General features: G+C 50.7%; 103 protein-coding genes and 1 tRNA gene. 51 read left to right on the top strand and 53 right to left on the bottom strand.

The window, feature by feature from the left end:
- The first annotated feature begins 1,111 nt into the window (after positions 1-1,111).
- Positions 1,112-2,782 carry a serine hydrolase domain-containing protein gene (locus B0I18_RS10255; RefSeq protein WP_106522620.1) on the top strand — a complete coding sequence of 557 codons (1,671 nt, stop codon included), beginning with the start codon at positions 1,112-1,114 and terminating at the stop codon, positions 2,780-2,782.
- A 224-nt stretch (positions 2,783-3,006) separates the two neighbouring features.
- Positions 3,007-5,160 (top strand): S9 family peptidase, encoded by a 2,154-nt coding sequence (locus tag B0I18_RS10260; RefSeq protein WP_106522621.1) that lies wholly within the window; start codon positions 3,007-3,009, stop codon positions 5,158-5,160.
- Positions 5,161-5,227: 67 nt separating this feature from the next.
- Here B0I18_RS10260 and B0I18_RS10265 read toward each other — a convergent pair whose 3' ends face one another.
- Complete coding sequence (locus B0I18_RS10265) at positions 5,228-5,848, bottom strand: trimeric intracellular cation channel family protein (protein WP_106522622.1); 621 nt, start codon at positions 5,846-5,848, stop codon at positions 5,228-5,230.
- Positions 5,849-6,035: 187 nt separating this feature from the next.
- Here B0I18_RS10265 and B0I18_RS10270 point away from each other — a divergent pair, with 187 nt between their 5' ends.
- From B0I18_RS10270 to B0I18_RS10280, 3 genes are all read left to right on the top strand, one after another.
- Positions 6,036-6,932 (top strand): hypothetical protein, encoded by an 897-nt coding sequence (locus B0I18_RS10270; protein WP_146146712.1) that lies wholly within the window; start codon positions 6,036-6,038, stop codon positions 6,930-6,932.
- Positions 6,933-6,981: 49 nt separating this feature from the next.
- Positions 6,982-7,671 (top strand): DUF3239 domain-containing protein, encoded by a 690-nt coding sequence (locus B0I18_RS10275; protein WP_106522624.1) that lies wholly within the window; start codon positions 6,982-6,984, stop codon positions 7,669-7,671.
- Between the two features lie 124 nt (positions 7,672-7,795).
- A complete protein-coding gene (locus B0I18_RS10280; protein ID WP_106522625.1) occupies positions 7,796-8,077 on the top strand; it encodes a hypothetical protein in 282 nt (93 codons plus the stop codon).
- Between the two features lie 89 nt (positions 8,078-8,166).
- On the opposite strand, the gene fabF is transcribed toward B0I18_RS10280, so the two are convergent.
- The 7 genes from fabF to B0I18_RS10315 all read right to left on the bottom strand — a co-directional run bounded on the left by fabF (position 8,167) and on the right by B0I18_RS10315 (position 17,976).
- Entirely contained in the window at positions 8,167-9,417 is a 1,251-nt protein-coding gene (gene fabF / locus B0I18_RS10285; RefSeq protein ID WP_106522973.1) for a beta-ketoacyl-ACP synthase II, read from the bottom strand.
- Positions 9,418-9,543: 126 nt separating this feature from the next.
- Positions 9,544-10,284 (bottom strand): SDR family oxidoreductase, encoded by a 741-nt coding sequence (locus B0I18_RS10290; protein ID WP_106522626.1) that lies wholly within the window; start codon positions 10,282-10,284, stop codon positions 9,544-9,546.
- Between the two features lie 45 nt (positions 10,285-10,329).
- On the bottom strand, positions 10,330-10,812 hold the full coding sequence (locus B0I18_RS10295; RefSeq protein ID WP_106522627.1) for a PaaI family thioesterase: 483 nt from the start codon (positions 10,810-10,812) through the stop codon (positions 10,330-10,332).
- A gap of 27 nt (positions 10,813-10,839) precedes the next feature.
- Positions 10,840-12,015 carry an acetyl-CoA C-acyltransferase gene (locus tag B0I18_RS10300; RefSeq protein WP_106522628.1) on the bottom strand — a complete coding sequence of 392 codons (1,176 nt, stop codon included), beginning with the start codon at positions 12,013-12,015 and terminating at the stop codon, positions 10,840-10,842.
- Between the two features lie 7 nt (positions 12,016-12,022).
- Positions 12,023-13,222, bottom strand: a complete 1,200-nt coding sequence (locus B0I18_RS10305) for a thiolase family protein (protein ID WP_106522629.1) — start codon at positions 13,220-13,222, stop codon at positions 12,023-12,025.
- Between the two features lie 38 nt (positions 13,223-13,260).
- Complete coding sequence (locus B0I18_RS10310) at positions 13,261-13,848, bottom strand: TetR/AcrR family transcriptional regulator (protein ID WP_106522630.1); 588 nt, start codon at positions 13,846-13,848, stop codon at positions 13,261-13,263.
- A gap of 150 nt (positions 13,849-13,998) precedes the next feature.
- A complete protein-coding gene (locus B0I18_RS10315; RefSeq protein WP_106522631.1) occupies positions 13,999-17,976 on the bottom strand; it encodes a Pls/PosA family non-ribosomal peptide synthetase in 3,978 nt (1,325 codons plus the stop codon).
- 240 nt (positions 17,977-18,216) lie between these two features.
- On the opposite strand from B0I18_RS10315, the gene B0I18_RS10320 reads away from it, so the two are divergent.
- Positions 18,217-19,098, top strand: coding sequence for a DUF1266 domain-containing protein (locus B0I18_RS10320; RefSeq protein WP_106522632.1), 882 nt, complete (start codon positions 18,217-18,219; stop codon positions 19,096-19,098).
- 80 nt (positions 19,099-19,178) lie between these two features.
- On the opposite strand, the gene B0I18_RS10325 is transcribed toward B0I18_RS10320, so the two are convergent.
- The gene (locus B0I18_RS10325) at positions 19,179-20,324 is read right to left on the bottom strand and encodes a hypothetical protein (RefSeq protein WP_146146713.1); all 1,146 of its coding nucleotides are present in this window, start codon (positions 20,322-20,324) and stop codon (positions 19,179-19,181) included.
- A 110-nt stretch (positions 20,325-20,434) separates the two neighbouring features.
- Complete coding sequence (locus B0I18_RS10330; protein WP_106522634.1) at positions 20,435-20,953, bottom strand: T9SS type B sorting domain-containing protein; 519 nt, start codon at positions 20,951-20,953, stop codon at positions 20,435-20,437.
- A gap of 229 nt (positions 20,954-21,182) precedes the next feature.
- Here B0I18_RS10330 and B0I18_RS10335 point away from each other — a divergent pair, with 229 nt between their 5' ends.
- Positions 21,183-21,782 carry a GNAT family N-acetyltransferase gene (locus B0I18_RS10335; RefSeq protein WP_106522974.1) on the top strand — a complete coding sequence of 200 codons (600 nt, stop codon included), beginning with the start codon at positions 21,183-21,185 and terminating at the stop codon, positions 21,780-21,782.
- A gap of 37 nt (positions 21,783-21,819) precedes the next feature.
- Positions 21,820-22,122: a hypothetical protein gene (locus B0I18_RS10340; protein ID WP_106522635.1), complete on the top strand. Its 303-nt coding sequence runs from the start codon at positions 21,820-21,822 to the stop codon at positions 22,120-22,122.
- Positions 22,123-22,193: 71 nt separating this feature from the next.
- On the opposite strand, the gene B0I18_RS10345 is transcribed toward B0I18_RS10340, so the two are convergent.
- Complete coding sequence (locus B0I18_RS10345; protein ID WP_106522636.1) at positions 22,194-22,403, bottom strand: hypothetical protein; 210 nt, start codon at positions 22,401-22,403, stop codon at positions 22,194-22,196.
- Between the two features lie 234 nt (positions 22,404-22,637).
- Here B0I18_RS10345 and B0I18_RS10350 point away from each other — a divergent pair.
- Together B0I18_RS10350 and B0I18_RS10355 are read left to right on the top strand one after the other, a co-directional pair.
- Positions 22,638-22,710, top strand: a tRNA-Thr gene (locus B0I18_RS10350).
- An 800-nt stretch (positions 22,711-23,510) separates the two neighbouring features.
- Complete coding sequence (locus tag B0I18_RS10355) at positions 23,511-24,872, top strand: T9SS type A sorting domain-containing protein (protein ID WP_106522637.1); 1,362 nt, start codon at positions 23,511-23,513, stop codon at positions 24,870-24,872.
- A gap of 47 nt (positions 24,873-24,919) precedes the next feature.
- Here the strand turns inward: B0I18_RS10355 and B0I18_RS10360 are convergent, their stop codons facing one another.
- Genes B0I18_RS10360 through B0I18_RS10370 form a run of 3 tightly spaced genes read right to left on the bottom strand, consistent with a single transcriptional unit; the run spans position 24,920 to position 27,628 of the window.
- A complete protein-coding gene (locus B0I18_RS10360) occupies positions 24,920-25,723 on the bottom strand; it encodes a polysaccharide deacetylase family protein (protein WP_106522638.1) in 804 nt (267 codons plus the stop codon).
- Positions 25,686-26,438, bottom strand: a complete 753-nt coding sequence (locus B0I18_RS10365; protein WP_106522639.1) for a glycosyltransferase family 2 protein — start codon at positions 26,436-26,438, stop codon at positions 25,686-25,688. The genes B0I18_RS10360 and B0I18_RS10365 overlap by 38 nt, the downstream gene beginning before the upstream one ends.
- Positions 26,435-27,628, bottom strand: a complete 1,194-nt coding sequence (locus B0I18_RS10370; protein WP_181358419.1) for a glycosyltransferase family 87 protein — start codon at positions 27,626-27,628, stop codon at positions 26,435-26,437. Before B0I18_RS10370 ends, B0I18_RS10365 begins: the two co-directional genes overlap by 4 nt.
- A 476-nt stretch (positions 27,629-28,104) precedes the next feature.
- On the opposite strand from B0I18_RS10370, the gene B0I18_RS10375 reads away from it, so the two are divergent.
- A complete protein-coding gene (locus B0I18_RS10375; RefSeq protein WP_106522641.1) occupies positions 28,105-28,467 on the top strand; it encodes a VOC family protein in 363 nt (120 codons plus the stop codon).
- Positions 28,468-28,521: 54 nt separating this feature from the next.
- Here B0I18_RS10375 and B0I18_RS10380 read toward each other — a convergent pair whose 3' ends face one another.
- Positions 28,522-29,427: a diacylglycerol/lipid kinase family protein gene (locus B0I18_RS10380; protein ID WP_106522642.1), complete on the bottom strand. Its 906-nt coding sequence runs from the start codon at positions 29,425-29,427 to the stop codon at positions 28,522-28,524.
- 31 nt (positions 29,428-29,458) lie between these two features.
- On the opposite strand from B0I18_RS10380, the gene B0I18_RS10385 reads away from it, so the two are divergent.
- From B0I18_RS10385 to B0I18_RS10395, 3 genes are all read left to right on the top strand, one after another.
- On the top strand, positions 29,459-30,457 hold the full coding sequence (locus tag B0I18_RS10385) for an App1 family protein phosphatidate phosphatase (RefSeq protein ID WP_106522643.1): 999 nt from the start codon (positions 29,459-29,461) through the stop codon (positions 30,455-30,457).
- A gap of 73 nt (positions 30,458-30,530) precedes the next feature.
- Complete coding sequence (locus B0I18_RS10390; protein WP_106522644.1) at positions 30,531-31,724, top strand: threonine aldolase family protein; 1,194 nt, start codon at positions 30,531-30,533, stop codon at positions 31,722-31,724.
- A 299-nt stretch (positions 31,725-32,023) separates the two neighbouring features.
- Positions 32,024-32,374 (top strand): immunity 51 family protein, encoded by a 351-nt coding sequence (locus B0I18_RS10395; protein WP_106522645.1) that lies wholly within the window; start codon positions 32,024-32,026, stop codon positions 32,372-32,374.
- A 252-nt stretch (positions 32,375-32,626) separates the two neighbouring features.
- On the opposite strand, the gene B0I18_RS10400 is transcribed toward B0I18_RS10395, so the two are convergent.
- From B0I18_RS10400 to B0I18_RS10410, 3 genes are all read right to left on the bottom strand, one after another.
- Entirely contained in the window at positions 32,627-33,556 is a 930-nt protein-coding gene (locus tag B0I18_RS10400) for a T9SS type A sorting domain-containing protein (protein ID WP_106522646.1), read from the bottom strand.
- Positions 33,557-33,665: 109 nt separating this feature from the next.
- Entirely contained in the window at positions 33,666-34,430 is a 765-nt protein-coding gene (locus B0I18_RS10405) for a LytR/AlgR family response regulator transcription factor (RefSeq protein ID WP_106522647.1), read from the bottom strand.
- Positions 34,390-37,290 carry a sensor histidine kinase gene (locus tag B0I18_RS10410; protein WP_106522648.1) on the bottom strand — a complete coding sequence of 967 codons (2,901 nt, stop codon included), beginning with the start codon at positions 37,288-37,290 and terminating at the stop codon, positions 34,390-34,392. Before B0I18_RS10410 ends, B0I18_RS10405 begins: the two co-directional genes overlap by 41 nt.
- Before the next feature lie 221 nt (positions 37,291-37,511).
- Between B0I18_RS10410 and B0I18_RS10415 the strand changes: the two genes are divergently transcribed.
- Entirely contained in the window at positions 37,512-37,724 is a 213-nt protein-coding gene (locus B0I18_RS10415; protein ID WP_106522649.1) for a class I lanthipeptide, read from the top strand.
- Between the two features lie 54 nt (positions 37,725-37,778).
- Here the strand turns inward: B0I18_RS10415 and B0I18_RS10420 are convergent, their stop codons facing one another.
- The 4 genes from B0I18_RS10420 to B0I18_RS10435 all read right to left on the bottom strand — a co-directional run bounded on the left by B0I18_RS10420 (position 37,779) and on the right by B0I18_RS10435 (position 41,767).
- The gene (locus B0I18_RS10420; RefSeq protein ID WP_281257993.1) at positions 37,779-38,015 is read right to left on the bottom strand and encodes a hypothetical protein; all 237 of its coding nucleotides are present in this window, start codon (positions 38,013-38,015) and stop codon (positions 37,779-37,781) included.
- A 481-nt stretch (positions 38,016-38,496) separates the two neighbouring features.
- On the bottom strand, positions 38,497-39,126 hold the full coding sequence (locus B0I18_RS10425) for a JAB domain-containing protein (protein WP_106522975.1): 630 nt from the start codon (positions 39,124-39,126) through the stop codon (positions 38,497-38,499).
- Positions 39,127-39,223: 97 nt separating this feature from the next.
- A complete protein-coding gene (locus B0I18_RS10430) occupies positions 39,224-39,418 on the bottom strand; it encodes a hypothetical protein (RefSeq protein WP_106522651.1) in 195 nt (64 codons plus the stop codon).
- An 84-nt stretch (positions 39,419-39,502) separates the two neighbouring features.
- Positions 39,503-41,767 carry a penicillin-binding protein 1A gene (locus B0I18_RS10435; protein ID WP_106522652.1) on the bottom strand — a complete coding sequence of 755 codons (2,265 nt, stop codon included), beginning with the start codon at positions 41,765-41,767 and terminating at the stop codon, positions 39,503-39,505.
- A gap of 169 nt (positions 41,768-41,936) precedes the next feature.
- Here B0I18_RS10435 and rimM point away from each other — a divergent pair, with 169 nt between their 5' ends.
- Positions 41,937-42,455, top strand: a complete 519-nt coding sequence (gene rimM, locus B0I18_RS10440; RefSeq protein ID WP_106522653.1) for a ribosome maturation factor RimM — start codon at positions 41,937-41,939, stop codon at positions 42,453-42,455.
- 10 nt (positions 42,456-42,465) lie between these two features.
- On the opposite strand, the gene B0I18_RS10445 is transcribed toward rimM, so the two are convergent.
- From B0I18_RS10445 to B0I18_RS10460, 4 genes are all read right to left on the bottom strand, one after another.
- The gene (locus B0I18_RS10445) at positions 42,466-43,107 is read right to left on the bottom strand and encodes a response regulator (RefSeq protein WP_106522654.1); all 642 of its coding nucleotides are present in this window, start codon (positions 43,105-43,107) and stop codon (positions 42,466-42,468) included.
- A gap of 51 nt (positions 43,108-43,158) precedes the next feature.
- The gene (locus B0I18_RS10450; RefSeq protein ID WP_106522655.1) at positions 43,159-46,173 is read right to left on the bottom strand and encodes a ligand-binding sensor domain-containing protein; all 3,015 of its coding nucleotides are present in this window, start codon (positions 46,171-46,173) and stop codon (positions 43,159-43,161) included.
- A 154-nt stretch (positions 46,174-46,327) separates the two neighbouring features.
- The gene (locus B0I18_RS10455; protein WP_106522656.1) at positions 46,328-47,143 is read right to left on the bottom strand and encodes a purine-nucleoside phosphorylase; all 816 of its coding nucleotides are present in this window, start codon (positions 47,141-47,143) and stop codon (positions 46,328-46,330) included.
- A gap of 53 nt (positions 47,144-47,196) precedes the next feature.
- Complete coding sequence (locus tag B0I18_RS10460) at positions 47,197-47,751, bottom strand: hypothetical protein (protein ID WP_106522657.1); 555 nt, start codon at positions 47,749-47,751, stop codon at positions 47,197-47,199.
- Between the two features lie 254 nt (positions 47,752-48,005).
- Between B0I18_RS10460 and B0I18_RS10465 the strand changes: the two genes are divergently transcribed.
- The 15 genes from B0I18_RS10465 to B0I18_RS10535 all read left to right on the top strand — a co-directional run bounded on the left by B0I18_RS10465 (position 48,006) and on the right by B0I18_RS10535 (position 62,960).
- On the top strand, positions 48,006-48,566 hold the full coding sequence (locus B0I18_RS10465; RefSeq protein WP_106522658.1) for a TetR/AcrR family transcriptional regulator: 561 nt from the start codon (positions 48,006-48,008) through the stop codon (positions 48,564-48,566).
- Between the two features lie 146 nt (positions 48,567-48,712).
- Positions 48,713-51,091 carry a 3-hydroxyacyl-CoA dehydrogenase/enoyl-CoA hydratase family protein gene (locus B0I18_RS10470; protein WP_181358421.1) on the top strand — a complete coding sequence of 793 codons (2,379 nt, stop codon included), beginning with the start codon at positions 48,713-48,715 and terminating at the stop codon, positions 51,089-51,091.
- Positions 51,092-51,219: 128 nt separating this feature from the next.
- Complete coding sequence (locus B0I18_RS10475) at positions 51,220-51,582, top strand: four helix bundle protein (protein WP_106522659.1); 363 nt, start codon at positions 51,220-51,222, stop codon at positions 51,580-51,582.
- A gap of 199 nt (positions 51,583-51,781) precedes the next feature.
- Positions 51,782-52,960, top strand: coding sequence for an acetyl-CoA C-acyltransferase (locus B0I18_RS10480; protein ID WP_106522660.1), 1,179 nt, complete (start codon positions 51,782-51,784; stop codon positions 52,958-52,960).
- A 183-nt stretch (positions 52,961-53,143) separates the two neighbouring features.
- Positions 53,144-54,940 (top strand): acyl-CoA dehydrogenase family protein, encoded by a 1,797-nt coding sequence (locus tag B0I18_RS10485; RefSeq protein WP_106522661.1) that lies wholly within the window; start codon positions 53,144-53,146, stop codon positions 54,938-54,940.
- Between the two features lie 136 nt (positions 54,941-55,076).
- The gene (locus B0I18_RS10490; protein ID WP_106522662.1) at positions 55,077-56,315 is read left to right on the top strand and encodes an OmpP1/FadL family transporter; all 1,239 of its coding nucleotides are present in this window, start codon (positions 55,077-55,079) and stop codon (positions 56,313-56,315) included.
- A gap of 20 nt (positions 56,316-56,335) precedes the next feature.
- Positions 56,336-57,676, top strand: coding sequence for an SGNH/GDSL hydrolase family protein (locus B0I18_RS10495; protein WP_106522663.1), 1,341 nt, complete (start codon positions 56,336-56,338; stop codon positions 57,674-57,676).
- 65 nt (positions 57,677-57,741) lie between these two features.
- Positions 57,742-58,230 carry an acyl-CoA thioesterase gene (locus tag B0I18_RS10500; protein WP_106522664.1) on the top strand — a complete coding sequence of 163 codons (489 nt, stop codon included), beginning with the start codon at positions 57,742-57,744 and terminating at the stop codon, positions 58,228-58,230.
- Positions 58,205-58,714 carry a DUF4442 domain-containing protein gene (locus tag B0I18_RS10505; RefSeq protein ID WP_181358422.1) on the top strand — a complete coding sequence of 170 codons (510 nt, stop codon included), beginning with the start codon at positions 58,205-58,207 and terminating at the stop codon, positions 58,712-58,714. Before B0I18_RS10500 ends, B0I18_RS10505 begins: the two co-directional genes overlap by 26 nt.
- A gap of 45 nt (positions 58,715-58,759) precedes the next feature.
- Positions 58,760-59,209, top strand: a complete 450-nt coding sequence (locus tag B0I18_RS10510; protein WP_106522666.1) for a DUF2147 domain-containing protein — start codon at positions 58,760-58,762, stop codon at positions 59,207-59,209.
- Between the two features lie 44 nt (positions 59,210-59,253).
- Entirely contained in the window at positions 59,254-59,511 is a 258-nt protein-coding gene (locus tag B0I18_RS10515; RefSeq protein WP_106522667.1) for an acyl-CoA-binding protein, read from the top strand.
- Positions 59,512-59,616: 105 nt separating this feature from the next.
- Positions 59,617-60,681, top strand: a complete 1,065-nt coding sequence (locus B0I18_RS10520; RefSeq protein WP_106522668.1) for a 3-oxoacyl-ACP synthase III family protein — start codon at positions 59,617-59,619, stop codon at positions 60,679-60,681.
- A gap of 29 nt (positions 60,682-60,710) precedes the next feature.
- Positions 60,711-61,532 carry an SDR family oxidoreductase gene (locus tag B0I18_RS10525; protein ID WP_106522669.1) on the top strand — a complete coding sequence of 274 codons (822 nt, stop codon included), beginning with the start codon at positions 60,711-60,713 and terminating at the stop codon, positions 61,530-61,532.
- Between the two features lie 68 nt (positions 61,533-61,600).
- Positions 61,601-62,416 (top strand): 3-methyl-2-oxobutanoate hydroxymethyltransferase, encoded by an 816-nt coding sequence (panB, locus tag B0I18_RS10530; RefSeq protein WP_106522670.1) that lies wholly within the window; start codon positions 61,601-61,603, stop codon positions 62,414-62,416.
- Positions 62,417-62,606: 190 nt separating this feature from the next.
- Positions 62,607-62,960 (top strand): nuclear transport factor 2 family protein, encoded by a 354-nt coding sequence (locus B0I18_RS10535; protein ID WP_106522671.1) that lies wholly within the window; start codon positions 62,607-62,609, stop codon positions 62,958-62,960.
- 453 nt (positions 62,961-63,413) lie between these two features.
- On the opposite strand, the gene gloA2 is transcribed toward B0I18_RS10535, so the two are convergent.
- Together gloA2 and B0I18_RS10545 are read right to left on the bottom strand one after the other, a co-directional pair.
- Positions 63,414-63,803 carry an SMU1112c/YaeR family gloxylase I-like metalloprotein gene (gloA2, locus tag B0I18_RS10540; RefSeq protein WP_106522672.1) on the bottom strand — a complete coding sequence of 130 codons (390 nt, stop codon included), beginning with the start codon at positions 63,801-63,803 and terminating at the stop codon, positions 63,414-63,416.
- Between the two features lie 5 nt (positions 63,804-63,808).
- Positions 63,809-64,366, bottom strand: a complete 558-nt coding sequence (locus B0I18_RS10545; RefSeq protein ID WP_106522673.1) for a hypothetical protein — start codon at positions 64,364-64,366, stop codon at positions 63,809-63,811.
- Positions 64,367-64,481: 115 nt separating this feature from the next.
- Here B0I18_RS10545 and B0I18_RS10550 point away from each other — a divergent pair, with 115 nt between their 5' ends.
- The gene (locus B0I18_RS10550; RefSeq protein ID WP_106522674.1) at positions 64,482-66,449 is read left to right on the top strand and encodes a M1 family metallopeptidase; all 1,968 of its coding nucleotides are present in this window, start codon (positions 64,482-64,484) and stop codon (positions 66,447-66,449) included.
- Positions 66,450-67,053: 604 nt separating this feature from the next.
- Here the strand turns inward: B0I18_RS10550 and B0I18_RS10555 are convergent.
- From B0I18_RS10555 to B0I18_RS10565, 3 genes are all read right to left on the bottom strand, one after another.
- Positions 67,054-67,734 carry a DinB family protein gene (locus B0I18_RS10555; RefSeq protein ID WP_219905962.1) on the bottom strand — a complete coding sequence of 227 codons (681 nt, stop codon included), beginning with the start codon at positions 67,732-67,734 and terminating at the stop codon, positions 67,054-67,056.
- A 267-nt stretch (positions 67,735-68,001) separates the two neighbouring features.
- Positions 68,002-69,639, bottom strand: a complete 1,638-nt coding sequence (gene groL / locus B0I18_RS10560; RefSeq protein WP_106522675.1) for a chaperonin GroEL — start codon at positions 69,637-69,639, stop codon at positions 68,002-68,004.
- 80 nt (positions 69,640-69,719) lie between these two features.
- Positions 69,720-70,001, bottom strand: a complete 282-nt coding sequence (locus B0I18_RS10565; protein ID WP_106522676.1) for a co-chaperone GroES — start codon at positions 69,999-70,001, stop codon at positions 69,720-69,722.
- Between the two features lie 286 nt (positions 70,002-70,287).
- Between B0I18_RS10565 and B0I18_RS10570 the strand changes: the two genes are divergently transcribed.
- Positions 70,288-74,136 (top strand): DUF7619 domain-containing protein, encoded by a 3,849-nt coding sequence (locus B0I18_RS10570; RefSeq protein WP_106522677.1) that lies wholly within the window; start codon positions 70,288-70,290, stop codon positions 74,134-74,136.
- 210 nt (positions 74,137-74,346) lie between these two features.
- Positions 74,347-76,401: an alpha-ketoacid dehydrogenase subunit alpha/beta gene (locus B0I18_RS10575; RefSeq protein ID WP_106522678.1), complete on the top strand. Its 2,055-nt coding sequence runs from the start codon at positions 74,347-74,349 to the stop codon at positions 76,399-76,401.
- A 95-nt stretch (positions 76,402-76,496) separates the two neighbouring features.
- Here B0I18_RS10575 and B0I18_RS10580 read toward each other — a convergent pair whose 3' ends face one another.
- From B0I18_RS10580 to B0I18_RS10595, 4 genes are all read right to left on the bottom strand, one after another.
- Entirely contained in the window at positions 76,497-79,985 is a 3,489-nt protein-coding gene (locus tag B0I18_RS10580; protein WP_106522679.1) for a LamG-like jellyroll fold domain-containing protein, read from the bottom strand.
- 57 nt (positions 79,986-80,042) lie between these two features.
- Positions 80,043-80,597 carry a hypothetical protein gene (locus tag B0I18_RS10585; RefSeq protein ID WP_106522680.1) on the bottom strand — a complete coding sequence of 185 codons (555 nt, stop codon included), beginning with the start codon at positions 80,595-80,597 and terminating at the stop codon, positions 80,043-80,045.
- 97 nt (positions 80,598-80,694) lie between these two features.
- On the bottom strand, positions 80,695-81,669 hold the full coding sequence (locus B0I18_RS10590; protein ID WP_106522681.1) for a deoxyhypusine synthase family protein: 975 nt from the start codon (positions 81,667-81,669) through the stop codon (positions 80,695-80,697).
- A 31-nt stretch (positions 81,670-81,700) separates the two neighbouring features.
- The gene (locus B0I18_RS10595) at positions 81,701-81,907 is read right to left on the bottom strand and encodes a hypothetical protein (RefSeq protein ID WP_106522682.1); all 207 of its coding nucleotides are present in this window, start codon (positions 81,905-81,907) and stop codon (positions 81,701-81,703) included.
- 40 nt (positions 81,908-81,947) lie between these two features.
- On the opposite strand from B0I18_RS10595, the gene B0I18_RS10600 reads away from it, so the two are divergent.
- The 3 genes from B0I18_RS10600 to B0I18_RS10610 all read left to right on the top strand — a co-directional run bounded on the left by B0I18_RS10600 (position 81,948) and on the right by B0I18_RS10610 (position 88,163).
- Positions 81,948-83,837, top strand: coding sequence for a DNA topoisomerase IV subunit B (locus B0I18_RS10600; RefSeq protein ID WP_106522683.1), 1,890 nt, complete (start codon positions 81,948-81,950; stop codon positions 83,835-83,837).
- A gap of 235 nt (positions 83,838-84,072) precedes the next feature.
- Positions 84,073-86,745, top strand: a complete 2,673-nt coding sequence (locus B0I18_RS10605; protein ID WP_106522684.1) for a T9SS type A sorting domain-containing protein — start codon at positions 84,073-84,075, stop codon at positions 86,743-86,745.
- 146 nt (positions 86,746-86,891) lie between these two features.
- Positions 86,892-88,163, top strand: coding sequence for an MFS transporter (locus B0I18_RS10610; RefSeq protein WP_245882083.1), 1,272 nt, complete (start codon positions 86,892-86,894; stop codon positions 88,161-88,163).
- Positions 88,164-88,227: 64 nt separating this feature from the next.
- Here the strand turns inward: B0I18_RS10610 and B0I18_RS10615 are convergent, their stop codons facing one another.
- Together B0I18_RS10615 and B0I18_RS10620 are read right to left on the bottom strand one after the other, a co-directional pair.
- A complete protein-coding gene (locus B0I18_RS10615; RefSeq protein ID WP_106522685.1) occupies positions 88,228-89,106 on the bottom strand; it encodes a bestrophin family protein in 879 nt (292 codons plus the stop codon).
- Positions 89,107-89,220: 114 nt separating this feature from the next.
- Positions 89,221-89,877 (bottom strand): tetratricopeptide repeat protein, encoded by a 657-nt coding sequence (locus tag B0I18_RS10620; protein WP_181358423.1) that lies wholly within the window; start codon positions 89,875-89,877, stop codon positions 89,221-89,223.
- A gap of 342 nt (positions 89,878-90,219) precedes the next feature.
- Here B0I18_RS10620 and B0I18_RS10625 point away from each other — a divergent pair, with 342 nt between their 5' ends.
- Positions 90,220-90,858 (top strand): hypothetical protein, encoded by a 639-nt coding sequence (locus B0I18_RS10625; protein WP_106522687.1) that lies wholly within the window; start codon positions 90,220-90,222, stop codon positions 90,856-90,858.
- 118 nt (positions 90,859-90,976) lie between these two features.
- Here B0I18_RS10625 and pdhA read toward each other — a convergent pair whose 3' ends face one another.
- Entirely contained in the window at positions 90,977-91,969 is a 993-nt protein-coding gene (gene pdhA / locus B0I18_RS10630) for a pyruvate dehydrogenase (acetyl-transferring) E1 component subunit alpha (RefSeq protein ID WP_219905963.1), read from the bottom strand.
- Positions 91,970-92,131: 162 nt separating this feature from the next.
- Here pdhA and recF point away from each other — a divergent pair, with 162 nt between their 5' ends.
- From recF to B0I18_RS10645, 3 genes are all read left to right on the top strand, one after another.
- Positions 92,132-93,208: a DNA replication/repair protein RecF gene (recF, locus tag B0I18_RS10635; RefSeq protein ID WP_181358424.1), complete on the top strand. Its 1,077-nt coding sequence runs from the start codon at positions 92,132-92,134 to the stop codon at positions 93,206-93,208.
- A gap of 117 nt (positions 93,209-93,325) precedes the next feature.
- Positions 93,326-94,282, top strand: a complete 957-nt coding sequence (locus B0I18_RS10640; protein ID WP_219905964.1) for a sterol desaturase family protein — start codon at positions 93,326-93,328, stop codon at positions 94,280-94,282.
- A gap of 143 nt (positions 94,283-94,425) precedes the next feature.
- Positions 94,426-95,898, top strand: a complete 1,473-nt coding sequence (locus B0I18_RS10645; protein WP_106522690.1) for a right-handed parallel beta-helix repeat-containing protein — start codon at positions 94,426-94,428, stop codon at positions 95,896-95,898.
- A gap of 22 nt (positions 95,899-95,920) precedes the next feature.
- Here B0I18_RS10645 and B0I18_RS10650 read toward each other — a convergent pair whose 3' ends face one another.
- On the bottom strand, positions 95,921-96,103 hold the full coding sequence (locus tag B0I18_RS10650; RefSeq protein ID WP_106522691.1) for a hypothetical protein: 183 nt from the start codon (positions 96,101-96,103) through the stop codon (positions 95,921-95,923).
- Positions 96,104-96,150: 47 nt separating this feature from the next.
- Complete coding sequence (locus B0I18_RS10655; RefSeq protein ID WP_106522692.1) at positions 96,151-96,570, bottom strand: hypothetical protein; 420 nt, start codon at positions 96,568-96,570, stop codon at positions 96,151-96,153.
- 200 nt (positions 96,571-96,770) lie between these two features.
- On the opposite strand from B0I18_RS10655, the gene B0I18_RS10660 reads away from it, so the two are divergent.
- The 4 genes from B0I18_RS10660 to B0I18_RS10675 all read left to right on the top strand — a co-directional run bounded on the left by B0I18_RS10660 (position 96,771) and on the right by B0I18_RS10675 (position 99,428).
- Positions 96,771-97,346: a TlpA family protein disulfide reductase gene (locus B0I18_RS10660; protein WP_106522693.1), complete on the top strand. Its 576-nt coding sequence runs from the start codon at positions 96,771-96,773 to the stop codon at positions 97,344-97,346.
- Positions 97,347-97,382: 36 nt separating this feature from the next.
- On the top strand, positions 97,383-97,946 hold the full coding sequence (gmk, locus tag B0I18_RS10665; protein WP_106522694.1) for a guanylate kinase: 564 nt from the start codon (positions 97,383-97,385) through the stop codon (positions 97,944-97,946).
- A 52-nt stretch (positions 97,947-97,998) separates the two neighbouring features.
- Positions 97,999-98,409 carry a hypothetical protein gene (locus tag B0I18_RS10670; RefSeq protein WP_106522695.1) on the top strand — a complete coding sequence of 137 codons (411 nt, stop codon included), beginning with the start codon at positions 97,999-98,001 and terminating at the stop codon, positions 98,407-98,409.
- A gap of 113 nt (positions 98,410-98,522) precedes the next feature.
- Entirely contained in the window at positions 98,523-99,428 is a 906-nt protein-coding gene (locus B0I18_RS10675; RefSeq protein ID WP_106522696.1) for a DNA-3-methyladenine glycosylase family protein, read from the top strand.
- Here B0I18_RS10675 and B0I18_RS10680 read toward each other — a convergent pair.
- The 5 genes from B0I18_RS10680 to B0I18_RS10700 all read right to left on the bottom strand — a co-directional run bounded on the left by B0I18_RS10680 (position 99,425) and on the right by B0I18_RS10700 (position 102,378).
- Positions 99,425-100,024, bottom strand: coding sequence for an alpha-ketoglutarate-dependent dioxygenase AlkB family protein (locus tag B0I18_RS10680; RefSeq protein ID WP_106522697.1), 600 nt, complete (start codon positions 100,022-100,024; stop codon positions 99,425-99,427). The genes B0I18_RS10675 and B0I18_RS10680 overlap by 4 nt on opposite strands.
- Positions 100,021-100,284: an Ada metal-binding domain-containing protein gene (locus B0I18_RS10685; RefSeq protein WP_106522698.1), complete on the bottom strand. Its 264-nt coding sequence runs from the start codon at positions 100,282-100,284 to the stop codon at positions 100,021-100,023. Before B0I18_RS10685 ends, B0I18_RS10680 begins: the two co-directional genes overlap by 4 nt.
- A gap of 6 nt (positions 100,285-100,290) precedes the next feature.
- Entirely contained in the window at positions 100,291-101,007 is a 717-nt protein-coding gene (locus tag B0I18_RS10690) for a 2OG-Fe(II) oxygenase (RefSeq protein WP_106522699.1), read from the bottom strand.
- Positions 101,004-101,843, bottom strand: a complete 840-nt coding sequence (locus tag B0I18_RS10695; protein ID WP_106522700.1) for a methylated-DNA--[protein]-cysteine S-methyltransferase — start codon at positions 101,841-101,843, stop codon at positions 101,004-101,006. Before B0I18_RS10695 ends, B0I18_RS10690 begins: the two co-directional genes overlap by 4 nt.
- 136 nt (positions 101,844-101,979) lie before the next feature.
- Positions 101,980-102,378: a nuclear transport factor 2 family protein gene (locus B0I18_RS10700; RefSeq protein WP_106522701.1), complete on the bottom strand. Its 399-nt coding sequence runs from the start codon at positions 102,376-102,378 to the stop codon at positions 101,980-101,982.
- A gap of 164 nt (positions 102,379-102,542) precedes the next feature.
- Here B0I18_RS10700 and B0I18_RS10705 point away from each other — a divergent pair, with 164 nt between their 5' ends.
- Positions 102,543-103,544 (top strand): AraC family transcriptional regulator, encoded by a 1,002-nt coding sequence (locus tag B0I18_RS10705; protein ID WP_106522702.1) that lies wholly within the window; start codon positions 102,543-102,545, stop codon positions 103,542-103,544.
- Positions 103,545-103,546: 2 nt separating this feature from the next.
- Here B0I18_RS10705 and B0I18_RS10710 read toward each other — a convergent pair whose 3' ends face one another.
- Positions 103,547-103,942, bottom strand: coding sequence for a hypothetical protein (locus tag B0I18_RS10710; protein ID WP_106522703.1), 396 nt, complete (start codon positions 103,940-103,942; stop codon positions 103,547-103,549).
- Between the two features lie 20 nt (positions 103,943-103,962).
- Positions 103,963-104,715 (bottom strand): glycine-rich domain-containing protein, encoded by a 753-nt coding sequence (locus B0I18_RS25075; RefSeq protein WP_106522704.1) that lies wholly within the window; start codon positions 104,713-104,715, stop codon positions 103,963-103,965.
- 102 nt (positions 104,716-104,817) lie between these two features.
- Here B0I18_RS25075 and B0I18_RS10720 point away from each other — a divergent pair, with 102 nt between their 5' ends.
- Positions 104,818-105,714, top strand: a complete 897-nt coding sequence (locus tag B0I18_RS10720; RefSeq protein ID WP_106522705.1) for a hypothetical protein — start codon at positions 104,818-104,820, stop codon at positions 105,712-105,714.
- Between the two features lie 3 nt (positions 105,715-105,717).
- Here the strand turns inward: B0I18_RS10720 and B0I18_RS10725 are convergent, their stop codons facing one another.
- Positions 105,718-106,479, bottom strand: a complete 762-nt coding sequence (locus B0I18_RS10725; protein WP_106522706.1) for a biotin--[acetyl-CoA-carboxylase] ligase — start codon at positions 106,477-106,479, stop codon at positions 105,718-105,720.
- 55 nt (positions 106,480-106,534) lie between these two features.
- Between B0I18_RS10725 and rsfS the strand changes: the two genes are divergently transcribed.
- A complete protein-coding gene (rsfS, locus tag B0I18_RS10730) occupies positions 106,535-106,936 on the top strand; it encodes a ribosome silencing factor (RefSeq protein WP_181358425.1) in 402 nt (133 codons plus the stop codon).
- A gap of 182 nt (positions 106,937-107,118) precedes the next feature.
- Positions 107,119-109,200, top strand: coding sequence for an ATP-dependent zinc metalloprotease FtsH (gene ftsH / locus B0I18_RS10735; protein ID WP_106522707.1), 2,082 nt, complete (start codon positions 107,119-107,121; stop codon positions 109,198-109,200).
- Positions 109,201-109,584: 384 nt separating this feature from the next.
- Here the strand turns inward: ftsH and B0I18_RS10740 are convergent, their stop codons facing one another.
- The 3 genes from B0I18_RS10740 to B0I18_RS10750 form a co-directional block, all read right to left on the bottom strand.
- Positions 109,585-110,865 (bottom strand): serine hydroxymethyltransferase, encoded by a 1,281-nt coding sequence (locus B0I18_RS10740; protein WP_106522708.1) that lies wholly within the window; start codon positions 110,863-110,865, stop codon positions 109,585-109,587.
- Positions 110,866-110,898: 33 nt separating this feature from the next.
- Positions 110,899-111,312 carry an acyl-CoA thioesterase gene (locus tag B0I18_RS10745; RefSeq protein ID WP_106522709.1) on the bottom strand — a complete coding sequence of 138 codons (414 nt, stop codon included), beginning with the start codon at positions 111,310-111,312 and terminating at the stop codon, positions 110,899-110,901.
- A 66-nt stretch (positions 111,313-111,378) separates the two neighbouring features.
- A complete protein-coding gene (locus B0I18_RS10750; RefSeq protein WP_106522710.1) occupies positions 111,379-112,089 on the bottom strand; it encodes a YebC/PmpR family DNA-binding transcriptional regulator in 711 nt (236 codons plus the stop codon).
- 138 nt (positions 112,090-112,227) lie between these two features.
- Between B0I18_RS10750 and B0I18_RS10755 the strand changes: the two genes are divergently transcribed.
- Both B0I18_RS10755 and B0I18_RS10760 read left to right on the top strand, forming a co-directional pair.
- A complete protein-coding gene (locus B0I18_RS10755; RefSeq protein ID WP_106522711.1) occupies positions 112,228-112,728 on the top strand; it encodes an acyl-CoA carboxylase biotin carboxyl carrier protein subunit in 501 nt (166 codons plus the stop codon).
- Between the two features lie 90 nt (positions 112,729-112,818).
- Positions 112,819-113,904: a proline and serine-rich protein 1 family protein gene (locus B0I18_RS10760; protein WP_106522712.1), complete on the top strand. Its 1,086-nt coding sequence runs from the start codon at positions 112,819-112,821 to the stop codon at positions 113,902-113,904.
- Positions 113,905-113,972: 68 nt separating this feature from the next.
- Here B0I18_RS10760 and B0I18_RS10765 read toward each other — a convergent pair whose 3' ends face one another.
- Positions 113,973-114,458, bottom strand: coding sequence for a hypothetical protein (locus tag B0I18_RS10765; protein WP_106522713.1), 486 nt, complete (start codon positions 114,456-114,458; stop codon positions 113,973-113,975).
- Between the two features lie 61 nt (positions 114,459-114,519).
- A complete protein-coding gene (locus B0I18_RS10770) occupies positions 114,520-115,323 on the bottom strand; it encodes a DNA alkylation repair protein (protein ID WP_106522714.1) in 804 nt (267 codons plus the stop codon).
- Between the last annotated feature and the right edge of the window lie 20 nt (positions 115,324-115,343).

The raw sequence follows: 115,343 nt of genomic DNA on the forward strand, positions 1-115,343 counted from the left end.
TATGGCCGATGGTACTGGTTAACTCCGGGAGAGTAGGTAGCCGCCATATTTATTGAAGCCCTTCGACGAAAGTCGAGGGGCTTTTTTTTGTGCCTTATACCCCAAACTGCAGCTTGCAAGTAGCAAGCATTTACCGGTCATTCGGGGTAGCAGGTATCAAGTATCAGGTATCAAGACCAGGGGAAGAAAAGTACCAAGAAGGAGTCGGTCATCCTGAGCGCTGCGAAGGATCTCATCAGTAGGCTGGCTTTGTCAAAGGATGCATGTTGCGCGTGTTATACTTATCGCTTACCAGCAGCTCCCCTCCCTCTGGTAAGATCCTTCGCGAGGCTCAGGATGACAAGCGGAGTAGCAGGTATCAAGTATCAGGTAGCAAGACCAGGAGTGTTTGAAGAAAAGTAGCAAGCGTTACCTGTTATCCTGAGCGCAGCGAAGGATCTCATCAGTAAGCCGGCTTTGTCAAAGGGCGCATGTTGCGCGAGTTGTACTTATCGCTTATTTGCCGTTCCTCTCCCTCCGTTAAGATCCTTCGCTGCGCTCAGGATGACAATCGGAGTAGCAGGTATCAAGTATCAGGTAGCAAGACCAGGAGTGTTTGAAGAAAAGTAGCGGGAAGGAGCCTGTCATGCTGAGCGCAGCGAAGGATCTCATCCGTAAGCCGGCTTTGTCTAAGGGCGCATGTTGCGCGAGTTGTACTTATCGCTTACTTGTAGTTCTCCTCCCTCCGGTAAGATCCTTCGCGAGGCTCAGGATGACAAGCGTCTTCCCTGATAGACTACTGCTCATTTTGCATTTTCCCCTCCCTCCATTAAGATCCTTCGCGAGGCTCAGGATGACGATCGTCTAACTCCTAATATCTAACATCTAACATCTAATATCTCAAATCTAATATCTAACATCCAATATCTAATATCTCAAACCTAATATCTCACATCTCAATACTCACATCTCAATACTCCCTCCTTCCTTCCACCAAACGGGCTTTTCAATAGACAAATTACGCGCTTAAACCACAGGAGGGTTTATATCTACTAATCAGCGGCATTGGTCATAAAGACCTATAACTCCGCATCATGACGTTGTTTCTTTGTAACACAAACAAAATAATGTTATGAAAAAACCAGCTTTAGTACTCGCCCTCCTTCTTTTTGCCTTCGCCGGCCACGCACAAAAAACAATCAGCGCCCAGAAAATAAAACTTATCGACAGCCTGCTTACCTACCTCTACCAGAACGATCGCTTTATGGGCTCGGTGGTGATAAGGCAGGATAATAAAACCATACTTAAAAAAGCCTATGGTATCATCGGTGACCGGAAAGGTAAGCCCATAGCGGCTAACGGCGATACCCGGTACCGTATCGGTTCGATCTCCAAAACCTATACGGCTGTAATGATTATGCAACTGGTAGAAGAAGGAAAGCTATCGCTGGACGATCGCCTTCAAAAGTTTTTTCCTGAAATACCCAATGCAGATAAAATAACCATAAGGCAATTACTGACGCACCAAAGCGGGCTCTACAATTATACCAATGACCTGCAATGGCGCAGCCAACGGCAATACGTATCGCAAAAAGAGCTGATCGCTGTCTTTGCGAAACAAAAGCCCGTATTCGAACCCGGCGCCAAAACAGAATATTGTAATACCAATTATATGCTCCTGGGCTACATCGTTGAGACAATTACCGGAAAGAACTTTAATGATAACCTGCAGTCCCGCATCGTCCGTAAACTGGGACTTCGTCATACCCTGCTACCAACAACTAATGTAAACCCCGCTAAGAACGAAGCGCTTTCTTTTAATTTCGATGAAAACAGTAAATGGCAATCCGAACCCGAAACACATGTAAGTTCCTGTGCCGGCGCCGGAGGGATATTGGCCACGCCTGAAGATGTAAGCATATTCCTGGAAGCACTGGTGCAAAACAAACTCCTGAAAGCGGCTACCGTACAGGAAATGTTGCCCCAACAGGGTAAAAATGATATAAACGGCGTCAACAGCTATGGTTATGGTATCCTGTCGCTTCCCTTTGGCACGGATCATACGGCATATGGCCATAGCGGGCATGTCGATGCTTTTCATACCATGAGCGGCTATTTCCCAGAAGATAAACTTTCGATGTCCCTGTTTGCAAACACAGAAGTGATGAATCTCAACCAGGTCGCCATTTACCTGTTAAGCATCCTGTTTGATAAAGCGTATACCTTCCCCGATTTTACCGAGGTGGCCGTGAGCGCTGCCGACCTGCAAGGTCTTACAGGCGTTTACACTACACCGCAACTCCCGATGGAAATCCGCGTAATGGAGCATAGTGGCCGGCTCTGGACACAGGCTACCAACCAGGATTCCGCTCGGCTGACCGCATTAAGCAAGGACAAGTTTGAATTTAAAGAGGCTGATCTTACCCTCAAATTTACCCGCGATGAAAAGGGGATGGCACAACAGGCAATACTGGCACAAGGTGGCGAAGAACTGAAGCTGAAGAGAAAGGACCCCAATGCGGCCAAACCCGCTGCTGTCGAGGTAAGCGAGGTGTTGTTGAATAGCTACGAAGGCGTATATAGTGCAGCCGCTTTCCCCATGAAGATAACGATCCTTAAACAGGGGACAAGCATTACGGCACAGGCAACAGGGCAGCCGGCTATCTTGCTGACGGCGATCAGCGATGCAGAATTTGAATTTGATACTATAGGCCTGAATATCCGGTTCAAGACAAACAGCGATGGCAAGACTACCGGCATGACGTTCACCCAGGGAGACAGTATCGAACTGGCAAAAGAATAACGAAACGGAAAACACGATAAAGCAAAGAAGATCCCCCGGACTATAGGCTCCGCGGGGATCTTCGCATATGAATGGGAAGATGAGCACCCGTAGCTATATCGCAACGGCAGCATCTATTTTGCCGGCTACCCGGACTTTATTATTTTAGAGGTCGCTATACAGGTGGCAACGTGCAACACGTTATCAATGCATCGCACTTCATCCTGCTTTAAACCCTGGAAACGATGAATAAAACTAAAACGTATGCAGTACTGGCAGCCTTGTTTGCCTCGGCCTGCAACAACCAACACACTATGCAACATGAACCTTACCAATGGCCGGATGTCAAAGCACCGGTAGCCACCGTCAAGCCTAAAGATGTTGGCATGTTCGGCGATAAGCGGATCGATAACTATTACTGGATGGCTGATTATTTTTTTAAAGGCCCCGACAGCAATGCCGTAGTCGATTACCTTAAAGCCGAAAACGCGTATACCGATACCATGATGGCCGGCACGAAAACCTTACGGGATAAGCTTTTCAAAGAAATGAAAAAGCGGATCAAGGAAGAAGATGAGAGTGTGCCTTATTTTCATAACGGCTACTTTTATTATACCCGTACCATCGCAGGGAAAGAGTATTATTTACTTTGCCGTAAAAAACAGAGCCTCGAAGCTCCCGAGGAAATCCTGCTCGATGTCAATAAAATGGCGGAAGGACATGCCTATTTTGATATCTCCAATGCAAGTATAAGCCCCGATAATAAACTGTTGCTGTATGGCGTGGATACCGTGAGCAGGCGGCAATATACCTTACACATCAAAGACCTGGTAACCGGCGAACTGAAGACCGACCAGGTAAAGGATACCGACGGATCGGGCGAATGGGCCAACGACAGTAAAACGATTTATTATGTTGCCAATAACCCGGTAACCCTGTTTTCGGAAAAGATTATGAAACACCGGCTGGGCAGCACTACACCGGATGAACTGGTCTACGAGGAAAAAGATAAATCGAACTATATCGGCATTTCCAAAACCAAGTCGGAGCGTTTCCTGTTTATCTATTCTTCGGCCACGATGTCTTCCGAGATCCGTTATGCCGATGCCAATGCGGCCGACCCTGTTTTCCAGGTGTTCCAGCCGCGGATGAAGGATGTATTGTATGATATCGAAGACCAGGGCAACCGCTTCCTGGTGCGTACCAATAAAGATGCGCGCAACTTCCGCTTGATGGAAACACCGCTGGACCAGACAGGCGTTGCACACTGGAAAGATATAGTGCCGGCACGCGAAGATGTACTGCTGGAAGATGTGCAGGGCTTCAAAGATTTCATTGCTTTGTCGGAAAGAAAGAACGGCCTGATCCAGATCCATATTATCAATACGACAAAACATACCGAACATTACCTGGACTTCGGGGAGCCTGTATATACCGCCTATCCATCGGTCAACCCCGATTATAACAGCGGCAAACTGCGTTATGGTTATACCTCGTTGACCACACCTTCGTCGACTTTCGACTACGATATGGAGACCAAACAGAAAACATTGCTGAAAGAACAGGTAATTGTGGGCGGTTATAATAAGCAGGATTATGTTACCGAACGCCTGTGGGCTACAGCCCAGGATGGTACCAGGGTTCCGGTATCGCTGGTATATAAAAAAGGATTTAAGAAAGACGGGAAACAACCCTTACTGTTGTACGCCTATGGTAGTTACGGATCCAGTACCAATGCCAGCTTTAGTTCGGCCAGGTTAAGCCTGCTCGATCGCGGTTTTTGTTTTGCCATAGCGCATGTACGCGGGGGCGAAGACATGGGCCGGCATTGGTACGAGGATGGCCGGCAGATGAAGAAGAAGAATACCTTTACCGACTTTATCGATTGCGCCGAATTCCTTATTGCGCAGCAGTACACCAGTAAAGAGCATCTCTATATCAACGGGGGCAGTGCCGGAGGTTTATTAATGGGTGTGGTTGTCAATATGCGGCCCGATCTCTGGCATGGCGTAGTAGCCGACGTGCCTTTTGTCGATGTGGTTACGACCATGCTCGACGAACGGATTCCACTTACCACCAACGAATTTGACGAGTGGGGCAATCCCAAGAACAAGGATGCTTATGATTACATGAAGTCCTATTCGCCGGTCGATAACGTGACCCCGAAGGCTTATCCCAACCTGCTCGTCACTACAGGCCTGCACGACAGCCAGGTACAGTATTTCGAACCGGCTAAGTGGGTGGCCAAATTAAGGGTAAACAATACCGGTAAAAATGTGATCCTGCTCAAAACCAATATGGACTTCGGTCATGGCGGTGCGTCCGGCCGTTTCGATTACCTGAAGGAGATTGCACTTACCGATGCGTTTTTCCTCGCTTTGGAAGGGATCAAAGAATAAGGGGAAACCAGTAGTTTAATAAGTACAAGGGTATGGCCGCATTACCGGTCATACCCTTTTTTATAGATTAATCCGTACCCTCTTTCCGGAATTTAGGCAGGCTTACATTGAACTTAACGGCGATGATGCGGATCAGCAGGATGGCCAGGCCCGAGAGCAGGAAACTCACGGTGCGGTCGCAATCGAAATAATGGAGCAGCAGGTAACAGAAGGCCCCGGCAAGACAAGCCGTCGCATAGATCTCTTTGTGGAACAACACGGGCGTCTCGTTGGTCAGTACATCGCGGATCACGCCGCCCATAATCGCAGAGAACATACCCATTATCGCCGCGATCAGCGGGTTAACGCCGAGCAGCAAAGCCTTTTCCGTACCGATAATCGTAAAGAGCGCGATCCCGAACGTGTCGAAAATAAATAAGGTCTTACGCAGCTTTTGCAGCTGGTTGTAAAATAAACTGGCCAGCAGTACGCCGGCAAATATGGCGTAGAGAAAACGTACATCGCCGATCCATACCAGGGGATAACTGCCCAGCAACATATCGCGGATACTACCACCACCGATGGCCGTGATAAACCCGATAAAGGTAACGCCAAACCAATCCGGCTGCGATTTCTGGTTGGCCGCCAGGGCACCGGATATGGCAAAAAAAGCGGTGCCGGCAAGCTCAAAAATATACTGGATCTGCATAAAGTAAAGTGCTGCTGAATTACAGGAGGTATTCCCGGCACAAACTTAATCACAAAAACGAATAAAGTAAAAGATATACTGATGACATATTCCGTATATCTTTATATCTTTAACGAATATTTCCCCCTTGTTTACGTTTATATATATGGCCGCCGATCCTTTGGGTTCAACGGCTATTTTTAACCCTATGGCTACAAAAAAATATTTATGGCGCCTGGCGGTATGCTGCCTGGTCCTGTGTGCTGCCTGTAATTTTAGTGCAGGTATCAAGCACGATATGAAGAGCGGACTCACGGTAACGAATACGGGCCTTAGTTTCGATAATTATAAATTGCTGTGTAATGGTGCTGCCGTTGCAGATGACGAATGGCGCCAGGGCGAAACCATGAAGGTGCAGCTTTCGGGTATCAAAGGCTTTACCAGCGACAGGGGCCGCGTTTTCCCGACCATAAGCATCCGGATCCTGGATGGAGCCGGCGCCGTAAAAGTAAAGCTCGACAACCTGGAAGACGAAACGTTTTCAGAAGGCATTAGCCCCGAAAAAGCCGAAGCCCTGTATGGTCAATATACCCTTGGCCAGGAGCTGGAGATCGGTAAAGAGTATAAGCTTGAAGTACATATCGGGGACAAAAAGGGCAAAGGTGAAATTACGGCCTCCAGGAAATTTAAAATCGCTCCCTTACAACAGAACGACCTGGCGATACATGCTTCGGGACTCAGTTATAAATCCGTTTATTTTGTGGGCAGGAATGGCCGTAATGCCAACGAAGCCTTGCTGGGCGGCCGTATAGGCGTTATGGTCAACGGGCTCAGTGGTCTGAAGGAGGTTGATGGCAAAGTGTTCCCGGGCGCCGAGATCATCGTCTACGACAAGAGCGGCGAAGAAAAATTTCATTCAGAAGACGTATTTAAAGATCCCAAAGGCAGTAACCCGGCCGAGGCAGCAGAGCGCATCAGTGTTTACATTACGCTTACGAAAGCGGAACTTAACGGTAACGAGAGTAAATGGGTATTCCGTGTATGGGACAAAAAGAGCGATGCCTACCTCGAAGCCGATATCCTGCTCAAACTTGTTCAAAAATAAAAGGCATCAAAGCATCAAATTATAACCCCTATCCTCTAACCCAATTGTTATGGAACCGAAAACCGGTAAGACAGAAGTTGCGTCCGGGCGGCAGCATCAGAGCAGGTTGTGCCAGTTCAAACCCGACCCGGGCAGGGTACGGAAGTTTGACATCTATTGCCGTGCCTATCGCGTTACTTACCAGATCCTGGCCCTTATATCCTTGTTCTGTATCGTCGCTGCCGTATCTGCTTTTACTGCCAGGCATTGGATCGCCGCGGGTATCATTACGGTAGTTACCGCCTTACCCTTATCGCTGCTGTTCCTGTACTGGCGGCTCATGCGGCGTAAGACTTACGAAAAAGGTTTGCTCATTCCCGGTATGATCGCTTCGCTGCAACCGCTTACCCTGATCGCGCTTGCCGACATGCGGTCGGAAGAGACCCTGTATAATACACCACAATGGGGCTGTAAGAAAATAGAACCCGGCAACCTGCCGCTGCATACGCTGCAGGTCGGCGAAAAGGTGCCTTGCATCGCTGTTTTCGATGTTACAGACAGCGACCTGCGCAGTAATTTTGAGCCCCGTCCTGTAAGCTGGGCCACTGCCGATCATCACAATATCGATCAGGCGGTACGGCTTATCGATCCCGAAGAATGGATCCTGCTGTACGAAGTGATCGACCGCGAAATGGCGGTCAGCCAAACTGAAGTAACCCTGCTCTGCGACGAAAGCAGCGACATGCGCGCATTTGGGTAAGAGAACCTTGTTATTCCCGGTTTAACGATCCTGAAATAAATTCCTAAAAGAAGAACCGGGATGCTGCTTTTTCGGAATTTCTGATTAAGTTCGTTATAAATTATAACGTCTGAAACCTGGTATTATGATCATCAAATTAACCTTGTCGCTGCCGGAACACAATACGCTCATCGAAGGCTATCATGAGCTTTTTTCCGAAACCGTACTCTACGAACTAAGCTGGGATTGCCCGGCTTTGCCTGGCGTAGGCGATTTTATCCATGGCGAGTTGATCAACCCTTTGCTGGCCGGCAAGGTCAACAACCGGGATTACCTGCCGCCTAAATGGCATGTAACCGATAAACTGTGGCGCTCGGCCGAAGGTAAGGTAGTACCGGTACTGGCAGCCGTTGGCCGTTTCGATTGATAAACCGGCGCCCGGGGGGCATTAAAATAACAGAGCGGAGATCCATACAGGTCTCCGCTCTTCTGTTTTTTTATTGCCGGTATTTATCCTCAGGGTGTGTATTTCTTGAAGATAGAGCTGGCCGTATGCCCGCCGAAACCGAAGGTGTTATTCAGTACATAAGTGAGCGGCTGTTGTACCGAAGCGCCGCGTATGATGTTGAGGCCTTCCGGTATATGTTCATCCAGTTCGGTAACATTGATGGTAGCCGGTATGGTATCGTGTTGCAGCGCCAGGATGCAGATCAGGCTTTCTACAGCGCCGGCTGCACCCAGGAGGTGGCCCGTCATGGATTTTGTAGCTGAAATAGCCACCGGGTGATCGCCGAATACTTTTTTAACGCCCAGCAGTTCGCTTACATCGCCCAGTTCGGTAGAGGTAGCATGTGCGTTTACATAGTCGACCTGGTCGGCGGTAATACCCGCGTCCTTCAGGGCTTTGGTCATACCCAGGTAAGCGCCGAGGCCATCGGGGTGCGTACCGGTTAAGTGATAGGCGTCGGCAGCCATGCCACCGCCCACCAGTTCGGCGTAGATCTTCGCGCCGCGTTGCAGGGCATGTTCCAGCTCTTCGAGGATCAGTGCGCCTGCGCCTTCGCCGGCTACAAAGCCATCCCTCGTTTTATCGAAAGGCCTGGATGCACCTTCTGGGTCGTCGTTGCGTTTAGACAGGGCCTGGGCGGCATTGAAGCCACCGATAGAAGAAGGTGTAATCGCCGCTTCGCTACCCCCGGCTACCATAATAGAGGCTTTGCCGGTACGGATGGTGTCGAATGCATTGATGATGGCCGTGTTGGAAGAGGCGCATGCCGATACCGTAGCGTAGTTGGGGCCATAGAGCTTGTTGCGGATCGAGATCACGCCTGCAGCGATGTCCACGATCATTTTCGGGATCAGGTACGGGCTGAAGCGCGGTGTGCCGTCGCCGAGGTGGTACTCCTTCAATTGTTCTTCGAAGGTGCCGATACCACCGTTGCCCGAAGCCCAGATCACGCCTACTTCATAGCGTTCTTCTTCAGGCATGGCCGCGAAATCCAGTCCCGCATCTTTAATCGCCTGGTCGCTCGCTGCGATGGCGTATTGGGTATAAAGATCATACTTCTTGATCTCTTTCTTTTCGATATAATCTGTTGCTTCAAATCCTTTAACCTCGCAACCGAATTTAGTCTTGAATTTCGAGGTGTCGAATTTCGTCAGGGGGGCAGCGCCGCTTTTCCCGGCCACGATATTGTTCCAAAATTCTTCGACAGAATTCCCTAATGGAGTAATGGCTCCAAGTCCTGTAATAACTACTCGTTTCATAAAAAGCATTAATGAGCCGCTAAAATTACTTGATTTTTACATACCACTGTATGATCAGGCAGCAATATTAGTGGTTTTTGCTTCATAATGTACCAACCGGTATATTATGAAGCAAAGAGTAAAAACTTAAGCGCGGGTGTTCATCGCATCGAAAGCCGCGTCCGGCGCGGTACGCAGCAATTCATAGATATGAGCCGTTGCCCCGGTATGTATTTCAAATCGGTCTTCCTGCAGGGCCTGCAACAGGTCGTCGGCTACCACCGAAGGCTGTATGCCATTGGCGCCGCCGATTTCCTGCGAAAAGTCGGTATTGACCAGGGGCGGCATCAGCTCAAATACTTTAACGGGCGTACCGGCAAGGCTGAAACGCAGCGATTGGCTATAGGAATGCAGGGCGGCTTTACTGGCCGAATAGGTAGAGACCCGGTTACCGGGCACGAATGCAGTAATAGAGGATACATTGACGATAGCGGCTTGCTCCTGTTGCAGCAGTAAAGGGAGCAGCAATTCGTTGAGCCGGATCACGGCGATATAATTGGTCAGCATCTCGGCTTCGGCTTTGCCTGCAGCATCCTGGCCGCCGGCCAGGTCGTAAGCATAGGCATGACCGGCATTGTTGATCACCATATTGAGCTGCGGAAATTCCTGCTGCAACCGGGTGGCCAGGGCTTGCGCCGCCTGCGGATCGGCACTGTTGCTTTGTATCGCCGTTACATGTTGCAGCCGGGCTGCAGCCTGTTCCAGCCTTTCTTTATTCCTGCCGGTAATAATTACCTGGTTGCCTTGGGCAATAAGCGCCTGTGCCAGGGCAAAACCGATGCCTGCAGAGCCTCCGGTTATGAGCACGGTATTCTTGGAACTGTTCATTGTTTTATTGTTTATAAAATGAAATACAAAAAAGAGGGGAGCGGTTTAACGGAGTATCATACAGGTACTGGTACCGTGTGCATATACCGTACCTGTCTCATCCGCCAATGTGGCTTCGGTAAGCGCGGTTCTTTTACCGGCATGTATGATCCTGCCTGTAGCCTTCAGTATACCTGTTTTAATCGTAATGGCCTTCAGAAAATTGACCTTGATCTCGAGTGTGGTATAGCCGGCGCCGGCTTCCAGCGTGCTGTGCAGCGCGCAGCCCATGGCCGAGTCGAGCATGGCGGTTATCACGCCGCCATGTACCGTACCGATAGGGTTATAATGAAACTCCTGTGGTTGAAAGCTAAATACCGCCTGCCCCTCGCGCACGCCTTCCACTTTAAAGTCGAGGGTATGTAATAAGGGCGGAAAGTCGATCGTACCGGCGCTCATAGCGTCCAGGTAGGCTTGCCCTGGCATATTGCGGGCCTGTGTAGCGCCTTCCATGGGGTCGCTCCAGGTAAAGGTTCTGCTTCTTTGCATGTTGGTTTATTTTACGGCTGACCGGTTTCAGGAAAGATTTTCGATGATCATGGAAGATGCGCCACCGCCGCCGTTGCATATGGCTGCGAGACCATAACGGCCGCCTTCCTGGCGCAGTGCGGATACAAGCGTGGTGAGGATACGGGCACCGGAAGCGCCTATGGGATGGCCTATGGCCACAGCGCCGCCGTATACATTCACTTTATCCGGGTCGAGGCCGAGAATCTGTTGGTTGGCCAGAATCACCGCCGCATAAGCTTCGTTCAGTTCTACCAGGTCTATATCCCCGAGGTTAAGCCCTGCACGTTGCAATACTTTGGGAATGGCCAGCGCAGGCGTTGTGGTAAACCATTCGGGCGCCTGTGCCGCATCGGCATAAGCCACGATACGGGCCAGGGGCTTCAATCCCAGTTCCTGTACCTTTTCGCCGGATACCAGTAACAGGGCCGCCGCGCCATCGTTCAGGTTGCTGGCATTGGCAGCAGTAATGGTGCCGCCGGCTTCGAAGGCGGGAGCCAGTTTGCCGATCTTTTCGGGTACGAGTTTATAAATGTCTTCATCTTCAGTAACCAGCTTGTCGCCTTGTTTGCCGGGCAGTGCTACGGCTGTGATCTCTGCGGCAAATTTGCCGGCAGCGGTGGCATCCTGGGCTTTGCGATAGGTCGATAAGGCATAGGCATCCTGCGCTTCCCGGCTCAGCTGGTACTTGCGGGCGGCAAGCTCTGCTGCATTACCCATATGGAAGTCTTTGTACACATCCCATAAGCCGTCTTTGATCATGCCGTCTACCATTTGGGTAGGGCCGTATTTATGCCCTTTGCGCATATACAGGTAGTGCGGACTGTTGCTCATACTTTCCATGCCGCCGGCCATTACGATGCCCGACAGGCCCAGCTGGATCTGCTGTGCGCCGATAGCAGCGGCTTTAAGTCCCGAAGAGCATACTTTGTTGATGGTGGTGGCATCGGTAGCATCGGGGATGCCGGCAAAGATTGCCGCTTGCCGGGCAGGCGCCTGGCCCAGGTTGGCGGAGAGTACATTGCCCATATACACTTCGTCGATCAGGGCAGGGTCGATGCCTGCAGCGGTATAAGCTGCTTCGATGGCGATAGCGCCCAATTGGGTGGCCGAAAGGTGGGCGAGGCTGCCCATAAGACCGCCTACCGGTGTACGTTTGGCGGAAACGATGAATACTTCTTTCATAAGATAATCAATAATGAAGGTTCTCAATAAGTATAGCGGTACCCTGGCCTGCACCCACGCACATGGCTGCAATGCCGTACCTGGCTTTACGGCGTTGCAGTTCGAGCGCCAGGTGTCCCGTGATGCGGCTGCCCGAATTGCCCAGGGGATGCCCGATAGCGATCGCACCGCCGTTTACATTTACGCGCTGCGGATCGATACCTAAGGTAGTGATGCTATAGAGCACCTGTACGGCAAAGGCTTCGTTGATCTCGAATAGATCGATATCGTTGATGGAAAGCCCGGTTTGGGCTAAAAGTTTTTCGATAGCCGGTACAGGCCCCGTACCCATAAAGTCGGGATGTACCCCCACGCTCGTGGCGCCGGCAATACGGGCCAGTGGCCGGAGGCCATAGTCCTGCAGGGCTTGTGCAGTGCCGATCAGCAGGGCAGAGGCGCCATCGTTCAAACCGGCGGCATTACCGGCGGTTACCGTGCCGGGCGTACGGAAGGAAGGTTTCAAAGCAGCCAGTTTTTCAAGGGAGGTATCGGGTCTTACGTTCTCGTCTTTAGGTGCGCCGGCATCCTTGTACCTTAAGCCCGGCAGGTCGATCAGCTCGGCGGTAAACTTGCCGGCACGGTGCGCCTCCATATAGCGGTTATGCGATAGTAATGCGAAGGCGTCCTGGTCTTCCCGGTTAATGTGCCAGCGTTCTGCTATGTTTTCCGCCGTTTCGCCCATAGCAATGGGAGCGTATTGTCCGGCCAGTGCAGGATTATAAAAACGTGCGCCCAGGCTGGTATCCGAAAATTCCAGACCGCGGTCAAAAGGCTTTGTGGCTTTGCTGATCACGTAAGGCGCCCGGCTCATGCTTTCTACACCACCGGCCAGCACTATCGCTGTGAGGCCACTACTGAGCAGGGTATACGCATTGATCACGGCCTGCATTCCGGAAGCGCATAAGCGGTTTACTGTGTATGCCGGTACCGTTACCGGCATACCGGCCAGCAGGCTGGCAAACCTGGCTATATTGCGATTGTCTTCGCCGGCCTGGTTGGCACAGCCCAGGATTACCTCGTCGATCTTACCGGCCGGCAGGCCAGGGTTGCGGTCCAGTAAGGCTTTTAGCGTTGCGGCTGCGAGGTCGTCGGGACGGATGTTACTCAGCAAGCCCCCGTATTTGCCTACCGGCGTTCTCTGGAAATCTGCAATTAACGCGTCTTTCATATTTTATACCGATTGGTATATTTTTGTTTAAAAAAATATCAGAACAGGTCCGTAATCATTTTTTCAATGGAGCCGATGATCAGCTTGCGGTAATGGGATTGGCCCATCAGGTTAGAGATCATGGTCATACCTTCGAGCATGGCCATAATGGCCAGCGCATGCTGCTCGGGATCTACCGTTACCTTTACTTCCCCGTTGCTGATTCCCTTCTCGATCAGGCGTACAATGGTCCGTTTCCAGTATACAATGGCATCCTGGGCTCTCTTCTTCAGGGCGGGGTGGGTATCGTCAGCTTCCACCGCGGTGTTCAGGATCGGGCAACCGCCGTCAGGAAAGGGATACAGGTGTATATTACCGTATACCCTGGGGTAAACCAGCAGCTTTTCCCGGATGCTGTTGCTCTTCAGCATTTCCCGGCGCAGGATATCCTTTACCCGCCCCAGGTTATAGTCGAAAACGGCAAGCGCCACATCGTCCTTCCCGTCGAAATTGCCATATATACTACCTTTCGTCAGGCTGGTAGCCGCAGTAATATCCTGTAACGAGGTACCCGCATACCCCTTCTTATTAAAGATGGAGGCGGTTTGCTCGATGATAAACTGTTTGGTACGTTCGGCCTTGTTCATGCGCTGCTGTTTCTTGATGTAAAATTATACCAATTGGTATAATTAAAAAAATATACTTTTTATCCCCGTATCGATTTTGCATATATCCCAAAAAAAGCAGCCGGGAATTCGGTTCCCGGCTGCTTTATCGTAAATGGGCTGTGTATGGGTTTATAACGACCGTATAGGACTGCCGGTCCATACCGTGCCTTCGCTCAGTTTTTCGCCTTTCATAACCAGGGAGAGTGGCTCCAGTTTTACATCGTCGCCGATTTCGCTATCGTAGAGGATAATGCTGCGTGCACCGATGCTGCAGCGTGCGCCTATCTTTACGCCACCCACTTTCATCACGCGGTCTTCGAAAAGGTGGGTCTGTGGCCCGCAATCTTCGTTCAGCGCCGCATCGTCACCGATCTCTACCATATCCTGTTCGGTAATATCGGTAGTATTGAGCCATACCCGTTTGCCGGTTTTGACGCCGAACAGGCGCAGGCAGAGAGGTAACAGGGGCGTGCCGCGCATGTATTCCAGCAGGAAAGGTACGGCCAGGGCCTCATAGGTAGTGGTAATGGCCTCGCTGCGCCATACCTTATGCGTCCACATGGGTTTTTGCTCTTTACGATAGCGGCCTATGGTCAGCCATTTCAGTAGCACGGTTACGAACAGTGCAGGTAGTCCCATATAGAGCAGGTAGTAAAAAGGTAGTTTGGGTAACTGGCCCAGTATATGGCCCAGGTTTTTATCCTTGACCAGGTCGTGGCAATAGGCAACGAACAGTACGCTGCAACAGATGATCACGGTTTCGGGCAGGATAACGCGGATGCCTTCTATAATGGCCCTTGCAAACCTGCGTCCTACCGATGGCGTGGTGGTCAGCGATGCGGGATAGCTGCCACTGTCCTGCCGCCGCGGCAGGGCGATAGCGGGAGAACCGAACCAGTCGCGGGCATCGCTCTGGCTCAGCTGGTCGGCATCGGGTGGTATGGACAATACGCCGATAAGCATACCATCGCCCAGCCGGTAACCCTGGGGTACCAGGGCGCTGTTGCCCACAAAGCTGCTGTTGCCGATCTTCGTTTCTTCCAGGATCAGGCGCTGGCCGCGTATATCTTCTTCGCCGAGCGATACGGCATCGGCGATAAAGGATTCGTTGCCGATCTCCAGCATTGTATGCGTTACATTACTGGCGGTAGAGATCTCGGTATTCTTGCCGATGCGTGCACCCAGCAGGCGGAAGAAGGAGGAGATATAAACCGTGGCATAGATGGGGTGCAGTACGATCAGCGAAACCGAGATCAGCTGGTCGGAAAGCCATTTGCGTACATAAACGCTGCTGTACACGGGATAGGTGCCGGGCTTTATATTGCGCAGCAGTAACCGGGACAGCACGACGGTCTCCAGTGCATAGATCGCGATATAGATAATTGTGAGGAAAGGAACGTGGATAAAATAATTAAAGTTATAGTCCGGCGATTGCAGGTCCAGGTAGTTCAGGATCTTGATAACGGGCACCAGTGGTACCAGCACGACGATGGGGAATACCAGGAGCAGGATGCTGAACAGCAGGCCATAATTTCTTCTTGTAGCTGCCGACACGCGTAAAGGCTGTACGAGCTCTTCAACGGTGCGCGTGTTTATTTTTTCGGCAGGGCAGCCTTTCCAGATCTCCCGTTCTCCGATAACCTGCCCGGCCTGTAAGTGGCTCAGGTCCTGTATTTCACCCCAGTCTTCGACTACCGTACCACCGGATAATACAACGCTGCTGCCGATATAGGCATTGTCGCCCACGCGAATGCGGCGCAGCTTCAGCAGGCCGTTCTCTACGAAGGCGTTGTTGAATACGACCTGCGAACTGATGCTTACATTACGGCCTACCTCGAGCAGGTCTTCAGCGCCTACGGTAGCGGAACTGAGCTGTGCATCGCTGGCGATCCGGGTACCCATCATGCGGAGATACAAAGGGTAGAGAGGCGTGCCGTTCATAAACTGTGCCGGCACGAGTCTTTGTATGGTATTGACCAGCCAGAAGCGGAAGTAGAACCAACCCCATAGCGGGTGGTCGCCTTCTTTAACGCGGCCCAGGATCAGCCATTTACAGGCAATGCTCATGAGCGAAAACAACGGCGGGATCACGCAGAAGAGGCCCAGGGCAACCAATAGCGCCCAGCCTTCGTGACCGGTGCCCGATTCGGTACCGGCTACTACGTAATAGTAACCCAGGTAGGGCACAAAGATCTGGATGGCAAAAAGGCCATAAATAACCAGCAGGGAAAATGCCTGGGCCAGGCCGCAAAGCCAGTACCGCAGCGAGGGTACTTTATGGAATATTTCTTGCTGTTCCCCGGCCTGTTTCCTGGCCGCTTTTTCTTCGGCCCGTTCCCAGGCCTGGATCAGGCTGCCTACAGGGCGGTAGGTATAGATATCTTTAAGCGAGGCCTGGGGCATACCGGCCTCCTTGCGCAACCAGGATGCGAAGGTGGCTGCCAGCAGCGAATGCCCGCCCAGGTCATTAAAAAAGTCGGATGCGGTAGTGACCTCCCGGCCGGGAAATAGTTGTTGCAGACCGGCCATAACCTTTACCGATACAGGATCAGAGGGGCTTATGGCAACGGCTTCCGTGGCAATGCTGTGCTGCAGGGCATCCGGCACGGGCAGCGACTTACGGTCGATTTTGCCACTCGGCAGGCGGGGCATTTTATCGAGGGTAACGATGACCAGGGGCACCATATACGGCGGCAATACTTTAGCCAGTGCGGTGCGGGCTACCTGGTCGTCGAAAGCCGTACCGGCTTTCAGGCTTACATATCCCACCAATTGGTCCTGTTGCTGCGCATCTTTTTTAAGGGCTACCGCCGCAGCCGATACGGCTTCCAGTTCGTTCAGCCGCGATTCGATCTCACCCAGTTCGATACGGTATCCGCGCAGCTTTACCTGGTCGTCGAGGCGGCCGTGAAAGTCTACGCTGCCATCGGCCTGCATCACCACGGCATCGCCGGTAAGGTAGATGCGGTCGCCGGGCAGGGCGGCCAGTGTGGCCGGTTTATCCAGGAATTTTTCGCGTGTAAGATCCGGCCGGTTTACATAACCATTGCATACTCCCGGGCCTGAGATGATCAGTTCGCCCTGCTGACCTACCGGCAGGATATTGAACTGTTCGTCTATAACGGCCAGGTTATAGTTGGGCAGCGGGTTGCCGATGGTAATGCGTTCGGCGGGTTCCAGGGCGATCATTGTTGCGGTTACCGTGGTTTCGGTAGGACCGTAACTGTTGAAGAACCGGTTTTGGCCCGGTTTGCTCCAGCGGTTCAATACCGGCGTGGTACAGGCCTCGCCCCCGGCATTGACCAGGCGCAGGCTGGGTATATTGTCATCCATAACGGCCAGCAGGCTGGGCACGGCGTGGAGTATCGTTATCTGTTCGCGGCGCAGCACGTCGCTCAGCTCGTCTATCGATTTTGCCGTAGTGGCATCTGCAACCCAAAGCGTAGCGCCGGCTGCAAGGCTGATCCATACTTCTTCGCACCACATGTCGAAGGATACCGAAAAACCCTGGTATACTTTATCGGTGGATTGAATGTCCAGTACGCTTTGTTCCGAGCGCACCAAGTGGCAGATCTGCCTGTGGGTAATCGGAATGCCCTTGGGCTTGCCCGTACTGCCCGAGGTGTATAACACATAGGCATCGCCATCGGGCGTGGCCAGCGGTACAAAGGGCGCTTCACCTGCTGCCGGGCGGAAGGCCGGTACCGGGAATACCGGGCAGGGCACTTCGGGTAAGCCATCGCTGAAGCAGGCTGCAGCACCGACTTCCGCCAATACGATCTGAACCCTTTCGGCGGGCATCTCGCGGTCGAGGGGCACATAAGCCGCACCGGATTTAACGATGCCGAGTATCAGGGCATGCAATTGGGGCCCACGGCTCAGCCATACGCCTATAGCCTGCCCGGGGCCTATACCCTGGGTATGGATAAAGGCGGCCACCTGGTCGCTCCAGGTATCCAGCTGGCTGTAGCTGATCTGTTCCGCCCCGAAAATGAGGGCGGTCTTATCTGGATATAATTGTGCGGAGGCGCGGTAAATCGTGGCAATGGTTTCTTCCCGGCTGTATTCCGGATGAACGGACCCCTGTAACAGGCTCTGGGTTATCATACTTGTTTCTTATATAGCTGGCGTAAATGTATCATTATTTTTTTTACTCTTTAAAGCCCTTGCTATAATTTATTGGTTAAGTTGCTTGTTAAAGATGATGCCGGCATTGCTCCGCGGTCTTTTGTTATAAATTAGCTAAAAGCCGGGCTGCAGCATGCTCCTGGCGGGTATTTGCGCCTTACCTGCTTATTTTTACAGCCGCTTAATCATTTGCTCATTTTTTATTAAACCCTTGTATATATGAATTTTAAGACTACCTGCGCCGTATTGGGTATTACCGCTGCTGCTGCCTTCAGTTCCTGTGGCTCCTCTTCAACCGGTGATGCGGCTAAAACAGCCGATACACCAGGCACAGCGGCCAACGCTACTGCTGCCAAATCCGAAACCGTACAGGACGAGAAGATTTATCCCTTTATGCTGGGCGGTATCTATTTCTTTAATGGTTATGGCGGTCCTGATCGGGTATTCAACCAGATGATCAAACCCGAAGTACATAAGCAACCGGGCGAAGCCGGTTTTGTACCTGAGCTGGAAACGGCCTACGTCAAATACTTTGTATTTCCTTTTAAGAAAGAAGACGATCCTGGTGGCGCCGAAGCCCGCGCTACGCTTAAGGAATGGTGGGATATTAAAAATAAAGAGGAGTTGGAAAAATCGCTGAACTGGTTGCTGAACGAAGGGCACCAGGAGGTGTATACCGCTTACCACAAGGCATTGGAAGAAAACGGCGGCAATACTGCCGATATCGGTAAGATCGACCTGAAAAAATACGCCCTGGATAAGGGTAAAGAAACAACCGCGAGGCTCCAGGTGGTTAAGGATAACTATGCCGCTTTCAGTAAGGCCGGTATCAAAGCCTGGGACCTGGCACGGTATGTCAATAATATCTGTATTGCTTTTCAGGCTGATTACCTGAGCAGCGACGAAGCTATTGTATGGCTGAGCAAAGCCACGCCGGTAGCCCGCCAGCACTATGATAACTGGGATACCTATTTCAAGGATTTCAACCTGGGACGCCTGTTCTGGACCGGTGGTAAAAAAGACGGCAACGATTTCAACAGTGTCGCCAGCGCCATGCAACAGGGTGATTACAGCCTGTATAAATACCTTGCATTTAAATAGACGTACAAAATCCTTAATAACACAGCCCGCATGTTTTTCATGCGGGCTGTGTTATGATTACCGGGATGCCGGTGTGGTGCCTACTGCTTTTTTACGGTAGGGAAATTATAGGGAAACTTAGGATTTTTATAGGCCTTCAATTGCTCAAATGTAAGCAGGAAGGCCTCTTCGCAGGCCCGCATGGCGCGGCCAAAGATGGGAGTAAAGGAGATGCCTTCTTCCCCGAACTCCCAGGAGGGGTAATCCCATATTTCCGTGTCGGTATAATCACATTGATCTTCCTCCTCTTCTTTGGGTTTTTCAAAACCCTGCGCCTGCGTCATCAGCTCCAGCATTTTGGGCGCAAAAAAATTATTCCTGTAGTCACTGAAGCGGTCAAACCCGCCCCGGGCTTCGGAAACCGCCGAGGTATCGAAGGCGAGTATATCATCCAGGTCGAATTGCTTGCCGGTATTAAGCTCCAGCAGGTAGCCCTGGCCGCCGAAGTCGGGATGCGCGCCGCCGCAAAACCAGGACGAAAAAATACGGAAACCCAGCAGGTGTTCGTCGAGGTAGCTGATATTGACTGTAAAGTCGATACTGCCTCCCGAAAAACCGCTACAGCTCATCTGGTTCATCGCTTCGGTCAGTTGTATCTCGTCCAGCAAAGGATTGATCTTTTTCAACTGCTCCGGGCTAAAACCGTTACCCAGCCTGAACAGGCTCATGTCCGATGCTTTCTCCCGGAACCATACGAACTCTTTGTTCTTGTACCGGATTACCGAATCCCTTACCAGCAACAGGTTTGAGGCCCGCAGGTATTCATAAGGATCGGAGAGGCCTTCGTTGTCGCTGTTCTTTACAAAAGCAGGTACGGTGCGCACATCTGTTTTACGAAGCGGCTGTAGCTTAACGGGCAGCTTCTTATTGCCTGCCGACCAGGTGCCGGTAAAGGAGTGGTCGGCCTGTTCGTTGAGGTCGAAGGTCTCCCGGGGCTCTGTACCATACTCGGAGGTACGCAGTATATAATGTTTTCCATCCCTGCTGCCCTCCAGTACGATGTCTTTAAGCATCTTTTTATAATAGTAACGGGTATCGCCGCAGTCGGTATCGTTATAACAGGAGATGCGCATGGCGACCGGGTAGGCGCCAATGGTGCCGTGCAGGTAGGCATACTCCTGGGCCCGCCCGGGCAGGGCCAGCAGCAGGAGGCAACAGATCATGCCGGTTTTCGTAAAGAGGGACATAGGTTTATGTTTATCGTATAACAAAGATAGCGCCTGTACGGGTCTATGCTTTATCAGGGGCATAAAAAAAGCGGTACTGCAGGGCAGTACCGCGTATATTATTTGCTTGCTTACTGGCAATCGGGGAGTTGTTCCCGCGTGGTATTTTTCAGGTAACCTTCGGGCATAGCAGGATCGAATTGATCGCTGAAGATCAGGTTGTTTCTCAAAACCCCTTTGGGTACGCATTGCAGCCGGTAAGCGGAGCCACAGCGGGCTATGCGGTTGCCGGCAGCCGATACCGCTTCCACCGCATAATGGATAATAGTATATTGCGTTCCTGATTTGGAAAGCCCGTCCCATCCTTTACCGCGTTCCGATGTTTGGAACAGCACATTGCCCTGGTTGTCGTAGACCGTGAAGTTGATATGGGTAACGGAACTGTACAAGGGCACGAAGATGTCGTTCAGCCCGTCGCCGTTGGGCGTAAAGGCATTGGGCACAAAGAGCCTGGCGTTATCTCCTGCAGGCAGCTCCTGCTCCTGCAGGTTGCATTTCCAGGAAGGGAGAAAGTCGTCGTCTTTATTGCAACGGGAAAAGAGGAATAGTGTGATTACAAGCAGCGTTGTGAGTTGTATTGCCGGGCGCATAAAAGCATAATTTATTGCTGGCGCAATATTAGTAAAAATATACGTTGAAAAATCCCGTTGAAAAATAATTGACTTAAATATGATATGGGAAATATTTTTACAAAGAAACAGGGCGCAGTATTTTTTTGAAAGCGGTAATAAACAAGGTGCTTACCTGTTTTTGTTTACCTTTGAAACCGGATGCCCCTGCAGCAGGAAAAGGCAATTACCCCCTATATTACCACGCTTTATGATCAATTTTGAATTTGAAGCAGACTATGTGCTCGAGAACGAAAGGGCACTGCTTTGCCCGTTGAATAGCCAGGATTATGACCGCTTGCTGCCCTTCTCCCTGCAGGAGCCGGAGTTGTGGCAATTTTCGCTGGTGCAGGCTTCGGGCGCAGCGCAATTGCGCAACTATATCGACCTGGCGCTTGCGGCCCGGAAAGCGCAAAAAGAGTATCCCTTTATTATTTATGATAAACGGGAAAAAGCTTATGCCGGCACCAGCCGTTTTTACGACATACAACTAACGCAAAAATGCCTGCAATTGGGTTATACCTGGTATGGGCGTGCCTTCCAGGGCACCGGGCTCAATAAGCATTGTAAATTCCTGCTGTTGCAATTTGCTTTCGAACAAATGGGAATAGAACGTGTTGAATTCCGTGCCGACAGTCGCAATGAAAAAAGCATAGCGGCGATGAAAAGCATAGGTTGTACACTGGAAGGCGTTTTGCGCAGTAATGGCTTTACCGCGGAAGGTACGCGCCGGGATAGTACGGTGCTGAGTATATTGAAAGCAGAATGGCATAGCGTTGTAAAAGAACGCTTGCAACATAAAATGAACTAACCTGCCCGGCGACCCGGGGAACTAAAATATAATGAACATGGAAAAAAAAGTGCACTATGCTACTGTATCGCAGGCTATAGAGCAACTGCGCCAGCAAGGCTTTGATCACGATTTTAATATCGAGGGGGATTGCATTATCTGTGCCACCGATAAGATTCATGCCGACGATTTCGAGATCGTGGATATTTACCGTTACGAGGGCAATACCGATCCGGGAGATGAAGCAACCGTATATGCGATCGCATCCAAGGCAGGGTTGAAAGGTATCCTGGTAGCAGGTTACGGCATGTCTGCCGATATGTTCTCTACCGCTATACTGGAAAAGCTGCGGATGCGCTGATCCGGATAGAACAAGGATAAAACTAAAGCTTTCGCGGGTCTGCAATGTTCCCGCCCGCGAAAGCGATATGGTTATTCGATAGCGCACTGGTAGGTAACACCCAGCGACGATTGCTTTTTGTTACATTCATCTTCCGCAGCATTTTTTGTTTTTTCGCGGACAGAATAACGATTCGTTTCTGTACCGTTTACCCGGCATACACAATCATAATCTTTATTACAGGAGGCGCCTAACAATCCCGTGGCAGCAAGTATGGCGGTAACAATTACGGTCCTTTTCATAATCTGTATGTTTTGTTGTCTGGTAGGTCAACAGATCATGCATATTTTTTGTTGATGCCGCAATTGGTAAAAAAAAATTAATAACCAGGCAGGAGTCATGTATACCAGTTGGTTAGCACGACCAGGAACAGAAAAAAATTACCGGATTATGCCTGATTTTTTTGGAAATTTAAAAATGATGTTTACTTTTGCACTCCTCAAATGACGGTACATACCGCCAGGATGAAGGGAAAGGCCACTTTAGCTCAGTTGGTAGAGCAACTGATTTGTAATCAGTAGGTCGCTGGTTCGAATCCGGCAAGTGGCTCAGAAAAAAGCAAAGCAATCGCTTTGCTTTTTTTGTTTTAGGGCCTTTTGCTTGTTTGGGGATCAAGCGGGAGCCGTTGGGGAATTTCGGATCAAGCGGAAAAGTTGGGGGACTCTGCGATACTTACCCTGATTTTTTTATTCTTCTTTGTCTTAATACAAAGAAGCAAAAATCAAGACTGTAGAAAAAGTGCTAAAAATGCCTTGTACACCTAAAAGAAATAAGTCCGGGCAGTAGTAAAAAATGGACGAAGGAATGACAAGCGAACTAAAGTACAGGGCCAGACTGTGGGAACTGTATTTCTTTCTATACGGTGTCCTGTAGCATTTATTCGCTGTATTTTTATTTTCTCATTGGTGCTCATGAGCGCTACGCGGTTTATTGACGCCCTTTTTCTAAAGGTCGGTATGTTTGGTTGTTTCCTGTCTTGATGTCCCGGCAGGTTATGTAATGGGTGTTGAGCAAAGCATCCCTACGCGGTTGATGGCCATATGTTACGACCAATATACGCAGGTTCGCTGTGTCGCAGCGCCGCTATTGATGCAGCCTATAATTCCCAATACGAACTGCGTAGTGGGCCTTACGGACATTGCGGGGATATCAGGATTTTTCTTTTTTGCTCGCTGCGAGATCCGCGCCGCCGCGAGACCTTAATTAAATATAGACGCGCAAGCCATACAATCGACCGACCTTAGAAAAAGAATCCCCCAGAAATTACGCTTGATCCGGAATTTCCTTTTTTTTCGTCTTAAAGCTTTTGAATAACAATATTTACAACTGATCATCACCTATTTAATCCTATGAAATCAAATCTGCTTTTTGTTTGTTTTTTTGCTTTGTTGTCTTATCATTCCGAGGCCCAGAATTGGGTAAACCTGCCCGATCATAATAATCTGCTTCAGCAGGATACCAGGGGACTTATCGGCTATTCTCCAAACAGTGTATACGCCATTGGGTATGGAATTCAGAATGATAATCCTTCTGTTCTTTACTGGGACGGTAACAATTGGACTACCTTACCCCAATACTCATTAGTCGCATCTATGGGCAGCTTTTGCGGGTCGCCATCGGGAAAGCTGTATATTTCCGGAGCTATGCCAATAGCGCCGACCGGTAACTGGATTACACAGGAGATAGAACGTTGGAATGGTGCAAACTGGGAGAAACTTATCAATGACACGTTTTTTACTCCTAATCCGAATCTCCTGGTTTTTACAGACCGTAACGAGAATATCTACGCTGCCGGAGCTCGTGGCTTGGAGCGGAAAAATATACTTGTGCAATGGAATGGCACTTCCTGGAGTCAGCTCGGTCATTTGTTTTCCGAGAACAGTCAATTTGGGCATCCTTATGGAGGTGTTGTAGACCATAACGGCAGAATATACCTGTATGGCTATTTTCGCGACAGTAGCAATAATAATTTCTTTATACAATACTGGGACGGTACAGCCTGGCAAAAACTAATGGATCCGGTGATGAATGGCGATATACGATCTGCGATTGTCGATAATAACAATAACCTGATTATTTGCTGTACCCGTTCCGTAGGTAATCAATGGGTGCCGTACATTCTTAAATGGGATAATGTGAGTTGGTCGCAGGTGGGCGATGCGAACCCGCTTAATTATTTGGGAACTTTATATGTGGACCGGAATGATAATCTATATTGCCTGGGAATACCTCTTGAAAATGGCAATTATGTTACTCATTTAACGAAGCTTGTCAATAACCAGTGGCAGGAGTTTGGAGGCAATTCTTCTTCGGTATTAAACGCCAACAGGCGCATAACGGCAGTAACGCTGGATACGCTGAATAACCTGTATGCCGGAGGGTATTATCTCGATAACCCGGCATCTAAATATATTGTAAGATATGATCCCAATGGCAATCCCACACAGGTATACGATTTGAATGTGAAATCGAAAGAAGACTTTACCGTTTACCCTAACCCCAGTGCCGGGGAATTCAATATCATTTTTGATGAAAAAGCTACCTATTCAGAGATGGTGATCTGCAATATGAACGGTATAGAAGTTTATCGGAAACCTGTTAATACCCGGAAAATTGAAGCGGTCAATTTGAAAAAATCTGCAAAGGGACTTTATCTGATGAAACTGTACAAAGGAACAGAAATAGTTGTGAAAAAAATAACGGTTATATAAGAAGAGACGCGCTCACCTGGTCGTAGCATCGTGCTACGACCTTTGTTTTATAAGGGCAGGCTCAGCGCCTGTTGCGTGGCCACGAGCCCGGCATGGGTTTCGAATACGGCTCCCTGTTTTTGCAGGTAGCCGAACAGGTGCCCGAGGCGATCGGTAAGCGCGGCGCCATCGATACGACGGGTAATAAGCGGTAGCTTAAACCGGCTGAGGTCGGTAAACTCCCAGGGGTGTACATACAACACGATATAACCGTCCTTCTCCAGGATCTGCCGGCAAAGACTTTTGTAAAGCGCCAGGGGCAGGTTTTTGAGGGCCAGCCAGAATACCGGGATACGCAGCACCGGCGTTACGCTGGCTGGCAGTATCCATAAGCCTTCTTTATTGTAAAAGAGTTTGCGCGGACTGTTCAGGTTGTTGTACCGCCCGGGTATCCAGGTGGGGTGCAGGGAGGAGTCGTAAATATAACCGGCTTCTTTTACCGCTTTAAGATCTACAGTCTGCATCAGCGGCATGCGCAGCCCCTGTATCTCCTGTCCCGAAATGTCAGACAGCAGTGTCCTGGACCGTTCCAGGTCTCCGGGCTCGAAGCGGTCGTGGTAAAAAGTATGGGATGCAATCTCATGCTGTTGCGCCAGTTCGCGTACATAGTCCGTATGATGCGAGGCCCAGAAGGCCGTAGTAAACAAGGTCGCGGTAGCCTGGTGCTGTTGCATCAGGTTATCCAGGTTGCGCATTCCTTCGAGGCTTACAGCCAGTTTGGTATCAAGCGGCAGCCGGGTCCCATGTTCTTCAGGGATATCGAACTCTTCGAGATCAACGCTGAATAAGATCTTCCTTCGACTGCTTTGCATGTTTTTTTCTTAAAATGATTTTAACCAGGTTGGTGCATTCCTGTTGCAATATTCTACGGCTGAAATCGCTGAGCCGGGTCTCTTCGGTTATATTCACATCCAGCTCCCGGATAACCAGGTCGCGGATCCTGCCGGCGATCATAATAAACTCCATATCGAACAGGAAACGTTCGGTACGGGTTTTGAGAAACAAGGCCCTTCCGTATTTATTAAAACCCTTAATGCCGGCCTGGGTATCGGTTACAGGCAGGCGCAACACGTGTTTGTTGACGAGCTCCAGGCCTTTCGATACCAGTTTGCGTTTCAGGGGCAGGGCTTCGTAGTAGTTGCCCCGGGTTCTGCGACCGGTAACGATATCGGCGCCGTTTTGCAGTTCCTGCAGCATAGCGGGGATTACTTCCAGGCCAAAAGGAAAGTCGTTGTCGGAATAGATACAGTAGTCAGTAATGGCATGCGCTACTCCTGTCCTCAGGGCATGGCCCTTGCCTTTATTTTCTTCGTAGCATAAGGCTTTAAGGTGGGGAATATGTTTTTTCAGGTAATCGACCTCCAGCGCCGTAAAGCGGTTTTTAGAACCGTCGTTTACAATGATGACATGGATCGCCTCCCGGTTGCCGCCGAAATAGCGTTCAACAAGGGCGAGGTATTGCCGGACAAATTTTTGCTCCCATCCCGGCTGGGGATTGTAAAAAGGTACAACAAGATCGAGCATCATAATTCAACAGTTTTTCTTGCTACAATGCTGTTTCTTAAAGCACCTATGGTATAAACGAACATATCGGCCATAACCAGGAGGCAAAGGATACACTTCAGGTAGTTATCGTACCGGAAGTGGTCAAAGGCATCAGAGATATCTGTTGGTATTATAGACGAGATAAGTATCGTAACCCAGAATAAAACAGAAGAAATTTTATTGGCGGGCCGGCTCAGGTACCAGATGATACAGCCGGCTATGGCAAAAATATAGGTGGCTGATTCCGCGGCCCGGTTAAATACGATTACCCAGATCAGCAGGAAGGCCACGATATGGCTCTTTTGCCTTGCGGGTATAAAGTATTGCATCGACAGGAATGCGCCGAGTATAGCGAGTGCGCTGCCCAGGATATAACCTTCGGGCAGGTTCTCGTGCATGTTTTTTAATAATCCATATACCGAATAACTTTCTTTGATACCATTGCCCGATATTACCGCCAGCCAGTCGGTGTAGTATTGCACGATCATAGATGGGCTAATAAACAGCAGCAGCAGCGCATTGAGCGCCAGGAACCAGAACAGGCCATAAAAGATCATTTTCCACCAGTTCCGGTAGTATAGACAAAGCAAAGCGATAATACCCCCATACCCTTTAATCAGAAAACAAAGGGTGATAAATAAGGCGGCGGTAAAGAATTTTTCCTTCTCCATCAGGACCCAGGCCAGCAGCATAAAGGCAAGGATAAAGGGGTTGGTCTGCGTATGGTTCAGGTTGTTGAGCACATCGAAGATCATCAGGAAGAGGAAGATGGACACCTTTTCCTTCGGCAGCGGTATTTTCCGGAACAGGAAATAACAGGTAGCCGCCGTACAAAACAGCCACAGCACCAGGCTGGGGTAGAGCGGCAGCAGTGAAAAGGGTAAAAACAGCACCGGGAAAACCGGGTGGTAATAGAAGAAGTCGAAATACTCTTTAGGGTATTCGATATACAAAGGCAGTCCGCGGAGCAGGTGCTGCGAAGAGGCCCGGAATATATAGAAATTATTATTCTGGTCCGCAACGAGCAGCTGGATGCTGGAGAGCAGGGCAATCGCGAAGTACAAAAAGGCAAGTGTTTTGTGTTGCAGGAAAAATGCCTTTGCCTTTAACAATATTGAGTTCATGGTGGAAAGCTGCAGGTACAGGTTGTTGCCCAAGCAGTTAATATGCATGAAACACAGACGCATTATGCTTCACACACTGCTTAAGGGAGACTTTTATGCCCATTGAAACGCAGTAAATTCTAGTTTATTGTTGTTCTTATTGGTTTATGGTGCAAATATATCATAAAAGATATTCGGAAATTATAGGTCCCTTAAAAGCAGGCGGCCAAACCCTCAGAACTGCGTTAATGCATGGTTAAAGGGCTCCCGGAAAAGATGCACATGACAACGATTCCGGCTGCTCAGCAGCATTATTTAATGTAGTGGTAATAATTGTAGGTACATTTTTTATTGCCGGGCGGGCATTACTTAATACAGCCGGCCGCTTGAAAAATTATGTAGTGTTGGCTGGGTGGGATTTGCCTTATTCCTTGCAGTTTAATTTGACTTATCAGCGATCTAAAGCCCGAAAATAATGTATTATTGTCAGGCCTACCGGGCGGGCGGTTCCCGTCCCCGGTCGTTCACCCTTTAAAAATAATCCTATGATCCCAGATTGTGCTGCTGTTGTTTTTCATGTCAGCGACCTCGAGGCTGCTATAGCTTATTATACCGAAGTATTGGGTTTTAGTCCCGACTTCCGTTATGGCGGTTATGCCGGCTTACAGTTTGGCAAGGTCTTGCTTCATCTTTCCGATGCCGGCGAACAAGGGCTTAAACGCCCTGTAGGCGGCGGACATGTCTGCGTGTTTTGCGACGAGGTCGACGACTATCATCGTGATATCATGAGCAAAGGCGCTCATGTGCTGGTCGCTCCCGCCGACCGGCCTTATGGGATGCGCGATTTTGCCCTGGAAGATAAAGACGGTAATGTACTCGTATTCGGGCATGGCATTGCCATTTCCTGAAATATACAGGCAGGCGGCGCCTTTCGAGGATAATATCTTCCTTGCGAGGCGGGCTCAGGCATGGGGCTCAGTGCCGGGATAAATTACCCGGATAGATGCCGGCAGGATCTCGGCAGACAGGTGGTTGGTCTTGCCCAGGTATTCGCCGTCTACCTGGAAATGCACTTTTTTACGCGACCGGATCTCGACCGACCGGGCCTGGTATACTTCCGTTTTTTTTGCGTTCAGCGGCAGGCGGGTCAGGTTCATCTTCAGGATCTCGAGCACGGAGATCTTCCGGATAATCACTATTTCAAAAAACTCATCGTCCAGCCGTCCCAGCGGGTTAATGGTTACGCCGGTACCGTATTTGGTGGCATTGGCAATAACGATCATTACGGCGGCGCGTTGTATCTGTTTGCCCTCGATGTGGAACTCGGCCTGCATGCGGCTATGCTGCCACAATACCTTCCAGGCGGCTTTTACATAACCCCATATACCGCGCTGGCCCAGGGTTTCAAATTTCTTTACGATAAAGGCATTAAAGCCGATATCGCCCAGGTGGATACACAGCTCGTTATTGATCCGGGTCATGTGGATAGCTTTTGGCTGTCCGTTACAGATCAGTTCCAGGGCTTTAACCGGGTCGGGTGGAATGCCCAGCTCGCGGGCCATGCCATTGGCCGAACCGGCAGGCAGTATGCCCAAAGCCATATCCGTACCGGTAATCATGCCGGCCACCAGTTTAATCGTGCCATCGCCGCCTACGGCTATTACCGTACCGGCATTGCTGGCTTTGATACGGGCCTCCAGGGCATCGCAGTCGATGGGCTGTTGCAGCTGTATCTTTTCTACGGGTATGCCGGGTTTATTGCTAAAGAAATCGTCGATCGCTTTGCCAAAGTCTATATCCTGGTTGCCCGAGCCTTCATTGATTATAAACAATAATTTAGGTTTGGGTGTTATCGTGGTCGTTGTCATCTATTCGTTGTGTATTAAAAAAAAGCAAGGCATGGCCGGCTCAGACAGAAAACAAAAACCATACCTGAAAGTTTACCAGGGCTACGGGCACACCGGCAGCCTGGTGGTCTGCGGGCATGTATTCCGTAAACAACCTTATGCCCCCGTTGCCGGCAAAAAGGGGCTGCTGCCTAATTTTATCCGCCTGCTGTTGCTCTTTTTTGTGCGGCCTTTACCGGATGTTACTTTACAGTTACATTTTTACGGACAGGTAATCGGTGGGCAAAGCCGCTCCGACGGCTTCTTCCGTTTTGAATGGGCTTCGGAGCTGGAGCTGGCTGCAGGCTGGCACGAAGTAAGCGTGGTTTCCCTCGATCCTACCGGTAATATTACCAGTACCGGTACCGGTGGTGTATTTGTGCCGCATATTACCCAGTATGCTTTTATCTCCGATATCGACGATACGGTGTTGCGGTCCTATTCGGCTACGGTACTGCGCCGGTTGTACGAACTATTGGTAAGACCGCCTTCGGCCCGGCGCATTTTTGTTGAGACCGCGGCCCATTACCGGTTGCTCAGCCTTGCGCATACCGGGCAGGACGATGTGCTTAACCCCATGTTCTACGTGTCCAGCAGTGAGTGGAACCTGTACGATTATCTCCGCATGATCTTCCGGCGTAACGGGTTGCCCGATGGCGCTTTTGTACTGAACCGTATAAAACGATGGTACCAGCTACTCGTTACGGGCAAGACCGGGCACGAAGGCAAACTGGAACATATTTTCCGTATTCTCGATACCTTTCCCCGGCAACAATTTGTATTGATCGGCGATAATTCGCAGCAGGACCCGGAGCTCTACCGCAGGGTGGCGGCGTCTTACCCGGGACAGGTATATGCCGTTTATATCCGCGATGTAAGGGCTTCTAAAACAAACTATACCCGGGGTGTTTTAGCGGCGCTCGAGGCAAAAGGTATCCGCACCTGTCTCTTCGTACACAGTGCAGAGGCGGTAACACATGGCCGCAAAACCGGCTTGATCGACCGTGCTTAAACGATTTTTGCAGGCGCAATATGGCCGTAACTTCTTAATTTCATCCTTCCCGGTTACCTGAAAAAAATAACCTATGTACACTATCAAACGCCGTGATTTCCTGAAATCTTCGGGATTGCTGGCCCTGCCGCTGCTCGCAGGATCGGCTCCTGTAGCCGCTTTGGCACAAACCGTAGCCACCCGCGCTGCATTCAAAGACAGCGAAGCGGTCTACTTTATCAATGACGGTATTTTTTACCGTCCGGGCGATTTCCTGGATAAGCTGCAACAGATACAGTCTGCTACGCCCATCGAACGCGATGCCTATGCGGAAGATGGTACCATGGCCCGCCTGCTGCAGCACTGTGCCACCATGACCGGTAAAGAAGCCGCTATTTATATGCCTTCGGGCACCCTGGCCAATCAACTGGCCATACGGGTATTGCGTGGCGATCATACCAAAGCCTTTGTACAGGAGGCCAGTCATATCTACCGCGATGAGGCTGATGCTGCGCAGACCCTTTTCAACCAGCGGCTCATTCCCCTGGGTAAGGGCAAGGCCTGGTACAACCTCGAAGCGCTGCAGGCCTCTGTGGCTGAACACCGTTCGGGCGAGGCTTTTGAAGCTGGTGTGGGTGTGGTATGTGTAGAAACGCCGGTGCGGCGCTGCGACAACCAGGTATTTCCGCTGGAGGAGATCCGGAAGCTGTCGGCTTATTGTAAGGCGCAGGGGTACAAGATGCACCTCGACGGCGCCAGGCTGCATGTGGCCTGTACCTATACCGGCGCCAGTGTACGGGATTATGCGCAATACTTCGATACGGTATACCTGTGCCTGTACAAATACCTGGGGGCAACCGGCGGCGCCGTGCTGTGCGGCGATAAGGCCGTGATCGATAAAATGCATCATCTTGTCAAGATCCACGGCGGCGGCATCTTTACCAACTGGCCTTCGGCGGCTATGGCCCTGCATCACCTGCAGGATATCGATGCCGTGCAGCAACAGGTAAAGAGCAAAGCAGAAGCCCTTTATCCCGAACTCAACCGTATCAAGGGTTTTAACGTGCAACCTATACCCAGCGGCAGCAATATCAGTTTGGTAAAGCTGAGCGGTGTCGATACCGTTAAGCTGGGACAGCGTTTGCGCAAGGAACACAATATTGTTTTCAGTCAGCCACGAACCGAAGATGGTATGGCGATCTTTAAAGTAAACCCCACCTTACTGCGCCGCGACAATGCACAAATCGTGACTGCTTTTAAAGATGCCATGGTTTTTGCGAAGGGGTAGGGCGAGGCAAACGTATTAATACTTACAATGCCTGTCAATATTGATCTTGCAGTGAGGCAGCAATGAATTGCTTGCTTTTTATCTTAATGCAGCTAAAAAATCAATACTCAATACTCAATACCCAATACTCAATACCTGCTTGCTCCGGCGATAGGCAGAAAAAGTAGTGTTTTCATAAGGTCGATAGAAATACTTTTTTTGCAAAAAGATAGCATACCCGCCGGCGCCTGCTGCTCCCGGCGGCTTTATCTTTGATCTGCGGCGCTCATGCCGGATCACCTTAAAAACAAGAACATAAAATGGAAGCCAATCAATTGAAAGAAACGATCAAACCCTTCTTCTGGGTGGAGCACGAAAATAGTGTATCCGTATGCCTTAATGCAGGCGATTACAAAAATGAAATCTTCGATACCCGCGCTGAAGAAGGTTTTGAAGGTAATGGTTACGACTGGGCCTCGCTGGCCGATGTGTTCTTAACCGAGCAAAAGCCCCAACTGGTGGATGTGGTACATTTCGATCCCGAAGCAGGTATGTTCTGCGCCTATGCATCGGATGCCGCTGCACTCGAAGATTTTATCGTGTCCTTTAAAGCAGCCTGCGAAAATGAAGCCCTGATCCGGGACCTGTTTTCCAGGGCGGAGCTGGATTGATGCCGGGTGCTGGATGTGAGATGTTAGATATGGGATGTGAGAATTGAGATATTAGATATGAGAATTGAGATATTAGATATGAGAATTGAGATATTAGATATGAGATGTTAGGTATTAGATATGAGATGTTAGGTATTAGATGTGAGATGTTAGGTATTAGATGTGAGAGATTAGATGTCAGATATTAGATGTTAGATATGGGATGTGAGGGGTTAGATGTTGGATGTCAGATATAAGATCGTAGTACAACTTTTATTGTACGACAAACTTACCGGAGGCTCTTTGTCCTTTATCGTTGTACAGGCGGTACAGGTAAATACCGGGTTTGTAATCATCGCGGTAAAGGATAACCCGGCCATTGGCTGCCGCAGTACAGGTCTTTATTTTCCGGCCTGTTATGTCGTAGATCTCCATCGTGTGTAGCCGCCCTTCGCCGGTTAGGTACACGCTGCTGGTGGTAACTAAAGGTAAGGGGTGAAAGGTAATAGCGCCTAGTGGCAATTCGTGGCTCCTGATGCCCACCAGGTCCTGGTTACAGGCGGGAAGTGGTGCAAAAGGCGGGGCTGTACTATTGGTATTATGCAATACCCAACTGCCCTCCCTGCCCAGGCATATCAGGTCGTTCCACTGCCCGTTATTGGGCCAGGTGCCAGAGTAGTACAACAGGCCGCGGATATTATTGCCAACCCCTTCCACCCAGGAGGTCCTGGGCCAGTCGAAGGTGATGCGCCGGTGATAGGTGCCGTTAATGTTGATCGAATCTACCTGGGTAACCCGCATGGTTACCATCCAATTGTTGAGCCCGTTATGCGCATTGGCAGGCAGGGTATCGCCCAACTGTAACGAGAAGTCGTAAAGCAGCTTATCGCTTTCGCTACCGCCCGTTACCTGGCCTGCGGGCCGGTAATACACGCGTTTAAAGCTGTCTTCGCGAATGCTGCCTATCCATTCCGCAACTTGGAAAATAGTGTCGGCCGACAGGTACAGCTTGTGGTAGGTGAGATTGTTGATGAGGGTATCGCTGTTGGTCAGCCCATAGTTATGCGTGGTATAGGGATCGGTGGCCGTACGGCAAAACTGTTCCCGCCATATCGTATTCGAAGTGGGGAAAGGGATATAGGTCTGGGCCTGCAGGGCAGCGACTAAAAAGACGGCGGGCAAGAAACACAATAATTTTTTCATCGTAAAGTCATTTAATGATTCGTAATAAATTTCCTGATCTTCATGTAAGTTGAAAAAATAAAACCGTGCGATGCTGGCCGGTTTACTATTGCGCGGTCCTGGTATACCGTTATGCAGATCTGTCGCGCAGCCCTGTTTTTATCAGTTCCAGGAATGCTTCTTTTTTGCTGGCCGCTACCTCTACGATGCTGTTATCCGTCATCTGCACATACCCGCCCCTGCCTTTGGTATACCGGACAATATACTGGAGGTTTATAATGTGGGAATGGTGTACCCTGAAAAACGGTCCGTGGGACAATAGGCCTTCGCATTCTTTTAAATGCAGGCTTACCACCAGCTTGCGGCCGTCGGCCATAAAAAAATGAGTATAACTGCGCGAGGCTTCACACCGGATAATGTCCTGCTGGTTGATAAACAAATAACCGTCCAGTACCGGTATGCTGATCTTGCCGAGCTGTGCGGCTTGCAAGCGTTGTAAATGCTGTTCGAGGTCTGCATGTTTTTGTTGTAAACCGGCTTGTTGGCTTGCTTTCGAAACAGCCTGCCGGAGCTCGTCTATAACGATGGGTTTTAACAGGTAATCGAGTGCACGCTCGCGGAAGGCGCGTATTGCATATTGGTTGTAGGCCGTGGTAAAGATCACTGCGAAGCCGGGGTTGTCGAATTTGCTGAGCAGGTCAAACCCGCTGCCATCGGGCATTTCGATGTCCAGGAAGACGAGTGCCGGTTGCAGTGCAACGATGGCGTTATACCCCTCCGTAATATTTTCGGCGGTGGCGCAGAGCTCGATCTGCGGGCAGTATAGGGTCAGCAGCTTACTCAACGTGGTTATATTAGCTGTCTTGTCGTCGATGATTATGGTCCTGATCTTCATAAAATGGGAAATAAATAGTTATCCTCGTTCCGGGGCCGTCGGGTTGCCCGGTTAAGTCTTCAATCCGTATCTGTATGGGTTGCTCCTGCGGGTATAGCTGGTTGAGCGTCTGTATGCGTTTGTCGGTTATAGACATACCTTTGGCCGGGAACTGCCGCTCCCCGCCTTTGGTTCCGCTGTTTTTTATGCCGGCGCCATTATCTTCTATAATGCATTCCAGCAGTTGTTCCGATTCCAGCCGGTTAAACACGACCGACAGTCTACCGCTCTCCTTAAGCGGGCCGATTCCGTGTTTGATGGCATTCTCGACATAAGGCTGCAATACCATATTCGGGATGTTTACCCGTTGCGGATCTATGCCGTGGCTCAGCGTAACCGTATAGTCGAACCGGTCTTCGAACTGCATGCGTTCGAGTGCAATATAACTGGTCAGGTATTTTATTTCTTCGGCGAGCGAAATAAAGACCCGGGTGGCATTATCCAGTGTATCGCGTACCAGCGCTGCAAATTGCGACAGGTAGAAATTCGCTTTTTCGATATCGCCCTCCAGGATGTACTGCTGCATTGCATTGAGGCAATTGAATATAAAATGGGGATTCATTTGCGCCCTCAGCGCCATCTGTTCCAATACCATCATTTTTTGATGGGTCACCAGGTCGCGGGTTGCCTTCCTGTGCCTGCTTCGATTAAAGTAAGCCACGACCAGCCCCACCAGCAGTAATGCGATAGCCGCGATGGAAATTTTAAACCAGAGCAGCTCCGGTATGCTTTTAGCTATCGTGAAGCGCAGCTCCAGCGGGCGGCTCTTCTCCCCGAATTTATTTACCGCCACCAGTTGCAGTGTATAATCTCCCGATGGCAGCGAGGGGTAACTGAGCGTTTGCTCCCTGGTGCTTTGCCATTGGTCGCCCAGGCCAAGTATGCGGTACCGGAAGACTATGTTTTTTTCGGAGAGGAAAGAGATGCCCGAGTATTCGAACGTAATATTGTTGTCGTCGTGGGGCAATTGGATGTCGGTATTTAAAGGGTCGAGCGCCCGGCCGGATACGGTTATGCCGGTCATGTTCAGACCGGGTATGCCGCGGGTCGCCATATTGCGTTCGTCGAATACTGTAACGCCGACAGGCGTGCCGACATAAACGATATGCCCGCTGCTGTATATGGTATTGATGATATCAGAGTTCAAACCGTCGGCGGCGGTAATACTGCTTTCGATCTTGTATACGCCCGGACGGACGTCAATTTTGTTGATCCCCTTTTCGGTGCCTACCCAGAGTTTGTGGTCCGTGTAAAAAAGACAACGGCAAAGACTGCTGCTGAGCCCGTTCTGTTGGTTAAAGCTGGCTACGATCCTGCCGGCTTTATACCCGAATACCCCCTCGCCGTAAGTGCCGATCCAGAGTATGCTGTCTGCTCCTTCCGCAAAAAAGCTGATGTGTTTCCTGAAGGCCGGTATGGCTGTGCCGAGTGGCCGGGCAATACGGTCCGGGCCTACGCCGTACAGGCCTTCGAAGGTGCCTATAAAGCAGGTATCGCCGAGGCGGTAAGCACAGGTGGTGCGGCCCCTGTAAACCGGGTCTGGTAGCCGCTTGTTGTGGTACAGGAAGTAGGCGCCCGTAATGTCGGCGATCAGCAGGGTATCGCCCATTACCTGCGCGGTTTTGGGCTTATCGACCATGCCGGTCCAATACCGCTTTAGGCCCAGGAAGTCGGAACTGCCGCAATTGATAAAGGCCTTGTCGGGTAAGTGTTGCAGGAACGAACGGCCGGGTGAAAAAAGGCGGGGTTTGTTCTCAATCTCCCGGTGGAAGAAACGGTCGTCTACCGCATCGAATTTCCAGTACCGGTCATTGTGCCCGCCTACGTATATGCCGGAGCCCATTTGGTGTATATCGCGGATATAGGAGGTACCCTTGTCGTTTACGGCAAACAGGTTTTTGAACCGGTTGCTGTTTATTTTAAATACACCGCAGCCTTTGGTCGCGAACCAGAGGTTACCTTCCCGGTCCCTGATGGCATCATTTATGGTATAATCCGTAAAATAGCGGTGCCGTAGTGTTGCATCATCTTTATCCAGGAGCAGTACGCCCGCTGTCTTGTTGAATACGGCAAATGTGGTGCTATCTATAAATTTGAAGGAGGAGTTGTGGGGCAGGTACTCCTGCCTCCCTGTGCCGGAGTTGTCCATAACCCGGATCGTATCCCCGCTCCTGAAAAGATAGGTGCAACCCGCTGCAGTGCGGGCACTTACTTCACAAAACCAGTCGGGCTTAACCTGCTGTCTTACCCGGGCCGGAAGCCGGAGCAGGTTGGGCAGGAACTGGGACCGGGTAAGGTAGAATGCATGCTGTTCGTCGAAAACGGCCTCGGGATTATGTACCCCGGAGGCGTAGTAAGCGATCCTGCCGGCCGGGTTAACCACGTAGGTCTGGTAGGCAGCCTGTATCACTAAGTTGCCTTTGTCATCTTCACAAAGCCCGGTAACAAGCGACCCTAACTTTATGCCTTTTAAAACGGGGTCATTGTCCCGGCTGTATATCTTTCCACGGAAATAGTAGCTGATTGAAGAGCCAAAAGGGATAAGCCATATCCGCTCCCGGGAGTCGGTATACAGGCCAAGTACTTCATTGCTGGTCAGGCCCTCCTTCATCGTAAAGGTCTTGAAGCTTTTACCGTCGAAGCGGCTTAGCCCCGTCTCGGTGCCGAACCAGATAAAGCCGTCTGCAGACTGCGCAATGGCATATACAGTAGCGCCGCTGAGCCCGTCTTTGGTATCGTAGTGCATATAGCTATACTCCTGGGCAAATGCTCCCCGTACAGATAACAGGATCAGGCAGTATACGAGAAAAAGGGAGCGCACGGGAACATATTTAGGGGTAAAGTATTGTATTTTTTTCAGCTTTCATAACAGTTGCCGCTGGCGCATGTGCCAGCGGGGGCGGCGGCTGCATAGCTGTTTGCCGGGGGCGCACTATGGTAAGCCCGGGCTGCCTGATGGTGAACCGGTGTTAGCTTATCTCTTTGGTAAGCACGTATTTTGTTCAGGGCCATGAGGTCTTAATTATCTAAAACTTTTATTTTATGAAAAAGAAACAAATTGTTTTAAAGAAACTTACGCTGAGCAAAGAAGTCATTTCTGAATTGACAACAAATACACAGCAGGGAGTAGTCGGCGGTGTGCAGTCTGCAGATACTCTGTGCCAGATCTGTATCCGGCCGATCACGGTTACCTGTCGTGCATCGGTATGCGATACCTACTGCAATGTGCCTACTTGCGGCGGCATATCGCAGTAATAGGGCATTGTACGATAAAAAAAACATGCCCGGTCCTGTACCGGGCATGTTGCTTTATACCAACGAGGGCGGTTCCTGCAACAGGAACCGCCCTCGTTTATGATGTGCCGGGTCTGACCCTGCTATTTCTACCACGAATTTCCGGCTTACGATAATTTTGGCATCGGCTACAAGATTTGGCATATACATACCTGGCGCCAGTCTTGTAATATCCGGGGTGCATTGTTTCCGGGTTTTGTCCGTAATCATTTTAGTCATTACGGGTTTGCCCTGCACATTGACGATGGTAATCTCTGCTCCGTATTTCGTTGATCATGGTACTTTTTCCTGAACCATTAGGACCCGCGAATACACGCATCCTCTTTTTAGGTGAGGCGGAATCTTGCACCCGGAGTTCGCTTTTTTGTGTTTGGCACTATTTTTTCGATCCTGATCTTTTTGCCGTTGGGCAATTCGCGTATAACCCAACCATCTTTCAGGTAGGTTATAAAACGCTGATGCAGCCTCGCGCGGGATACCGCAGTTTTGGATGCCCGTAGAGCTACATACTGCAGCTTGCCGACCTGCGAATCTTACAGGCGTGCTAAAAGATCCTCAGACGCCCTGCTTTTTCGTATTATCCCCAAGGTTTTCATTGTTTAAATTTACTAAATAAACTTAATGTTTGCACCGGTTTGGCAATAGATGTTGCTGATAAGATGATTCGTTAGGCAGCGTGATGACCGGAAATGCCGCAATCAGATCGTGCAGCCACCCGCAGGCCGGTGTAAAACTATTTCAGTTTTTCGACTTCGCGTTTCGTTAATCCTGAAATTCTTATTACTTGTTCCATCGACAAACCTTCCGCTAACATTTGCTTTGCCATTTCAATTTTAGCTTTCTGCTCCGCAGCGGCCTTTTCTTTTTCGGCCTTTTTCAATTGCGCATTCAGCTTATCCAGTTCGCCAAAGGTGAGGTCGTACTTTTTCTCCGTAGCAATTTTATCCATCATACCGGCTTCCTTAAAGCTGTAGCAGGCTTTGGGCGATATGATGAGGTGATCGAGTATGGGCATTTTAATAAACTGGCCTATAGCGTACATCCGTTCGGTAATGTCTATATCGGCAGCGGAGGGCTGGAGGTCGCCGCTGGGATGATTGTGTACCATAATCAGTTTTATCGCTCTTTTTTGAAGGGCAAAACTGAATACATCCATGGGGTCTATCACCGTGCTTTTAGCAGAACCCAGGCTTATCAGTTCTATCATCAGGATGCGGTTGCTGCTGTTAAGGCATACCAGCCAGAAGTGTTCTTTGTCGCGGCCTATTTTATTTTCACGCAGCAGGATTTGCTGCATGATGCTGTAAATATCGCCGGCATTCAATACCTGTATTTTCTGGCCCCTATTCAGCTTTACGTTCATAAATCCAAAGATATGTATATTGTACAAATCATATGCTGTGCGCTTTTCATTTATAGATCTTAAGCATTTACAACCAAAACGCCGGGTACTGGTATCATTATGTTTTTATTTTTAATGCGATCACTAAAAAGACACCGGCAAGAAGAATGAGTGCAAAGGTAAAGTACAAACAGTAGGTACTGAGCGGATGCCCCATCGTTGTTGTAAATGCAAAGGCGGATAATAAGGGTGCACTCAATAGCATCACGGCAGCTGCAGACAGCAGTAGTGTTTTCTTTTGTTCGGGTACCATTGTCCTGAAGGTATGGAGTGGTTTGTTTAAAGCGACAAAGCCGCTCGGAGAGCGGCTTTTGTCGTTATAGAAAATTTATTTGTATTACCATTCGGTAGGGGGTATCTCTTCCAGTGGTTCGGAGGTATCGTCGCGTTTGATGGGGTTGCCGGCGCTATCCGTTGCCGATGGTATGGCGTTCGGATCGTCGTAATAAGCGCCGCCACCGCCGCCCATATCGCCGCAGTTGTTGAAGTCGGCAGGCGCCACAAACTTGGCATCGGAGGTAATACCGGTCTTTTTATCGCCCAGTACTTTTTTAAAGAAGTAAGCCCATATAGGCAGCGCTGCCGCAGCGCCCTGGCCCTGGCCCGTGCTGCTGAAGCGCAGGAAGCGGTCGTCGCAACCTACCCAGGCGCCCGCCAGCAATTGTGGCGTATAACCCATAAACCACGCATCGGCCTGGTTATTGGTCGTACCCGTTTTACCCGCCATATCGCCGCTCAGGCCATAACGGTAACGCAGCCTTTTGGCCGTACCGATCTCGGTTACGCCCTGCATCATCAATACCATTTTATAAGCCGTCTGCGCATTGATGATCTCTTTCTGCACCGGCACGAAGTTTTGCAGCAGGTTACCGTTCTTGTCTTCGATCTTCGCAATAAAGACAGGCTGGGTATTGATACCGCGGTTGGGGAACATGGTATAGGCCCAGAGCATTTCGTACAGCGAAATGTCGGACACACCCAGCGCGATGGAGGGCACCTGTTCGATATTACTGCTGATGCCGCAACGGTGGGCAAAGTCGATAAAGGCATTAATACCTACCTGGTTGAGCAGGTACAACGAGGCGTTGTTGACCGAGAGGGCCAGCGCCGACTTCATCGACATGGCGCCATACTTGGAGCCGCCCGCATTATAAGGCTTGGCCTGGCCTGCAAATTGCTGCGGCGCGGTGCTTACCGAACTGCAGGGCGAGTAGCCATTGTCGACGGCAAGGCAATACAACAGGGGCTTGATGGTAGAACCCACCTGCCTTTTGGTGCTGATGTTGACGTGGTCGTATTGGAAATAGGTATGCTGGATACCGCCCACCCAGGCCTTTACCTCGCCGGTATAAGGATCCATGGCCATAAAACCGGCCTGCAGGAAGGCCCGCATATATTTGAGCGAGTCGAGCGGCGACATTACCGTGTCCAGGCTATGGTCCTTGGTATTCCAGGTAAATACTTTGAGCCGGGTAGGCGTGTTGAAGTTTTTCATGATCTCATCCTCGCTTAAGCCCGCATCTTTAAGGGTGAGGTACCGCTCAGAACGCTGGATCATACTTTTTAAAGCCTCTTTGGGCTTGCCTTTCAGCCATATGGTGCCGTTCTTGATCTGCGGTTGTGCCACAAAGGCGCCCTGCAGGTCTTTCATATGCTGGGCTACAGCCTCTTCGGCATACCGCTGCATACGCGGATCGATGGTGGTATAAATCTTCAGCCCGTCTTTATACAGGTCGTATTTATCGCCGTTCTCTTTTTCATGCTGTTTGCACCATTTCTTCACTTCCAGTTCTACTACCTGGCGGAAGTAAGGCGCAGGGCCTTCGTGGTTGTCCAGCTTTTTGTAATTAAGGGTAAGCGGCTTCTGCTTCAATTCAGATGCTTCGGAGGGAGAAAGGAAATTATTCTCCACCATTTTGTCCATAACGGTATTGCGCCGCTCCTGGGCGCGCTCGGGGTTACGGCGCGGGTTATACAGGGTATTGCCTTTCAGCATGCCCACCAGTACCGCTGCTTCGTCTACGCTCAGCTTATCGGGTGTTTTGTTGAAGAAGGTGAGCGCTGCATTTTTGATACCATAGGTATTGTCGCCAAAGGGTACGGTATTGAGGTAGAGGGTGATGATCTCGTCCTTGGTCAGGTTCTTTTCCAGTTTGATGGCCATTACCCATTCTTTCAGTTTAATGACCGGCAGGGTAAAGAAATTGGCATTCTCGCGGGGAAACAGGTTCTTGGCCAATTGCTGGGTAATGGTACTGCCGCCCCCTTTGGAGCCCAGCAGGAATACTGCGCGCATTACGGCTTTGCCATCGATGCCGGAGTGCTCTTTAAACCGTTCGTCTTCGGTAGCGACCAGTGCATTAAATACATTAGGCGATATTTCGGAGTGTTTGGAATTGGAACGGTTCATGATGTAATACTTACCGAGGAGGCTACCGTCGGAAGCATATACTTCTGTGGCAATGGCGCTGGTAGGATTCTCCAGCTCTTTGAGGGAAGGCATTTCGCCGACCAGGCCAAAATTAATAGCTACGATTAAGAGGATAAAAAACGCCAGCCCACCAAAGAAAAGACGCCATAAGATTTTTGCTGCCCTTGACATAAAATATTAAGTATGTGTGATCTGGCAGGGCCGAACAGGCCGAACCAGACTGTAAAAAAACCGATTTTTTTGCACTATGACAAAGAAAATCGGTGGGAAGCAGGGAGAGGGGTTAAGTTTTAACAAAACGGGAAGGTTATCTTTGCAGCTTAAAATCTGAAAACAACGCATGGAATATGTCAGCATAGGAAGGATATCTACAACGCATGGCCTCGACGGCACATTGCTGATCCGGCATAACCTGGGCAATAAGAATGCTTTCCGCAATATACCGCACATTTTTGTCGAGGTAAGGCGCGAAAGTTATATCCCTTATTTTATCGAAGAGAAAAAGGGTATGACCGAAGACGAGATCCTGCTGCGCCTCGACGATGTACATACCGTAGAGGCCGCTAAAAACCTGACCGGCAAAAATATCTATATCGAAGAGGAACGTTATGCCCAAATGAAGCCCAAGGGCGCTACAGTAAATATGATCGGCTTCAGCGTTACCGATAAAAAGGCGGGCCTGCTGGGTACGATCGAAGACCTGTTCGAAACGCCGGGACAGGTGCTGGCTACCGTCCGCTATAAAGACAAGGAAGTAATCGTGCCCCTGATCGATGCCACCATAGTAGCGATCGACGGCGCGCGCAGGGCTATTACCGTCGATCTGCCCGAAGGCTTGCTGGATGTTTACCTGGGCTAAGCGGAGGGGATCAGATCTCGCCCCGGTACGCCTTGCTGATCACCTCGGCCTTGCTGTTGACCTGTAATTTGCGGTAGGTATTTTTGATATGGAAGCGTACGGTATCCATCGAGAGGTTGAGCTTGGCGGCAATCAGCTTATAGCTCAGCCCTTCGGTCAGCGCTTCTACGATCTGTTTCTCCTTGGGGGTAAGGCCGTCGGAACGGAATTTTTTTTCAGGTACAAAAAAGTCCATCACTTTGCGTGCAATAGAGGGCGACATATAACTGCCCCCGGCCTTGATCTCCATGATGGCTTTGTGGATTTCGGGCATGGGCGTGCCTTTGAGCGCATAACCCGTGGCGCCCGCGCATATGGACTGGAAGATTTTGTCGCTGTCGCTGAATACGGTAAGCATAATGATATCGGTATCGGGAAACAGGCTGCGGATGTTTTTAATGCCTTCGATGCCGTTCATGCCGGGCAACCCGATATCGCTCAGTACAACGTCCGGCGGCGATACCATGCTGCCCTTCTCGAAGAATTCTTCCATACTGGCGGCAGCCATTACAGCGCTTATATCCTCCTGCGCCTCCAGGTATTCTTTAAGGTTTACCCGGATATCTTCTACATCCTCAATAATGGCTACGGTAATTTTCTTTTCGGTTGTCATTGTACTGCAATTAAAAGGTTATGCCGGCTAAAAACGCCAAACCGGCGGTCGTTATTTGTGTACTTCAATAATAAACAGGTCGTCTTTACGGTCGATGCTTACGCTGGCGCCGGCTTTGCGGGCCCTCATGCGGATATTGCTGAGGCCCTGCCCGGTAGAAATATCGCTGCTGCCGGTTTCGGGCGTACCGTTATTGGTAATGCTCAGGTAAAATCCTTTTTCATTGATCCGGTAAATGATGTCGACGCGGTCGGCCTTGCTGTGCCGCGCAATATTATTGATCGCTTCTTTAAAAAGCAGGTAGATATCCCGCCTGATATGTGCCGCCACCGACCTTTTCAGGTCTGTGCCTGAAATTACGAAATTTACATCGATTCCAAGCGGGAACAGCATCTCCTCTGCATGCTCGCGCATGCGGTCGAGCAGGTTGCCTGCAAAGTCGTTGCGCGAGTCTATGGTCCAGAGCACATCGCTCATAGAGGCCACGGCAGCACGGCTCAGCGAGGCGATCTTGTCCAGTTTGGCATTGCGCTGCGCTTCTGTATTCCTGCCATAACGCAGGTTTTCTGACACCATGGTAATGCGTGTAAGCAAGCTGCCGACATCATCATGCAGGTTGCTGGAGATGCGCAGGCGCAGCTGGTGCAGGTTTTTGAGGCTTTGGTATTGCAACAGGTAAATGGCGTAAAATACACCACCCAGGCATAACAGCAGGAGCAGGTAGAACCACCAGGTTTTGTAAAAGGGCTGTACAACCTGTACCTGGAATACCAGGGTATTGACCGATGGCAGGCCCTGGGCATTGGTGGCCCTTACCTCTATCGTATACTCGCCATAAGGCAGGCCGCCGAGGTTGAGCGTATGTTTGTCGTCGAGCGATATCCAGTTGTCGGACAGGTGCTCAATGCGGTAGGTAAAGGTATTGCGCAGCGGATCGGAATAGTCGGTACAGCCGAAATGCAGCTCCAGCAGGAGGTCGGAAGGTTTTTTCTGGATCACCTCGCCGGGGTCGACCTCTTTGCGGGAGAGGTATACTGACTGGCTTTTCTCGTTCCAGCGCGACATGCCGGATACGAAAATCCGGAATGCCCTGGGATAGCCGATCTGCTGGGGGTAAAAGGTAGTGACACCGTTGATGCTGCCAAAATACATTTTGCCATCGCGGGCCTTCAGGTAAGAGTTGTGATTGAATTCGTTGGAACAAAGCCCGTCTTCTTCAAAAAAGAAATTAAACAATCCCTGTTTGACGCGGTAGCGGGCCAGGCCGTTAAAGGTGCCTACCCATACGGTATTGTCGTCTTCCCGCAACATACTGTACACGATCTCGCTGCTCAGTCCGTTTTGCTTTAATATATACCGGCTCTGTTTGCCGTCGGGCGAAATGACATTAATACCGCCGCCATTGGTGCCGATCCACAGGTTGCCGGCGGCGTCTACATCAATAAACATGATGTTGTTGCTGGTAAGCGCCGGTACAGACTCTGTAGTCAGGTGTTTGCGGATGCCGGTTTGTATATCGATAATAAACAGGCCAGCCGAGGTGCCCACGTAAATAAGGTTTTGCTGCGGATCGGCGCAGATTACCCGGGCGCCGGCATTGCCGATGTCGAAGGCATCCTGCTTGTGCAGCCGGATCACATTTTTTACCGGGTCGTAGCTGGCCAGGCCATTGTCGCATGCCAGCCAGATATGGCCGAGCCGGTCCCGTTCGATGTTCAGGATGTTGCGCACCTTTTCCCCGCCCATCTCGGTACAGTTCAGGTGTTCGTATACCTTTTTCTGTTTGTTGAACACCACCAGCTTCGCATATTCCGAACCGACATAGATATAGTTGCCCGAACTGTCTTCGAGCAGGCTCTGGGGATAGGGTATATCGGGCGCCTGCGGGCTATGCGGCATGGTGTTGCCGTTATAAACGCGCCATCGTTGTTCGGCTTTTACATATTGATACAGGCCGGAGTAAGAAGCAATATAGATATCGCCCCAGCGGTCTTCGATCATATTGCGCGTACTGACGCGTTCGGGCAGGTTATACAATACTCTTTCGAAAAGCGCGGGTCTTTCCTCCAGTTTGATCAGGCCTTTATTGGTGGCGATCCAGGCAATATTACGTTCGTCGAGAAACATATTACGGTATACCTTGCCCTCGAAGAGGTCGGGGTATTTACGCGAGGCATCGATATAACTTTCCTGCTGCAGGTCGTAAATAAAGAAGGAATAGTTGCTGCCGGCCAGGTACAGTTTATTGCCGGCCAGCCGGCCACCGCGTATGTAAAAAGGAAAGCCGTTATTCTGCCTGCGCAATGCGGCCGGTGTAAGCAATTGCAGGGTCTTGATATGAAACAGGTTAAGCCCCGAGGCGTAGCCGTTCAGGCTCAGGGTATCGCCCGAGCGGGATATAGCGGTAAAGGGCGCCAGCTTTCTCAGCTCTTCGATATACCGGCTATGGCCTGTTTTGAGGTCCAGGGTATACACATCGCCATTGCTTACCAGGAGGTTGCCCGCATCACGGTTAACGATAAAGGATATATTACGGACGGTATCCGCCATGCGGCCGATCCGGGTTATCCTGCTGCCTTTGACGGCCACTACATAACCTCCGGAAAAGCTGCTGTAAAGCTGGTTGCCCGTGGCATCGAGGCAGAGGCCGCTGGCATTGCCCTGGGTCCAGGGCGCATCCTTACCGTTATCCAGGGTACAACGCGTAGTGGTAAAGGTATGGAGGTTGACCAGGTAAAGTCCCTGGGCTGTGCCTACCCACAACTCTTTGCCCGAGGCACTTGCCACCAGTTCGTTTATATTAAGCGACGATAAGGCGCCCTCGATCTTTGAAAAGGTATACCCGTCGTAGATATTCAGCCCGTTCTGTGTGCCGATCCACATCATGCCGCGCTCATCCCTTACCATGCAATTGATCACGTTACTGCTCAGTCCGTCCTTGCCATCGTACAGCGTCGCGCGGGCATTGCTGTATACGGGCACCAGCAGTACCAGCAGCAGAACGATCAGGAGGGTTCGCCGTAGCAGGGGTATGTGGGCATTGACTGTGTCGTGTATTCCGGTCATTAATATCTTAGGAGCAGCCGGGCATTTTCGGGATTTGGTTGCGCGCCGGCAGCATAAAGCGGCCGTCAAGATAATACATATAAATTAAAAAAAGCAGGACACAAATATGTAGTGCCCTGCTTTTGCAGATCTTATAGAGACAAGGTTGTGATAATCAGAGACTACGTACCACTTCAGTAAAAATGGCCGCCAGTTTGGGCGCAGCGCTGTTTGCCGCCTGCAATACCTCTTCATGCGTAATGACGTTGAGTTCGTCGCGGATACCCAGGTCGGTAATGATGCTGGCAGCCAGTACTTTCATACCGCCGTGTATGGCTACGATCACTTCGGGTACGGTGCTCATACCTACCGCATCGCCGCCGATTATGTGCAGCCAGTTGTATTCGGCACGGGTTTCGAAGGTGGGGCCCTGCAGACCGATATATACGCCTTCCTGTACCGGTATTTTCAGATCGCGGGCTATGGTATGGGCTCTTTGCAGGAGCTCCAGGCTATACGGTTCGCTCATATCCGGGAAGCGGGTGCCCAGGCGCTCATCGTTGGGGCCGCGTAGCGGATGCTCCGGGAACTGGTTGATATGATCTTTGATCAGCATGATATCGCCGACCTTAAAGCCCGGCGTCATACCGCCCGCGGCATTGGAAACAAGCAGGGTGCTTACGCCCAGCGCTTTCATTACCCTTACCGGGAAGGTTACCACGCTCATATCGTATCCTTCGTAATAATGGAAGCGACCGGCCATCATCATCACATATTTACCGCCCAGGGTACCGAATATCAGGGTGCCGGCATGGCCTTCCACAGTGCTTTGCGGGAAATTAGGGATCTCGGAATACGGAATTTCCACTTCTTTTTCGATCAGTCCGGCCAGGTAACCCAGCCCGCTGCCTAATATAATGCCGGCGACCGGCTGTCCTTTTATCTTTGATTGAATATAGGATGCTGTCTCCTGGATGCGTTCAAATAACATTGATACTATAGCTTGTTTGAAAAGTGGTGCAAAAGTAGAAATAAAATGATTGATCAGAGCAAGGTATCGTCGTGCGGTTTTTGGGAAGGCAGGATTACGGTATCGGTATGGGTGGGCAGGTCGAGCGGGTAGCGCTGTTCCATCGTTTCCATAGTCGCTTTTCTCTGCAGGTGCTGCTCCACCAGGATCTTCATATTCTTGCCGGCAAGATGCAGCACCCCGTTTTTTTGCCTGATCTGCGCCAGCATACGGGCAATGACCACGAACAGCAGGGCCGCCAGGATCAGCAGGCCTTTTACTGCCCAGTTCAGCATTTCCAGGTCATACAACCGGTATTTCCCGCTCATCGAGGTATCATGCAACATCTGGTTCAACTGGTAAAGCGGGTAGAGTTTGCTTTGAAAAAGAATGACGGCAATACAGCCCAGGAACAACAACCAGGCGATAATTTCCATAAATATCAAAAAGCCGGCATGGAACAGGCGTTTGGCTGCCGGTTTGCGCAACGATGCGGCCAGGGGATCGATCAGTGCGATCTGTTCCCGGATAACTTGTTTCTGTTCCTGGAAATCCCGGATCAGGTCTTCTTTTATGGATATGGGCTTCATGGCGCCGGTGTCAGTGGGTTAGCTTTACAAATGACAGGGCGAAAATATTTATCCTGCAGGGAATAAGCAAATGAACACAGGATTAGTTTTACACATTCGTACAACCTGCTATATGCTTTGTCCTGAACGGCCGTAACCGCCGCTTGGTGCGGTCTGCGCCTTGTTAATTACCGGTAAAAAAGCGGTGAGTGTCAGCTCACTAAAAAAAATATCTAAAATGAACGTTCATTCATTTTTTTGCTTAATATTGCTATATGGACAAACGGGAGGCTATTCTCAAGAGTGTGCTTAAGCTGGTGAACCGCGAAGGGTTCTACCATCTTAATATGAAAAAAATCGCCCAGGAAGCCGGTGTGGCTGCGGGCACGATCTACCTGTACTTTAAAGGCAAAGAAGACCTGATCAATGCATTGTATGCCATGATCGTTGCAGAATTCAACCAACAGGTGCTGGAAGGCTACGATGACAGTAAAACGGTAAAAGAGAATTTTTTTGAAATGATGAGCAAGGCCATCGACTTCTACCTCGACCAGCCCGACAATTTCAGCTTCGTGGAACAGTACACCTATGCCCCCTTTTTATTTAAGGAAAACCAGGATGAAAACTTCCTGCTGCTGCTGCCCATCTACAAAATGATGCGCGAAGGAAAAACAGCCGGTATTATCCGGAACATTCCGGATGCAATTTTGTTATCCCTCATCCACGGACCGATGAATACGATCGTAAAACTGCATCTCGCACACAAGACGGATTTGAATAAGAAGGGCGCCCGGCAGAAATTTTACGAGGCCGCCTGGGATGCCATATGTGCCTGACCGCAGGCCGGGAACAGTACGGGAAGCAATAAGCAATAAGACCGCGTTAATTAAATCTTCAACATAAATCAAATTAGTACCTGGATCGAGCAAACGGCCGGCTATCCTGATACCGGCAGTTGAATCGCAAATCTTATATCAGAATTATGAACCGACTAATCAAAAAAGTTGCCGTATTGGGTTCGGGGGTTATGGGAAGCCGTATCGCCTGCCATTTCGCCAATATCGGGCTCGAAGTATTGCTGCTGGACATCGTTCCCAAGGATGCACCTGCAGACGATCCCAAAGCAAGAAACAAGATCGTGAACGATGCGCTGGCATTTGCGCTTAAATCCAACCCCTCGCCGATCTACAGTAAAAAATTTGCCAGCCGCATACGCACCGGCAACTTCGACGACGACCTGCACCTGATCAAAGATTGCGACTGGGTGATCGAAGTGGTGATAGAACGTCTCGATATCAAAAAGCAGGTGTTCGCCAATGTAGAGCAACACCGCAAACCGGGTTCGCTGATTACCTCCAACACTTCCGGCATTCCCATCCACCTGATGGCCGAAGGCCGCAGCGAAGATTTCCGCAAACACTTCTGCGGTACCCACTTTTTCAATCCCCCGCGTTACTTAAAACTGCTTGAAATTATCCCTACGACCGATACTGCAGAGGAAGTGATCAGCTTCCTGATGCATTACGGCGAAAAATACCTGGGTAAAACCACTGTACAGGCCAAGGATACACCGGCCTTTATCGGCAACCGTATCGGGGTGTTCAGTATGATGAGCCTGCTGCAGTATGTGGAGCAAACAGGTATGACTGTTGAAGAAGTGGATAAGCTGACCGGTCCCGTAGTAGGCCGGCCTAAATCGGCTACCTTCCGTACGGCGGATGTAGTGGGTATCGATACCCTGGCGCTGGTGGCCAACAGCCTGGTCGAAAACGTACCCGGTGATGAAGCCAAAGCATCGCTGAAGGTACCGGACTTTGTGAATAAGATGATCGAAAATAAATGGCTGGGTAGTAAAACAGAACAAGGCTTCTTTAAAAAGGTAAAAGGCGAAGGCGGCAAAAGCGAGATCCATGCCCTCGACCTGAAGACCCTCGAATATAAACCATCGCAGAAGGTGAAGTTTGCAGCGCTCGAAGCCACCAAACCGGTAGATGACCTGCGGCAGCGCCTTAAAATGCTGATCGCGGCGAAAGATAAAGCCGGCGATTTTTACCGTGCCACACTCTTCCCGCTGTTTGCCTACTCGAGCAACCGCATACCCGAAATATCCGACGAACTGTACAAGATCGACGATGCGATCAAAGCGGGCTATGGCTGGGAGCTCGGGCCATTCGATACCTGGGACGCCCTGGGTGTGGAAGCCACGCTTAAAGCTATGGAAGCCGCAGGCAATAAGCCGGCACAGTGGGTATACGACATGCTGGCTGCAGCCCATACCTCTTTTTATAAAATAGAAAACGGCAAACGCCTGTACTACGATATTCCTTCCAAATCCTATAAAGTGATACCCGGTACCGAAGAGTTTATCCTGCTGGATAATATCCGCGAAAGCCAGACGGTATGGAAAAACAGCGGTACCACCATTACCGATATCGGCGATGGTATCCTGAACCTGGAGTTCCATACCAAAATGAACAGTATCGGCGGTGAAGTACTGGAAGGGATCAATAAAGCCATCGACCTTGCAGAAAAGGATTACAAAGGACTTGTGATCTCCAACGAAGGCGCCAACTTCAGTGCCGGCGCCAATGTAGGCATGATCTTTATGATGGCTGTGGAGCAGGAGTACGACGAGCTCGACTTTGCCATACGCCAGTTCCAGAACACCATGATGCGCGTCCGTTATTCCTCCATACCGGTGGTGGTAGCGCCGCATGCCATGGCCCTGGGCGGTGGTTGCGAAATGTGCCTGCATGCCGATAAGGTAGTGGCGCATGCCGAAAGTTATATCGGCCTGGTAGAGTTTGGCGTAGGCCTTATTCCCGGCGGCGGCGGTACCAAAGAGTTTGCCGTACGGCTTTCCGATTCGCTGATCGAGGGCGATGTGGCGCTGAATGCCTATCGCGACCGTTTCCTGACCATAGGCCAGGCCAAAGTCTCTACCTCTGCCGAAGAAGCCTTTGAACTGGGCTACCTGCGCCGCGGACTGGATAAAGTAGTGATCTCGCAAAACCGCCTGCTGGCCGAAGCCAAAGCCGAATGTCTCGAGTTGGCCAATGCCGGATATACGCAGCCTGCGCACCGCAAGGATATTAAAGTGCTGGGCAAAACCGCACTGGGCCTGGCTTACCTGGGCGCCAACTCCATGCTGACCGGTAACTACATCAGCGAGCATGATGTAAAGATCTCGCAGAAGCTGGGTTATGTACTGGCCGGCGGCGATTTGTCGCAGCCCACCGAGGTAAACGAGCAATACCTGCTCGACCTGGAACGGCAGGCCTTCCTGAGCCTCACCACCGAACGCAAGACCCTGGAACGTATCCAGTCTATCCTGACGGGCGGCAAGGTGTTGAGAAACTAGTGGTGTGGATGTTAGATGTCAGATGTAAGACGTTAGATTGGGCTACCTGATACCTGATATCAACAGGAGCAGCCAGATCGTAAGAAGACAAACGAATAGACCGCGGATCATCTTCTTAATTATTACAGATGCATAAGCTTAGAGATCTTAAAATATGGCATAAGGCCGTTGACTTAAGCGAGTTCGTATATAACACAACGGCTTGCTTTCCGAAGGAAGAACAGTATAATTTAACCAATCAAATGAGACGCTCTGTGGTATCAATTGCTTCCAATATAGCAGAAGGCGCTGGCCGTAATACCGATAAGGAGCTGAATCATTTCCTGGGAATGGCAACAGGGTCTGCATACGAGTTATATACTCAGGTTGTTCTTGCGCAAAGGCTGGCCTTTATAAATATTTCGGTCTACAGTCTTTTGTCAGATCAGGTCGAAGAGCTTTTAAAGATGATTTATTCATTCAAGCAAACCGTCAAAAACAGAATTAAATAAAATGTACCTGGTAAGATTATAGTGTGGATTAGAAATAGAACGCATGTTATTGCGAGTGTAATACTCAAAAACGGGTGTCTAACATTTGATATCTAGTACCTGATATCTAATATCTGATATCTAATATCTAACACCTGATATCTAACATCTAACAATCTAACATCTAACAATCTTATTCCTGGTCCCTAAACAAAAAAATATGAACGCATACATAGTAACCGGTTTCAGAAGTGCAGTAGGCAAGGCCACCCGCGGCGGTTTCCGTTTTACCCGTCCTGATGTGCTGGCTGCCGACGTATTAAAACACCTGATGGCTGCCGTGCCCAATGTACGGGCAGAACAGGTAGACGACCTGATCGTGGGTAATGCCATGCCGGAAGCAGAGCAGGGCCTCAACTTCGCCCGGTTTATCTCTTTAATGAGTTTCGATACCGATAAGGTTTCGGCCATGACGGTAAACCGTTACTGTGCTTCCGGGCTCGAAACCATAGCCATCGCTGCAGCCAAGATCCACAGCGGCCTGGCCGACTGTATCATTGCCGGTGGTTCCGAAAGTATGAGCCTGATCCCGATGGGGGGATGGCGTGTAGTGCCCGATGCCGACACGGCATTGGCGCATCCCGACTACTACTGGAATATGGGACTTACCGCCGAACAGGTAGCCAAAGAATACAACGTGAGCCGCGAAGACCAGGATCGCTTTTCTTATGAATCGCACCAGAAAGCCATCAAAGCGATTGCCGACGGTAAATTTAAAGACGAGATCGTACCGCTGACCATCGAAGAGACCTATATCGGGGCTAACTGCGGCAAAAAGAAAACCCGCTCCTTTACCGTCGATACCGACGAAGGTCCGCGTGCCGATACCTCGCTTGAGGCCCTGGCCAAACTGAAACCCGTGTTTGCCGCGGGCGGCAGCGTTACGGCCGGCAACTCCTCGCAAACCAGCGATGGCGCTGCCTTTGTGATGGTGGTGAGCGAAAAGTTCCTGAAAGAAAACAACCTGACCCCGGTAGCCCGTATGGTGAGTTATGCTTCGGCCGGTGTGCCGCCGCGCATTATGGGTATCGGACCTATAGAGGCCGTGCCCAAAGCATTAAAGCTGGCCGGTCTGAAAAAAGAAGATATCAACCTGTTTGAACTGAACGAGGCTTTTGCATCCCAGTCGCTGGCCGTGATCCGCGAGCTGGGTTTGAATCCCGACCTGATCAATGTAAACGGCGGTGCAATTGCCTTAGGTCACCCGTTGGGTTGTACCGGCGCCAAACTCACCGTTCAGATCCTGAACGAGCTCAAACGCCGGCAACAGAAATATGGCGTCGTAACCATGTGTGTCGGCACCGGCCAGGGCGCTGCGGGTGTGTTTGAGATGCTGTAGAAGGAGACGTTAGCTATTAGATGTCAGATGTAAGATAACTTATTGACGGGCATCATACAGGAGCTAATAGCCAATAGCTGACTCCCGGTATCCGGCACCTAACATCTAACGTCTAAAACCTAAGGTCTAACATCTAAAATCTAACACCTAACATCTAAAATCTAACTTCTAATATCTAACGAAATGAGTACCGAAACAATAAAAACAACAGCCCTTAAAGGCGGTGAATTTTTGATCAGGGATGTGGCTGCCAACGATATCTTCATTCCGGAGGACTGGAACGAGGAGCAGATCATGATCGCAGAGATGTGCCGCGATTTCCTGAAACAAAATGTGGACAATAACCTCGTACGCATCGACGACCAGGAAGAAGGCCTGATGCCCTCGCTGCTGGATAAGGCGGGCGAGCTGGGCCTCTTAGGGATGAGCGTGCCGGAAGAGTACAATGGTGTGGGTAAAGACTTCGTAACCTCGATGCTCACCACCGAAGTGCTGGGCGCAGGACATTCCTTTGCCGTGGCGCTTTCGGCCCATACCGGTATCGGTACCCTGCCTATCCTGTACTACGGTAACGAGGAACAGAAAAAGAAATACGTAAGCAAGCTGGCTACCGGCGAGTGGAAAGGCTGTTACTGTCTTACCGAACCCGGCGCAGGTTCTGATGCCAACTCGGGTAAGACCCGGGCGACGCTCTCTGCCGATGGCAAGCACTATATCCTTAACGGGCAGAAGATGTGGATCACCAATGCCGGTTTTGCCGATGTGTTTACCGTATTTGCCAAAATAGACGACGACAAAAACCTGAGCGCCTTTATCGTGGAGAAAGATTTTGAGGGCATATCGCTCAATGCCGAAGAACATAAAATGGGTATCAAAGGCAGCTCCACGCGCCAGGTATTTTTCAACGATTGTAAAGTGCCGGTAGAAAACCTGTTGTCCACGCGGGAAAACGGTTTTAAGATCGCCGTTAATATCCTCAACCTCGGCCGTATCAAGCTGGGTGGCGCGGCAATAGGCGCTTCCAAAGAAGTGATCAACAAATCGGTGAACTACGCCAACGAACGGGAACAGTTCGGTCGCCCCATCTCCAAATATGGTGCGATCCGTTACAAGCTGGCCGAACAGGCCATCCGTACCTATGCTTCCGAAGCGGCAACCTACAGGGCCAGTCAGAATATCGAAGATGCTACGCGAGCGCTGATCGAGGACGGTATGGATGCTGCACAGGCCAAACTGAAAGGCACCGAACAATTTGCCATCGAAGCGGCGATTATTAAAGTACATGCTTCCGAAGTGCTGGACTATGTTACCGACGAAGGCGTACAGATATACGGCGGCATGGGCTATAGCGCCGAGGCGCCTATGGACCGCTCTTACCGTGATGCCCGTATCAACCGTATCTTCGAAGGTACCAACGAGATCAACCGGATGCTGTCGGTAGATATGATGCTGAAACGCGCCATGAAAGGCGAGCTCGATCTTATGGGCCCTGCACAGAAAGTAGCGGGCGAGCTAATGAGCATTCCTGATTTCGGTGGCGAAGAGGAAGGTCTTTTTGCCAAAGAGCATAAATATATTTCAGGGTTCAAGAAAGCCATCCTGATGACCGCCGGTGGCGCGGTGCAGAAGCTGATGCAACAATTGGGCAAGGAGCAGGAAGTGATCATGTACCTGGCCGATATGCTGATCGAACTCTATGTAAGCGAATCGGTGCTGCTGCGTGTAGAAAAACTGGCGGGCCGTATTGGTGAAGCCGAAGCCAAAGACAAGATCGATATGGCGCGGGTTTATATCTTCGATGCTGCACAACGCATCCATACCGCAGGCCGCAATGCGCTCAATGCATTTGCCGATGGCGATGAGAAAAGGATGATGATGATGGGGCTGAAGCGCTTTACCAAGACTGATGATTTCAATACCACCGAGGCGCGCCGCAATATCGCCGCCAGGTTGATCGAAGCCAATAAATACTGTTTCTAATCATACCAGACAAAAAGCAGGAGTGTTCCGGCGCTCCTCTTTTTTGTCTCAATTTTTGACGACTTGATTTTTGTCAATGCACACAACATGATTAAAAGGGCCGGGCATTCTATTATTCACTTTAAAAAATCGGGAAATGAAAAAAATCTGCTTATTTACCGCTTCGGCCATTGCCGTGTCCTCCATGGCATTTGCAGGAAGTTTTCAACTTAATTTGCAGGGCATACGCCAGACTGCCATGGGCGGTTCGGGTGTAGCGATGCCCTGGGACGCTTCCGCTATTTTCTTCAATCCCGGCGGTCTTGCAAGACTCGACGGTATCCAGGCTTATGCCAGCGTTAACCTCGTCAACCCGGGCGTAAGGTATGTACAGGCGCCTACTGGCGGTTATACCTACGAGACCAATTCGCATACCTCTACACCTTTTGCAGTGTATGTAGGCGGCAGGGTAAGCAAGGACAGCAAACTGGCGGTGGGCCTGGGCATTTATACCCCCTTCGGCAGCAGCGCCCATTGGGACGATAACTGGGTAGGCCGTTATATCACGCAGACCATTTCCCTGCAGAGTATCTTTTTTCAACCTACGGTCAGCTACCGCATCAACGACTTCGTGTCGGTGGGCGCGGGGTTTGTATATGCGATCGGTTCGGTAGATATTACCAAAGCCATACCCCTCATGGATATGCAGGGCAACGAGGGTCAGGCCAAACTGAAAGGCAATGCCAACGGCATCGGCTTTAACCTGGGCGTACAGCTGAAAGCAACCGACAAACTCAACTTCGGTATTTCCTACCGTTCTAAAGTGAAAATGGATGTGAACAGCGGCGACGCTACGTTCACCGTGCCGAAATCGGCAGCAGGCAATTTCCCCGCAGGCCTGGCCACCGATTTTAAATCAAAACTGCCGTTGCCCGAGATCCTGACTGTAGGCGCCAGCTACAAAGCTACACGCGACCTGACCATCCAGGCCGATGTGGTATTTGCCGGTTGGAAAACCTATGATTCCCTCAGCTTCGATTTTGCAGAAAATACCGCTGCATTAAAAGATACACATGATCCGCGCTCTTATAAAAATACCGTGGCCTTCAGGCTGGGCGGGCATTACCAGATCGGCCAGTTTGCCGTAATGGCCGGCGGCGCTTACGATCCGACCCCCACCCGCGACAACCTGCTCTCGCCTGATGCGGTAGATGCAAACCGTATTACCCTGTCCTGCGGCGCTTCGTACCAGCCCATTCCGAAGCTGAGCATTATGGCTGTGCTGAACTATACCACTACTGCGAAACGCGACGTGACTTATGATCCCGCTAACTTTAAAGGCGCTTACCAGATCAAGAGCCTGTTACCCGGTCTTGGCATCTCCTATAACTTTTAATCTCCCTAACACTTGATACAATGAAAAGGACTTTTTTACTTCTGGCAGCTGCCGCTATGTCTTTCGCAGCTTGTAAATCGAATATCAAACCTGAAACACCAAGTAAAGGAGATGCGAACTTTTCCGTTTATGTGGCCATCGGCAACTCGCTTACCGCAGGCTTCGCCGACGGAACCTTATACCGCAGCGGACAGGTCAACTCTTATCCTAATATGCTGGCCCAGCAATTCCAGCTGGTAGGCGGCGGCGAGTTCAAACAACCCCTGTTGCCCGGTGAATCCGGATGGCCCATAGCATTGGCGGCCGGCTTTTATCCCAAGCGGGTATTAGGCTATAGCACCGATTGCCTGGGTACCACCTCACTGGGCCCCGTGCTCTATTCCGGCTCCTGGGCCGATACCGCCGGCAGCGGTACCAATATTGCCGCAGGCGGTCCGTATAATAACCTGGGTATTCCCGGTATCAAATGTATCCATTACGGGGTAACCGGTTATGGTATGCTTAACCCGTATGCCGCCCGCTTCTACAGCAATCCGTCAGGTCAGAGTCCTATGGACGTGGCGCTTGCCCAGCCGGCTACTTTCTACAGTGTATGGCTGGGTAGCAACGATGTGCTGGCTTATGCCACATCGGGGGGCGAAGGCGTAGTAGGCGGTACCGGCGCTAACGACATCTCTCCTGTGGCTGCGTTTAAAGCTATATACGATGGCCTTATCGACAAGCTTATGGCCAAAGGCGCAGGCGGCGTGCTCATCAATGTTCCAGATGTTACCTCCGTGCCTTACTTCACAACCATTAACCCCAAAGGCCTCAACCTTTCTGCAGCACAGGCCCAGGGCCTTAATGCCGCTTACGCGCAATTGGGCCTGCCGATCACTTTTACCGAAGGCGCCAACTACTTCGTTATTGCCGATCCCGCTGCTCCCGGCGGTGTGCGCAAAATGCTTTCCGGCGAATATGTGCTGCTGACTACCCCCGGCGATTCGCTTAAATGCGGCGGTTGGGGCAGTATGAAGCCGATTCCTACCCGCTATGTGCTCACGCTTAAGGAGATTACTAATATTAAAGAAGCTACAGATGCCTTCAACCGGATTATAGCCGACAATGCCGCCAAATATAACCTGGCGCTGATGGATGCCAATACTTATCTGAAAACGCTGAGCACCGGTATTACCTGGGATGGGGTAACCTACAGTCCTGCGTTTGTAACCGGCGGCGCTTTCTCGCTCGATGGGGTGCACCTTACACCGCGCGGTTATGCGCTGGTGGCCAACGAGGTGCTGCGCGTCATCAATGCGCGGTACCATGCCACGATCCCTGCTGTTGAGATCAACAAATACAGCGGCATCAAATTTCCTTAATACCTTATACCGGGTGCTGCCGTCTTTATTAAACGGCAGCACCCGGTACTGTAAACTGAGCTGATATGGAACACGTTTTTCTGGAAACAAAAGTATTATGGTCGCAGATCGACGCCAATATGCACCTGCGGCATAGCGCCTATGCCGACTTTGCAGCCCAGGCACGGCTGGATATGCTGCAACATGTGGGCATGAGTCCAGAAGTGCTGCACCAGGAGCATATCGGGCCGATCCTGTTCCGGGAGGAGACTTTTTACCTGCGCGAAGTGAGGCCCAACGATACGGTAAGGGTTACCTGCCTGCTGAGCAAATGCCGGGAAGACGGCTCGCGCTGGTCGTTTGTACAGGAAATCGTACGCAGCGATGATGTAGTCGCAGCGCGTATCCTGGTCGACGGCGCCTGGATCGATATGCAGCGCCGCAAATTGGTAGCGCCACCTGCCGATATCGCCCGGCAGTTCCTGGAGCGCGTACCCCGCACCGCCGATTTTATACTGGAACCCAATGCTCCCTCAAAGCCGCAGGAAAATGAACAGATTACAGGAACAATTTAAAAAGGCCCAACATTCCGCATTCCGTCTCTGGTTGTTGAATATGGTCCTGTTGCGCACGGTGCCGTTCAACAAACCGCATGCGCTTAAGGTAAGCCGTATCCGGGAGGGGGAGATTACCATCACCGCCCGAAATATACGGCCCAATCAAAACCATATAAAAGGTATTCATGCCTGCCTGCTGGCTACGCTTTGCGAATATGTATCGGGCCTCAGCCTGTTGTTGCAGCTCGATCCCAAACAATACCGGATCATCCTGAAGCAAATCGGGATGACCTATCACTACCAGGCCAAACAGGATGTCTCTGTTTCTTTTAAATTAGATACGGCAGATTTCGAACGGGAGATCATCGCACCGCTTCAAACGGCAGAGGCGATCTTTAAAGAGTTCCCGATCGAGGTGTACGACAACGATGGCAACCATATCTGTACCGGGCTGATTAACTGGCAGATCAAAGCCTGGAAAAACGTCAAACTGAAAGCCTAGAGCGGCTTCCGGCATTCATTTAAAATCCTTAAAAATAACCTGACTATGTTAAAGAAAATTGCAGCATTCAGCGTATTTACAGTAGCATTACTTTTTGCTACGGTGCATTTTGCCTTTGCCCAGAAAGATAAGATAGAAGGGTTTTGGCTCAACCAGGAGAAAGAGGCCAAGGTCGAAGTCTATAAAGCCAAGAACGGCAAGTTCTACGGTAAGATCGTGTGGCTGAAAGAGCCCGACCGTAACGGTAAACCCAAACTGGATATCAATAACCAGAAGGAGAATCTCCGTACCCAGCCGATCATGGGCCTGCTGATCCTTAAAGGCTTTAATAAAGCCGGGGAGAATACCTATGAAGACGGCACCATTTATGATCCGAAAAACGGGAAAACCTATAGCTGTAAAATGACCTGGGAAGATGCCAATAACCTTTCTATACGGGGTTATGTGGGGATCTCGATGCTGGGCCGCACTACCAAATGGACCCGCAGCCAATAGCGCGGGTGCCGGACTTTTAATCTTTACGTTAATACCTTACGATAATGTCTCTTACTGAACAATTTGAAGCGGCCGTGGCCGGGAGCAAAACCCTGCCTGCCAAACCCGACAACGATACCCTGTTGAAATTATACAGCCTGTTTAAACAGGCACAGGAAGGCGATGCCCCGGAGAAGGGCGACTATGGCATGTTTGACTTTGTGGCCAAGGCCAAGCATGATGCCTGGGCACAACTTAAGGGGCTGGGAAAAGAAGCGGCGATGCAGCAGTATGTAGACCTCGTTGCCCGGCTCAAAGGCTGATTGATATATGTCAGGAAATAATGCCCTGCGACTTACTGCCTTCATTTTATCCTGTTTTCTTTATGTGAATACCTAACTTCGGTATACACCAATTCCCAGTAATTCATGTCTATACTCCTATCCGGTACTGCAAGTTACATTCCCGAAAGAACCATCGACGAGACGATATTTCTACAACAGGATTTTTATAATGAAGATGGCTCGAGGATAGAAACACCGGGAGAGGAGATCATTAAAAAGTTCCGGTCTATTACCGGTATCCGCGAGCGCCGTTATGTACAGGACAACCAGAAGGTCTCCGATATTGGTACAGCGGCCGCGGCCGGGGCTATCGAAGATGCGGGTATAGATCCAGAGGCCCTGGATGGTATTATCTGTGCGCATAATTACGGCGATGTGGAAGCCCGTACCAAACAGTCGGATATGGTGCCTTCGATCGCAGCAAGGATCAAACATAATCTCCGGATAAAGAACCCTGCCTGTGTGGCCTTCGACGTGCTTTTCGGTTGCCCGGGCTGGGTGCAGGGCGTCATTATTGCAAGCCAGTTCCTGCAGAACGGTGCGGCCAGACGTTTCCTTGTCGTCGGCGCTGAAACGCTTTCGCGGGTTGTCGATCCTTACGACCGGGATTCCATGATCTATGCCGATGGTGCAGCGGCTGCCATAATCGAAAAAGTGCCGGATGCGGGTAATCGTGGTATCCTGAGTTATGCCAGCGAAACGCATGCTTTTGAAGAAGTTTATTATCTCCACTTTGGCCCGTCCTACAAACCGGGTTTCGATCCCGATACGTTTTACATCAAAATGCATGGCCGTAAGATCTATGAGTTTGCGCTGAATAAAGTGCCACAGGCCATGAAGGCCTGCCTGGATCAATCCGGCATCGCTATTGACGAAGTCAAAAAAGTATTCCTGCACCAGGCCAATGAAAAAATGGATGAAGCCATCATCCACCGTTTTTATAAACTCTACGGCAAACGTGCCCCGGAAGATATCATGCCCATGAGCATTCATTTCCTGGGTAACAGTTCGGTAGCTACGGTACCTACTTTATTCGACCTGGTGCGCAAGGGCAGCCTGGGCGAACACCAGTTGCAGGAGGACGATGTGGTACTGCTTGCTTCTATCGGGGCCGGTATGAATATTAATGCCATTACTTACAGGGTGTAGCCCCGGCTTGCCTTTCAAACACACAAACTATGTCCGTATTTCAGAATAAAACCTTTTTTATTACAGGCGCCAGCAGGGGCATTGGTAAAGCTATAGCGCTGAAACTCGCTGCAGCCGGTGCTAATATTGCCATAGCGGCTAAATCGGTGGAGGAAAACCCGAAGTTGGGCGGTACTATTTTTTCGGCAGCCGAAGAGATAGAAGCTGCCGGTGGCCAGGCTTTGGCCATACAATGCGATATCCGGGACGAAGCCATGATTATAGATGCCGTGGCAAAAACCAGTGCCCGTTTCGGCGGTATCGACGGGGTTATCAATAATGCCTCGGCGATCTCGCTGACCAATACCGAAGACACGGAGAGCAAGCGTTTCGACCTGATGCACGATATTAATGTACGCGGTACCTTCCTGGTAACAAAACATTGTGTGCCGCACCTGTTAAAGTCGAAGAACCCGCATATCCTTACTTTATCGCCGCCGGTAGATCTGAGTCCGAAATGGCTGGGTGCCCATGTGGCCTATACCCTGAGCAAATACAATATGACCCTGCTCGCGATGGGCTGGGCCGAAGAGTTTAAACAGGACGGTATTGCCGCCAATTCGCTGTGGCCCGTAACGACTATCGCCACCGCAGCTGTCAATAACCTGCTGGGCGGCGAATACCTGATGCAGCGCAGCCGCACGACCGACATTATCGCCGACGCTGTTTTTTACATCATGCAACAAAAGGCAACTGCCTTTACGGGCCGCCAGCTGCTCGATGAGGAAGTGCTGAAGGAATCGGGTATCACCGACTTTTCGGGATATGCCGTAAACCCCGCAAACGGGCTGCAGAAGGACTTGTTCCTGTAATGCAGTTGCAAATTGATTTGGTAAATCGTTTTTGAAATGGCTACATTTACAGCCTCAAATATTTAACCATGTCGGTACATAGTGAAGTAAAAAGGGTAACTACACATACCCTTCAAAAAATGAAAGACCGCGGAGAAAAAATCTCCATGCTTACCGCTTACGATTATTCTTTTGCCAAGATATTTGACGAAGCCGGTATCGATATCCTGCTGATCGGCGATTCTGCTTCCAATGTAGTGGCCGGGCACGAAACAACCCTGCCTATTACCCTGGAGCAGATGATCTTCCTGGCATCGAGTGTGGTGCGCGGCGCCGAGCGTTGCTTCGTGATCTGCGATCTGCCCTTTGGTACTTACCAGGGCAACAGCAAAGAAGCGCTGAACTCTTCTATCCGTATCATGAAAGAATCGGGCGCACATGCCGTGAAACTGGAAGGAGGTATGGAAGTATGTGAATCGATACAGCGTATCGTATCGGCCGGGATTCCCGTAATGGCGCACCTGGGCCTTACCCCGCAATCTATTTACCAGTTTGGTACCTATTCGGTAAGGGCTAAGGAAGAAGAAGAAGCCGAACAGCTGATCCGTAATGCACATGCCGTACAACAGGCAGGCGCTTTTGCCCTGGTACTCGAAAAAATACCTGCTTCATTGGGTAAACGCGTTGCTGAAGAACTGCGCATCCCGGTAATCGGTATCGGCGCCGGTATGCACGTGGACGGACAGGTATTGGTGATGCACGATATGCTGGGTATTACCAAAGACTTCTCGCCAAGGTTCCTGCGTCGCTACCTGAATCTCTATAGCGACATCAAGGATGCTACTGCAAAGTATATCCAGGATGTACGGAGTAAAGATTTCCCGAACGAGAAGGAGCAGTACTAGATGTCGGTATTGAGATATTAGTATTGAGATATTAGTATTGAGATGTTGGTATTGAGATGTTAGATATTAGGTTTTAGATTTTAGATATTAGATTTTGGATATCAGGGATTGGGTTGTAGATATTGAATCTGGCGCCTGATCCCTGGTATTTGATTTTAGGAAGCAGGTGTAAAAAAAACAGGATATTTTCATGAGTAACGAAGCTATTGCCAGGAGCTGGTTTGCGGCTTTTAACAGCCATCAGCTGGAAGTTTTGCTGGCGCTTTACGACGACAATGCACGGCATTTCAGTCCGAAGCTGAAGATCAGGCAACCGGAAACAAAGGGCTGGGTAAGCGGCAAAGCCGCTTTACGTGCCTGGTGGCAGGATGCCTTCGATCGCCTGCCGGGTCTGCATTACGAGGTATTGAGCCTCACGGCCGATGAACATCGCGTGTTTATGGAGTATACCCGGCAGGTGCCCGGTGAAGAAGATATGCAGGTTGCCGAAGTGCTGGAAATCGAAGCGGGTAAAATAGTGGCGTCCAGGGTATATCACGGGTAAGGAGGTTACTGCTTGTTACTTACTACTCCCTTTCCATCCTTTAATAAAGCCAGCTAACTGATGAGCTCCTTCGCTGCGCTCAGGATGACAACACTTCCTCTGATACTTGCTACTTGCTACCTGATACTTGGTACTTACTACCCCGGGTGTCATCCTGAGCGCAGCGAAGGATCTTACTGGAGGGAGCAGCCGTGCAAGTAAGCGATAGGTATAACCCGCGGAACATTCGTCCTTATACAAAACCTGCTTACTGATGAACTGCTACGCTCAGGATGACAGGCTCCCTTTGATAACGCCCTTTAATACGGCCAGCTAACTGCTGAGCTCCTTCGCTGCGCTCAGGATGACAACACGCCCTCTTGATAACTGATACTTGCTACTCAAAAAGGAGATCCTTCGCTGCGCTCAGGATGACAACACTCCCTCTGATACTTGCTACTTGCTACTCAATAGCTACTCTTCATAAAACTCGATAGGTAGGCCGTCGGGGTCGGCAATGAAAGTGAAGCGCCTATCGGTAAATTCGTCGGTGCGTACCGGTTCGGCGGCAATGCCAGCAAGGTGCAGCTCTTCGATTACCGCATCGAGATCGGGAGTAGCGAAGGCCAGGTGGCGCAGACCACAGGCTTCCGGGCGCGATACACGCGCCGGCGGATCGGGGAAAGAAAAAAGTTCCAGCACGTACCTGCCGTCCAATGCCAGGTCCAGCTTATAGGACTGCCGCTCTTCGCGGTATACCTCCCGGATAATGCGGAGACCGAGTACATGTGTATAAAAGTGCCGTGATCGCGTGTAGTCCGAGCAGATTACCGCGATATGGTGTACATGACTTAATGGGAGCATGGAGCTTATAGTTCGTCGTTATAGCCCAATTCTTTTACCGTAAACTTCGTGTTCACATCGGCAAAATCCAGGTCGAGCCCAAACCTGGCTGCCAGCCCGATCAGGTCCTGTTCCGTAATTTTTTCGTTGATATTCAGTCCCTCTTCTTCGGGTAATGGTGCGCCTTCATTTTCTACAACTACACCCTCAAAAAGCTGGAAGTGCCGTAGCTTTTCTTCTTCGTACCGGGCAAACTCATAGGTACCCGATGTGCTATGTACCAGGAACGTCAATACTGTCGCCTTTAATTTCACCGAAAGGTCCTCGATCATATCCTCCTCCATAATGTCCACCATCTCGGGGTCGCAGATCACGGTCCATTTACCATTGCTCCATATGCCCCTGATAGCGATGTCGTCGTTGGCGAGTTTCAGGAAGTTGTCGAATAGATAACTGGCGGCATCCGGCCAGTTGCCGAATTGCTTGTCCTTGCCTAAATCGAAGTATTTAAATGCCTTGAACAGTCCGTCTGTTTGGTCCAGGTGGTTGCCTGCTATGGCTATAATGCTTTTAGAATATCCCATAAACTGTAATTGGATGGATACAAATATAAGTGATGAGGCAATAGGCGCTGCATTATTTTATCCGCGGAAATATCCTTAATTAGCTTAGCTTTACTTTAACTTATTGTAAACTTCTATGAAATTTTATCTGTTCCCGGTATGCCTTGTTCTTCTGGCCGGGATAAAAGCCGGTGCACAGCAGGATCATGCCGGCCAGCGTTGTGCGGAAGCCAAACGCCGTGCGCATAGCCAGCTCCAGGCCAGGCCTACTATAGGCGATCCGCTTGAAGAAAATTATGATGTGAAATACATTCAGCTCGACCTGAGCCTGGACAACAACAGTACCGCTCTGAAAGGCAGTGCCACTACGAAGGCGGTAACGACCACGGCTATGAGTGAATATGCCTTCGAGCTGATCAGCGATTATACCATCGACTCCCTGAAAATTAACGGGGTGATCCGGCCGGTAACCCTTTCGGGTTATGTGCGCAAGGCAAGCTTGCCCGCTGCTTTACCTGCAGGTACGCTGTTTACGGCCCAGGTATATTACCGGGGCTCGGTTTCATCGGGTGGAGGATTCTTCGATGGCGGTATCCGTACCGAAACATCGCCCTCCTGGAATGCCAATGTTACTTATACGCTGAGCGAACCCTACGCAGCAAAAGACTGGTGGCCCTGCAAGCAATCGCTACAGGATAAAATAGACTCTGCCGATATCTGGATTACAGTGCCATCGGCGCTGAAAGCCGGTAGTAACGGGGTGTTGAAGGCGGTAACACCTGTATCCGGCGGTAAGTCCCGCTACGAATGGAAGAGCCGTAATCCTATCGATTATTACCTGGTCTCTCTGGCAGTGGCGCCTTATACCGACTACTCTTACTATACCCATTTTACCGGTAGTACGGATTCGGTGCTGGTGCAGAACTACGTATACAACAACCCGCTCACGCTGCCGCAGTTTAAAGCGGTGATCGATTCTACCGGCCCGATGATCAATTTCTTTTCTTCCCTGTATGGCCGTTATCCCTTCTGGAAAGAGAAATACGGGCATTGCATGGCGCCGCTCGGCGGGGGTATGGAGCACCAGACCATGACCACACTGGGCTTTTTCGAGCCCTCGCTGGTGGCGCATGAACTGGGCCATCAATGGTTTGGCGATCATGTAACCTGCGGTTCCTGGGGGGATATATGGTTGAATGAAGGTTTTGCCGCTTACAGTGAATACCTGTACCAGCGATACAGCGAAGGCCTGCCTGCAGCCGCTTCAACCATGGCCTCGCTGCATAACCGCGTAATGGCAGAAACCGACGGTTCGGTATACTGTACCGATACGACCGACGAAAACCGGATATTCGATAGCAGGCTTACTTACGATAAAGGTTCAGCCGTAGTACATATGCTGCGTTTTATTGCCGGCGACGATACGCGTTTTTTCGACCTGCTGCGTAACTACCAGGTGCAGTTTGCCAACAGTACGGCCAATACCGAACAATTCAAAACCTTTGCTGCAACGGCTTATGGTCGTAATCTCGATACCTTTTTCAACCAGTGGATCTACGGCGAAGGTTACCCGGTTTATTCCGCGGCCTGGAACCAGGTAGGCGACCAGGTAATTGTACGGTTGAGCCAGACCACTTCCATGCCATCTTCTATCAACCTTTTTGTAATGCCGCTGGAAATAAGCATGACTACGGCTACGGGTGAGGATACCGTTGTGACCGTATATAACAACATGGCTACACAAACCTTCAGCTTCAATTGGGCACGTACCGCTACAGGCCTGGATATAGACCCTAACAACTGGGTATTGAACAGGGTCGGTAATATTACGAAAGACAATACCTTGTCGGTAACGGCGCCACAATTGTTCAGCGGTACCGTTTATCCTAACCCGGCCAGGCAGCAGTGGACGCTTACCGGTCTTACAGCCGGCTGTACACTCCGGCTTTGTGATATGTCGGGCCGGACGCTTGCCGAGGTGCCTTCCGCCGGGAAACAGACCGTGGATATCGACGCCCGGGGACTGGCTACGGGTATGTACCTGTTACGTATTGCCGATAAAGCGGGGCATACGCAATACCTGAAGTTATTAAAGGCTGAATAAGCCATTCGCTTATAACGAAGAGGAGGCGCCCGTTCCAGGCGCCTCCTCTTGCGTATCAGGTATCAGGTATCAGGTATCAGAGGGAGTGTTGTCATCCTGAGCGCAGCGAAGGAGCTCATCAGCTAGCTGGCCGTATTAAAGGGCGTTATCAAAGGGAGTCTGTCCTACTGAGCGTAGCAGCTCATCGGTAAGCGGGCTTTGTCTAAGGATGAATGTTCCCCGGGTTATACTTATCACTTACTTGCACGGCTGCTCCCTCCATTAAGATCCTTCGCTGCGCTCAGGATGACATGGAGAGTAATCGCTTATTTGCACGGCAGCTCCCTTCGTTAAGATCCTTCGCTACGCTCAGGATGACATGGAGTGTAATCGCTTATTTGCACGGCAGCTCCCTCCGTTAAGATCCTTCGCTGCGCTCAGGATGACACCCGGAGTAGCTCAGGATGACACCCGGGGTAGCTCAGGATGACAGTGGCCTCACTCAACTCACACCTCACACCTCACACCTCACACCTCACACCTAACACCTCACACCTCACACCTCACACCTCACACCTCACACCTAACACCTAACATCTAACATCTAACATCTCACACCAAACATCTACTCCTTCCCGGGCTTTGCGCCGGGCAGGCGGCTTTTCAGGAAGGCGATCTGTCCGCGGTGGTTGGACTCATGTTCGCATACATGGAACCATTTCCAGAACGTATTGATGGGCTCTTTCTTCGACCATTCCGGATCTATGGCCAGCAACCAGTTGTCGTCTTTCTCCCTGAGCAGGGCCAGGGTGCGTTCGCGTACCGCTTTGATCTTGTCCAGGTAGTACTGTACGTCATGACCTTTTATTTCTTTACGCCCTTTATCGTCGAGCTCCATAGCGGCGCCCCATTCTTTCTGCTCTGCCTCGTTAAATTCCTGGCGGCCTTCGAAAGTGTTGATCTGGTAAAACTTGTCGGTAGCGCCCAGGTGCATGATCAGTGCGCCGATGCTATTGGCATGGCCATCGTGCAGGTGATCCAGTTCGGCCATACTCATCGATTGTACGAGCTTCACTACCGTATTGCGGTTGTAGTTGAGCATCGATACCAGGGTGCCGATCAGCGGTGTATAGCCTTCTTTGGGACCGATCACCAACAGGCCGTCTTTCTTCGTGATCTTATCGTCGATAGCATGCGCTGCTTCCGATTTGCCCAGCAGGCCTAAAAAGCCGAAGCCTGTTGCCAGGGCGGCAGTAGAGCGGATAAAATTCCGGCGGTTATACGCCGTTGTAGTTTGGGATTCCATGAGGTTTTTATTTGTGTTTTTTCAGGAAAGAAAATGGTTTGTGCGGGGACAAAAGTGCGGTATTTTAAAAAGCATTCCGCTTTTATATGTGTCAAACAAAATATAAAATTTAATTCCCTAAGCGGGGATTGGCGCGGTATTACCGGAAAAGCAGTAGCTGACTTGTGATGTGCTGCTACCGGTATTCCGGGAGGTGTTGGCACAAAAAAAGCGTCCCGGGATAAAGATCCCGGGACGCCGTATTTTTCAGACTTATTGGCTTGAGGATTAGTAACCCATATCCATACCGCCACCTGGCATTGCAGGCATAGCAGGAGCAGATTTAGGCTCTGGCTTATCTGCAATAACACACTCGGTGGTCAGCAGCATAGAAGCGATAGAAGCTGCATTTTCGAGGGCTACGCGTGCTACTTTGGTAGGATCGATAACACCTGCAGTGATCAGTTTCTCGTACTTATCGGTACGGGCATTGAAACCGAAGTCAGCTTTACCTTCTTTGATTTTCTGTACCACGATAGAACCTTCTGAACCTGCATTCTCAGCAATGGTACGGATAGGCGCTTCCAGTGCGCGGCGTACGATAGCGATACCAGTCTGCTCGTCGTTATTAACGCCTTCCAGTTTGGCAATAGCTTCGATAGCGCGGATAAAGGCAGTACCACCACCGGCTACGATACCTTCTTCAACGGCAGCGCGGGTAGCGTGCAGGGCATCGTCAACGCGGTCTTTCTTCTCTTTCATTTCTACTTCAGAAGCAGCACCAACATACAATACGGCTACACCACCGCTTAATTTAGCGAGGCGCTCCTGCATTTTTTCGCGATCATAGTCGGAAGTCGTTACTTCCAGCTGAGCTTTGATCTGGTTGATGCGGGCATTGATATCGGCTTTTTTGCCTTTACCGCCTACGATCGTGGTGTTGTCTTTGTCGATGGTTACGCTCTCAGCCTGGCCCAGGTAAGAAGGATCGGCGTTTTCGAGTTTATAACCTTGTTCTTCGCTGATTACGGTACCGCCGGTCAGTTTGGCGATATCTTCCAGCATTTCCTTACGACGGTCGCCGAAGCCAGGAGCTTTAACAGCAGCGATTTTCAGGGAGCCACGCAGTTTGTTTACGATAAGGGTAGCCAGTGCTTCGCCATCTACATCTTCTGCGATGATCAGCAGCGGGCGACCGCTTTGTACTACTTTTTCCAGGATCGCGATGATGTCTTTCATCATGCTGATCTTCTTATCGAAAATGAGGATGAACGGGTTGTCCAGTTCTACCTGCATTTTTTCGGTATTGGTTACGAAGTAAGGGCTCAGGTAACCGCGGTCGAACTGCATACCTTCTACTACGTCAACGGTAGTGTCGGTGTTTTTAGATTCTTCTACGGTGATCACGCCTTCGTTGCCTACTTTCTGCATTGCCTGTGCGATCAGTTTGCCGATCTCGTTATCGTTATTGGCAGAAATGGTACCTACCTGCTCGATTTTCTCGCTGTCGTTACCTACTTTCTGGGATTGTTTTTTCAGGTTGGCAACAACGGCAGCTACAGCTTTGTCGATACCACGTTTCAGATCCATCGGGTTAGCGCCGGCAGCTACGTTTTTCAGTCCTTCGCTGATGATGGCCTGGGCCAGAACGGTAGCGGTAGTAGTACCATCACCTGCGATATCTGCAGTTTTGCTGGCCACTTCTTTTACCATTTGGGCGCCCATGTTTTCAACCGGGTCTTCCAGTTCGATTTCTTTCGCAACGCTTACACCGTCTTTAGTTATGGTAGGCGCACCGAATTTTTTCTCGATTACTACATTACGGCCTTTAGGACCGAGGGTAACTTTAACGGCGTCCGCTAAAGTGTCAACGCCTTTCTTCATCCTGTTGCGGGCGTCGATATTAAAAAGAATTTGTTTAGCCATGTATTTTAGTTTGGTACGGAAACCGGCAAGGGGTGTTCCGCAGTATCAATTTTAAAAATGAAAAGAATGTCGGAAAAGCATTAAACGATTGCGAGGATATCGCTTTCACGCATGATCAGCAGCTCTTCGCCGTCGAGGCTCAGTTCTGTACCTGCGTATTTGCTGTACAGTACAGTATCTCCGGCTTTAACGGTTACGGGCTCGTCTTTTTTACCGGGACCGGCAGCGACAACAACACCACGTTGTGGTTTCTCTTTTGCAGTATCCGGAATGATGATACCACCTGCAGTTTTCGTTTCAGCTGCGGCTGGTTTCACGATCACTCTGTCGTGAAGCGGGGTAATGCCAACTTTCTTAGCCATAATATTGAATTGTATTTTAAATTTTAATGTGTATAGAAAAACTGCCGTTGGGGCAAAAGAGCGGCAGTCCCTTTTCTGTATACCAAAAATGTGCCAAAGCTTGTTCTTGCCAATTTTTCAGTTTCCGGCCGGGATCGGGCAGTCCCGGGCGTGCAAAGGTTGCCAAAATTACACCTTGCCCGCAAAAACACCAATTATCTGGCAGGACAATGCTGCAAGAAAGAAACAGATTCGTTAGATTATTTGGATTTTATTAACATAATTTTGCGCCTCAAACCACCATCCTATGTTTCGATATCTACTTTACCTGCTCCTCGGCTTCCTGCTGATGGGGACGGGCGCTATGGCCCAGAGTTTCAGTATCAATGCCCCGCTTATTGCCGATGGGGGTATTTGCACGCCCGGCGATACCACGTCTTTTACGGCTACGATCAATATCAATTCTTACCAGAACCAAACCTGGTATATGGATTTCCATTTTGGCGATGGTGCCGTCGACACTTTTGCATTTGTAACCAATAATGTAAATGGTACCTATATTTTCAGAGGATCGCATATATACTCCGTAGCCGGAACCTACCCGGTAAAAGTATACGCCCGCGACAATGCCAATGTGATCCGCGACAGTATCCTGTCTACGGTAACGATCGGCAATTGCCAGAAAGCTTCGGGTATGGTCTACCATGACTATATACAAAACTGTACCAAAGAGCCGGGAGAAGCCCCCCTGGCCAGCCGCTACTACCGGTTTTACCGGAACGGCGCTCTGAATCAGGTATACCTGGACGAACGGGGCCGGTTTAAGATCCCGGTGTATACCGGCGATACGATTGTGCCGCAGTCGGGTATGATCGACTATTTCAGCACCTATGCCACGCCCTGCGGCGGGGCTACTTTCCCGCCTATTACCGGCGCCGTAAATAATTACGAGATTGCGCTGAGGCCCATGGGCGGCGACAGCTACCAGCTTACTTCGTTTTGTGATGGCGTGGATACCATGATCTGTATCGGCACAGGATTCGTAACCATGCCTTTTAGCTTTGCTACCAATAACAAATGGTATGTAAGGGTGGATTATGGTAACGGGTATTTTCCTACCAATTATTATTCCATTATCAATGTATATAACGGCGGTTCCTCCCGCGGTACCAGCTATAACACGCCCGGTATATATACCGCTAAAATTCACCTCTACGACCAGTATCAATATGGGCCGGTAATGACCCTGGAGAAGACATTCAGCGTTTCCAACTGTCACCCCGTTCATGTAAAGGTATACGGCGATCAAAACAACAACTGCCAGGTGGACAGTACGGAGTACCGGTATAACATGAACAACGGTGCTATGAGGTTGTATTCTGTGATGAGAAACGGCGATAACTCTTTTGTTCAGAACCCTGACGGTTCCATCAAAGTGTTTATCTGGCCCGGCGATACCGTATACCGTCCTGATAGCATGTATTATTACAACCAGGGCCCTCCCGGCGGTTACTCGTTTAATGACATCCGCGCTACAGGCTGCGGACCTGCATTCCTTACCGATGCCATAGACAGCGCTGCTTTTGCTTTCAGGGGGAAAATCAGGACCATCTATAAACATGCATATGTCAGTGGCTCCTGTATCGGGGATACGGCCTTCTTCGAGGGCTACATTGCCGCTACCGGCTTCGCGCCCGGAAGCACGCTCCGACTGCGCTGTATCTATAGCGACGGTAAAACGGACACCTTTAATTATACGCCGCCCTTCACGGATACCATGACGTATAACATCAGTAAATACATTACGACAACGGATTCTTTGAATTATGCGCTTATCCTGGAAACGGAAGATGGCCTGGTTGCAGACACGGTTAGCGGGAAGCTGACGCTCGGCAATTGCACGCATGTGAAAATAAGGACGTATTACGATAAAAACAGGAACTGTATCAAAGACAGTAATGAAGACTACCTGGCCCACTTTACAGCCAAGGACGGCGCTTACTGGACACCCACGGAACTACTCGACAGTATTACCATGCGGATGCAGGTCGGGGTGGGCGATACCTTGCGGAGTGTAACTTTGGCCGCTAACTCCGCAGTGGGCCGGGGTATTTACACCCTCGAATACACCCATCCTATCTGCCCCTGGCCGGCGTTTACGGCCGACACGGCTACGTTCGACGTACCCCTGGTAGATACGATTATGGTACAAAATGGCAAACTGGTCAATCGCCTGCCCAATGGCACGGAGATCGCCAATATCGCGTCCTGCGACAGCATATTCCGCCCGGTAATGTCCGGCATGGTCTATGGTAACCGGAATGCGGCTAACCGTTTCTACCTGGTATACCACAACGGTCTTGGCGCTACAGACACAGCGGTAATGCTTGCCGGCGACGACTATCTCTATACTTCGATTTATTACAGGGCTTCAGCACCCAACACTACCTATGCCTACGGTACTTATGTGCCGGGCTACGAACTGCGCAGGACCAATGATAGCCTGGTATTTCAATACCTGCATACTCCTGCCCTGCAGGTGACGCACAATTGCGAAACACCTAAGGCAAGGCTGTTTATCGACCTGGATCCCAATTGCGTGAAAAACCCGGTAGACCCGGCATTGAGCAATATTGCAGTAGCGGTAACGGTAAACGGAGTGCCGGTAAATACCGTAACTGATAACAATGGTAACGTGTATTTCAACGCGGCCAGCGGCAGCCTGGTGAGCATTACCGTGCCGCAGACCCTGGCCACGGGCCAGGTATTAAGTCCTGCCTGCGTACTCGGTAATACGCTCAATTATACCTATACTGCCGGTAGTGCCACGCTTAATTTCCCTTATCGTTGCGGCGGCACAGCGGCCGACTATGGCATACTGGCCGGGCACAACTACTGGACGCCCGGGCTTGCAGATACCATTTACCTGTACCCGCAATACACGGGTTGCGGCTCCGGATCAGGCATATTGTCGCTCCAGCTGGACCCTGCATTGAGCTTTGTAACTTCTTCCCGCCCGGGTTGGCAGATCAGCGGGCATACCGTAAGCTGGAATATCGCCAACCTGTCGCTGCTTCCGTCAACCCCGGTTAAAGTGGCCGTGAACCTGAGCGGCGGTGTACCTGCCGGCGGCAACCTGTGTAACACCGCTTCGCTGCAGCCTGCAACGCCCGATGCCAATCCCGCTAATAATGTCTTTATACTTTGCGATACGGTATTCGGTACACCGCAAACCCTGCTGAAAACGGGGATAAGCGACAGTATCTACGCGCAACCCGGCCAGCCGGTCGTTTATACCATACAATTCCAAAATACTACGGCGGCAACGGCACAGCAGGTAATCGTACTGGATACGATAAGCCCCCTGCTCAATATCAACAGCCTCTCGGTATTGTATGCCTCTGCCGCGTACAATACGATCCTGCTCAACAATAATGTACTGAAGTTTACTTTCCCTAATATACAACTGGCCCCGGGTGGCAATGGTCTTATCCAGTTTGCGCTGAATGCCGCGGGTAGTCTTACTCCAGGCACGATTATTACCAACAGGGCATCTGTGGCTTATAACTACCAGGCGCCGGTGTTTACCAATATGGCCATGGCGGCATTTACACCACCGGTACCCCTGCAGAGCGGGCTTAAGAATATCAGGGCAATCCATGCGGCCGGCGCCAATATCATAGACTGGACCATGGGCGCGGTGCAGGACGGCAGCTATTTTGAACTGGAAAAAAGCAGCGATGGCACAACGTTTGCATACCTTGGCCGTGTAGCCGGCGATAAGCAACGAACAACCTACCGTTATATAGATAATGAGCCGTTTAAAGGGGTTAATTTTTACCGGCTTAAAATAGCGGATATAGATGGCAGGATCAGTTATTCGCCGGTGGTTACCGCATCCTGGAACCCGGCCGGTGATTTCCGGCTTCATGCCTATCCCAACCCGGCAAGGCATTCGGTTACAGTTACCATAAACGGTGTTGCGGGTAATAACGCGGAAGCGACGGTAAGCGACCTGGGCGGTCGTGTGCTGGCCCGCGTACCCTTTACACAAGGCGAAGCCACGATCAATATGGAACAATGGGCCAATGGGGTATACCTGTTGCGTTATACCGATGCCCTGCGTACGCAAACACTTAAAATCAGTAAAGAGTAAGGAGTAGAAAAACTATATATAAAAATCTAAGCGGGAGCGGCAAATGTCCTCCCGCTTTTTTATGCCCGCCCCCTGTGCAGGACGGCGTAACGGTTGCCAGGTTGTTTTTTTTGCGCGGGCAGGGGGTAGTTTTAATCGGGCTAAGACGGGCGCGGGTTCGGAAAGCTTTACATGATTTCTTCCTATCTTTGCGCGCACTAAAGAAAAGAAATGCTCGCTAACGATATCCTGTTAAAGGCGTACCGCCTGATGATGACCGCCCGGGCTATGGCGGATATTTACGAAAATAACCGTCCGGTCTGCAAATATGTACACTCTACCTCCCGGGGACATGAGGCCATACAGCTGGCAACCGGCTTCCTGCTCAAATCCTACGACTATGTCAGTCCTTACTACCGGGACGAAAGCCTGATGCTGGGCATGGGCTGGCGGCCTTACGAGATGATGCTGCAGTTGCTGGCCAAAGGCGACGATCCCTTTACCGGTGGCCGTGCTTATTACAATCACCCCAACAGCCGCAGGGAAAACCAACCGCAAATCATTCACCAGAGCAGTGCAACGGGTATGCAGGTAATTCCTACCACCGGTGTGGCGCAGGGTATCGACTATATCGAATCCCAGAAGCTGAGAAGCTTTCCCGAACCGCCGGTAGTGGTGTGTTCGCTTGGCGATGGCAGCGTAACAGAGGGCGAAGTAAGCGAAGCCTTCCAGTTTGCGGTACTGCACCAGTTGCCGGTTATCTACCTGGTACAGGACAACGACTGGGGTATATCGGTAAGCAGCGATGAAGCCCGCACGATGGATGCTTACGAGTATGCAGCCGGCTTTAAGGGCTTGGAGCGTATGCGCGTTGATGGCAGCGATTTTGAGGCTTCGTATAAAGCAATGGAAGAAGCGATCGGTTTTGTGCGCAAAGAAAGGCGCCCGATCCTGGTACATGCTAAAGTGCCCCTGCTGGGCCATCATACCTCCGGTGTGCGTAAGGAATGGTACCGTACTGAAGAAGACCTGGCCAAACACCTGAAAGATGATCCCGGTCCTAAACTGCGTAAAAAGCTGCTGGCCAAAAAAGGCATTACCGAAGCCCAGCTGGACCAGATCGAAGCAGAAGAAAAAGAATTTATACAACGCGAGTTTGCCCTGGCGGTAGAAGCTCCCGATCCGGATCCTGCGCAGGTAAGCGACCACGTGTTTGCCCCTACACCGGTTACGGAAGAACAGGGCAACCGTACGCCGGCCGGTAAGGAAAGGACCGTAATGGTAGATGCCGCATTGCATGCCGTTGAAGAAATATTAAGAAAACATCCGGAAGCCCTGTTTTTTGGACAGGACGTAGGCCGCAGGCTGGGCGGGGTTTTCCGCGAAGCGGCAACACTGGCCGATAAGTTCGGCGACGAAAGGGTATTCAATACCGCGATCCAGGAAGCGTACATCATCGGCTCTACCGTAGGCTTGAGCGCACTGGGCCTGAAGTCGATCGTAGAAGTACAGTTTGCCGATTATATCTATCCGGGCATCAACCAGCTGGTTACCGAGATCAGCAAGTCGAGCTACCTGAGCTGCGGCAAGTTCCCGATCAATACGATTATCCGTGTGCCCATCGGCGCTTATGGCGGCGGCGGCCCGTACCATAGCGGCAGCGTGGAAAGTACCCTGGCAACCATCAAGGGTATTAAAATAGCCTATCCTTCCAATGCGGCCGATATGAAAGGCCTGATGAAGGCAGCCTTCCTCGATCCCAACCCGGTAATCATGCTGGAGCATAAAGGTCTTTACTGGAGCAAGGTGCCCGGCACCGACGAGGCCAGGACCATAGAGCCCGATGAAGATTATGTACTGCCTTTCGGTAAAGGCAATGTGGTGCTTGCCGCCTCTGATGAGCAGGTAGCGCAGGGCAATTCCCTTTGCATCATTACCTACGGTATGGGTGTGTACTGGGCCAAGGCTGCGGCTAAAGATTTCCCGGGCAGTGTAGAGATCGTCGATCTCCGTACTATTTATCCCCTGGATGAGGCGCTGATCTATGCTACTGTAAACAAACACGGTAAATGTATCGTGCTCACCGAAGAACAATTGAATAACTCTTTCTGCGAAGCCTTATCCGGCCGTATCGCACAGCAATGCTTCCGTAACCTGGATGCACCGGTACAAACGATAGGCGCGCTCAACCTGCCTGCCGTGCCGATGAATATTGGCCTGGAAGCGGCCATGCTGCCTAATGCAGAGAAGGTGAAAGAAAAAATAGAATGGCTGCTGAATTATTAAAGCCATAAACGGGGAATACTAAATAACGCCCGGTTATAAAATAAAAAAAAGAGGCTGCCCATGGGCAGCCTCTTTTGCGTAGGGATACGCGGTGTTTATTGAATAACCAGTTTCTTTACCGATTGGGTATTGCCACTGCTCATACGCAGCAGGTATACGCCGGGTGGCAGTTGTGGGGTAAATTCTTTTTTCACCATACTGCCCATGCATTTCATATCGTTGTGCCACAGCGACTGGCCTACCATATTGGTCAGTTCCAGTGCTACATCGCCGCTGAAGCCCTGCATCTGCACGGTAAACTTGCCCTGGTTCGGGTTAGGATATACGGTTACCAGGTTGTCGAAGTTTTTATCATCGAGTTTCAGGCTGAAGCCGATGGTGAAGCTGTAGAACACCTGTGCGCCAAAGTCGGGGTTAAAGGTCTTGAGGGTAGCGCCGCTGGTGGCATTGGTAAGCGACAGCGTGCCTTTGCCGGCCGAAGCTGCGGCCCACCAGTCCAGCCCGTTGTTGCCGGCATCGTCCAGTACAAAGGTATAACAACCCAATGGCAGGGCCAGGGTATCGCTGTACTGTGTCTCGTTAGACATACCGGTCCGCTCGAATACGGTGGTGCCGCTGGCATCTTTAATACGCAGGGTATTTTCAACGGCTCTCTTATTGGTCTTCAGTCTTACTACGATATTACCTGAGGGCAGGATATCGGGCAGGTTGTAGGAGGAGTAAGCGGTATCGTTACCGGCATATTCGTCCGAGCCGCCATTGGCCCCTGCAATGCGTGCAATAAAGCGGTTGCTTTGGTTGCCGGCCCAGAAGCCGGTATTGCTGATCGGCAGGTCCACGAGGGCCGTATCCAGGAATTTAAGATTGCCGGTCCAGTTAAGGGTTTCTTCATTGCCGCCTGCAACTTTGTATTTGATCACGGCTGCAGTCAGCGGGTTCTTACCGGAGTTGCGGATAATTACCTGCGGGGTATGGCAGATCGGGTTAACACGCGATACGGCAAATGCGTCGCTGGGTTTTACGATATCGTAGATTTCTGCATCGTTGTTGCGGGCCGGAGTTTTGTATTCGATCACCTGCAGACCCACGTCGTACACACCATTGCCGGTATTGGGGGCTGAGGTAGGAACAGGCGCTATATTATAATCCAGGTTGATCTGGCTACCGGACATATATTGGGTCACGTTGAAATCGTGCGGCTTGATGATATCGCCGGGGCACCAGCCTTCGCGGTCGTATACCCAGGTACCGCCCTGCGGGTAGATCGGGTTGAGCCCGCAATCCTGGCGCTGGATACGGAAGGTATTTACATTCTGTCCATTGGATTTATAGTAGTGGTTGTTGAACATAAACTCGCAGCAACCGTTGGGATAGCCAGAACCGGCATTTTCAGCGCCGCCATGGCCTGTTACGTACGACCGGAACTTCACGGCGCCTGTGTTCGGCAACAGGTTCAGGGTCATCGGGCTCAGTACGGTGTCGGAGGCTATGGCGCCGTATTTGTATTGCGCCCAGCCTTTACCCCAGGGCTGCAGGATACGGTTCACTTCGGCGGCAGGCTGCCCCTTGATAAACGCAAATTTTACATCCTGTATTTCCTGGGTACCACCTACTTCAAGATCTACGGTATCCTGCAGCAGGGCGTAGTAATCGGTAACGTCGTACACACGGGTACGGCCATTACCCAGGCTCAGGTTGATGCCATAAGGCGAAATGCTGCGGCCGATCTCGTATTTAACGGTATTGCTGTACCAGTTGATGTTGTAGTTGACGAGCATGGAATCCCTGGCATTGGCGAAGGAATCCACTTTTACGCCGTTCTGGAAAATATAGCCGTAGGCATTGGTCCAGGCCGAACGTGTAGCGGTATAAATAGCCGGGTTGGCCGGGTCGTTATCCTGTATGATATGGTTGCCGCCCGGGTTGCCATAGAATTTTACCAGCACCGGCGGGGTATACACGGTATCGTTTACCGCTACGGAATCGATATGGGAGGTATAAGTATTGCGTTCGAAAACGATTTGCGGACGCCAGTTCAGGGTCTGCGCATTGTAGTAGATGTCTCTTGCTTTTACGGCTTGCCACCACATATTACCGCTCACCAGGCCCTGGTGCTGGGCTGCCGGCGATACGTCGGCAATGGTGTTCAGCGTACCGGTATTGAGGCGGTAGTCGGCTTTAAGATGACTGAAGTCGGGATGAGAGGCGGTGATGTCGCGGCCTACCCAATTCCGGATGTCTGCTCCCGAAAGGGCTTTGTCCCAGATGCGGAGGTGGGAGAATTTGCCCAGGTAGAAATAACCGCCCTCGCGCGATTCGCCCAGCAGGAAATCGCCTGCAGTAGCGGTACTCAGGCCCGGCCTGTATTTGGTATAAGCCAGGGCGCCGTTCATATAAAAGCGGAAGGTATCGTTGGCATAGGTAACAGCCAGGTGTTTCCATACTTTTTTGGTATTGGGACCGGAGAAGTTGGCATCGTTGGTACCCCAGAGGTTAAGCCTGTAGCTATTGTCGGGTGTTGTGGTACGGAAGGTGAAATCCGCACTGGCCGTGCCGCGCAGGCCTGCGCTGAACAGGGTGCCTTCGGGCCCGATAAACGAATCTACATTGATCCACATGTCGTAGGTGCGTGGCGCGGTGCCGGCAAACATATTCAGGCTGGGATCGAACCGTACATTACCGCCTGTGTTACCAAACGATCCCATGGCGTAATTGGTCGTGGTGCTGAACAGGCCGGAAGGGATGGTCGTAGCCTGGCCCAGTATGGATGCGCCTGTTCCTGTCGTTGCATTCTGGAACGAAAAGTCGATCAGGATATTGGAGGTGCCGTCCCATACGAAGGGTGTGCTGAACTGGAAACTGTTCAGGCCCGCGGTGGTAATGTTGCGATGATAGTTGTATACGGTTTTCAGCGTATCGTTCTCCATGGCCTTAACCGTGAAACTGTCGGCGGTTACCTGTTTCATCCGGATCATCACATTGTTGATCATGCCGGCACTGTTCTGGAAGTTCAGCTGGATACCCGTGATATTGCCCGCGGTAAGACCCGCTGCCAGCAGTTCGGAAGCCTTCCAGATAAACTGGCTGCGTTCGCGGCCGACGGAAAGGCTGAAGGGGTGGGCCATAGGCACGGTGCCCGTGCCCGTATTAAAGGACGTAGCCGAGGTTACGTTGTCCACCACGGTATTATACAGGAACGACCGGTTCACGTTATACTGCGGCTGTGGTGCGTAGCGTAGGGTGTCGATATTGCCGTTGTCGTTCACGGTAAAGTAACGGCCCTTTTTAAGGGTGGAGTCGAGTTTGCCCCTATGGTCGTAAATGCTGTTGAAATAGATATAATCCCATTCGCCGCAGGCATAGTTGCCATCGCCCGATTTATCCGGGTAACATTTGATATTGAAATACATCAGGATTTTCCGGTAGCTTTCATCGGCTGTAGGGAAAAAGAAATTAGCCCTGCGTGTCCAGAGGGTATCAAAGGTATAGGTCTGCACCCAGGTAGTATCCTGTGCCTTCAGCTTTAGCGAGGGGGCCAGGAAGAGCAGCCCGAAGAGCAGCAGGCAATAGTTGAGTTTTTTCATAAAATATAAACGCTGTTTTGATCGTGATGTACTAAAGAAAAATTAGATGCTAAGGGATTAAGACAAGACTTCTGCGGTGCGGCGCTCCCGGGCATGCCTGCTTCTGCAGCCGCTGCGAAACAGGTAGAGCACGGCGAGCAGCAGCCCGAACAGGCCTCCTGAATAACTGGCGTTATGTATGGCACCGGTAACGATAAAGCTCACTTTATCACGCAGGTTGTCGGGCATCCACCAGGAAACGCCATGGCCGGCCAGGTAATAGCTGCCGTAGCAATAACCGCCGATGCTGAACAGTAGGGTGGTGACCAGGACGATAAGCAGGGAACGGCGCAGGGCGCGGCGCATACTGGTATGATCGGGATAGAGCAACATGCCGATAAAGCCGAGAATAATACCGATCAGCGCACCTACCCACCAGGAGGCATAGAAGCCGATGAGCGATACTCCGGTACGGAAACCGGTATCGGGACCAAGGCGGAACTGTGGAAATTTAAACTGCGTAAAATATTCTTCCGAGATAGAGGCGGTAACCTGGTCATGTAAAATACCATAGGTGCCTGCGAGTATCACAGACAGGAATATTGTAGTAGAAAGTACTCCCGATTTACGCATCGCCAAATATAATAAATTATAACCTGAAAACATAACGACGGCACCCTACATAAAGGTGCCGTCGTACAGGTATTATTTGGCGTTATTTTCGATGCAATTACCAACCCAGCAGGTAAGCGAAGATCAGCGGTGCAACGATGGTCGCATCGCTTTCTACAACAAACTTGGGCGTATGGATATCCAGCTTGCCCCAGGTGATTTTTTCGTTGGGTACAGCGCCGGAGTAAGATCCGTAAGAGGTGGTAGAATCGGAGATCTGGCAGAAGTAAGACCAGAACGGCACATCATGCCACTCGAGATCCTGGTACATCATCGGCACCACGCAGATCGGGAAGTCGCCCGCAATACCGCCGCCGATCTGGAAGAAGCCCAGGCCTTTGCCGGTACTCATTTCGCGGTACAGCTCGGTAAGCCATACCATGTACTCGATACCGCTTTTTACGGTGCTGGCCTGCAGTTCGCCTTTGATCACATAACTGGCGAAGATATTGCCGGTAGTGCTGTCTTCCCAACCCGGAACGACGATCGGCAGGTTCTTTTCTGCTGCAGCAACGATCCAGCTGTCTTTAGGATCGATCTCGTAGTATTGCTCCAGCTCGCCGCTCAGTACTACTTTATACAGGAACTCGTGGGGGAAGAAACGTTCGCCGTTGGCCTGTGCATCTTTCCATGCTTTTTCCAGGTGCTTCTGCAGGCGGCGGAAAGCCTCTTCTTCAGGGATACAGGTATCGGTTACGCGGTTGTAGTGGTTTTCCAGCAGGTCCCATTCGTCCTGTGGGGTAAGGTCGCGATAGTTGGGCACCCTTTTATAATGCGAGTGGGCTACCAGGTTCATCACATCCTCCTCCAGGTTAGCGCCGGTGCAGGAAATCATATGGATCTTGTCCTGGCGGATCATTTCGGCCAGCGAGATACCTAATTCTGCGGTACTCATGGCCCCGGCCAGCGATACCAGCATTTTACCACCCTCTGCCAGGTGGGCTTCATAACCTTTGGCCGCGTCCATCAGGGCAGCAGCGTTAAAGTGGCGGTAATGATGTTGTATGAATTGAGAAACCGGTCCTTTACTCATGTTGTTCTGTTTATTTATAGCGTGTTGATATTTAGGTTAAGCGTTGCAAAATTAGGATTTTGAATCGGCTTCGCCGTTCCTGTGCACCAAAATTTAATTTTTTATGCAACAAAAAGATGCCGGGCAGATTTTTTGCCCCGGGTAAAAGAAATGATTTTAGCTGACAGCCGGTAAGGACAGCGGCTTTTGTATAGTCCGGAATTGTTATTTGTAGCCAGGTACCCGTTCCAATATTCATTTTCTTATTTTTGCACCGTTTTTAAAGTATAACAACGACTATGGCAGAAGAAAAAGTGGTGCAGTATGACGAGGATAGCATCCGGTCGCTCGATTGGAAAGAGCACATCAGGCTGCGTCCGGGTATGTATATCGGTAAGCTGGGCGACGGCAGCAGTATGGATGATGGTATCTATGTATTGCTGAAAGAGGTGGTCGATAACTGTATCGACGAATATACGATGGGGCATGGCAAGCAGGTAGAAATTACCATCGCCGACGGTTCTGTAGCTATTCGCGATTACGGGCGGGGCATTCCCCTGGGTAAGGTGGTGGACGTGGTCAGCAAGATCAATACCGGTGCGAAGTACGACAGTAAAGCATTCCAGAAGTCGGTAGGTTTGAATGGTGTGGGTACCAAGGCGGTAAACGCATTGAGCAGTTATTTTAAAGTAACCTCCTACCGCGAAGGTAAAGCCAAGACCGCCGAATTCGAAAAAGGCAACCTGATCAAGGAACATAAAGAAATAAGTACCAGCGAGGCCAATGGTACGGCCGTATTCTTCACACCCGATAATACGGTATTTAAACACTACCACTTTATCGGCGACTATGTGATCAACCAGATCTGGAACTATTGTTACCTGAATGCCGGCATGGCTATTTATTTTAACAGTAAAAAATATGTTTCCAAAAACGGCCTGCTCGACCTGCTTACTAATAAGACCAGTCCCGACGAACTGCGTTACCCGATCATTCACCTAAAAGGCGAAGATATCGAAGTGGCGTTGTCGCATACCGGCGATTATGGCGAAGAGATCTATTCTTTTGTAAATGGCCAGCATACCACGCAAGGTGGTACGCACCAGCAGGCTTTCCGCGAGGCTTATGTAAAAACGGTCCGCGATTTTTATAAAAAGGATTACGATGCCGCCGATATCCGCCAGAGTATCTGCGCCGCTATTTCGGTAAGGGTACAGGAGCCGGTTTTCGAATCGCAGACCAAGACCAAACTGGGTTCGATCACGACCTACGAGAACGGTCCTTCGATGAAAAGTTTCGTGCTGGACTTCCTGTCGCAGGAGCTCAATAACTACCTGCATAAAAATACTGCTGTAGCCGAGGCCCTGAAGAAACGTATCGAACAAAGCGAACGCGAAAGAAAAGAACTGTCGGGTATCCGTAAGCTGGCTAACGAGCGTGCTAAAAAGGCCAATGTACATAACCGCAAATTGCGCGATTGCCGCGTGCATCTTAACGAAGAGCCGCCGGCCAAGAACCGCGAGACTTTCCAGGAAAAACAACTGGAGTCTACCATCTTTATTACGGAAGGGGATTCGGCCAGCGGTTCGATTACCAAAAGCCGCAATGTAGAGACCCAGGCGGTATTCAGCCTGCGGGGTAAGCCGCTCAACAGCTTCGGGTTGACCAAAAAAGTGGTGTACGAAAACGAAGAGTTCAACCTGCTGCAGCATGCCCTCAATATCGAAGAAGGTATGGACGGGCTGCGGTTCAACAATATCGTGATCGCTACCGATGCCGACGTGGATGGTATGCACATCCGCCTGCTGATCATGACCTTCTTCCTGCAGTTCTTTCCCGACCTGGTGCGCAACGGCCATATCTATATCCTCGATACGCCTTTGTTCCGTGTAAGGAATAAGCAGAAAACGATTTATTGTTATAATGAAGAAGAAAAACAGAAGGCGGTAAAAGAGCTGGGCAACAAACCCGAAATTACCCGCTTTAAAGGTCTGGGCGAGATCTCCCCCGAAGAGTTCGGACGTTTTATCGGGGACGATATGCGTAAGGAGCCGGTGCTGTTGTCTAAGGATGCCCATATCCAGAAATTGCTCGAATACTTTATGGGTAAAAATACACCTGCCCGCCAGGTGTTCATTATCGACAACCTGAGGATCGAAAAAGACCTGGCAGAAGATACCGCCGCCTGATCCGGAAGCATAACCGGCCGGGATGCCGTATAAGACGGGCGCCCCGCCACGGTTGACCGGAGTGGGGTACCTCATATAACGAAGCGCCTGCAGCAAACGCTGCAGGCGCTTCGTCGTGTAATAATGCCGGGTTAATACAGTGATAATGCAGGCGTAACGCCCCCTTAATTCAGGGGTAACATTGTGGAAATAATTTCGCCGCCATTGTTTGCTCAATTCTAAAAAATATACCGCAATGGTTCGCATTTCTATTAAACAAACTCTGCTCTGCACCCTGCTCAGTCTCAGTACCGGCGCGGCTTTCGCCCAGGGCCCCGGCCTGGTGATCCAGCGTTTCTTTACCAAACCTTCATCCGGCAACGAATCGCCTTATGAATTTGTGGAACTGCTGGCTACCCGTACCATCGACTTCAGCACCGACCGTTATACCGTCGTGTTCTGCGATGCAAAAGATGCCAGCACAGCAGGCTGGCCGCAGGGTGGCGCCTTTTCCTATGGCTTCGAGATACCGGTAAGCGCAGGTACGGTAACGGCAGGTACGCTGGTATATGTAGGCGGTTCTTCGCTGGCGATCGGCGGCAGCTCCTGCAAAATAGTACGCCAGATCAATACTTCTACTACCAATGGCGATGGCTTTGGTAATCCTGCCTCCGGTACAGGTGGTGTGCTGGGCAATGGCGGCGGTCATGCCGATGGCCTGGCCGTATTCAATACCACGGCTGCAGCAATTACCAGCGCTACCATCCCCGCCGATGCCGTATTCTTCGGTACTGCTGCGGGTAATGCCGCCGGTAAGTTTAAAGTGCCTGCCAACGATATGTATGCCGGCGGCACCTTCGGCACCGGCGCCGGTAACAGCACCCTGGCCAGCGATCCGGGCGGCGGCCAGTATGTGGTGGGTACGGGTACCTTCAATACCGTAACCGGCGCCTGGAGCACTCCCCGCAGCTGGGCTACCAGCACGGCACAGCCTTCTTGTGCCAATGCGCCGGTAATTACCCTGTCCAATACGCCACCGGCAAGCAATACCCTGAGCATTACGGTCAACACGACGCTGAACACCGCTTTCATTGCTGCTCCGCAGATCAGCGGTGTGCTCAGCGATCCTACCGATCCTGCAGCGACTACCGGCCTGGTCCTGGATATAAAAGACAACGGTACCTCGATCCCCGCTACCGATTACACCTTAACGGGTAGCAGCAGCAATGCCGCGGTGGTAACGGATGCCAATATCCAGGTTACAAAAGCCAACGGCAGGGCCACGATTAAAATCCTGCCTTCCGGCGCGGGTTATGCCACGCTCACGCTTACCCTTACCAAAGCCGGGCAGACCACTACATACCTGATCAGTTATGCAGCCTCTGCAGCGGCAGTCAGCCCTGCGCTTACGGTATTCCATACCGGTTATTCCGACGGCTCTGCCGCGGTATCGCTGGACGATAACTATATGGTGATCCCCGACGATGAAAAAAATGTACTGAACGTTTATGATCGCAAGCATTCCGGCCTGCCGGTTAAAAGCTTTGACTATAGCGGCATTGCCGGCCTTAACCTGACCGATCTCGATGGCGCTGCCCCGCGCGAGATCGATGTGGAAGCCGGTGTGCGTGGTATCGCTAATGCAGGCCGCACCTACTGGATGGGCTCGCATAGCAACAAGAGCAATCCTTCATTTAACCTGCGTCCTAACCGTAATCGCATCTTTGCCCTGGATGTTACCGGTACCGGCGCTGCTACGGCATTTACCTATGTGGGTAAATACGATGGCCTGCGTACGGCGCTCAGTACCTGGAGCACTACATATAACCTGGGTCTGGACGTAAGCATGGCAGGCGGCAACGATCCCAAACTGATCAATGGTTTCAATATCGAAGGCATGGCCTTCGGCCCGGATAATACGACTATGTACATCGCTTTCCGCGCACCACTGGAGCCGGTAAGCAGCCGTATCAATGCGCTTATCGCCCCGGTACAGAATTTCGAGACCTGGTTTGGCACCGGCACCACCACCACCCCGGTATTGGCTGCACCTATCCTGCTGAACCTTAACGGCCGGGGTATCCGCGAAATTACCCGCCTGGGCGACAATAGTTATATCATTATCGCCGGCGACTACGATGATGCAGGCCTGCTGGCCTCTGCCGTTTACCGCTGGAATGGCAACCCTGCCGATGCGCCTGTGGCCCTGCCTGGTTTTGATGTCAACAACCTGAACCCAGAAGGTGTATTGCCGGTGTACAATAGCGGCACTATGCTGCAGGACCAACTGCAAATGATCAGCGATAACGGTACGGCTGTATATTATGGCGATGGTACTGTAGCCAAAGACCTTACGGTAAACAATTTCAAGAAATTCCGTTCCGATATCGTGAGCAGCCCGGGTTCCCCGCTGCCGGTTATCTTCCGCGATTTCCGTGCGGTATACCAGGCGCCCGGTAAAGCAGTGCTGCACTGGACGGCATCGATCAATACCGCTACCCGTTACTTTGAAGTAGAACGTTCTGCCGATGGCACCCGTTTCGAAAAAATAGCCCTGGTACCTGTTGTGGGCGAAAGCTACAGTTATACCGACCCGGTATGCTGCAGCGAATATTTCCTGTACCGGATCCGCGAGGTACGTTACGATGATGCAGCCAACTACTCGGCTGCACAACTGGTGCGCCTGCCTGCCGATGCCCATGGTATCGCGATCGGTTACGACAGGGAGGCCGCCACTGCACGTATTACCTGCCAGGAGCGCAATATGGTTAAAACGGTAACCGTGCGTAGTGCCCTTGGCCAGACCGTATACCAGGCGGCATTCAGCGGTAATACGGCGGAATACAACTTCAATACATTGGCACCGGGTATCTATATCGTAGAGGTACGTTATGGTAACAGGGTAAAACAACAGAAGATCGCGAAATAAACGAAGGGTCAGATTTTTTTTACAAATGCCGCATCTCCCTGCAGATGCGGCATTGTTGTTTCCACCCGGGGTGTTAACGATCTTTTGAGCTAAATTTCTCCTTGCTGCTGGCACAGGTGTAGTACTTTTGCACAAAATATCGTCCTTTGTCCTTTCTCTCTTCCTTTCTTACCAAGAATCCCGCGCTAAGGGAAAAAGAATTTAAGTACTACCTGTGTATCCGCTTCGCGCTCATTTTTGCGCTCAATATGCAGAGTACGACTATCTACTACTGGATCTATCATATTACGGAAGATAAGCTGAAGCTGGGCTTCGTAGGGCTGGCCGAGGTAATACCGGCTGTAGTCTGTTCCCTGTTCAGCGGGCATTTCGTAGACCTGCATGAAAAGCGCAGGATGGTACTGATCTGCATTATCAGTTATATCCTGCTGGGGGCTGGTCTCTTCTGTCTTACCACGCCGCTGGCTATGACGCATGTAGGGCAGGATATGGTGCTCTGGCTCATCTATACCTTTGTATTTATAGGCGGCGCTATCCGCGCCTTTTACGGACCGGCTTCCTTTGCCCTGGTGGGCATGCTGGTGCCACGCAGCCTTTATGCCAACGCCACAAGCTGGAGCAGTATGGCCTGGCAGATCGGCGCTGTGCTCGGGCCGCTTACAGCCGGTGTCATGATTGCCTGGAAAGGGGTTGAAGCCGGTATGGCCCTGGTGGTGCTGATCGAGTTTATCCCGCTGCTGGCCATCCTGGGTATCAAGGTGAAGCCTATCCTGAAAAAGGTTAAAGAGCCCATCCTGCAAAGCCTTTCAGAGGGTCTGCGGTTCGTATTCAAAACACCGGTTCTATTGGGGGCTTTATGTCTCGACCTGTTCTCGGTATTGTTTGGCGGGGCGGTTGCTTTGTTGCCGGTGTTCCAGAAGGAGATCCTGCATGTCGACGAACGGGGCTTTGGTATCCTGCGTGCCGCACCGGGTATCGGTGCATTGATCACCCTGGCATTGCTGGCTTTCCTGCCTTTAAAAACGAAACCCGGTTACAAACTGTTTGCCGCCGTCTTCGGGTTCGGCCTGTCGATCATTGTATTCGGTTTGTCGACCAATTTCTACCTGTCCTTTGCTATGCTTATCCTCAGTGGGCTGTTCGATGCCGTAAGTGTTGTTATCCGCGGTACGGTGCTGCAGCTCGTTACACCCGACGAAATGAGGGGGCGCGTGGCCGCGGTCAATACTATGTTTATCAGCTCTTCCAACGAGCTGGGCGATTTTGAGAGCGGGGTTATGGCACATTGGCTGGGCCCGGTAAGGGCAGTGGTCGTCGGCGGCTGTCTTACGCTGTCGGTAGTAGCCATGACCTTCTGGCGGGCGCCGCAGTTGCGCAGGTTCTCCTTTGATGAAAATACACCCAAGCCCGGCGCTTAAACGGCGGATTGATATAAAAAGGCACAGGAGCTACTTCCTGTGCCTTTTGCTTTTTGATTGTATTTTAAAGGATTTCGCCGATGTGTTTTTTGATATTACTGGCCATCTTTTCCATGGGCAGGTCGTTGGGATCCAGTCCAAAGGGATCCTCGATCTCTTCGGCAACCAGCTCGAGGCTGGCGAGTACATAGAAAATAAAGGCCACGATAGGCGCTACATAATAACCCAGCGAAAACACATACCCAAAGGGCAGGGTCATCACATAGATAAAGATGAACTTCTTGATGAAAGCGCTGTAGGAGTAGGGGATGGGCGTGTTCTTAATGCGTTCGCAGGCGCCGCAGATGTCGGTAAAAGAGCTGAGCTCGCCGTTGAGGGTGATCAACTGGTCGCCGGTCAGTTTGCCATTGCGATACAGGGTATTGATGCGTTGCATCATCAGCCCGGCCACCTGGTTGGGTACATGTTTGTTGGTGTCGATCTTATCCCGCTCGGGGTGCTCGGTTTCGTCGAGAGCCATGCGTGTTACTTCGGAACGCAGGTGGTCCTTAAGGGTAAAGGCGTATAAAGGAATGGTTTCTTTAAAGAACATCCGGCTGGCGCGGTCTTCTGTATCCAGCATCACATTAAGTTTGAGGGCCAGGTTGCGGCTGTTGTTGACCAGTGCACCCCAGAGTTTGCGGCCTTCCCACCAGCGGTCATAAGCCGTATTGGTACGGAACACCAGTAGCATCGATATCGCAAAGCCCAGCAGGGTATGCATTACCGGTATATTCTTGACCCAGCTGTTGGCGCTCAGGTGCAGGAACTCTATCTCCCAATAGGCGATGCCTGCCGAGAAGAGGGCAACAAAAATAATGTAGGGAAACAGCTTGCGCAGCGTATCCGATTTGTGGATATGGAAGAGTACCTCGTACCAGTCTTTGGGGTTATAGATCTGCATAGATAGGGTTGGTTGCCCGCAAATTTAATGATTTTGCGAAATGCCTGGTTACGGCGACAAAAAAAGCCTTTCTCATCAGGAGAAAGGCTTTCAAATATTGTATACGGGAGTTCCTTAGTCAATGCTCAGTTCACCCAGTCTCGCCAGGTATTTATCTACCTCGCGGGCCTGCTGGCTGTAAGGGAATTTATTCTTGATCTCGAGGTATAATTTTTTAGCTTCGTCGGCTTTGCCGCTTACTTCGCTGGCCAGTGCGGCGCGGAACAGGTAAAGCGGGGAGATGAAGTTGTCTTTGTCATTGCCTGCAGCTTTTTTGTACAGCTCAATACCTTTACCGGTGTTTTTGCTGTCCATATAAGCATCACCCAGGGCGCCATACGCCAGGAACTGGAGTGGGGTGCCTGCACCATCAAATTTTTCCAGTTGTTTGATCGCGTTAGCGGCATCGCCGGTGCGCAGGTAAGCCATACCGGCATAATAGCGGGCCAGGTTACCGGCTTTGGTACCGTCGTATTTTTTGATCACAGCAAGTGCGCCAAGGTGCTGGCCATCTCCGTTCAGGGTATAGTTGAGCGAGTCTAATTCAAACCAGCGTTCTGCGCTGAATAAAGCGGCTGAAGCTTTTTCTTCGTTAGGTGCCTGTACCAAATATTTGTATCCGAAATATCCGCCTACTAAAACTACGACAGCTACGATAACGCCGATGATCGCTTTTTGATTCTTTTCAAAAGAGGATTGCATCTTCCTTAAGGTAACTTCGCTATCGCTCACAGAAACTTCCTTTACGGGGCTTTCACCTGGGTTTGTTCTTGTTGTGTTTGCCATTATCAGAAATAAAGTAATATAAAAGGTGGGCAAAGTTAAAAATAATTTCTTAAATTTTCTATGTTTCCCTCTTTATTCTTTAACATTTCTTTCCCGGCATTTGGCTTGTTCATATAGTAGTATTTTTTCTGTAAAAAAAGCTGATTTTGTGTTTGTAAAATTGCCGCCGGCCGACAGGCGGCTCCTATAGCTGCTTTCCTTCTTGCCGTATGGCCGCGGCAGGGGAACAGGCAATGGTATAATGTTTACTTTTATGGCACAAACCGGGCAACCAACCGGTTTTACGCTATGGGAGCAAGAATCAGTTATTACCGTATCCGGGAAGGTGCTTCCCTCCCGGGTATATTGGCGCAATATTATACGGTATTCCGGCATTGGAGTCTCGACGCCGATAAGGCCTCGCGGCAGGAATTTGATGAGCCGCTTATTGATGAACGATTAGTGACCTACCTGGAAGAGCATCCTGGTCCGGCATTTGCCCCGCCGGCCGACCCGCGCCTGGCCAACGAGTTGCTGGGCGAGTTTGTAGCAGAAGCCTATGGCTGGACGCCGGATGGCGAGCAGGTATTCCTGCCGGTTAGCCCCTTCCTCAACAAATGGTGTTACGAAAACAGCAACGGGTTAGTGGAACAAACCGGGGATGCCGCGCTCGTCCGGCTCTGGAACTACATCATTAAAGGGCGTTCCCTGGTCGATGGGGCCGATTATCATGGTTATGGCGGCGACTTTACGATTGGGTTCCTCGATGCCGGGGGGCAGCTGGAACTGAAAACCCTGATTACCCAGCATTTTGGCGACCTTGCCGCCAACGCGGGGCTGCATGTTGCAGAGTTCCTGGATGGCGAGCCGCCGGGGGCCGGGCTTGGTTATGTATTGCAGGCTATCGAAGAAGCGGCCGGGAGTGTACTGGTAGCCCAGATCGAGTAAAGGAAAATAGGCCATCCGCAGCGCTTTTAGCATGTTCATACGGTTCTGGTCCCGGTTATAAAAAGAACAGGACCAGCCATCGGCCGGTCCTGGAGTATTGTGTTGTTCGAAAAAGGAATTAGTCCATAATGAAAGGATAGTCCTTCTGGGTATAGATATCTTCGTACAGGGCGCTGTCTTCGGGATAAGGACTTTCTTCTGCAAAAGTCACCGACTCCTCTACTTCGTTTTTCACCCTTTCGTTGATGGCTTCGATCTCTTCGTCGGTAGCCCAGTTGTTTTCCTTGATCTTCCTCAGGGCTTTATCGATCGGGTCATGCTCTTTATATTCTTCTACTTCTTCCTTGCTCCTGTATTTGGCCGGATCACTCATCGAGTGACCGCGGTAACGGTAGGTTTTGATTTCGAGGAAGGTAGGACCGCCTTTTTCACGGGCGCGCTTGGCTGCGCGTTCGATGGCAGTATGTACTGCTTCAGGGTCCATGCCGTCTACCGAGTCGCCGGGCATATCATAAGCATCGGCCAGGCGGTAGATGTCGAGTACTTTAGAAGTACGCTCTACCGAAGTACCCATGGCATAATGGTTGTTTTCGCAAATGAAAATAACCGGCAGCTGCCACAGTACCGCCATATTGAAGGTTTCGTGCAAGATACCCTGGCGGGCTGCGCCGTCGCCAAACATACATACGGTAATCCTGTCGTTGTTATTATAGTTGTCGGCAAATGCGATACCGGCGCCCAGACCAATCTGTCCGCCTACGATACCATGACCGCCGAAGAAACGTTTTTCTTTAGAGAAAAAGTGCATAGAGCCACCTTTACCACCGGTACAACCCGTTGCTTTACCATACAGCTCGGCCATACAGGATTTAGCGCTCACACCTTTGGCGATAGCCAGGCCGTGGTCGCGGTAAGCGGTAATCATATTATCGTCTTCACGGATAGCGCTTATAATACCGGCAGACACTGCTTCCTGCCCGATATACAAATGGCAGAACCCACGGATCTTCTGCATGCCGTATAACTGTCCGGCTTTCTCTTCAAAACGGCGCTGGAGCAACATACTCTCGTACCAGGTCAAATAAGTTTCTTTTCCGAATTGTGTTTGCACAGTTTGACTATTTTTGTGCGAAAATATAAAATCTTTGCAGAAATGCTTGATAAATACTTTGAAAAATGATGTCGCTACAGGTATTGAAGGACCTTCCTTTAAAATATTGACAAATGTCACCTGTAGTGTTGTTGTAGTCTTCATACCAATCGAATTACCCGCTTGTCTTACCTGCAAAAAATAACGCTTACCCAGTTTCGCAATTTCGAGAGACAGGCCTTCAGCTTTGAAGGCCCTGTAACCGGCATTACCGGCCTGAACGGGGTAGGGAAGACCAACCTGCTCGACGCCATTTATTATCTCTGCTACACTAAAAGCTATTTCCAGAGCCGCGAACTTAATAATGTACAGAAAGGCAAGGACGGGTTCCGGGTAACGGGCAGCTTCGAGCGTACACCCGGCTTGCAGGAAGAAATATCCTGCCTCTGGCGCGATGGCAAGAAAAGCATCGAGCACGACCAGGCGCCCTATGAAAAAATAACCGAGCATATCGGCAAATACTCCGCGGTAATGATCGCGCCCGACGATATCGAACTGATTAACGACGGCAGTGAACTGCGGCGCAAATTTATGGATGGCCTGCTCTCGCAGAGCGGCAACGGTTACCTGGAGCACCTGCTGCTGTACCAAAAATACCTGGCCCAGCGCAATGCTTACCTCAAACAGGCGCCGCCGGCTTATGCTGCGCATCCCCTGCTCGATATCTACGACGAACAACTGGCCAAACATGGCGCCGTGCTGATCCGGGAACGCAACCGGTTATCGGCCATAATGCCGGCCTGGGTGCAGGACTATTATGCCCAATTAAGCGGGCGGGCCGAACAGGTGGGTATGCAATATAAAGCTTCTGCCAGCCCCGAAAACCTGCTGCTCGTACTCCAACAGGCACGCAGCCGCGATCTCGACTATCGCCGCACCCAATACGGGCCGCATATGGAAGACTGGCTCTTTTCGCTCGACGGCCAGGCGATGAAGACCCAGGCTTCGCAGGGACAAAAAAAATCTTTCCTGATCAGCCTCAAGCTGGCTCATATCAAATGGCTGCAGGAACTCGGCAAACGCCCCTTCCTGCTGCTGGACGATATTTTTGAAAAACTCGACAAGACGCGGTTGACGCGGCTGTTCGAGCTCTTGCAGCAATGCGAGTTGTCGCAGGTATTTATGACGCATACCGATGCCGCCGACCTCACACAGACCGTTCAGCGCTATTATGATACGTTGCAGCTTATTCGCCTGTAAGCTATCAGGTAAGGTATAGTTTTAAAAAAAATAACAAAAGTTAGAACGGGCTTTTTTAGGATAACTTATCCTATTTTGCTATTGTTGTAGCGTGAAAACTGCTAAAATCGACGATTTATGATTGTATTATCCCTGTTTGGAGCAGAGCAAATTCCATTGGATCTGATTCATGATGTAGAAAAAAAAGCTCCTAACCTTATTCTCTGGGCGGTACCGTTTATGGTATTTTTCTCGGCCCTCGAAATTTTTATCTCCTACAAGCAGGACCATAAGTTTTACGAGAAAAAAGAGACCATCGGTTCTATTCTCGTAGGCCTGGGCAACCTCGTGGTGAGCGCCCTGGTTAAGGTCGTATTCCTCTACCTGGTGGTTTTGGTCTATAACTTTATTCCCTGGCGCATGAGCTTAAACTGGTGGACGCTTATTCCCTGTTATATCCTCTACGACCTCTGCAGTTACTGGGCACACCGCATATCGCACGAACAGCGCTTCTGGTGGGCTACACACGTAGCGCATCACTCCGGCGAACATTATAACCTTACGGTATCCTTCCGCTTAAGCTGGATCCAGCATATTAAGGTCGTATTCTTTATGCCGCTGATCCTGCTGGGCTTTCACCCCATCATTTTTTTTGTAACCAACCAGATCGCAGTACTGTTCCAGTTCTGGGTGCACACCGAATATATCCGCAAATGCCCCAAATGGGTTGAGTACATTTTTGCAACGCCTTCCAACCACCGGGTGCACCATGGTTCGCAGGAACAATACATCGATAAAAATTACGGGGCGACCTTTATTTTCTGGGATCGTATCTGGAAAACCTACGAGCCCGAAGATGAACCGGTGATCTACGGCATTACCACCAATATCGAAAATAAGGCCAATCCTTTCCATATCAACTTCCACGAGTACAAGGATATGCTGCAGGATGTACGTAATGCCAAAGGGCTGCGTCGTAAACTGTTCTTCATTTTCGGCAGCCCGGTAAAGATCATGATGGAAAAGAAGCGACTGGAGGAAGCGGCCGAAGCCGAACTCAAAGAAACCAAAGCCATGGCGGGGACAGTAGTCTAGCCCGGCTGTAAAGTAACGAGCCCTGCAGGATTCCTGTAGGGCTTTTTCGTAAATTGAAGGGCCATGGCGACCGCCCCGCGCCGTGTGGCGGATAATAAGACCGGTATTTTTTCGTTATAAAATTTTACCTCATTTTTGCATCTATGCATATCAAAAAGATACTCAACTGGCTGTTGCCTGTTTTTATATTGAGTCTGGTGCTTGCTGCGCCTTCCTGCAGCAAGAAGGATAAGTTCCTGACTTCGGGCGGAGAGGTTGCCTTTTCGTCGGATACCCTGATGTTCGATACCGTATTTACGGCACAGGGCAGCGCTACGCGCAGCATCCGCATTTATAACAAACAGAAGGACAAAATAAAGATCAGCAGTATCCGCCTGCGCAAAGGCGCCAACTCGCCCTACCGGCTCAATATTAACGGGCAGGAAGGCAAGCAGGTAAACGATGTGGAGATTGCCGGTAACGACAGCGTTTGGGTATTTGCCGCGATTACCATCGATCCTACCGATGCCAATAAACCTTTTGTGGTGGACGACGACCTGGTGGTAACGCTTAACGGCACCGAATTCTCGATACCCTTTATCGCCTTCGGGCAGAATGCTTACTATATCGTAGACAGCGTGCTGACCACGCAAACCTGGAAGAACGATAAGCCTTATGTTATTATCCGCAGCGCATTGGTCGATACCGGAGCCACGCTTACCATACCGGGCGGCGCCCGTATTTACCTGCACCGCGATTCGCGCCTGTTTGTGCAGGGAACCCTCAAGGTAAACGGTACCCGCACCGATAGCGTAACCTTCCAGGGCGACCGTCTCGATCCGCTGGTATGGATCGGCGACTACATCGACCTGCCGGGCCAATGGGGCGGTTTATACTTTACCCAGGAAAGCCATGACAACGAGATCAATTATGCCTTTATAAAAAATGGCGGCGCTTCTACGACAATCAGGATTGGCGGGGAGGATGTACCTGTTCAGCCCGCTACCATCCAGGTCGATAAAGCACTGGTGGCGCGTGCTACACCCACCCTGAAGATTACCAATTCGGTGATCAAAACCTCGCAGGGTTATGGCATTTTTTCCTTTGGCGGTAGTGTTACGGCCGAGAATTGCCGGATCGTGGAGTGCGCCGGCGAAAATATCGCCTTCCTGAAAGGGGGCGATTATAAGTTGTACAATTGTACCATAGGCACCTATGGCAGCCAGTATGTGGCGCATAGCGATAACGGCTCTATGGCCATCCTTAATTACTATGCAACCTCGCAAACTACCTATGATGGCGGCGACCTGAGGGCCGAAATAAAAAACTGTATCATTTACGGATCGCTCGACAACGAAGTGTTCTTCGACAAAAAAAATGATTTCCTGGCCAATGTAACGATACAGAACTGCCTGTTGCGTACGGTAGAAGGCATACCCGCTTTCGTAAACAATATGGGGGGCATTATCCAGAACCAGGATCCCCGGTTTAAAGACGTAAGCAAAGACGATTACCACTTGCTGGAAGGTTCGCCCGCTATCGGTACGGGCATCACCGCCGGTAGCCTCAGTGCCGATCTTGATGGTAAACCCCGCGGTATACCGCCCAGTATGGGTTGTTATGAGTATCAGCCGTAACTAAGGCAGTAGATACGGGATTTTAAAGCAAGCTTATCCCGTCTCCTGTGCTTCCTGTTTCTTTATCGGGATAATTATTCTTTTGTTTTTTGATCGAAGCAAAAGACAAAAAGGCGACACTAAACAACTGCATTGCCTGTTTAGCGTCGCCGATATTCCTTGCACTGAAGCCAATTGCAAGCTGGGATTGGGTATTGCCGGCCATTGATCCTTAATAGCCTTCAAGGTTGATCCATCCTACTTAAATTTCGTCTATATCCGATTGACCCAGAAATTGAACTGGAAATTACCATAGGATACCGGCACATTTTTGATAAATAGCACAACGGTGCCTGTTATATCGGGATAAATCATATAGCCATTTACTGCATTTACATCTGCAGTGTTTACGATAAATTGATAAGGCGTGTTGTTCGATGGGTTTGTGTAGGTGAAAACAAAAGTTACGTTATAGCTGGCCGGAGGAGGATAGACGTTGAAATAGCTTTTAGTTTCAGGGGCAGTGACAAAAACATGATGACTAATGTTGTAGGTTATGTTCGACCCCTGCTGGTAAAAGTCGACGTTGCCTGCAGAACCACCTGTTTCCCGGACGATGTAAATGTTGGCGTCCGCATAGAAGCTTGAAAGAAGCCCGATTGCGATAAGAATAAATGATTTGATTTTTTTCATTTGAAATGATTTTTATTTGTTTAATGGAAATTAAATATAGTTAAATTATTTTATTTATTTTGTGCGGAATGGCTTGGTTTAAATGTTTTTAACAAGCTGAGCTTAAAAAGAAAAAACTTTACTTTTGTACGATGCGGTACAGCTATGCCGTATTACTTTTGTTGACTTTAAAAAACGGATAACCTCCGTATCCTTGTAATATGAAAAAATTTTTCGGCTTCCTGACCGGTATCGCTTTGTTAGCAGGTTCGGTGCATGCCCAATACCAGAATACAACCATTAAAGTAGGACAGAAAGCGCCGGAGCTGAAATTCAACAACACTGCCGATAAAGCCGTATCGCTTGCCGATGTAAACAAAGGCCGTTATGTACTCGTCGACTTCTGGGCCAGCTGGTGCGGTCCCTGCCGTATGTCTAACCCCTCGCTGGTACTGATGTACGATAACTATAAAGGCAAAACCTATAAGAATGCGCCCAATGGCTTTACCATCTTCAGCGTATCGCTCGATAAAAATAAAGATGCCTGGACCCGCGCTATTGCCGCCGATAAACTGGCCTGGGATAACCATGTAAGCGACCTGAAAGGCTGGAAAAGCGAAGCTGCCGAAACCTACGGCGTACAGTTCATTCCGCAGGCCTTCCTGCTGGGCCCCGATGGTAAAGTGATCGGTACCTACAATACGGCTGAAGAAGCGGTGAAAGACCTGGATAAATTTGTAGATGCGGGTGGTGCAAAAGCTAAAGCCCCAAAGACGACCCTGCGTAAAAAAGCCTGATGCTTTTTTTAATCCTCATCCCTTTTCGTATATACTTTGAATAAAATTATCATTATTACGGCGCCCTCCGGCTCCGGCAAGACTACTATTGTAAAACGCCTGCTGGAACGGGATCCCGACCTGGCGTTTTCTATTTCTGCCTGTACCCGTAAGCCCCGCCCGGGAGAAGTGCATGGCAAAGACTATTACTTTCTTACCGAAGAAGATTTTAAAGCAAAGATCGAGGAGGAGGCATTTATAGAATGGGAAATGGTATACACCGGTAAGTATTACGGTACCTTGAAAACCGAGGTAGACCGCATCTGGAGTTGCAACCAGGCGCCCCTGGTCGATATCGACGTATTGGGTGCGCTCAATATCAAGTCGCAATATCCCGACTCTTCCCTGTCCCTGTTTATCAAGGCGCCTTCTACCGAAGAGCTGCGTAAAAGGCTGGAGGCTCGGGGCACCGAAACGGAACATACCCTCAAAGAGCGGCTGGATAAGGCTGCCTACGAGCTGGGCTTTGCCGACCGCTTCGACCGCATTATCGTAAACGATAACCTGGAACAGGCGATTGCTGAAACAATCGAAGTGATCGATGATTTCTTAAAACATTAACGCCGTTGTTATTCCTGTTTTTCTAAAATTTACATCCCTAAAATTTACAATTATGAAAAAACGTAACCTGGTTTTTGCCTTCGCGATCGCCGTATCGCTGGTATCCTGCAACAGCAAAGCCGAAGACACGGCAACAGAAGCCCCGGCCGATGCATCGGCAACTGCCCCGGCAGCTACTGCGCCAGAAACACAGCCTACACCCGGACAGCAACTGGATACCGGTATTGCCCGCACTAAAGAAGCGGCCGCCGAAACCAAACAAGACGTGAAAGATGCTGCGCATGCCGCTTCGGAAGGTATCAAGGATGGCGCGCACAATGCTAAAGAAGGCGCAAAAAATGTAGCGCACGATGTGAAAGAAGGCACTAAAGAGGCGGTTAAAGATGTGAAAAATGCAGCCAAAGAAGGCGCAAAGAAAGTAGAAAAAGCCGCTAAAGACGTAAAAGAAGACCTGAAAAAATAAGTACGGATCTATTCCGCAAAAGGGCTGCAAAATGCGGCCCTTTTTTTGTGCCTGCTATCGCAAAGTGGCAATAACCGGGTTGCGGCCTGCCTGCCGTTTCCTAATTTTGAACGATGAAAGCCCCCGTACTCCTCAGCCTGCCTGTACCCGACCTGTTCAGCTTCGACGAATGTCTTTGGTTCCTCGACCGCGGTCTCGACGATTGTATGCACCGCGTGCAGGACGGCTATCTCTATAAAGCGCTGGATACAGGCCAGGGCAGGCTGCTCTTCCAACTGGGCTGCCGCGAGGGGCAGTTGCAGGTAACATTGCCGGCAGGCGAAGCTTCGGTCTTCAACCTGCAATATCTTAGCGGCTATATCAGGGAGTGGCTGCACCTCGATGCCGGCCTTCAACCCTTTTACCGTAAGCTGGAAAGCGTAAAGTCCCTGGCTTATATGACAACGGCATTCCGCGGATTGCGCCTGCCCGCCATCAACTCCCTGTTCGAGGCTTTGTGCTGGAGCATCATCGGTCAGCAGATCAATCTTACTTTTGCTTATAAGCTCAAACGCAGGCTGGTGGAGCATTACGGCACATCGATCACCGCAGGTAACGTTACCTGTTTTATATTCCCGGAGCCGGCTGCATTGGCCGGTGCCGAGGAGGCCGTGTTGCGCGAGATGCAGTTCTCCCGGCAAAAGATCAATTACCTGGTTGCGCTGGCTGCCGCTTTTGAAGCGGGTGTTATGGACCGGAGCCGGCTCGATGCCTTGCCCTCCTTTGCCGACCGGCAACAGGCGCTGTTGCAATTAAAGGGCGTGGGTGTATGGACTGCCAATTATGTCCTGATGAAGTCGTTGCGCGAGCCGGGCAGTATTCCCCATGGCGATGCGGGTCTCTTGCAGGCCCTGGTAGCGCATGGTATTATGAAAGACCGTAAAGACCTTGCCGCGGCAGAACGCCTGTACCGCAAATTCAAAGGCTGGGAAAGCTACCTGGTCTTTTATCTCTGGCGCAGCCTGGCACCGCGTACCTAAAGCAGGCTGCGAAAGGTGATATTGATCCGTGCTGTTTTGGGAAGCGCCGTTTTGGGCAGGGCATGCAACCAGTGGTGTTGGGTAAGGCCCTGCATCAGCAATATACTGCCGGGCTCCAGGTCTATGGTGTACACCTTTTTTTTATCCCGGTGGTGTTTCAGTTTAAAGCTACGCACCGCACCAAAGCTCAGCGAAGTGATCACGGGGTTAGGGCCCAGTTCCGGCTCATTGTCCCGGTGCCAGCCCATGCTGTCCTGCCCGTCGCGGTACAGGTTCAGCAAGGCGCTGTTAAATCCTTGCCCTGCCAGGGCTTCGGCTTTCTGTTTCAGTTCAGCGAGCGTATCGGTCCAGGGCAAGGGCTGCATGGTAATGCCGGAATAGCTATAGGCTTTGCCTGCATCGCCATACCAGGCGGTAAGCCTGGGCTGCAGCACTTCCCGCCCGAATATGCGGATCGCTTCATGGCGCCAGGGCGTTGCTGCAATTAATTGTTGCAGCAATTTTTCGCTGGCCTCCGGGCTAAACACCGCAGGGAAATAGCGTACATCGCCATCATAAGGCAGGAGATTGCCGGTATCGGTAAAGAGGTTCGTCATCGGGTCTTGTTTTTCCAGGCCTGGTAAGCCGCTTTAAGACAATGGCCGCAGGGCCGGTAGCCCTTGGCAAGGGCATCGGCCTCGTCGGCAAAGAATACCCTGTTTTGCACCAGCATGTTGCGGCCGGAGCGGCAACGTAAAGTTCCGTAGATTTTTAATTTCCGGTTGCCGGCAAGGGTTATGGCTCCACAGCGGAATAAATACCGGAAATGCCTGCTGCGTGTCGTTGGGGTATTGCCGAGTGCGGTATGCAGGATCATAGGCGCTTAACTTAATGCATCATGAAAAATAATCCCCAATGCATACCGCGTGCCGCTGATTACGGCGCTGATGCCATGTTTCATATGGACGCGATAATAGCCCCTGCTGCCCTTTTCGGGCCGGAAGCTGGTGGTAAATACAAGCGCATCGCCTTTCCGGGGACGCAGCACCACGGCCTTCGACTGTGCCCGCGGCACCTGCTGGGTCAATACAAATTCGCCGCCTTCATACTCCTCGCCGGGTTCACTCAGGCAAAGCACGAGTTGCATCGGGAAGTAAATATCGCCATACAGGTCCTGGTGCAGGGTATTAAAACCGCCCGGCCCGTATTTCAAGATCAGCACCGTGGGTTTGTCCTGGCCGGCTGCAATACATTCCTGCTGCAGGGCGGCCAGTTGGGGCGGGAATTGCCGGGGTACCTGTAAGGCCTGCATCCAGCCATTGGCAATCGGCGCCAGCAGCGGGTACATATACGCCCTGATCTCCGCGATAAGCCCGGGCAGGGGATAGCCGAAATATTTATATTCACCCTTGCCAAAGCGGTACCGTTCCATGTTCACGGTTTTACGGTAGCCTTCCTCGCGGTCATAGAGGGCGCGTAGTTCATCGCAGGTTCCCTTCGCCAGGAAGCCGGGCAACAGGGCGTAACCATCACGGTTCATCTGTTCTGTAAGCACTGCGCTGTCCGGTGTTGTTATGATTTGTTTAAGAGCGTGTATCATGCCTGTTGTGCGGCCTCCCATCCGATCATCGCGTTTTTGCGGGTGCTGCCCCAATGGTACTGGCCTATTGCGCCACCCGACTGGATTACCCGGTGACAGGGAATGAGGTAGGCTACCGGGTTCTGGCCTACGGCCGTACCTACGGCGCGGTAAGCGGCAGGATGTTCGATGGCGTCGGCAATGCGGCCATAGGTAGTCAGGTCGCCCGAAGGCACTTTCAACAGGGCCTCCCATACTTTTATCTGGAAGGGCGTGCCTTTAAGGTGCAGTTTAACTTCCTGTAAGCGGTTGCCGTCCTGGTGGAAGATATGCAGGGCATTTTGCTGGTGTTGGTCGGTAAGCTGCCTGTAGTGCGCGTTAGGGAAAAGTGCTTTAAGTTCTGCCAGTGCCAGCGTCTCATCGTCGGCAAAGGCCATATAACAAATGCCTTTTTCGGTAGCGGCCGTCAGTATATTGCCAAAGGGGGTAGTGGCGTAGCTGTAATTGATATCGAGCGCCGCGCCGCCGTTTTTATAAGCCCCGGGTGTCATGCCTTCTATTTTTATAAACAGGTCGTGCAGGCGTCCTGTGCCCGAAAGCCCGGTTTCATAAGCCGTATCCAGCAGGGAGCTTTCTTTTTCTTTCAATACCTGCTTGGCATACTCGATGCTCAGGTAACCGATAAATTGTTTGGGGCTCACACCGGCCCATTCCGTAAACAACCGCTGGAAATGAAAAGGGCTGAGATGCACCTGTTCCGCGATCTTGTCCAGGTCGGGCTGTTGGCGGAAATTGGCCTGTAGGTAGGTAATCGCTGCTGCGACCCGGTTATAATTAAGCTGCTGTTGTGTTTCCATCTTACTTATTTTTTACAGTACAAAATTACCAGCTGCCCGGTGGCCCGGCAACCCGGAAATTGCGCAAATCAGTAAGACAAAGATACAGGATACAGGCGCCCTGGCCTTACCGGCCGGGCGCCTGTACCGGCGTTTATTATACGCCCCATACGCGGTCCTCCTGTTCGGTGTCGGCCGAAAACACCGTTACCGCCGTTATTTTGCCGGCTTCTACGGTGTACATGTCGATATTCGCTACATCCAGGGGCGTTGCGGCCGGCGCTGAAGATTGCCAGTGCAGCGTTACGGCTACCTGGTTGCCACATACACAGGCCTGCCCGATAGCCGCGAGCCGCAGGGTGTTTTCAGTGGCGGCAAACATATGGCCGACCATAGCGAATACCTCGCCGGCATTCTGTTTCAGGCCGGAGGTCTTATTATTGCCGGCTTGCAGCCATTGTACTTCGGGATGGAGCAGGGCGGCCAGTGTCGCATTGTTGCCTTGTTGTACGGCAGTGAGGAAGGCGATGACGGTTTCTTTTGCGGAAGTGTTCATTGTTGTTTTGTTTATCAGTTAAAAAAGAATGCTTCGGTGAAGCGTTTTTGCTTGGAACAAAGGTAGCTGCAGTGTCCTCCTGCATGGTTATCATAACACGACAGAGGCTTATCTTATTACGACATATTGTTCCGGGCTTGCCGGGGAATAGTTACTTTTGAACGATGAAACAACAGCAACGCCAATTGCTCCTGTTGTTGCTGGCTTATGCCGCGCAGCGGGATGTGGATCCGGACCGCCTTTGCCGTCTTGCGGGTTTGGACCGGCAACGCCTGTCGCCGGGCCGCGAGCTTAAGGCCAGCCCCGAACAGGTAAATCGTTTATGGGAGAACGCGGCGGCATTGAGCGGCGACCCGCTTTTCGGCCTGCATTTTGGCGCATCGTCGCAACTGGCGGCCCTGGGTGTAGTCGGCGCCCTGATCGGGACCAGCGATACGGTAGGCGCTGCCGTTAGCCAGGTCTGTACTATGACCGGCCTGTTTACCAGCCTGTTTACCATCGATGCCGAATTGAATACAAAACATTTTACGATGCATTTTCGCCCGGCAGCCGGCGTAGATAGCGCTGCGCCTGCGTTCCGGCATATGATCGATTTCTTTATGGCCTTTGCCGTGCATGAGCTCGATGGCCTGTTGTGGACCAAAGTAATTCCCGATGCCGTGTATACGGTACACAGCGCCACCCTGGAACCTGCGCTGGAACAGGTGTTCCGCTGCCGGCCGCTGTTGCGTAAAGACAAGTATGCCCTGCGTTTTCCGCGGGCCCTATGGGATGAACGGATACTGACTGCCGATTATGAAATGCAGGCCCTGCACCTGCAACAGGTACAGGCGCTCCTGGGACAAAAGCCGGGGCTGGGCGAGTTCGGTACTAAAGTATATGCCTTCCTGATGGCCAATGCTTACCTGGGCTTGCTGTCGCTCGAAGCCCTGGCCGCGGGGTTTAACCTGAGCGGCAGAAGCCTGCAGCGCCGGTTAAAAAACGAAGGTACCGGCTACCAGGAAATTGCCGACCAGGTAAGGCGTTCGCTGGCCGAGTCGTATCTCGGCGCCGGAACTTACCCGATCAAGGAGATCTCGGGTTTACTGGGGTATAACGAAGTGAGCGCGTTTACACGCGCTTTTAAAAAATGGACCGGAACTACGCCGGCCGGTTACAGGAATTGAGATCAGGAGCGGGATTTCCGGCTTCGCAAAGAGATGGCCAGGAGGATCAGATGCAGGCCCAGCAGCACTACCAGGTAGCCCACCGGTTTGGCATTATAGATACCCTGTATAAGCCGGGCCAGGCCGGTAGCCAGCACCAGCAGGGATAGTACCCTTGTCCATAAGATTTGCCTGTGAGCAGGGGGCACGAACAACCGTTCGAGGTAAGGCAGGCCGTGGTTCAGCAAAAGCAGTAAGGCATAAAACACCAGGAAGTGTTTGCCGCTAAGCCGGAAGGGATTCCAGCGGTCGTATTGCTGGTGGATAAAAGCGAGCGGGGCCAGGATGCAAGCCAGTGTGGCGCTGCCGTATAGCCATGTGGCCGTTTGACCGGGGTGTTTGTTTTGCATAGGATTCATCGTGTTGTCGTTTTTGAAGGTTAACTGCCGCCGCATCCGCCGCAACCACCGCCGCATCCGCTGCCACAACTGCTGCCGCAACTACTGCTGCTGCAACTGCTGCCGGTGCTGCTACTGCAGGAACTGCCGCCGCTGTCCTGGTGTTTCTTTTTGGGATCGCGGGGATCGGAGCTTCCGAAGATGCCGGAAAATATGGCCAGGAGCGCTATCCAGGTAGCCACCGGGGTGAAGGTGCCATTGCAGCCGGGTAAGATAAAGAGTAGCAGGAGTAAGGGACTAAGGCGTAAGGCGCGCCGGAGGCGTTTGTAGATAGGGGCTTTCGGCGCCGGGGGGCTGTCTTGCCAGATATGGGATGGGGGCGCTGTGCCGAAGATAACCTGGTATTGGGTAAGCGTGTCCCGCTGCCAGAGCTCGTGTTTGTTGCGGTCTTGCCGGCCGCCGGTGGAAGGGTGATGGTGGAGTTTGCGTTGCAGTACTTTTTCGCAAAAATGCTCCCAGTAGTTTTGGGTATAGACCAGGTGCATATGCCAGACCTCATCGATAATGTGCGGGGGCGAAGCGCCCTGGGGCAGTATACAGCAGAGGTATACAAACTTTTTATACTCTGCAATGGCTTCGGCGGTAAAAGCTGTGGTCCATTGTTGTTCCCTGGCCAGTTTTTTAGAGAAGGGCAGGGCTATGCCCGGTTGGTCGGGGCTGAAGTCGTTGATCCGTTGCCAGAGCGCCTTGTCGGCCACTATCCTGATCCCGGGATCCTGTTGTGTCGTGTTCATGTTTTTCTTTTTTGTTCTGATACAAATATGCACCAACAACCTGCCACAATCGTCTTGTTTTTGTCTTATTAAGTCTTATATTCGTATTATAAACGTATTAGCATGACGAAGGAAGAATTGGTCAACCTGGAGCGGCTTATGAATTACCTCTCATTTCATTATCTCCGTAAAAGCAAATGGGAAGATGTGTCCAAAACAGAATGGACGGCCGTGGTGGCCGAGTTGAATACGGTATTGCAAAAGCCGCAATCCGGGAGGACACCCGTATTGAAGCCTGTGCTGCTGGGCGAACACTATCTCTACGAACACCTGGTGATCAAAAAACTGAAACCCTGGAAAGCCCGAAAACCACTGGCATCCTTAAGTAGCCCCAACTTTGGCCGGCTCAATACGATCGTGGCCGCGCTGGGCTATAACAGCTATATCGATTTTATCAACAATGCAACGGATAATTTCAGTTTCCACGAACTGAAGATCAATATCCCGCTGGCAGAAGGCAATACCCGCCTGCTCGACCACCTGGTCGGCTACTGGTATTGTTATAACCGTAACCTGCCCGAGCACCCCGAGGTGCCGCAGGGCGAAAGGGTATGGCGCTCGGCCATGGAAATTTACAAGTCGGGTGGAGAGTACCTTGTGGAGCGTACCGGTAAGGATCATCATATGTATTACGGCAAGATCACTTCTTATGCCGACTATGTATTCATCATCATGAACAGTACCACCTTTATCCGGCAGCGGCACTTTATCGGCCGCCTGAAGGATGTGAACGATCATATCCGCCAGCCGGGTTTCCGCGTAGACCAGATGAATTTTGTCAGTACCTGCGTCAGTTTTAACGAGGAGCCGATCGCGTTATACGAGATATTCGACCGGGTGCAACACGTACGCGATTTTGAAAAGACCTCGGTAGACCTGGCGCTGGACAGCAAACACCTGCCTAAGCATATCCGCCAGCACCTGCAGGACGCACGGCTGAACCGGATTACCGAGCACTAGGCGCTACAGGATCCAGCTCAGTTCGCCGAAATTATACTTTTCGATGCCCCTGTGCCCGAGCAGTACCAGTTGCCCGTCTGCATTCACTTCCTGCACAAAGGCGGTAAAATCCCGCTGGTTTTGTTTTTCCTGGAAATGCATTTCGCGGTTGCGGCCGAAGAGGTGGTTGTTGTATTGCTGCAGCAGGTTACCGGTTTCCGGGGCTGTTTCGGGGCGCAGGGCATTCAGCATACCGGTACGGACATCGGTTACGATCTCGTAAAGGTCGAATTGCCGGCCTGCGGCCAGGCTCAGCGAGGTGGCATGAGGCAGGTGCTCCGGGAATGCCGGCTGGTTTACATTGATGCCGATACCGATTACGGCATAGGCCCAGTTCATGCCACGGAACACATTTTCAATGAGTACGCCACATGCCTTTTTGTCATTTATGTAGATATCGTTGGGCCACTTTATGGCAACTTGCCACGCATCGGATAAAGCCTCCAAATATTTAGATAACGTTAACGCTACCGACATGCTCAGCCGGAATTGCTGATCGGCGCCCGTTTCGGGCCTGATGATAAGGCTCATAGCGATATTGCCTGCTTCGTCCTGCCAGGTATTACCCCGTTGGCCCTTGCCCTGGGTTTGTCTTGCAGCCCAGATCACCTCTCCGTGTTGTGCCAATCCGTCGTCGATGCGTTGCATGGCATAATTGTTGGTACTATTAATAGTATCAAAGTAATGAAGCCATTTGGGAAATGTATTTTCTGCGTTTTGTGCCAAAAGATTCCTTAATTTTGAACGCAATATAATTGAATAACGAATATAGAACACAGCATTGGAGAAAATAATAAGTTCGCTTAAAAGCCGCACCAAATCAGCCACGCGTACCAGCCGCGACAGCCGGTTATTTCAAACCATCCTGAAAGCCATTCATGATAAAAAAGGGGAAAATGTCGTTTCGCTCGATCTGACCAGGATTGACGAAGCGGTAGCGGATTTTTTTATTTTATGCGAAGCGCAGTCGCATGTCCAGATCAAAGCCATTGCCGATAATATCGAAGAAGAAGTGCGTAAGACCTGTGATGAGAAGCCTTATCACACCGAGATCGGCCCGGCATGGACCCTGGTAGACTACGTAAACATTGTAGTGCATGTGTTCCAGACCGACGAACGTAAATTCTACGATCTTGAAGGTTTATGGATGGATGCGGAGCGCATGGAGCACCCGGCATCCTGATATCCGCGTTCCCCGAATAAATTGCATTTATTTTTAACAGGTATAATAAAAACGTCCGTTAATTTAAACCCGGTCTCCGGTTAGCGGATAGTATTGTAACCTTTCCCTGGAAAGGTTTTGCCGAGCGGCCTTTTTTCTGCATTGACCGACGAAAGCCCGCCCGGTAGGAAATCAGAGGATTTATGGAAGAGAATAACAGCAGAGGTGGGAAAGGCGGTTTACCCCCGGGGTTCGACAACTCACCCAAAAATAACCGCAAAGGTCCTAAATTCAATATGTATTGGATTTACGGCCTTATTGTACTTGCACTGATCGGCCTGCAATTTTTTGGAAGCAATATGCAATCCCAGGAGAAAGAAATTTCTTTCCTGGAGTTTCGCCAGGCTTTCCTCGACCAGGGTAAAGTAAAAAAAGTAATTATCGTCAACAAGGAAGTAGCCGAAGTGTTCCTGAATAAACCGGCGCAAACCCCTCCCGCCAACCAGAACCCCATGGGCCTGGGCGCACCAAGGGAGAGTGAGCCCGACTTTAAATTCAACATTGGCTCTTACGATGTATTTGACCGTAACTTCCAGGAAGTGATGAAAAAATACGTGGCAGAAGGCCGGCCGGAAGTGCCGGTTACCCTCGAAAACAGGGGCAGCTTTTTCCGCGATTTCTTAAGCACAGCCCTCCTGCCGATCATTATCCTGATCGCGATGTGGGTACTGATCTTCCGTAAAATGGGCCCAGCGGGCGGTGGCGCCGGCGGCGGCATCTTCAACATCGGTAAATCCAAGGCCCAGTTGTTCGAAAAAGGTACTAAAGTCAATATCACGTTCAACGATGTAGCCGGTCTCGACGAAGCGAAAGTAGAAGTGATGGAAATCGTTGACTTCCTGAAAAATCCTAAAAAGTATACGTCGCTGGGTGGTAAGATCCCGAAAGGCGCTTTGCTGGTAGGTCCTCCGGGTACCGGTAAGACGCTCCTTGCCAAAGCCGTAGCCGGCGAGGCCCAGGTGCCCTTCTTCTCCATGTCGGGTTCCGACTTCGTGGAAATGTTCGTGGGCGTAGGCGCCAGCCGTGTACGCGACCTGTTCAAACAGGCACGCGACAAGGCGCCTTGTATCGTATTTATCGATGAGATCGACGCCATTGGCCGTGCAAGGGGTAAAAATGCCGTAATGAGCAACGACGAACGGGAGAACACCCTGAACCAATTGCTCGTGGAAATGGATGGTTTCGGTGGCGACAGCGGTATCATTATCCTGGCGGCAACCAACCGTCCCGATGTACTGGATTCCGCCCTGCTGCGCCCGGGCCGTTTCGATCGCCAGATCTCGATCGACGTACCGGATGTAAAAGGAAGGGAAAAAATATTTGAAGTGCACCTGGCCCCGATCAAAAAATCGAAAGACCTGAATATCGCCAAACTGGCGGTGCAGACACCGGGTTTTGCCGGCGCCGATATCGCCAATATCTGTAACGAAGCAGCCCTGTTTGCCGCCCGTAAAGGCAAGACCGAGGTGGACATGAGTGACTTTAATGACGCGATCGACAGGGTAATCGGTGGCCTGGAAAAGAAAAACAAGATCATTTCCCCGGATGAAAAACGCGTAATCGCTTACCACGAAGCCGGGCATGCCGTTTCCGGATGGTTCCTGGAGCATGCGCATCCGCTGGTTAAGGTTACTATCGTACCGCGTGGCGTAGCAGCCCTGGGTTATGCACAATACCTGCCTAAAGAAATGTATATCCGCAATACCGACCATATGATCGACGATATGTGTATGTCGCTGGGCGGCCGTGCGGTGGAAGAACTGGTGTTCGGTAAAATCTCTACCGGTGCGCTGAGCGATCTGCAGCACGTTACCAAAATGGCTTATGCTATGGTATCGGTATACGGTATGAACGATAAAGTGGGTAATATCTCCTTCTACGACGGACAAAGCGAAGGCAGCTTTACCAAGCCGTACTCTGAAGAGACCGGCCGTATTATCGATGAGGAAGTACGAAAACTGGTGGACAGTACCTACCTGAAAGTGAAAGAACTGCTCTCCGTTAAAATGGATGCCGTTAAGATCATTGCCGAACAACTGCTGAAAAAAGAAGTACTGTTCAAAGACGACCTCGAAAACCTGATCGGTAAACGTCCTTACGAAACAGAAGAAACATTCTTCGAAGATATTCCGCCGGTAACCAATCTGCCACTGGGTGATGTGATCCCTAAAAGCGATGCACCATCTGTACAGCAGGGACCGGAAGAAGGACAGGGTATCGCTTAAAAATATAAAGCAATAGCATCATAAAAAAACGCAGGCCTTAAGGTCTGCGTTTTTTATGTTTATTACTGGCCTGTCCTCCTGCGCGTAGCGAAGAATCTCCTTTTTGAGTAGCAAGTATCAGGTATCAGGTATCAAGCGGGAGTGTTGTCATCCTGAGCGTAGCGAAGGATCTCATCCCTTAGCTGGCTTCAATAGAGTGGTATCTGCAATGGAAGCTGTCCTCCTGAGCGTAGCGAAGGATCTCATCAGTTAGCTGGCCGTATTAAAGGGGATTATCAAAGGGAGTGTTGTCATCCTGCGCGTAGCGAAGAATCTCAAGTTTTATCATAAAGAAAGTCCACCGCGGGAGGTGGACTTTCTTTTATCTTATAAGGCAGCTGCCTGTTAATCCATTTCGGGATACAGGGCGAAGCCGCGCATGTATTCATTTACTTCTCCTTTTACGGCAGCTACTACCTGTGCATCTTCGGGGCTCATCAGCACGCGATCCAGCCAGTTTACGATCAGGCTCATATCGCTTTCTTTCATACCCCTGGTGGTAATGGCCGGTACACCTACACGGATACCGGAAGTTACGAAGGGCGATTTATCGTCGAAGGGCACCATGTTTTTGTTCAGCGTAATATCGGCCTGCACCAGCGCATTTTCGGCTTTTTTGCCGGAGATGTTTTTGTTACGCAGGTCGATCAGCAGCAGGTGGTTGTCTGTACCGCCGGAAACGATATCGTATCCTTTTTCGAGGAAGGCGGTAGCCATCGCCTGTGCATTGCTCTGCATCTGGCGGGCATAGGCTTTGTATTCGTCCTGCAGGATCTCGAAGAACGAAACGGCTTTGGCTGCGATCACATGTTCCAGCGGACCGCCCTGTAAACCCGGGAATACCGACAGGTCGAGCAGTTGGCTCATCATACGGATATCGCCTTTAGGACCTTTCAGTCCCCATGGGTTTTCGAAATCGTTTTTCATCATAATGATACCGCCACGGGGACCACGCAGTGTTTTGTGTGTGGTTGAGGTAACGAAATGACAATGATCGAAAGGAGAATTGAGCAGGCCTGCGGCGATAAGACCAGCAGGGTGCGCGATATCGGCCAGTACCAGGGCGCCTACTTTATCGGCAGCGGCGCGGATGCGGGCATAATCCCAATCGCGGCTATAGGCCGAGGCGCCGCAGATGATCAGTTTGGGTTTTACTTCAAGTGCTTTGGCTTCGAGCGCATCGTAATCTACGCGGCCGTCTTCTTTACGTACGCCGTAGTGATGGGCCTGGTAAGCCTTACCGGAGAAGGTTACCGGCGAGCCGTGGGTCAGGTGGCCGCCCATGCTCAGGTCGAGGCCCAGGATCACATCGCCATGCTGCAGTACGGCAAACTGTACGGCAGTATTGGCCTGTGCGCCGCTGTGCGGCTGTACATTCACATAGTTCACATTAAAGATGGCTTTGGCCCGGTCGATGGCCAGCTGCTCGCTTTTGTCGACCACTTCGCAACCGCCGTAATAACGTTTGCCGGGATAACCCTCAGCGTATTTATTGGTCATTACATTGCCCATGGCCTGCATCACCTGCAGGCTGGTCAGGTTTTCGGATGCGATAAGCTCCAGGCCCCGGCGCTGGCGGTCCAGCTCCTCTTTAATCAGGCCAAATATCTGTGTGTCTCTTTGCATAAGATTGATGAATGTAAGGGAGTAAGCGTTTCTTTAAGTAAAATAAGGCGCCAGCTTTTCGAAAAGGATGTCCGGCATGGGTATTTTTCTGCGGGCTACGGGGTCGAAGAAAACGAGGGTGACGATACCGGTGTTCAGGAGCTTCCCGTTCTCGTTGTACAGGTCGGAGTGGAACTGGATCTGCGGGCTTTCCTTATCCAGCACTTTAAGGCTGGTCTTAACCGTAACCAGGTCGTCGTATAAAGCCGGGCGGAAGTATTTGGCATTCATCTCCACCACGGGCATCATTACGCCCTGCTCCTCCAGTTGCTTATAGGTAAAGCCAAGCTGGCGTATAGCTTCGGCACGGCCCTGTTCGTAGTACAAGGCGTAGAAGCCATAGTAGAGATAGCCCATTTGGTCGGTTTCCCCGTAGCGGACGCGTATCTGGGTGTCGGAAGTATACATAGCAATTATAAAACAGGGATAAGGTCCGGGGGGTAATGCCCTGCCGGTAACCTTATCCCCGGGGCGTTAAGCCATATTGTGAAACACGCGTTGTACGTCGTCGTCCTGTTCAACACGCTCGATCAGTTTAAATACGTCTTCGGCCTGCTCTTCAGAAACCTCTACGGTATTCATCGGCAGCCATTCCAGCTCTGAAGAGATCGCAGTGATGCCTTTTTCTTCCAGGGCTTTCTGCATGTTGCCAAAGTCGGCAAAGTCGCAGCGTACGATAATATTGCCTTCGCTGTCTTCGCCCAGCTCGTCTAGACCGGAGTCGATCAGTTCCAGTTCCAGGTCGTCGGTATTGAGGCCTTCGGGGCTCAGTTTGAATACGCCCAGGTGTTTGAAGGTAAAGGCCACGGAACCGCTGTTGCCCAGTGTGCCGCCGCCTTTGTTGAAGTGCGAACGTACATTGGCTACGGTACGGGTTGTATTGTCGGTAGCCGTTTCTACCAGGATGGCAACGCCGTGGGGGGCGTAACCTTCGTAGAGCACCTCGTCGTAGTTGCTGGTATCTTTACCGAGTGCATTCTTGATCGCAGCTTCCACACGGTCTTTCGGCATGTTGATGCTCTTGGCATTCTGCATGCAGCGACGCAGCATCGGGTTGTTTTCAGGATCCGATCCGCCTTTTTTTACAGCAATAGCAATCTCTTTACCTATCCTGGTAAACCCTTTTGCCATTTTATCATAACGGGCAAACATCTTGGATTTACGAACTTCGAATATACGTCCCATAAACTTGGAATAATTTTAATTAACAGGTTGCAAAATTAGACAAAAAATATCGGGATTGTTCATAATTGTTATGCCGTTATCCTAAGAAGTATTACCATTTTTAAGCTTACATTTGCAGGTATTTTTTACGATAATTTCATGAATAAAATAAAAATAAACGAAGGCCCTGAGCTCGAAGTGACGGCCTTGCCGGCTGAAATGAAAATCGCGGATAACCACCTTTCCTGGGATCTCCGTAAAATGCCGGATGGTACCTATCATATCCTGGCCAACGGTAAAAGCTATAATGCTATTCTCGAAGAAATAGACCGTGCTGCCAAAACGCTGAAACTGCGTATCAATGGTAATCGTTATGAACTGAGCATCCAGGAGCCGATCGATCAGCTGCTGAAAAAGATGGGACTCAATATTGCCAAATCCAATAAAGTAGAATCGATCAAAGCGCCGATGCCGGGCCTGGTGCTTAAAATAATGGTTACCGAAGGACAGGAGATTAAAAAGGGTGAGCCCGTGCTGATCCTTGAAGCGATGAAGATGGAGAACGTATTTAAAGCGCCTGCCGATGCAGTGGTAAAATCCATTAAAGCAACCGAACGCACGGCTGTGGAGAAAGGACAAGTGCTGATAGAATTGGCATAAGTTTTGCAAACCGGTAATAGGACACGTTATAGTTTTACCGTTAGGATAACGGTTGTGTACCGGTTTATTTTAAATATTAATTCTTAGAGGATGAAGTACCTGATTGGTTTGTGCCTGTTGCTGGTTACGTCTTTTGCAAGGGGCAACAATTATTCGTATATCTATATCGAAGGCGATAAGCAGACGCCCTTTTATGTAAAAATGGAAGGACAGATGTTGCCGCGGCTGGGTAAAAATTATTGCATTATCCCGAACCTGGATGCCGGTGTAATGAATATCGAGATCCTGTTCCAGCAAAATAGTTACCCGGCGCAGAAGTTTGCACTGAACATACCCGCTGCCGGCCGCAGGGGCTTTGTACTGCAAAAGGTAAACGACCGCCAGTTCGCTTTATACGACCTGCAACAGGGTAACTATATCGTGTCGGGCAATAAACCGGAAGAGGATAAACTGCCGGAAAATAACGATGCCGCGGTCGTTGTAGACAATACAGCCGACGTTAAAGGAGAACCGGTAACCGCGGCTACCGATCCCGAAGACCTGCCTGCCTTTACGCCTGCTAAGAACAAGAAGAAAACGCCGGCAGCCAAACAGGCCAAAAGCGAAGAACAGCAGCAGGCCGATAGCCGTTTTATCAGCGACCTGGAGCTGAATACCGGAAAAGGACAACCCGTAGCTAAAACCGTAGAGGCGGTGCCCGCCTTCGAAGGGCAAACAACACCAGCGCCTGCGCCTAAAAAGAAAAAGAAACCGAAACGCGAAGTGGATCCCGATCTGCCGGCGATACGGGATGAAGAGGACGGCCAGGATCACCGTGTAACTGCCGACAAGCCGAAAGCTGCGCCTGTGGCGGAAGAGCCTGCGGGCATACCCAACAGCGACTGCCGTACGGCTATGAGCAATGATGAGTTTGAAAACTTTGCCCTGAAGATATTGGATGAGGATGCCGACGACGATGCCAAGATCAAAATACTGACTAAGAACAAAAAGAAGAATTGCTTCTCTACCGAACAGGTACGCATTCTTGCCAATAACCTGGTAACCCAGTCGGGCCGTTATGATGTGGTAAAGATGTTGTACCCGCAAACCAGCGACCAGGCTAATTACGGCAAGCTGGAAAGCCTGTTCAAAACCAATTTCCTGAAAGAGAAATTCCGCGCGATCATCGGTCAATAATAATTGACGAACGGGTAGTATAAAGATCCTGGAAAACGGGAGCAGGCCTTATCGCTTGTTCCCGTTTTTTATGCGCCTTGTTCCGGTTGCTGGTGCAACAGTTTTACCATCATGTGCAGGATATTCCAGAGGGCAAAGAGGTCGGCGCCCGGGCTGGTATACAGGAGGTGTTGGTTGCCTTGTTTATCGGTAACGATCAGCTCATGCCAGGTTCGTTTATCATGGTTGTCGTCCCTGTAAATCCGGAGTTTTGATTTCGAGGTATCCTCAAAGCCCGGCGGTGACAGGCTATCGATTACAGACAGGTTGCAGGTGGTCATGGCGCCCTGGTCAAAGCCAATTACCTGCCGCGTACAGACCAGGGTCCAGGCGCCTGCAGGTGTGCTGAAAAAGAGGACGGGCAAACCGCAGCCTGTGCTGTCGATATCACTTTCCAGGGATAGACGGTTGGCTACCGGCAGGTCGGCATAATAAAAAGCGCTTGTACCGGGAAGGCCACTCCTGGCGGCTTTCCAGCATATTTTTTTATAAAGAAAATCATCTGTCCTGGTCATAGTAACGGGTATGTTTACCGGCACCGTTTAGGGCGCCTGTTTCCCTTTTGCCGCAATGTAGCTATTTATCCAATGTTCTCAATGCACGCCGTATAATGTACGTGGTTGCGGGTGTATCGCTTTCCCGCTGCCACTGCCAGCAAAGGTCGCGTACAAAATCCGGCCGGGTTTTGCTGGCATCGTTCAGCCAATTGCCGACACTGTCGCGTACATAACGGGAGGGATCGGCGCGTAGCGGTGTCAACAGGGCTAAGGCCATTTCGGGTTGTTGTTTCAATAGCTCTATATGGGCGCACCATACGCCGCGGGGTCTTGTCGCTTCGGTGGCGAAGCGGCGTATATTGGCGTCTGCAGCAGTTGTCCAGGTAGCCAGTATGCCGATGCTTTCCTGCAGCTGTGCGGTTATGGCGGGCCGTACCGCCATCCAGCCGATCTCCCTTACGCCGAAATGTTCGTCGGCAGCGAAAAGCTGTATTCGGTGCAGCTTTTCGGTTATGTCCAGTGCGGGGTCTTTGCCTACCAGATAAGCGCCCCAGCAACGCACCAAGTCGGCGGTATGGGTAAACAGGGCCGGTATGATCTGCTCATCCCGGTGCTCGCGTATTTGCCTGAGCAATGCCGTGCCGATGGCTTCGTTAATGGTATTGACCGTTTTTTTCTGCAGATGTGCGATCGCTGTTGTTACCGGTTGGTAGTACTGCATACGGTCCAGCTGCTTTAAAAGTTGTTCCAGTAAAACAACCTGGTCTACGGCAAGCCATTCTACCAGGTTGGCCGTGGGTATTGCGCCCTGGTTCAGTTGCGCGCGTAGTTGCGGTGTAATGTCCCCGACCGACCGGGCGCCCTTCCTTTTTTCTGTGCTCATGATACCTGCTCTTGGTTGCG

Source organism: Taibaiella chishuiensis (assembly GCF_003014535.1).
GTDB classification, from domain to species: domain Bacteria; phylum Bacteroidota; class Bacteroidia; order Chitinophagales; family Chitinophagaceae; genus Taibaiella; species Taibaiella chishuiensis.

Bases quoted from the DNA above. Each gene is read 5' to 3' on its own strand.
- B0I18_RS10365 (WP_106522639.1), bottom strand. From the start codon at position 26,438: ATGATGCTCGATCTTGTTGTACCTTTTTACAATCCCCAGCCGGGATGG.
- B0I18_RS10385 (WP_106522643.1), top strand. From the start codon at position 29,459: ATGGCCGGCTCAGACAGAAAACAAAAACCATACCTGAAAGTTTACCAG.
- B0I18_RS10360 (WP_106522638.1), bottom strand. From the start codon at position 25,723: ATGCAAAGCAGTCGAAGGAAGATCTTATTCAGCGTTGATCTCGAAGAG.
- B0I18_RS10415 (WP_106522649.1), top strand. From the start codon at position 37,512: ATGAAAAAGAAACAAATTGTTTTAAAGAAACTTACGCTGAGCAAAGAA.
- fabF (WP_106522973.1), bottom strand. From the start codon at position 9,417: ATGAAACGAGTAGTTATTACAGGACTTGGAGCCATTACTCCATTAGGG.
- B0I18_RS10605 (WP_106522684.1), top strand. From the start codon at position 84,073: ATGGTTCGCATTTCTATTAAACAAACTCTGCTCTGCACCCTGCTCAGT.
- B0I18_RS10710 (WP_106522703.1), bottom strand. From the start codon at position 103,942: ATGAATCCTATGCAAAACAAACACCCCGGTCAAACGGCCACATGGCTA.
- panB (WP_106522670.1), top strand. From the start codon at position 61,601: ATGTCGGTACATAGTGAAGTAAAAAGGGTAACTACACATACCCTTCAA.
- B0I18_RS10645 (WP_106522690.1), top strand. From the start codon at position 94,426: ATGCATATCAAAAAGATACTCAACTGGCTGTTGCCTGTTTTTATATTG.
- B0I18_RS10600 (WP_106522683.1), top strand. From the start codon at position 81,948: ATGGCAGAAGAAAAAGTGGTGCAGTATGACGAGGATAGCATCCGGTCG.
- B0I18_RS10745 (WP_106522709.1), bottom strand. From the start codon at position 111,312: ATGTATACTTCCGACACCCAGATACGCGTCCGCTACGGGGAAACCGAC.
- B0I18_RS10720 (WP_106522705.1), top strand. From the start codon at position 104,818: ATGACGAAGGAAGAATTGGTCAACCTGGAGCGGCTTATGAATTACCTC.
- B0I18_RS10315 (WP_106522631.1), bottom strand. From the start codon at position 17,976: ATGATAACCCAGAGCCTGTTACAGGGGTCCGTTCATCCGGAATACAGC.
- B0I18_RS10675 (WP_106522696.1), top strand. From the start codon at position 98,523: ATGAAAGCCCCCGTACTCCTCAGCCTGCCTGTACCCGACCTGTTCAGC.
- B0I18_RS10625 (WP_106522687.1), top strand. From the start codon at position 90,220: ATGGGAGCAAGAATCAGTTATTACCGTATCCGGGAAGGTGCTTCCCTC.
- B0I18_RS10670 (WP_106522695.1), top strand. From the start codon at position 97,999: ATGAAAAAACGTAACCTGGTTTTTGCCTTCGCGATCGCCGTATCGCTG.
- B0I18_RS10380 (WP_106522642.1), bottom strand. From the start codon at position 29,427: ATGACAACGACCACGATAACACCCAAACCTAAATTATTGTTTATAATC.
- B0I18_RS10750 (WP_106522710.1), bottom strand. From the start codon at position 112,089: ATGGGACGTATATTCGAAGTTCGTAAATCCAAGATGTTTGCCCGTTAT.
- B0I18_RS10395 (WP_106522645.1), top strand. From the start codon at position 32,024: ATGGAAGCCAATCAATTGAAAGAAACGATCAAACCCTTCTTCTGGGTG.
- B0I18_RS10305 (WP_106522629.1), bottom strand. From the start codon at position 13,222: ATGAAAGACGCGTTAATTGCAGATTTCCAGAGAACGCCGGTAGGCAAA.
- B0I18_RS10260 (WP_106522621.1), top strand. From the start codon at position 3,007: ATGAATAAAACTAAAACGTATGCAGTACTGGCAGCCTTGTTTGCCTCG.
- B0I18_RS10320 (WP_106522632.1), top strand. From the start codon at position 18,217: ATGAATTTTAAGACTACCTGCGCCGTATTGGGTATTACCGCTGCTGCT.
- B0I18_RS10270 (WP_146146712.1), top strand. From the start codon at position 6,036: ATGGCTACAAAAAAATATTTATGGCGCCTGGCGGTATGCTGCCTGGTC.
- B0I18_RS10655 (WP_106522692.1), bottom strand. From the start codon at position 96,570: ATGAAAAAAATCAAATCATTTATTCTTATCGCAATCGGGCTTCTTTCA.
- B0I18_RS10545 (WP_106522673.1), bottom strand. From the start codon at position 64,366: ATGGGATATTCTAAAAGCATTATAGCCATAGCAGGCAACCACCTGGAC.
- B0I18_RS10705 (WP_106522702.1), top strand. From the start codon at position 102,543: ATGAAACAACAGCAACGCCAATTGCTCCTGTTGTTGCTGGCTTATGCC.
- B0I18_RS10330 (WP_106522634.1), bottom strand. From the start codon at position 20,953: ATGCGCCCGGCAATACAACTCACAACGCTGCTTGTAATCACACTATTC.
- B0I18_RS10290 (WP_106522626.1), bottom strand. From the start codon at position 10,284: ATGAACAGTTCCAAGAATACCGTGCTCATAACCGGAGGCTCTGCAGGC.
- B0I18_RS10255 (WP_106522620.1), top strand. From the start codon at position 1,112: ATGAAAAAACCAGCTTTAGTACTCGCCCTCCTTCTTTTTGCCTTCGCC.
- B0I18_RS10450 (WP_106522655.1), bottom strand. From the start codon at position 46,173: ATGACCGGAATACACGACACAGTCAATGCCCACATACCCCTGCTACGG.
- B0I18_RS10375 (WP_106522641.1), top strand. From the start codon at position 28,105: ATGATCCCAGATTGTGCTGCTGTTGTTTTTCATGTCAGCGACCTCGAG.
- B0I18_RS10310 (WP_106522630.1), bottom strand. From the start codon at position 13,848: ATGAACAAGGCCGAACGTACCAAACAGTTTATCATCGAGCAAACCGCC.
- ftsH (WP_106522707.1), top strand. From the start codon at position 107,119: ATGGAAGAGAATAACAGCAGAGGTGGGAAAGGCGGTTTACCCCCGGGG.
- B0I18_RS10525 (WP_106522669.1), top strand. From the start codon at position 60,711: ATGTCCGTATTTCAGAATAAAACCTTTTTTATTACAGGCGCCAGCAGG.
- B0I18_RS10470 (WP_181358421.1), top strand. From the start codon at position 48,713: ATGAACCGACTAATCAAAAAAGTTGCCGTATTGGGTTCGGGGGTTATG.
- B0I18_RS10430 (WP_106522651.1), bottom strand. From the start codon at position 39,418: ATGGTACCCGAACAAAAGAAAACACTACTGCTGTCTGCAGCTGCCGTG.
- B0I18_RS10585 (WP_106522680.1), bottom strand. From the start codon at position 80,597: ATGCGTAAATCGGGAGTACTTTCTACTACAATATTCCTGTCTGTGATA.
- B0I18_RS10335 (WP_106522974.1), top strand. From the start codon at position 21,183: ATGATCAATTTTGAATTTGAAGCAGACTATGTGCTCGAGAACGAAAGG.
- B0I18_RS10275 (WP_106522624.1), top strand. From the start codon at position 6,982: ATGGAACCGAAAACCGGTAAGACAGAAGTTGCGTCCGGGCGGCAGCAT.
- B0I18_RS10565 (WP_106522676.1), bottom strand. From the start codon at position 70,001: ATGGCTAAGAAAGTTGGCATTACCCCGCTTCACGACAGAGTGATCGTG.
- B0I18_RS10370 (WP_181358419.1), bottom strand. From the start codon at position 27,628: ATGCATATTAACTGCTTGGGCAACAACCTGTACCTGCAGCTTTCCACC.
- B0I18_RS10265 (WP_106522622.1), bottom strand. From the start codon at position 5,848: ATGCAGATCCAGTATATTTTTGAGCTTGCCGGCACCGCTTTTTTTGCC.
- B0I18_RS10595 (WP_106522682.1), bottom strand. From the start codon at position 81,907: ATGAATATTGGAACGGGTACCTGGCTACAAATAACAATTCCGGACTAT.
- B0I18_RS10500 (WP_106522664.1), top strand. From the start codon at position 57,742: ATGGAACACGTTTTTCTGGAAACAAAAGTATTATGGTCGCAGATCGAC.
- B0I18_RS10390 (WP_106522644.1), top strand. From the start codon at position 30,531: ATGTACACTATCAAACGCCGTGATTTCCTGAAATCTTCGGGATTGCTG.
- B0I18_RS10650 (WP_106522691.1), bottom strand. From the start codon at position 96,103: ATGGCCGGCAATACCCAATCCCAGCTTGCAATTGGCTTCAGTGCAAGG.
- B0I18_RS10295 (WP_106522627.1), bottom strand. From the start codon at position 10,812: ATGCAAAGAAGCAGAACCTTTACCTGGAGCGACCCCATGGAAGGCGCT.
- B0I18_RS10680 (WP_106522697.1), bottom strand. From the start codon at position 100,024: ATGACGAACCTCTTTACCGATACCGGCAATCTCCTGCCTTATGATGGC.
- B0I18_RS10615 (WP_106522685.1), bottom strand. From the start codon at position 89,106: ATGCAGATCTATAACCCCAAAGACTGGTACGAGGTACTCTTCCATATC.
- B0I18_RS10590 (WP_106522681.1), bottom strand. From the start codon at position 81,669: ATGAGTAAAGGACCGGTTTCTCAATTCATACAACATCATTACCGCCAC.
- B0I18_RS10475 (WP_106522659.1), top strand. From the start codon at position 51,220: ATGCATAAGCTTAGAGATCTTAAAATATGGCATAAGGCCGTTGACTTA.
- B0I18_RS10400 (WP_106522646.1), bottom strand. From the start codon at position 33,556: ATGAAAAAATTATTGTGTTTCTTGCCCGCCGTCTTTTTAGTCGCTGCC.
- B0I18_RS10460 (WP_106522657.1), bottom strand. From the start codon at position 47,751: ATGAAGCCCATATCCATAAAAGAAGACCTGATCCGGGATTTCCAGGAA.
- groL (WP_106522675.1), bottom strand. From the start codon at position 69,639: ATGGCTAAACAAATTCTTTTTAATATCGACGCCCGCAACAGGATGAAG.
- B0I18_RS10580 (WP_106522679.1), bottom strand. From the start codon at position 79,985: ATGAAAAAACTCAACTATTGCCTGCTGCTCTTCGGGCTGCTCTTCCTG.
- B0I18_RS10520 (WP_106522668.1), top strand. From the start codon at position 59,617: ATGTCTATACTCCTATCCGGTACTGCAAGTTACATTCCCGAAAGAACC.
- B0I18_RS25075 (WP_106522704.1), bottom strand. From the start codon at position 104,715: ATGAACACGACACAACAGGATCCCGGGATCAGGATAGTGGCCGACAAG.
- B0I18_RS10345 (WP_106522636.1), bottom strand. From the start codon at position 22,403: ATGAAAAGGACCGTAATTGTTACCGCCATACTTGCTGCCACGGGATTG.
- B0I18_RS10695 (WP_106522700.1), bottom strand. From the start codon at position 101,843: ATGGAAACACAACAGCAGCTTAATTATAACCGGGTCGCAGCAGCGATT.
- B0I18_RS10435 (WP_106522652.1), bottom strand. From the start codon at position 41,767: ATGTCAAGGGCAGCAAAAATCTTATGGCGTCTTTTCTTTGGTGGGCTG.
- B0I18_RS10760 (WP_106522712.1), top strand. From the start codon at position 112,819: ATGAAGTACCTGATTGGTTTGTGCCTGTTGCTGGTTACGTCTTTTGCA.
- B0I18_RS10355 (WP_106522637.1), top strand. From the start codon at position 23,511: ATGAAATCAAATCTGCTTTTTGTTTGTTTTTTTGCTTTGTTGTCTTAT.
- B0I18_RS10340 (WP_106522635.1), top strand. From the start codon at position 21,820: ATGGAAAAAAAAGTGCACTATGCTACTGTATCGCAGGCTATAGAGCAA.
- B0I18_RS10325 (WP_146146713.1), bottom strand. From the start codon at position 20,324: ATGTCCCTCTTTACGAAAACCGGCATGATCTGTTGCCTCCTGCTGCTG.
- B0I18_RS10740 (WP_106522708.1), bottom strand. From the start codon at position 110,865: ATGCAAAGAGACACACAGATATTTGGCCTGATTAAAGAGGAGCTGGAC.
- B0I18_RS10535 (WP_106522671.1), top strand. From the start codon at position 62,607: ATGAGTAACGAAGCTATTGCCAGGAGCTGGTTTGCGGCTTTTAACAGC.
- B0I18_RS10485 (WP_106522661.1), top strand. From the start codon at position 53,144: ATGAGTACCGAAACAATAAAAACAACAGCCCTTAAAGGCGGTGAATTT.
- B0I18_RS10425 (WP_106522975.1), bottom strand. From the start codon at position 39,126: ATGAACGTAAAGCTGAATAGGGGCCAGAAAATACAGGTATTGAATGCC.
- B0I18_RS10300 (WP_106522628.1), bottom strand. From the start codon at position 12,015: ATGAAAGAAGTATTCATCGTTTCCGCCAAACGTACACCGGTAGGCGGT.
- B0I18_RS10575 (WP_106522678.1), top strand. From the start codon at position 74,347: ATGCTCGCTAACGATATCCTGTTAAAGGCGTACCGCCTGATGATGACC.
- B0I18_RS10490 (WP_106522662.1), top strand. From the start codon at position 55,077: ATGAAAAAAATCTGCTTATTTACCGCTTCGGCCATTGCCGTGTCCTCC.
- B0I18_RS10570 (WP_106522677.1), top strand. From the start codon at position 70,288: ATGTTTCGATATCTACTTTACCTGCTCCTCGGCTTCCTGCTGATGGGG.
- B0I18_RS10280 (WP_106522625.1), top strand. From the start codon at position 7,796: ATGATCATCAAATTAACCTTGTCGCTGCCGGAACACAATACGCTCATC.
- B0I18_RS10765 (WP_106522713.1), bottom strand. From the start codon at position 114,458: ATGACCAGGACAGATGATTTTCTTTATAAAAAAATATGCTGGAAAGCC.
- B0I18_RS10480 (WP_106522660.1), top strand. From the start codon at position 51,782: ATGAACGCATACATAGTAACCGGTTTCAGAAGTGCAGTAGGCAAGGCC.
- B0I18_RS10465 (WP_106522658.1), top strand. From the start codon at position 48,006: ATGGACAAACGGGAGGCTATTCTCAAGAGTGTGCTTAAGCTGGTGAAC.
- rimM (WP_106522653.1), top strand. From the start codon at position 41,937: ATGGAATATGTCAGCATAGGAAGGATATCTACAACGCATGGCCTCGAC.
- B0I18_RS10770 (WP_106522714.1), bottom strand. From the start codon at position 115,323: ATGAGCACAGAAAAAAGGAAGGGCGCCCGGTCGGTCGGGGACATTACA.
- B0I18_RS10690 (WP_106522699.1), bottom strand. From the start codon at position 101,007: ATGATACACGCTCTTAAACAAATCATAACAACACCGGACAGCGCAGTG.
- B0I18_RS10685 (WP_106522698.1), bottom strand. From the start codon at position 100,284: ATGATCCTGCATACCGCACTCGGCAATACCCCAACGACACGCAGCAGG.
- B0I18_RS10405 (WP_106522647.1), bottom strand. From the start codon at position 34,430: ATGAAGATCAGGACCATAATCATCGACGACAAGACAGCTAATATAACC.
- B0I18_RS10515 (WP_106522667.1), top strand. From the start codon at position 59,254: ATGTCTCTTACTGAACAATTTGAAGCGGCCGTGGCCGGGAGCAAAACC.
- B0I18_RS10510 (WP_106522666.1), top strand. From the start codon at position 58,760: ATGTTAAAGAAAATTGCAGCATTCAGCGTATTTACAGTAGCATTACTT.
- B0I18_RS10555 (WP_219905962.1), bottom strand. From the start codon at position 67,734: ATGGAATCCCAAACTACAACGGCGTATAACCGCCGGAATTTTATCCGC.
- B0I18_RS10495 (WP_106522663.1), top strand. From the start codon at position 56,336: ATGAAAAGGACTTTTTTACTTCTGGCAGCTGCCGCTATGTCTTTCGCA.
- B0I18_RS10445 (WP_106522654.1), bottom strand. From the start codon at position 43,107: ATGACAACCGAAAAGAAAATTACCGTAGCCATTATTGAGGATGTAGAA.
- B0I18_RS10700 (WP_106522701.1), bottom strand. From the start codon at position 102,378: ATGAACACTTCCGCAAAAGAAACCGTCATCGCCTTCCTCACTGCCGTA.
- gloA2 (WP_106522672.1), bottom strand. From the start codon at position 63,803: ATGCTCCCATTAAGTCATGTACACCATATCGCGGTAATCTGCTCGGAC.
- B0I18_RS10455 (WP_106522656.1), bottom strand. From the start codon at position 47,143: ATGTTATTTGAACGCATCCAGGAGACAGCATCCTATATTCAATCAAAG.
- B0I18_RS10550 (WP_106522674.1), top strand. From the start codon at position 64,482: ATGAAATTTTATCTGTTCCCGGTATGCCTTGTTCTTCTGGCCGGGATA.
- B0I18_RS10505 (WP_181358422.1), top strand. From the start codon at position 58,205: ATGAACAGATTACAGGAACAATTTAAAAAGGCCCAACATTCCGCATTC.
- B0I18_RS10755 (WP_106522711.1), top strand. From the start codon at position 112,228: ATGAATAAAATAAAAATAAACGAAGGCCCTGAGCTCGAAGTGACGGCC.
- B0I18_RS10660 (WP_106522693.1), top strand. From the start codon at position 96,771: ATGAAAAAATTTTTCGGCTTCCTGACCGGTATCGCTTTGTTAGCAGGT.
- B0I18_RS10640 (WP_219905964.1), top strand. From the start codon at position 93,326: ATGATTGTATTATCCCTGTTTGGAGCAGAGCAAATTCCATTGGATCTG.